77 protein-coding genes and 1 riboswitch are annotated in these 92,559 nt (G+C 74.7%); of the genes, 37 read left to right on the top strand and 40 right to left on the bottom strand.

Going from position 1 to position 92,559, the window contains the following annotated elements; translation table 11 throughout:
• The first annotated feature begins 161 nt into the window (after positions 1–161).
• The 7 genes from ADK60_RS06270 to ADK60_RS06240 all read left to right on the top strand — a co-directional run bounded on the left by ADK60_RS06270 (position 162) and on the right by ADK60_RS06240 (position 8,809).
• Positions 162–4,616: a hypothetical protein gene (locus ADK60_RS06270; RefSeq protein WP_053643907.1), complete on the top strand. Its 4,455-nt coding sequence runs from the start codon at positions 162–164 to the stop codon at positions 4,614–4,616.
• Positions 4,617–4,740: 124 nt separating this feature from the next.
• Complete coding sequence (locus ADK60_RS06265) at positions 4,741–5,466, top strand: Crp/Fnr family transcriptional regulator (RefSeq protein WP_053643905.1); 726 nt, start codon at positions 4,741–4,743, stop codon at positions 5,464–5,466.
• Positions 5,467–5,552: 86 nt separating this feature from the next.
• A complete protein-coding gene (locus ADK60_RS06260) occupies positions 5,553–6,344 on the top strand; it encodes a hypothetical protein (RefSeq protein WP_234370962.1) in 792 nt (263 codons plus the stop codon).
• Complete coding sequence (locus ADK60_RS06255) at positions 6,341–6,625, top strand: hypothetical protein (RefSeq protein ID WP_053643903.1); 285 nt, start codon at positions 6,341–6,343, stop codon at positions 6,623–6,625. Before ADK60_RS06260 ends, ADK60_RS06255 begins: the two co-directional genes overlap by 4 nt.
• 2 nt (positions 6,626–6,627) lie before the next feature.
• Positions 6,628–7,380 (top strand): hypothetical protein, encoded by a 753-nt coding sequence (locus ADK60_RS06250; RefSeq protein ID WP_159400322.1) that lies wholly within the window; start codon positions 6,628–6,630, stop codon positions 7,378–7,380.
• Positions 7,377–7,685 (top strand): helix-turn-helix domain-containing protein, encoded by a 309-nt coding sequence (locus tag ADK60_RS06245; protein WP_053643899.1) that lies wholly within the window; start codon positions 7,377–7,379, stop codon positions 7,683–7,685. The genes ADK60_RS06250 and ADK60_RS06245 overlap by 4 nt, the downstream gene beginning before the upstream one ends.
• On the top strand, positions 7,682–8,809 hold the full coding sequence (locus tag ADK60_RS06240; RefSeq protein WP_053643897.1) for a hypothetical protein: 1,128 nt from the start codon (positions 7,682–7,684) through the stop codon (positions 8,807–8,809). The genes ADK60_RS06245 and ADK60_RS06240 overlap by 4 nt, the downstream gene beginning before the upstream one ends.
• A 76-nt stretch (positions 8,810–8,885) precedes the next feature.
• Here the strand turns inward: ADK60_RS06240 and ADK60_RS06235 are convergent, their stop codons facing one another.
• Positions 8,886–10,055 (bottom strand): magnesium and cobalt transport protein CorA, encoded by a 1,170-nt coding sequence (locus ADK60_RS06235; protein ID WP_053643894.1) that lies wholly within the window; start codon positions 10,053–10,055, stop codon positions 8,886–8,888.
• A 358-nt stretch (positions 10,056–10,413) separates the two neighbouring features.
• A riboswitch (M-box (ykoK) riboswitch) is annotated at positions 10,414–10,600 on the bottom strand.
• A 256-nt stretch (positions 10,601–10,856) separates the two neighbouring features.
• Between ADK60_RS06235 and ADK60_RS06230 the strand changes: the two genes are divergently transcribed.
• Positions 10,857–12,203, top strand: a complete 1,347-nt coding sequence (locus tag ADK60_RS06230; RefSeq protein WP_053643893.1) for an NAD(P)/FAD-dependent oxidoreductase — start codon at positions 10,857–10,859, stop codon at positions 12,201–12,203.
• 45 nt (positions 12,204–12,248) lie between these two features.
• On the opposite strand, the gene ADK60_RS06225 is transcribed toward ADK60_RS06230, so the two are convergent.
• A complete protein-coding gene (locus tag ADK60_RS06225; protein ID WP_053643891.1) occupies positions 12,249–13,199 on the bottom strand; it encodes an ATP-grasp domain-containing protein in 951 nt (316 codons plus the stop codon).
• 348 nt (positions 13,200–13,547) lie between these two features.
• Between ADK60_RS06225 and ADK60_RS06220 the strand changes: the two genes are divergently transcribed.
• Entirely contained in the window at positions 13,548–14,285 is a 738-nt protein-coding gene (locus tag ADK60_RS06220; RefSeq protein ID WP_053643889.1) for a dienelactone hydrolase family protein, read from the top strand.
• 77 nt (positions 14,286–14,362) lie between these two features.
• Here the strand turns inward: ADK60_RS06220 and ADK60_RS06215 are convergent, their stop codons facing one another.
• From ADK60_RS06215 to ADK60_RS06205, 3 genes are all read right to left on the bottom strand, one after another.
• The gene (locus ADK60_RS06215; protein ID WP_053643887.1) at positions 14,363–15,121 is read right to left on the bottom strand and encodes a class I SAM-dependent methyltransferase; all 759 of its coding nucleotides are present in this window, start codon (positions 15,119–15,121) and stop codon (positions 14,363–14,365) included.
• 71 nt (positions 15,122–15,192) lie between these two features.
• Positions 15,193–15,699, bottom strand: a complete 507-nt coding sequence (locus ADK60_RS06210; RefSeq protein ID WP_053643885.1) for a DinB family protein — start codon at positions 15,697–15,699, stop codon at positions 15,193–15,195.
• A 42-nt stretch (positions 15,700–15,741) separates the two neighbouring features.
• Positions 15,742–16,494: a lysophospholipid acyltransferase family protein gene (locus ADK60_RS06205; RefSeq protein ID WP_053643883.1), complete on the bottom strand. Its 753-nt coding sequence runs from the start codon at positions 16,492–16,494 to the stop codon at positions 15,742–15,744.
• Positions 16,495–16,677: 183 nt separating this feature from the next.
• Between ADK60_RS06205 and ADK60_RS06200 the strand changes: the two genes are divergently transcribed.
• A complete protein-coding gene (locus ADK60_RS06200) occupies positions 16,678–18,174 on the top strand; it encodes a bifunctional phosphatase PAP2/diacylglycerol kinase family protein (protein ID WP_053643881.1) in 1,497 nt (498 codons plus the stop codon).
• Positions 18,175–18,267: 93 nt separating this feature from the next.
• Here the strand turns inward: ADK60_RS06200 and ADK60_RS06195 are convergent, their stop codons facing one another.
• Entirely contained in the window at positions 18,268–19,425 is a 1,158-nt protein-coding gene (locus tag ADK60_RS06195) for an ABC transporter substrate-binding protein (RefSeq protein WP_053643879.1), read from the bottom strand.
• A 207-nt stretch (positions 19,426–19,632) separates the two neighbouring features.
• Between ADK60_RS06195 and ADK60_RS06190 the strand changes: the two genes are divergently transcribed.
• Positions 19,633–19,842: a hypothetical protein gene (locus tag ADK60_RS06190; protein WP_045940296.1), complete on the top strand. Its 210-nt coding sequence runs from the start codon at positions 19,633–19,635 to the stop codon at positions 19,840–19,842.
• Between the two features lie 104 nt (positions 19,843–19,946).
• Here the strand turns inward: ADK60_RS06190 and ADK60_RS06185 are convergent, their stop codons facing one another.
• On the bottom strand, positions 19,947–21,134 hold the full coding sequence (locus tag ADK60_RS06185) for a DUF6745 domain-containing protein (RefSeq protein WP_234370961.1): 1,188 nt from the start codon (positions 21,132–21,134) through the stop codon (positions 19,947–19,949).
• Between the two features lie 130 nt (positions 21,135–21,264).
• Positions 21,265–21,591, bottom strand: coding sequence for a DUF8820 family protein (locus ADK60_RS06180; RefSeq protein ID WP_045940287.1), 327 nt, complete (start codon positions 21,589–21,591; stop codon positions 21,265–21,267).
• 220 nt (positions 21,592–21,811) lie between these two features.
• On the opposite strand from ADK60_RS06180, the gene ADK60_RS06175 reads away from it, so the two are divergent.
• Positions 21,812–22,333, top strand: coding sequence for a hypothetical protein (locus ADK60_RS06175; RefSeq protein ID WP_053643877.1), 522 nt, complete (start codon positions 21,812–21,814; stop codon positions 22,331–22,333).
• 81 nt (positions 22,334–22,414) lie between these two features.
• Here the strand turns inward: ADK60_RS06175 and ADK60_RS48320 are convergent, their stop codons facing one another.
• Positions 22,415–23,215, bottom strand: coding sequence for an SCO2400 family protein (locus ADK60_RS48320; protein ID WP_502687399.1), 801 nt, complete (start codon positions 23,213–23,215; stop codon positions 22,415–22,417).
• Positions 23,216–23,518: 303 nt separating this feature from the next.
• Between ADK60_RS48320 and ADK60_RS06165 the strand changes: the two genes are divergently transcribed.
• The 7 genes from ADK60_RS06165 to ADK60_RS06135 all read left to right on the top strand — a co-directional run bounded on the left by ADK60_RS06165 (position 23,519) and on the right by ADK60_RS06135 (position 30,598).
• Positions 23,519–24,472, top strand: coding sequence for an STM4015 family protein (locus ADK60_RS06165; RefSeq protein WP_053643873.1), 954 nt, complete (start codon positions 23,519–23,521; stop codon positions 24,470–24,472).
• Positions 24,473–24,574: 102 nt separating this feature from the next.
• Positions 24,575–25,528, top strand: a complete 954-nt coding sequence (locus ADK60_RS06160; RefSeq protein ID WP_502687398.1) for an STM4015 family protein — start codon at positions 24,575–24,577, stop codon at positions 25,526–25,528.
• A 10-nt stretch (positions 25,529–25,538) separates the two neighbouring features.
• A complete protein-coding gene (locus ADK60_RS06155; RefSeq protein WP_053643871.1) occupies positions 25,539–26,765 on the top strand; it encodes an STM4014 family protein in 1,227 nt (408 codons plus the stop codon).
• Between the two features lie 89 nt (positions 26,766–26,854).
• Positions 26,855–27,757, top strand: a complete 903-nt coding sequence (locus ADK60_RS06150) for an STM4013/SEN3800 family hydrolase (protein WP_199839608.1) — start codon at positions 26,855–26,857, stop codon at positions 27,755–27,757.
• Entirely contained in the window at positions 27,754–29,172 is a 1,419-nt protein-coding gene (locus ADK60_RS06145; RefSeq protein ID WP_053643869.1) for an STM4012 family radical SAM protein, read from the top strand. The genes ADK60_RS06150 and ADK60_RS06145 overlap by 4 nt, the downstream gene beginning before the upstream one ends.
• A complete protein-coding gene (locus tag ADK60_RS06140) occupies positions 29,169–30,113 on the top strand; it encodes an STM4011 family radical SAM protein (protein ID WP_079008093.1) in 945 nt (314 codons plus the stop codon). Before ADK60_RS06145 ends, ADK60_RS06140 begins: the two co-directional genes overlap by 4 nt.
• Positions 30,114–30,214: 101 nt before the next feature.
• Positions 30,215–30,598: a VOC family protein gene (locus ADK60_RS06135; RefSeq protein ID WP_030393122.1), complete on the top strand. Its 384-nt coding sequence runs from the start codon at positions 30,215–30,217 to the stop codon at positions 30,596–30,598.
• A gap of 121 nt (positions 30,599–30,719) precedes the next feature.
• Here ADK60_RS06135 and ADK60_RS06130 read toward each other — a convergent pair whose 3' ends face one another.
• Positions 30,720–31,202, bottom strand: a complete 483-nt coding sequence (locus tag ADK60_RS06130; protein ID WP_053643867.1) for a MarR family winged helix-turn-helix transcriptional regulator — start codon at positions 31,200–31,202, stop codon at positions 30,720–30,722.
• Positions 31,203–31,336: 134 nt separating this feature from the next.
• Between ADK60_RS06130 and ADK60_RS06125 the strand changes: the two genes are divergently transcribed.
• Positions 31,337–31,747, top strand: a complete 411-nt coding sequence (locus ADK60_RS06125; RefSeq protein WP_030393124.1) for an organic hydroperoxide resistance protein — start codon at positions 31,337–31,339, stop codon at positions 31,745–31,747.
• Positions 31,748–31,823: 76 nt separating this feature from the next.
• Here the strand turns inward: ADK60_RS06125 and ADK60_RS06120 are convergent, their stop codons facing one another.
• Positions 31,824–32,273, bottom strand: coding sequence for an SHOCT domain-containing protein (locus ADK60_RS06120; RefSeq protein ID WP_053643865.1), 450 nt, complete (start codon positions 32,271–32,273; stop codon positions 31,824–31,826).
• Between the two features lie 258 nt (positions 32,274–32,531).
• Between ADK60_RS06120 and ADK60_RS06115 the strand changes: the two genes are divergently transcribed.
• Positions 32,532–32,897, top strand: a complete 366-nt coding sequence (locus ADK60_RS06115) for a hypothetical protein (RefSeq protein ID WP_053643863.1) — start codon at positions 32,532–32,534, stop codon at positions 32,895–32,897.
• Between the two features lie 55 nt (positions 32,898–32,952).
• On the opposite strand, the gene ADK60_RS06110 is transcribed toward ADK60_RS06115, so the two are convergent.
• Together ADK60_RS06110 and ADK60_RS06105 are read right to left on the bottom strand one after the other, a co-directional pair.
• Entirely contained in the window at positions 32,953–33,621 is a 669-nt protein-coding gene (locus ADK60_RS06110; protein ID WP_052709096.1) for a LamG domain-containing protein, read from the bottom strand.
• A 160-nt stretch (positions 33,622–33,781) separates the two neighbouring features.
• Positions 33,782–34,585: a CBS domain-containing protein gene (locus ADK60_RS06105; protein ID WP_063783059.1), complete on the bottom strand. Its 804-nt coding sequence runs from the start codon at positions 34,583–34,585 to the stop codon at positions 33,782–33,784.
• 338 nt (positions 34,586–34,923) lie between these two features.
• On the opposite strand from ADK60_RS06105, the gene ADK60_RS06100 reads away from it, so the two are divergent.
• Entirely contained in the window at positions 34,924–36,498 is a 1,575-nt protein-coding gene (locus ADK60_RS06100; protein ID WP_502687397.1) for an SDR family oxidoreductase, read from the top strand.
• A gap of 15 nt (positions 36,499–36,513) precedes the next feature.
• Here the strand turns inward: ADK60_RS06100 and ADK60_RS06095 are convergent, their stop codons facing one another.
• From ADK60_RS06095 to ADK60_RS06070, 6 genes are all read right to left on the bottom strand, one after another.
• Positions 36,514–37,035, bottom strand: a complete 522-nt coding sequence (locus ADK60_RS06095) for a MarR family winged helix-turn-helix transcriptional regulator (RefSeq protein ID WP_053643861.1) — start codon at positions 37,033–37,035, stop codon at positions 36,514–36,516.
• 74 nt (positions 37,036–37,109) lie between these two features.
• Positions 37,110–39,350: an MMPL family transporter gene (locus ADK60_RS06090; RefSeq protein ID WP_079008091.1), complete on the bottom strand. Its 2,241-nt coding sequence runs from the start codon at positions 39,348–39,350 to the stop codon at positions 37,110–37,112.
• 61 nt (positions 39,351–39,411) lie between these two features.
• Positions 39,412–39,804: a hypothetical protein gene (locus ADK60_RS06085; RefSeq protein WP_053643859.1), complete on the bottom strand. Its 393-nt coding sequence runs from the start codon at positions 39,802–39,804 to the stop codon at positions 39,412–39,414.
• Positions 39,805–40,062: 258 nt separating this feature from the next.
• On the bottom strand, positions 40,063–40,428 hold the full coding sequence (locus ADK60_RS06080) for a hypothetical protein (RefSeq protein ID WP_045944203.1): 366 nt from the start codon (positions 40,426–40,428) through the stop codon (positions 40,063–40,065).
• Positions 40,429–40,632: 204 nt separating this feature from the next.
• On the bottom strand, positions 40,633–41,010 hold the full coding sequence (locus tag ADK60_RS06075; protein WP_045944197.1) for a hypothetical protein: 378 nt from the start codon (positions 41,008–41,010) through the stop codon (positions 40,633–40,635).
• Positions 41,011–41,253: 243 nt separating this feature from the next.
• Positions 41,254–44,376 carry a phosphocholine-specific phospholipase C gene (locus tag ADK60_RS06070; protein WP_053643857.1) on the bottom strand — a complete coding sequence of 1,041 codons (3,123 nt, stop codon included), beginning with the start codon at positions 44,374–44,376 and terminating at the stop codon, positions 41,254–41,256.
• A 566-nt stretch (positions 44,377–44,942) separates the two neighbouring features.
• Here ADK60_RS06070 and ADK60_RS47490 point away from each other — a divergent pair.
• The 3 genes from ADK60_RS47490 (at position 44,943) to ADK60_RS06055 (ending at position 57,191) form a co-directional block, all read left to right on the top strand.
• The gene (locus ADK60_RS47490) at positions 44,943–48,125 is read left to right on the top strand and encodes a non-ribosomal peptide synthetase (RefSeq protein WP_079008090.1); all 3,183 of its coding nucleotides are present in this window, start codon (positions 44,943–44,945) and stop codon (positions 48,123–48,125) included.
• Between the two features lie 166 nt (positions 48,126–48,291).
• Positions 48,292–53,997 (top strand): non-ribosomal peptide synthetase/MFS transporter, encoded by a 5,706-nt coding sequence (locus ADK60_RS06060; protein WP_063783058.1) that lies wholly within the window; start codon positions 48,292–48,294, stop codon positions 53,995–53,997.
• The gene (locus tag ADK60_RS06055) at positions 53,994–57,191 is read left to right on the top strand and encodes a non-ribosomal peptide synthetase (protein WP_053643855.1); all 3,198 of its coding nucleotides are present in this window, start codon (positions 53,994–53,996) and stop codon (positions 57,189–57,191) included. The genes ADK60_RS06060 and ADK60_RS06055 overlap by 4 nt, the downstream gene beginning before the upstream one ends.
• 21 nt (positions 57,192–57,212) lie before the next feature.
• On the opposite strand, the gene ADK60_RS06050 is transcribed toward ADK60_RS06055, so the two are convergent.
• Positions 57,213–57,839: an SRPBCC family protein gene (locus tag ADK60_RS06050; RefSeq protein ID WP_053643853.1), complete on the bottom strand. Its 627-nt coding sequence runs from the start codon at positions 57,837–57,839 to the stop codon at positions 57,213–57,215.
• Positions 57,840–57,957: 118 nt separating this feature from the next.
• Here ADK60_RS06050 and ADK60_RS06045 point away from each other — a divergent pair, with 118 nt between their 5' ends.
• Complete coding sequence (locus ADK60_RS06045) at positions 57,958–58,605, top strand: TetR/AcrR family transcriptional regulator (RefSeq protein WP_053643851.1); 648 nt, start codon at positions 57,958–57,960, stop codon at positions 58,603–58,605.
• 1 nt (position 58,606) lies between these two features.
• Here ADK60_RS06045 and ADK60_RS06040 read toward each other — a convergent pair whose 3' ends face one another.
• Positions 58,607–58,819: a hypothetical protein gene (locus tag ADK60_RS06040; protein WP_053643849.1), complete on the bottom strand. Its 213-nt coding sequence runs from the start codon at positions 58,817–58,819 to the stop codon at positions 58,607–58,609.
• Between the two features lie 82 nt (positions 58,820–58,901).
• Between ADK60_RS06040 and ADK60_RS41525 the strand changes: the two genes are divergently transcribed.
• The 3 genes from ADK60_RS41525 to ADK60_RS44530 all read left to right on the top strand — a co-directional run bounded on the left by ADK60_RS41525 (position 58,902) and on the right by ADK60_RS44530 (position 60,388).
• Positions 58,902–59,072 carry a lasso peptide biosynthesis B2 protein gene (locus tag ADK60_RS41525; protein ID WP_234370960.1) on the top strand — a complete coding sequence of 57 codons (171 nt, stop codon included), beginning with the start codon at positions 58,902–58,904 and terminating at the stop codon, positions 59,070–59,072.
• Positions 59,065–59,613 (top strand): GNAT family N-acetyltransferase, encoded by a 549-nt coding sequence (locus ADK60_RS06035; RefSeq protein WP_234370964.1) that lies wholly within the window; start codon positions 59,065–59,067, stop codon positions 59,611–59,613. Before ADK60_RS41525 ends, ADK60_RS06035 begins: the two co-directional genes overlap by 8 nt.
• Before the next feature lie 136 nt (positions 59,614–59,749).
• Complete coding sequence (locus tag ADK60_RS44530; RefSeq protein ID WP_053643847.1) at positions 59,750–60,388, top strand: carbohydrate binding domain-containing protein; 639 nt, start codon at positions 59,750–59,752, stop codon at positions 60,386–60,388.
• Positions 60,389–60,403: 15 nt separating this feature from the next.
• Here the strand turns inward: ADK60_RS44530 and ADK60_RS06025 are convergent, their stop codons facing one another.
• On the bottom strand, positions 60,404–61,147 hold the full coding sequence (locus ADK60_RS06025; RefSeq protein ID WP_234370959.1) for a TetR/AcrR family transcriptional regulator: 744 nt from the start codon (positions 61,145–61,147) through the stop codon (positions 60,404–60,406).
• Positions 61,148–61,238: 91 nt separating this feature from the next.
• Here ADK60_RS06025 and ADK60_RS06020 point away from each other — a divergent pair, with 91 nt between their 5' ends.
• On the top strand, positions 61,239–62,174 hold the full coding sequence (locus ADK60_RS06020) for an NmrA family NAD(P)-binding protein (RefSeq protein WP_079008087.1): 936 nt from the start codon (positions 61,239–61,241) through the stop codon (positions 62,172–62,174).
• An 18-nt stretch (positions 62,175–62,192) separates the two neighbouring features.
• On the opposite strand, the gene ADK60_RS06015 is transcribed toward ADK60_RS06020, so the two are convergent.
• Both ADK60_RS06015 and ADK60_RS47485 read right to left on the bottom strand, forming a co-directional pair.
• Positions 62,193–62,639 carry a DUF4259 domain-containing protein gene (locus tag ADK60_RS06015; protein WP_053643845.1) on the bottom strand — a complete coding sequence of 149 codons (447 nt, stop codon included), beginning with the start codon at positions 62,637–62,639 and terminating at the stop codon, positions 62,193–62,195.
• Between the two features lie 59 nt (positions 62,640–62,698).
• Positions 62,699–66,007, bottom strand: a complete 3,309-nt coding sequence (locus ADK60_RS47485) for an AMP-binding protein (protein ID WP_286185256.1) — start codon at positions 66,005–66,007, stop codon at positions 62,699–62,701.
• A 217-nt stretch (positions 66,008–66,224) separates the two neighbouring features.
• Here ADK60_RS47485 and ADK60_RS06005 point away from each other — a divergent pair, with 217 nt between their 5' ends.
• From ADK60_RS06005 to ADK60_RS05995, 3 genes are all read left to right on the top strand, one after another.
• The gene (locus ADK60_RS06005) at positions 66,225–66,491 is read left to right on the top strand and encodes a GlsB/YeaQ/YmgE family stress response membrane protein (RefSeq protein ID WP_053643843.1); all 267 of its coding nucleotides are present in this window, start codon (positions 66,225–66,227) and stop codon (positions 66,489–66,491) included.
• 176 nt (positions 66,492–66,667) lie between these two features.
• A complete protein-coding gene (locus ADK60_RS06000; protein ID WP_045942258.1) occupies positions 66,668–67,408 on the top strand; it encodes a polyprenol monophosphomannose synthase in 741 nt (246 codons plus the stop codon).
• Between the two features lie 77 nt (positions 67,409–67,485).
• The gene (locus tag ADK60_RS05995; protein ID WP_053643841.1) at positions 67,486–68,751 is read left to right on the top strand and encodes an FUSC family protein; all 1,266 of its coding nucleotides are present in this window, start codon (positions 67,486–67,488) and stop codon (positions 68,749–68,751) included.
• Positions 68,752–68,812: 61 nt separating this feature from the next.
• Here ADK60_RS05995 and ADK60_RS05990 read toward each other — a convergent pair whose 3' ends face one another.
• The 6 genes from ADK60_RS05990 to ADK60_RS05965 all read right to left on the bottom strand — a co-directional run bounded on the left by ADK60_RS05990 (position 68,813) and on the right by ADK60_RS05965 (position 74,924).
• Positions 68,813–69,286: a VOC family protein gene (locus ADK60_RS05990; RefSeq protein ID WP_053643839.1), complete on the bottom strand. Its 474-nt coding sequence runs from the start codon at positions 69,284–69,286 to the stop codon at positions 68,813–68,815.
• A gap of 108 nt (positions 69,287–69,394) precedes the next feature.
• A complete protein-coding gene (locus tag ADK60_RS05985) occupies positions 69,395–71,404 on the bottom strand; it encodes a phosphocholine-specific phospholipase C (protein WP_053643837.1) in 2,010 nt (669 codons plus the stop codon).
• A gap of 14 nt (positions 71,405–71,418) precedes the next feature.
• Positions 71,419–72,870 carry an endonuclease/exonuclease/phosphatase family protein gene (locus ADK60_RS05980; RefSeq protein ID WP_053643835.1) on the bottom strand — a complete coding sequence of 484 codons (1,452 nt, stop codon included), beginning with the start codon at positions 72,868–72,870 and terminating at the stop codon, positions 71,419–71,421.
• A gap of 245 nt (positions 72,871–73,115) precedes the next feature.
• On the bottom strand, positions 73,116–73,382 hold the full coding sequence (locus ADK60_RS05975) for a metal-sensitive transcriptional regulator (RefSeq protein ID WP_030393156.1): 267 nt from the start codon (positions 73,380–73,382) through the stop codon (positions 73,116–73,118).
• Between the two features lie 107 nt (positions 73,383–73,489).
• Positions 73,490–73,858: a PRC-barrel domain-containing protein gene (locus ADK60_RS05970; RefSeq protein ID WP_045942255.1), complete on the bottom strand. Its 369-nt coding sequence runs from the start codon at positions 73,856–73,858 to the stop codon at positions 73,490–73,492.
• A gap of 151 nt (positions 73,859–74,009) precedes the next feature.
• The gene (locus tag ADK60_RS05965) at positions 74,010–74,924 is read right to left on the bottom strand and encodes a YwqG family protein (protein WP_053643833.1); all 915 of its coding nucleotides are present in this window, start codon (positions 74,922–74,924) and stop codon (positions 74,010–74,012) included.
• A gap of 187 nt (positions 74,925–75,111) precedes the next feature.
• Between ADK60_RS05965 and ADK60_RS05960 the strand changes: the two genes are divergently transcribed.
• Entirely contained in the window at positions 75,112–75,954 is an 843-nt protein-coding gene (locus tag ADK60_RS05960; protein ID WP_353651727.1) for an SAM-dependent methyltransferase, read from the top strand.
• Positions 75,955–76,018: 64 nt separating this feature from the next.
• Here ADK60_RS05960 and ADK60_RS05955 read toward each other — a convergent pair whose 3' ends face one another.
• Positions 76,019–77,338 carry an MFS transporter gene (locus ADK60_RS05955; RefSeq protein ID WP_053643832.1) on the bottom strand — a complete coding sequence of 440 codons (1,320 nt, stop codon included), beginning with the start codon at positions 77,336–77,338 and terminating at the stop codon, positions 76,019–76,021.
• 76 nt (positions 77,339–77,414) lie between these two features.
• Between ADK60_RS05955 and ADK60_RS05950 the strand changes: the two genes are divergently transcribed.
• A complete protein-coding gene (locus tag ADK60_RS05950) occupies positions 77,415–78,389 on the top strand; it encodes an ArsR/SmtB family transcription factor (protein WP_053643830.1) in 975 nt (324 codons plus the stop codon).
• Positions 78,390–78,513: 124 nt separating this feature from the next.
• Here the strand turns inward: ADK60_RS05950 and ADK60_RS05945 are convergent, their stop codons facing one another.
• Positions 78,514–79,329: a class I SAM-dependent methyltransferase gene (locus tag ADK60_RS05945; protein WP_053643828.1), complete on the bottom strand. Its 816-nt coding sequence runs from the start codon at positions 79,327–79,329 to the stop codon at positions 78,514–78,516.
• 52 nt (positions 79,330–79,381) lie between these two features.
• Complete coding sequence (locus tag ADK60_RS05940; protein WP_063783057.1) at positions 79,382–80,470, bottom strand: N-acetylglucosamine kinase; 1,089 nt, start codon at positions 80,468–80,470, stop codon at positions 79,382–79,384.
• A gap of 312 nt (positions 80,471–80,782) precedes the next feature.
• Between ADK60_RS05940 and ADK60_RS05935 the strand changes: the two genes are divergently transcribed.
• On the top strand, positions 80,783–81,814 hold the full coding sequence (locus tag ADK60_RS05935) for an ArsR/SmtB family transcription factor (protein ID WP_053643826.1): 1,032 nt from the start codon (positions 80,783–80,785) through the stop codon (positions 81,812–81,814).
• Here ADK60_RS05935 and ADK60_RS05930 read toward each other — a convergent pair whose 3' ends face one another.
• From ADK60_RS05930 to ADK60_RS05915, 4 genes are all read right to left on the bottom strand, one after another.
• Entirely contained in the window at positions 81,815–83,302 is a 1,488-nt protein-coding gene (locus ADK60_RS05930; RefSeq protein ID WP_053643825.1) for a SulP family inorganic anion transporter, read from the bottom strand.
• A gap of 107 nt (positions 83,303–83,409) precedes the next feature.
• Positions 83,410–84,012 (bottom strand): carbonic anhydrase, encoded by a 603-nt coding sequence (locus ADK60_RS05925; protein ID WP_045942243.1) that lies wholly within the window; start codon positions 84,010–84,012, stop codon positions 83,410–83,412.
• 339 nt (positions 84,013–84,351) lie between these two features.
• Positions 84,352–86,811: a penicillin acylase family protein gene (locus tag ADK60_RS05920; protein WP_079008086.1), complete on the bottom strand. Its 2,460-nt coding sequence runs from the start codon at positions 86,809–86,811 to the stop codon at positions 84,352–84,354.
• A 264-nt stretch (positions 86,812–87,075) separates the two neighbouring features.
• On the bottom strand, positions 87,076–87,981 hold the full coding sequence (locus ADK60_RS05915; protein WP_234370958.1) for an alpha/beta fold hydrolase: 906 nt from the start codon (positions 87,979–87,981) through the stop codon (positions 87,076–87,078).
• A 73-nt stretch (positions 87,982–88,054) separates the two neighbouring features.
• On the opposite strand from ADK60_RS05915, the gene ADK60_RS05910 reads away from it, so the two are divergent.
• Positions 88,055–88,660, top strand: a complete 606-nt coding sequence (locus ADK60_RS05910; RefSeq protein ID WP_053643823.1) for a TetR/AcrR family transcriptional regulator — start codon at positions 88,055–88,057, stop codon at positions 88,658–88,660.
• A 74-nt stretch (positions 88,661–88,734) separates the two neighbouring features.
• Here the strand turns inward: ADK60_RS05910 and ADK60_RS05905 are convergent, their stop codons facing one another.
• From ADK60_RS05905 to ADK60_RS05895, 3 genes are all read right to left on the bottom strand, one after another.
• Positions 88,735–90,267: an alpha/beta hydrolase gene (locus ADK60_RS05905; protein ID WP_053643820.1), complete on the bottom strand. Its 1,533-nt coding sequence runs from the start codon at positions 90,265–90,267 to the stop codon at positions 88,735–88,737.
• 122 nt (positions 90,268–90,389) lie between these two features.
• Positions 90,390–91,085, bottom strand: coding sequence for a response regulator transcription factor (locus ADK60_RS05900; RefSeq protein ID WP_045942238.1), 696 nt, complete (start codon positions 91,083–91,085; stop codon positions 90,390–90,392).
• Entirely contained in the window at positions 91,082–92,281 is a 1,200-nt protein-coding gene (locus ADK60_RS05895; protein WP_053643818.1) for a sensor histidine kinase, read from the bottom strand. Before ADK60_RS05895 ends, ADK60_RS05900 begins: the two co-directional genes overlap by 4 nt.
• Between the last annotated feature and the right edge of the window lie 278 nt (positions 92,282–92,559).

Below are 92,559 nucleotides of genomic sequence, written 5' to 3'. Positions count from 1 at the left end.
CCCCTCCCCTCATCCTCCGGTCGCCCCCACTCCGGAGACCAGCGCGCCTGGATCATCGAGTGGATTCCCTCCAACCGCGGTGCTGTGCCCGACTTGTGAGGTACCGTCCGCGCAGGCGAGCGCGGACGCCCGGCTCGCCCGGACGAAGCCAGGAGGCAGCGGTGGCACCCCGGCCGGCAGGCGAGGCGGACAAGTTCGGAAACCGGTACGAGGGAGCCTGGACGATCCGGCACGCCCTCTACGTACTGCTGGGCAGAGGGACGTCGATCACCCTGGAGCCATCCGCTCCGCTGGGGGACGGTGTCGAGTTCGCCTACCGTCACAACGGCGGGACACAGGTGCACCAGGTCAAGCGGCAGAACCGGAACGCGAACAGCTGGAACGTCGCCTCGCTCCGTGACAAGGAGGTGTGGCACAACCTGCGGACCCATGTCGAGGCCGGCCGCGCATTCCACTTCGTCTCCGTGATCCCCGCCCGTGCCGTCGACGAACTCACCGACCGTGCCCGGCGCTCGGACGACGCCCGTTCCTTCACGTCCGAATGGCTCACGCGAGAACTCCAGGGACCCTTCGACACCCTGACCGCCCGCGACATCTACGGCTCGGCCGAGACGGCCTGGCACATGCTGAGGGGGCTCTGGGTGGAGTGGCCCAACGAGCGGGACCTCGTGAACACCAACGCCGTCCTGGCCGAGCAGGCGCTTGCCGGTGCCCCGGGGCGGCTCGCGGCACTCGCGCTCGGCGACCTCCTGCTGAACAGCTCGGGCACCACCCTCGACGGCCCGACGATCGTCGACCGGTTGCGGAACTACGGCCTGCGGCGGGTCGGTCTCGTCGACGGGGGCGGGGCCACGGACGCGGTGAACCGGACGACGCGACAGTGGGCCGCGAGCGTCGGACGTGAGCTGCTCCGTCCCCCGATCCCCCGCCGAGAGGCCGATCGCCTCGTGGCCCTGGCCACGACTACCGACACCCAACAGCTCATCGTTCTGACCGGCACCGCCGGTGGCGGGAAGAGCGCCGTACTGCACCAGGCCTTCGACGAGCTCGACACCCAGGGTGTTCCGGTACTCGCCTTCCGTCTCGACCGGCTGGCCCCGTTCGACTCGACGCATGAGCTGGGGGAGCGCATCGGCCTGACCGGGTCCCCGGTCGGCGCCCTTGCGGCCGTCGCCGCCGGGCGGCCGTGCGTGCTGGTCGTGGACCAGCTCGACGCGGTCAGCCTGGCCTCGGGGCGCATCCCGGACACCTTCGACGCGGTGGCCGACCTGATCGCCGAAGCGACGGCGTACCCCGCCCTGCGCGTCGTCCTCGTCTGCCGCGCGTTCGATGCCCAGGCCGATCCGCGGATCCGTCGACTCACCGCACCGGAGCGCTGCACACGTATCCCACTCGAACCGCTCTCCGACGCCCAGGTGGACGCCGCGATCACGGGCATGGGCCTGGACGCGTCCGGTGTGGCGCCGCAGCAGCGCGCGCTGCTTCGGTCTCCGCTGCACCTCGTCCTCCTGGCCCGGATCGCCGACCAGCGGGAACCCCTCTCGTTCCGCACCACCAAACAGCTCTTCGACGCCTTCTGGGACACCAAGCGGACGGAGTGCCTGCGGCGTCTGCCCTCCGTCCGCTTCCACGACGCGATGGCGGCCGTCGTCACGGCCATGAGCACGCGGCAGCGGCTGTCCGTGCCCGACAGCGTGCTCGACACCGACGACCTCGCCGCGAGCGGGGCCGTGCTGGTCTCCGAGCACCTCCTTGTCCGCGACGGTCGACAACTGGCCTTCTTCCACGAGAGCTTCTTCGACTACGCATTCGCCCGGGGCTGGCTTCGGCGCGACGAGAGGCTGGTCGGCTTCCTCCTCGACGGGGAGCAGGAGCTCTTCCGCCGGGGACAGGTCCGCCAAGTCCTCGACCACCTGCGTGACCTGGAGCCGGAGCGGTTCACCGAGGAGGTCGAGGCATTGCTGACCGCCCCCGGGATCCGCTACCACCTCAAGGACCTCACCTTGGCCGTGCTGCGTGGCCTGGAGGACCCCACGGCCGGTGAGTGGGGCACCGTCGCACGCGTACTGGACGCCCGGCCGCCGTTCCAGGGGCAGTTGGTGAACACGATCGGCAGTGCGGCCTGGTTCCGCCGTGCGGACGACGAGGCGGTCATCGAGGAGTGGCTGAGCAGCGCCGACGTGAGGGAGCACGACTGGGCGGTGCGGATGATGGGCGCCGCCGCCGATCGATTCCCCGACCGGGTGGCGCGTCTGCTGGCGCCGCACGCCTCCGATCCCAGGTACGGCTCCTGGCTGGCCTGGATCATCCGTTTCGCCCGCCTCGCCGACGGCAGGGCGCTCTTCGACCTGGTCGTCGCCGCCGCACGCGCGGGCCTGTTCGTCGACCAGGAGCACCTTCTCTGGCGGTCCGTCCACGAGCTGGCCGACGAACGTCCCGCATGGGTGGTCGAGTTGATCGATGTTCTGGTGTCGGGGCGACCGGACGCGCTGCGCGTCGACGAGGACGGCAGAGTCGCGCTCCTCCTCTCCCGGGACCACTCGGCCGTGGGAACGGTCACCGCTGCCGCACTCGGCGCGCCGGAGGAGTTCTGCGCCCGGCTGCTGCCCGTACTGCTGAAGGTCATGGCCTTGACCTCCCTCGCGCAACGCCCCGGCCGCCCGGTCCACGACAGGCACTTCGCATTCCGCAGCCCCGACAACACCCCGCACGACCTCGGCGGCGCCCTGCTCCACGGCACGGCGCAGGCCCTGAGGATCCTGGCGAACCGGACACCGGATCGCGCCCGGGAGCTCGTGGCGGGACTCGCCGACTCGCCGTACGAGACCGCGCAATGGCTGCTCTACCAGGCCCTCGTCGGGGCGGGCCCCGCCCTCGCACCATGGTCCGCCGCGATCCTGCTGGAGGGCACCCACCGGCTGCTGTCCGGTTACGTGTCCAATGCCGCGTGGACCGCACGGGAGGTCCTGGGCGCCATCGGCGGCACGGTACCGGACAGCACCCTCGCCCGGCTGGAGCACCTGATCCTCGATCTGCGGCTCCCCTCCGACGGCACGCTGTCGCCCTGGCACGAGTTCACTCTGCTCACGGCGCTCCCCGAGGACCGGCTCTCCGAGCGGGCGCGACGTCGGTTGGGAGAGCTCCGCAGGCGGCATGCCGATGCACCGGCGCCGGCGGAGCCGACCGGGGTGACCGGCGGCATAATCGGCTCGCCGATCCCGTTGGAGACGGCCCGGCGCATGAGCGACGACCAGTGGCTGGGTGCCATGCGGAAGCACAGCGAGGACCGCACCGACTGGTCCACCTGTACGGGTGGGGCCCGGGAACTGTCGCATGTGTTGCAGAACATGACGGCCGAGGACCCGGGCCGCTTCGCGCGACTCGCCGCACGGATGGGTCGTTCGCTGCATCCCGCCTACGGGGGATCGCTCCTCCTCGGGCTGGGTGACGCGGAGCCCGTCGACAACCCCGATACCGTGTTCGCGGCTGTCCGTCACCTCGCGAGCCAGAACAGGACGGCGCACGACCGCTGGCTGGCGTGGGCGGTGCGGAAGTACCTCCCCGTCGTACCCCTCGACCTGGTGGAGGCCCTCCTGACCTGTGCTCTCGCCACCGTCGGCACCGAGGAAACAGAGACCGCCGAGGGGGTGAGTGATCGGGAGGAGGATCGCGATCTCCACACCGCCGGGATCAACACGGTGCGCGGCAGTGCCGCCGACGGCCTGGGTGATCTGCTCCACCACGACACCGACGGCTCGCGGGCCGCCCTGGTGATCCCTCACCTGAGCGCCCTGGCCGGCGACCCGTCCCTCGCCGTCCGCGCGTGTGCGGCTCACACGGTGCACGCCGCGCTTCGCCACGACCGCCCTGCGGCGGTAGCGGCCTTCGCAGTGCTCACCGACGCTCCCGACCACCTTCTCGCCTCACCCCAGGTGTCGCGCCTGCTCGTGGCCCTGTGCCACGGCGACCCGGCGGCGGGCCGACCGATGATGGAAAGACTGCTCCGCTCGCCCACCGCGCCGGTGCGCCGACTCGGTGGGCAGGTCGCGGCGCTGGCCGCGATGGAGTGGGAGATGCCGGACCTCCTGACGAAGGTGCTCGCCGGGCAGGACCCTGCGCAACGACAGGGTGCCGCCGACGTGTGCGCCCGACGGCTGGTGAACACCGGGGACGCCGCCCTGGCGCACCGGGCGCTCGTCCACTTCTTTCACGACCCCGAGGAGACGGTACGGGAGGCCGCCGCCGGCGTCGCCGTCGCCTTGCGCGGAGAGCGGCTTGGCCCCGTCCGCCGCACAGTGACCGCGCTGATGGAGTCGGCCGCGTTCGAGTCGGCCCTGCCCCAACTGCTGATCACGCTCGAGGAAGCCCCGGACCGGGTCGACGAGTTGGTCCTGACGTGCGTACGGCGCTTCCTCACCGTCTTCGGGGCCACCATCGCCGACCTCGCGTACCCCGCGGCGGCCGACGCCCACCAGATCGGGGAACTGCTGGTCCGCGCCCACAGCCAGGCCACCTCGGCCGCACGCCGCTCCGAGGTTCTCGACCTCCTGGACGACCTGCTGCTCCTCGGCGCCTACGGTGTGGCCGACGCGATCGGCAGCGCCGACCGGGGCTGACCTCCTCGGCGCGCGGAACGGTGGTGCTCCGACTGCGCGCCGCCGCGCGCCCGCAGTGCGTCGGTGCACCGGAACCTGACGGGATTCCCGCACCGCCCCGGCAGCGGCGTGCTCTCCTGGGCACATGAATGACACCCCGCACACAAACGGTCGCTCACCGTTCCTGCACGGCCTGTCGGACGAGGCACGCACGGCCCTCGAACACGTGGGCACCCGGCGCCGCTTTGCCGCCGGGGACGTACTGATCAACGAGGGGGACCACGCCCAGGATCTGGTACTGCTCCACCTGGGAGTGGCGAAGGTGACCGGCCGCCTGGACTGCGGCCGCACGTCGCTGTTGGACATCAGGATCGCCGGCGACGTGGTGGGAGAGGTCGCCGCGCTGGACCTGGGCCCGCGAACGGCGACCGTCACCGCCTGCGGTGACGTGGTTGCCACCGTCATCCCGGGGACCGAACTGCCGACCCTCACCCGAACCGCCCCCGAAATGTTCAGCGCCCTCAGCCAGGTGGTCTGCGACCGGCTGCGCCGGTCCGACCGTTTGCGGCTGGAGTTCGGCGGCTACCCGGTCCCGGTCCGGCTGGCCCGGGTGCTCGTCGAACTTGCGGAGTCCTACGGACGACGCGAGCGGAGCTCGGTGCGCATCGAAGTCAGCCTGACGCAGGCCGAACTCGGCGCCCTCATCGGGTCCAAACCGAGCACCGTGCACAAGCGGCTCACCGACCTGCGGAGAGCCGGACTCATCACCACCGGCGAACGCCAGACCTACGTACGGGATCTCGCCCGACTGCGCGAGGTGGCCCGGCTCAGCATGCCGGCCACCCGGCGAACCAGCCAGAGAACCGCCTAAATACGAGATCCTCGGCGACTCGGCCACCACCACCGCACAGTTGGCGTGCACCACACCCAACACCCCTGGAAAGGTGGCGAGTTGTCATGATCGATCCCTCGACCTGCCGAACGTCGGACACCGTCCCGCACCGCCGGCTGTGCCTGGCCGCGGACCTGGAGCAGTACAGCCGCCTCGACACCCGGGCCCAGTCGGACGCCCAGTACGACCTCGTCCGGCTGCTGGACGAGGCGGCTGCCAGGGCCGGACTGGACCGATCGGGCTGGACCCGCCAGCCGCAGGGCGACCTGGAGCTCGCCGTCCTCCCCGAGAGCACCTCGGAGACGACCGTCCTGGGCTCCTTCGTGGACCAGTTGGTGTTCTGCCTCGGAGCCCTCAACGCGCGCCCCGCCTCCCCGCGCCTCAGGGTTCGGCTGGCCATCGACACCGGTGTCGCCGCGGAGGCCGCCCTCGGCCACGCCGGCCCCGCACCGGTCGCCGTGGCCCGCTTCGTGAACGCGCCCCAGCTGAAGGGAGCCCTGGCCGCCCTCACGTCCGCGAACCTCGCTGTGATCGTGTCGGACCGGCTGTACCAGGACATCGTGCGTGGAGGGCACCCCGGCCTCGACCCGGCCCAGTACCTGCGTGCCCATGTGCAGGCCAAGGAGTTCGGGGGCTACGGATGGATCCGGGTGCCGGGCCACGGGCCGGACGACATGCGCGCGGTCACGGAGGGCCAGGAGGAGCCGCGACCGTCACCCGAGCAGCCCGTCACCAGTACGGGCTCGACCTCCCAGAACGTCCACCGGGGCGTCAACGTCGGCCGGGACGTCGGCGGCGACGTCAATGTCGGCCTGCCCGAGATCCCCCGACCGATCGGCCCCTGGCGGGCCTGGTGAACGACCCGGACGAGGATCTGCCCCCCTTCCACGGCGGCGGGACCCAGCGGACCGGCTACGGCGTCAACGTCGGCCACGACGTGCACGGCGGCATTCACTTCCACCCGCCCGCCCCTGCCGGCCACTCGTCCCGGGCCGGTTCGAGAACCACGAGTCCGATCCCGGCGAAGCACCTCGCGTCCCTGCGGGCGGCGCTGACCTCGCTGATGCGCACCTGCGCGCGAGTCGCCGGAGTGCTGTCCACGGTCGGCCCCACCGGGCCGGAGAAGGAGAACCAATGACCATGCCCGAATCCGGAGGCGCGTTCGCCGTGATCGACCGAGCGCTCTTCGACCCGACCGGCGGTGCGCGGCGAATCCTCACGGTGAGCAGCGGACCTCACGCCCCGGTGCAGCTGTCCCCGGCGGAGTGCAGGGAAGCCCTGTACGGGAAGCAGCACAACGAGGCCCTGCGCGCGGCGATCTGGCGGCAGGCGGCCGCCGAGGCCCAGCAGGAGCCCCGAGGCGGCGACGGCACCGGCCGTTCGCTCCTCCTCTGGCTGACCCTTCCCGGCCTGTACCGGAGCCTGCACCGGATCCTTCGTGCGTTCGGGGTCGAGCGTGGCGATCTGGAGGCGGAAGCCGTTCTGGCGGTGCTCAGCGCCCTCGACGAGACCGACCCGGAGCACCCCGAGACGGGCGGACTCCTCATAAGGGCGGGGGTCGGCGGCATGTGGGCCTACGCCGGCCGAGTCGCGCATGAGATCCCCGTCGTCGACGTCGCCCGTTTCGCGAACGCCCGTAATGCCACGGCTCGGCCCGACGGGCCGCCTCAGCCGGCCGACGCCTGGGAACTGCACATCGCACCCCCGCCCCAACGGGACGGGTTGGCCGCGACGCTGCGTTTCACCACGTCGCGGACCCGACGGGAAGGGGAGCGGCTCGGCGCCCTCGCGTACTGCGCGGGCCTGCCCGAGCTGGTCTTCCGGGCCCGGCGACACGAGGAGGAGAAGCTCATCGGCACACTGGCACTCCGCCCCGCGGGAGCCCGGCGGTGAGCGCGCGGTCCGGTCCGCCGCTGGGGTTCGCCGAGGCCTTCGACCTGCCCCTGAGTGTCGATCTGCGTACCGCCGCCCGCGCGTTCGGGGTCTGCCCGGGGACCGCGTACAGGCTGATCCGCCTCGGGGCCTTCCCCTGCCCCGTGCTGCGGATGGGCCGGCGCTACCGCATCCCGACCGCGCTCCTGCTGCGTTCCCTCGGCATCGAGGAACGCCCTGTGTACGCCGCTGACCTCCGGGCCGGTGCCGGGTACGCCGCCCGGTTCGACGACAACCACCCCCATGGAACGGAGGACCCCTCATGAACGGGTCGTCGGCTCACCCGCAGCAGTCCAACCGCCCGTGGACGTGCTTCGTCATCGGCTCGATCGGCGATCCGTACGCCGAGCACGGCAGCCCCGAGCGCGAGGCGTACGAACACCACCTCGGGATCTTCGAGCAGGTGATCGCCCCGGCGTGCGCGAGGTACGAGATCACCGCTGTGCGCGCCGACGGCATCGCCCACGCCGGCGACATCAACGAGCAGATCTGCCGGCACGTCATCGAGTCCGACCTCGTCATCGCAGACGTCAGTGGCGGCAATCCCAATGTGATGTACGAGCTGGGGCTGCGTCACATCACCGGCAAACCGACGATCCACATCGGGGAGGCCGGCCAGTTGCCCTTCGACATCGCGTCGATCCGGACGATCCGCTACCGGCGGACGCGCAGTCATCTGGCCGGGGCCCGCCGGGAGATCGAGACCGCCCTGGAGGCCGGCCTTCGGGACGGCTTCGAGATGCTGACGCCGGCGCGGGTGCTGCTCGGGCTCCAACCCGGTGGCGAAGCGTCGTCCACCGAGGAGACCGGGGAGGCGGTCGACGACGACCCGCCCGGTCTGCTCGACGACTTCGCGGCACTCGAGGACGGGCTGGACGCGATGACCGCCCACGTGGAGGCCATCACCAGGACGATCGAGACAATCGGAACGCTGAGCGAGCGGAGCAGTGCCGAGATGCGCGACCTCACCCAGGCGAACGCGCCAGCGAGCGCGCGGCTCGCCGCAGTGGCCCGCTACGCTGACTCGATCGGCACACCGGCCAAGGACCTGAACACGGTCGCCGGGGCGTTCGCCGAGCGGATGACGGCCCTGGACAGCGGAGTGAGGGCCGCGCTGGGCCTCGTCGAGTCCACGCCGCCCGACGAGCGCGACGAGGGAACGGAAGAGTTCCTGGAGCAGATCATCTCCTTGAGCGAGTCGGCCCGGGGGGGGTTGTCCCAGGTCATCTCCTTCGGTACGTCCGCGAGCGATCTGGTCCGCCTCAGTCGGCACCTCAGGGCCCCGATCAAGGACATCTCCGCCGCAGTCAAGCGGATGACCACCGGCATCGCGTACACGGAGGAGTGGGCCGGCAAGGCCCGCACCCTGTCGCAGGGCGTCACCGTCTGACGCGGACCGGACGGAACCCGGACTCTCCGAAGTCCGGGTTCCGCACCGCCCCGGCCCTCGGCCGGGGCGGTGGCCGCTAGAGCCAGTTGCGGCGCTTGAAGATCAAGTAGAGGCTCGTGCAGACGAGGGCCATGAGGGCGATCGCGAAGGGGTAGCCGAAGGCCCACTGGAGTTCGGGCATGGTGGTGAAATTCATGCCGTAGACCGTTCCGATCAAAGTCGGGGCGAAGAGGATGGCGGCCCAGGAGGAGATCTTCTTGATCTCGTCGTTCTGGACGTGGCCGGCTTCGGCGAGTTGCTTCATCTCCTCGTTCTGGCGCTGGGAGACCAGGGTGGCGTTGACGGTGAGGATGTTCTGGAGCATCTGGCGGAAGCCGTCGACGCGCTCGGCCGCGTAGGTGGCGTGGTCGGCGACGTCGCGCAGGTAGCGGCGGAGTTCCTCGTCGGTGCCGTACTTCTCGAAGCCCGCCTCCAGGCTCTGCATGATCTCCAGCAGTGGCCTGGTGGCGCGCTGGAACTCGATGACCTCGCGGGAGAGTTCGTAGATGCGCCGGGAGACCTGCGGGTCGCCGCCGAAGACTTCGGTCTCGATCTCGTCGATGTCGTGCTGGAGGCCGGCGATGACCGGGGCGTAGCCGTCCACCACGGCGTCCAGGACGGCGTAGAGCACCGCCTCGGGGCCGAGGGCCAGGAGTTCGGGGTCGGCCTCCAGGCGGCGGCGGACCGTGGAGAGGTCGGGGGCCTGGGAGTGGCGGACGGTGAGGACGAAGTCGGGGCCGACGAAGAGGTGGATCTCGCCGAAGTCGACCTCCTCCACGTCGTCCAGGTAGCGGGCGGCGCGCAGCACCACGAAGAGGGTGTCGCCGTAGCGCTCCAGCTTGGGGCGCTGGTGGGCCACGATGGCGTCCTCGACGGCCAGTTCGTGCAGGTTGAACCGCTCGGCGGCCTCCAGCAGCTGGGCCTCGGCGGGGCGGTAGAGGCCGATCCAGGCCATCGTGCCGGGCTTGCCGGGCAGTTCGCGGTAGACGCCGGCGAGGTCGGTGGCGGAGGCGACCCGGTGGCCGTCGCGGTAGACGCCGGCGTCGACGACGGAGCGCTCCAGGCTCACGTGCTCGACCGGCTGGTCCGGGCGCGGGTCCATCGAGTGCTCGGGGGCGGGCTGGGCGGGCGTGGTGCCGCCGGCCGGGTTGGTTCGGGTGAAGGGGAGCTTGCTCGCACGCACTGCGCGCACACGCCAGTCGGACATGACGGGGTACCTCCGCGGTTCGGGGGCCGCCGCACCGGACACTGCAGGTCGGGGGTGCGGGGCAGGCGGGGGGCGCCCGGTCGTCCTCCACCGCGCACGGCGCCCTGGCCGCGCGGCGCGCCGGATCAGCGGCGGGCGGTGCGACGGCGTGGGTCGGGAGCGGTACGGGAGGAGGGGCACCGGGTGCCGGGAGAAGTGAGGGACGTCCTGGGGAGGGGCCTACTTCGACCCGGACTACTACTGCACTCCATCGCTCTCACCTCCTCGCCGTCGGGGCGCCCGTGCGGGGTCGCCGTAACCGGGTCACCAGGAGGCTCCACACCGCCGAGCGGGCGCGCACGGGCGCCGCAGCGTCGGGTGGGCACCCCTTGATCTCGTCAGAGCTTTGGCACGCCACGGCGTAGCACCCGGGATGGTCCCGAGGGGTGCAGCCACTTGGGGTCACCCCTTAGGCCGGGGAGACCTGTCCTGACCCTGGGCGTCTCTCGACGTCGTGGGGTCAGTGGCCTGTGTCCATGGCGACGCCTCACCGAACGAGGTGCCTTCACAACCTCTCCGAGTCTAGTACCCGGTCGAGGGGTGGTTCGACCAGGGGTGCGACCAGGACTCGGCGCGGAGCGCGCGACGGTCGGTGCGCGGGGCCCGCGGAGGGCTTGTGCGGGTGCTCCGCGCTCCGGGTGCACTCCGGCGCGCGCCGGTCCGAGGAGACGTCAATTCGCTTGTTGGAGCCGGTGGTTCACCTCCTTCCGGTGCGGACGCGGGCATCCGCGGCGGCGCATTCGCTCCCCTACCCTTCGTGACATGGCTTCCTTGGAGACCGGCCCCGGACGGGGCACGGCGGTGGTGATCGGCGGCGGTCTGGCGGGAACGCTGGCCGCCTGGGCGCTGCGCGGTGCCGCCGAGCGGATCGTGGTGGTGGAGCGGGACCGGTACCCGGACGGCCCGGAGTTCCGGGCGGGGCTGCCGCAGGGGCGGCATCCGCATCTGCTCCTGGAGGCCGGGCACCGGGTGCTGGAGGAGCTGATGCCCGGCACCCGGGAGGAGCTGCGGGCGGCGGGCGCCGTACGGGTCGCTCTTTCGGGTGATCTGCGGTGGCTGAGCGCGGCCGGGTGGATGGCCGAGTACCCGGCCGAGCTGGCGTTCTACTCCTGCACCCGGCCGGTGCTGGACACCGTGGTGCTGGAGCGGGTCAGGACCGAGCCGTCGATCGAGTTCCTGGAGGGCACGGAGGCGGTGGGGCTGACCGGCTCGGCGGCCGCGGTGACCGGGGTCCGGGTCCGGGAGCGCGGGCACGGCGCCGACCGGAGCGCCGTCCGGGAGCTGCCCGCCGAGCTGGTGGTCGAGGCGACCGGCCGGACGTCGGCGATGGCGGACTGGCTGCGGGAGCTCGGCTGCCCGCCGCCGCCCGAGGATCGGGTGGACGCGGGCATCGTCTACGCGAGCCGCATCTTCCGGCGCCCGGCCGACGCCCCCGCCGACTGGTCGGCGCTGTATCTGCAGTGCAAGGCGCCGGACACGCCGTACCTGGGGGTGCTGCTGCCGGTCGAGGGCGATCGCTGGATCGTGAGTGTCGGCGGGATGCGCGGGGGCGAGCCGGCACCGGGCGAGGCCGGGTTCGCCCGGCAGCTGGGGCTGCTGCGCGATCCGCGGATGCGGGAGGCCCTGGAGGGCGCGGAGCCGCTCGGCGCGGTACGCGGCTTCATCCCCGGTCCGGGGGTGCGGCGGCACTACGAGCAGCGCGCGCCGGAGGGGCTGGTGGTGGTCGGGGATGCCACCTGCACCTTCAACCCGGTCTACGGGCAGGGCATTTCGGTGGCGGCGCTGGAGGCCGGGGAGCTGCGGCGGGCCGCGCTGCGGCACGGCGGGATCGGGCCCGCGACGGCCCGGGCGGCCCGGCGGGCGGTGGCGGCGGTGTCGAAGAACGCCTGGGCGATGTCCTCAGCGGAGGACGTGCGCTTCGCGGCGACCACGGGCGGGCCGTCCGGGGCGCTGCTGCGCGCCCGGCACCGCTTCCTGGACCGGGTGCTGGCCGGCGCGGCGAGCGACCCGCGGGTGACGGCGGTGTTCCACGAGGTGATGTCGCTGGTCGCCCCGCCGACGGCGCTGTTCCGCCCCGCCGTCCTCTCGGCGGTGCTGCGCAGCGGCTGAGCGTCAAGCAGGGGCGAGCGGGAACAGGCAGGGAACGGGTGCCGGTCAGACCGTCGGCCCGAGGTGGGCGGCGACGTACGGCACGGCGACCGCCTCCAGCGCGCCGGGCGAGCCGAACGCCGGGTGGACGTTGACCTCGAAGACCGCCCCGCCGCTTTCCCCCGCGAGGTCGACCGCCGCGAACGGCAGCCCCACCGAGCGGGTGGCCGCGACCGCCAGCTCCGCCAGCCCGGCGGGCAGCGCCTCGACCGGCAGCGGGGTGGAGACGGCGCCCCGGGCGAGGTTGCAGGGCTCGTCCGGGTCGTCCTGCACGTGTTCGACGGCGCGGAGCGCCCGGCCGTCGAGCACGGTCACCCGGTACTGGTGGCGCCGGCCGTCCGCGGTGAAGTTGCGGGCGTCGGCGGCGAGCAGCCAGGCGGTACCGGCCTCGACGTAGCGCTCGGCCGCCTCGGCGAGCTGGGCGCGGGTGGTGACGTGGAAGACGTCCTGCCCGCTCATGCCGAGGGCCGGGCGGGCCCAGACGTCGCCGCCGAGCCGTTCGAACACCTCGGCGGCCTCGGCCCGGGTGGGCCGCTCGAGCGTGACCGTGGGCATCTGGCGGACGCCGTCCCGGGTGAAGCACTCGACGGTGAGGCGCTTGTCGGTGGCGGCCCGCCAGCCGTCGGCGGCGGTGCCGAGCGAGCGGACCCGGTGTTCGCGCAGGAGCCGCTGGCAGTCGGCGAGTTCGTGGCGGCGGTGCGGCGGTATCTCGTACAGGAGCACCGTCCTGGCGGTCAGCGCGAGACCCTCGGCCGGGACTTCGAGGGCGACCCCGTCGCCGGTGCCCCGCACCCGTCCGCCACCGGCGGGACCGGCCGCGCCGCCGGTCATGAAGTGCCGCGCGTCGAGCAGGAACGGCGCCTGCCCGGTCAGCCGCCGCACCGCGGTGGCCAGTGTCTCCCGGCTGCCTTCGGTCGAGCTGTGATCGGTCATCAGAACGAGCTCGCTGCGCCCCATGACCCCATGGAACATGTCGCGAACATGCCCAGGCAAGGGGTTCCCGGAACTTGCCCGGGGAAGGTGCCCCGGGAGGATTCGCGTGTGCCCGAACGGTGCCGCGCGTTAACCGCGGCGCCATGTCGACGCCCCGCGGCGCCGCGCCGACGGACCCAGCACCACACCACCCCGGGGAAAAACCGGTTGGCGGGCCGGGGCGGCCGCTGCTAGATTCCCGGTGGCCGTGCGAGAGAACGAGGAGGTGGTACCCGTGAACGCAGTATCGACATGGGTGCTCCCTTCCGGAGTCATGGTCGGGCGATAGGTCGTCCGGGAGCGCCTTCAAGAGCACTCCCGAAAGGCACGACCATGCGATTCACCTCCGAGCAGCGCCTCGACGACGGCGTCCTCGAACGCGAATTCACCCTCGACGGGATCCCCGGCATCCTCTGGACGCCCGCGTCCGCGTCGCCCTCCGCTCCGGTACCGCTGATCCTGCTCGGCCACCCCGGCGGACTGCAGCGGATGTACCCCCGACTGCTGGACCGGGCCCGGCAGTCCGCCGCGGACGGCTTCGCCGCGGCCACCGTCGAACTCCCCGGCAGCGGCGACCGGCCCCGTTCCGCCGTCACCGAGCAGGCCCGCGCCGATCTGCGCCGGGCCATGGCGGCCGGCGAACCGGTCGGCCCCGAGATCGTGGACCGGCTCGTCCTCCCGCTGGTCGAGCAGGCCGTCCCGGAGTGGCGGGCGGCCCTGGACGCCCTCCTCGCACTGCCCGGGATCGGCGGCCCGGTCGGGTACTCGGGGGGAGTGATCGCCATCGGCACCCGACTGGCGCTCGTCGAGCCGCGCATCGCGGCCGCCGTCCTGTTCGCGGGGAGTTTCGTGCCCGCCGCCACGGTCGAGGAGGCCCGCCGGGTCACCGTTCCGCTGCACGTCCTGCTGCAGTGGGACGACGAGGGGAACGACCGGCAGGCGTCCCTGGACCTCTTCGACGCGTTCGGCTCCGCGGAGAAGACGCTGAACGCCAATCTCGGCGGGCACACCGGCGTCCCGCAGTTCGCGGGGGACGCCGCAGCGCAGTTCTTCGGCCGGCACCTGAGGTGAGGCCGGGCCTTCGGGCCGCCGGCGGACGCTGAGCGTCGCCCTGCCGCCGTGGTCGACCACGGCGGCAGGGCGCGCTCTCAGGGCTTGCGGGCCTCGACCAGGAACCGGGCGGAGTGGGCGACGAACGGCCCCTCCGCCCGGATCCGGGCGTCCAGTTCGCGCAGCCGCTCCCGGTGGGCGTCGACGGTGAACCCCGGCACCATCCAGATCACCTTGCGCAGGAACCACACCACCGCGCCGATGTCCCGGAACTCGATCCGCAGCCGCTCCGAGCGCAGGTCGACCACGTCGAGACCGGCGGCCCGGGCGGCGTCCGCGTCGTCCTCCGGCCGCCGGGCCAGGCGCGCCTCCGGCTGCGGCCCGAGGAAGTACTCGACCAGCTCGAACACCGAGGCCGGCCCCACGTGCTGGGCCAGGTAGCTGCCGCCGGGGCGCAGCACCCGGGCGATCTCGGACCACCACACGGTCACCGGATGACGGCTGGTCACCAGGTCGAAGGAGCCGTCGGCGAAGGGCAGCGGCGGCTCGTCCGGGTCGGCCACCACGGCCGCGCCGAGCGGGTGCAGCAGTGCCGCCGCCTTGGCCACGTTCGGCGGCCACGACTCGGTGGCGACCATCGTCCGCGGGAAGCTCCCGGCGACCCCCGCCAGCACCTCGCCGCCCCCGGTCTGCACGTCCAGCGCCGCCGACGCGTGCGCCAGCCGCTCGCCGAGCAGCCGTTGGTACCCCCAGGACGGGCGCTCCTCGCTCGCCCGGCCGTCCAGCCAGGAGAAGTCCCAGCCGTCGACCGACGCCCCGGCCGCCTCGGCCACCAATTCCTCGAACATTCGCTCCATGCCGTTCATCCTCCCCCACCGCCCACCGGTCCGCCGCCGCGGCAGAGCCCCCCGGAGGGGGTCGGGGCGGGTCAGTCCCCGGTGGTGCCGTCGAGCAGTTCGCGCAGGATGTCGAGGTGACCGTTGTGGCGGGCGGTCTCCTCGGTGAGGTGGAGAAGGATCCAGCGCAGGTCCACGTGGAGACCGTTGCGGATCGGCCGCTTCGCCCGGTCGGCCAGGTCGCTCGCGGCGACCAGTTCGCGGTAGCGGGCGCTCTGTTCGGCGTACTCGTCGAGCAGCTGCGCCAGCGGGAAGTCGACACCGATCCGCATTTCGCGGTCCGGGTCCTCGTCCGTCCAGGGGCCCTGGTCCTCCTCACCGAGGAAGACCACCTGGAACCAGTGGTACTCGACCCAGCGGAGGTGGTTCACCAGCCCGCTCAGGGTCATCAGCGGTGAACCCGGCAGGAGTGCCTTGCGCGCGTTCTCCGGGGAGACGCCCTCGCACTTGGCGCGGGTGGTGTCACGGGCGTAGTCGAGGAAGGTGGTCAGCTGCGTGCGCTCGTCCCAGGCGGGAGGCGTGTCGTCGATTCTGGTCATCGTGGGACAGCATCCCCATTCGCACGACCGCTGTCGACATGTTTACGGACGGGTCGATTCCGGAGCGTGCCCGGCGGCGGCATCGCCGGCCGCGGCGCGGTGACCTGCGGCGTGCCGACTGGCGGCCGTCCAGGCGGCGGTGACGGCCCGGTGGGCGCGGGCGGTCGCCTCGGCGGTGTCGGCGGAGAGGTGGAGCGGGGCGCCGAGGTGGACGAACAGGCCGGGGCGGCGGACCGGGGCGGTGGCGAGGCCGGCGAGCTGCTTCGCCGTCCCGCCCGAGGTGAGGCGGCGGGAGCCGGCCTGGCCGAGCGGGACGACGGGTGCGCCGGTGGCGTGGGCGAGGCGGGCCAGGCCGCTGCGGAAGGAGCCGGGCGGCAGTTCGCCGGAGTCCCGGCGGCGCGGCAGCCCGCCCTCGCCGTAGATCAGCACGACCCGCCCGGCCGCCAGCGCCTCGGCCGCCGCGTCGAGCGACTCCGCGGCCCGCGCGGTGCCCCGGTGGACGGCGATGTGCCCCTCGTGGCGCAGCAGTGTCCCGAGCAGGGGGATCCGCCACAGGCCGGCGGTGGCCAGCACGACCGGCCGGGCACCGAGCCGGTGCAGGGCGGCGAGCACCACGACGGGGTCGGCGAGCGAGGTGTGGTTGGCCGCGACGATGCTTCCCGGTGCGACGGTGGGGGCCGCTTGGGCCGCTTCCGAGGTGGCGGTAGTGGTGGGAGCGGCGGCGGGGGCCGGGTCGGCGGTGATGCGGAGGCGGCCGAAGGCGGGCAGCAGGAGGGCAGCGGTGCGGCTCAGCATGGCGTGGGGTGCGTCCTCGGTGACGGCGGGAGCGGGGTGCTGTCCGTCAGTCTGCTCGGGTGCGCCGGACGGCGCCTGAGTACCCGTACTCAAGCCGGGCCGGGTGCTCCGGGGAGCCGTGGGCCGCCCCCGCGCCGACCGCTCGGCGCGCGCCCTGCGCCGACCTCGTCTAGGCTCGGTCGGATGAGGCGACTGGACGTCATCGACCAGGCACTGTTCCATCGAATCGCCGTGTCCGAGCGCCCCTTCGGGGCCGGGTCACGGGTCGGCCCCTGGCTGCGCCGGGCCAGTCACGCCGCCGACCACGGGAAACTGTGGTTCGGCACGGCCGCCGTGCTCGGGGCCATCGGCGGGCGGAGCGGACGGCGGGCGGCACTGCGCGGGATCAGCGCGCTGGCGCTCGCCTCGTACACCGCCAATGTGGCCGCCAAACAGCTCACCCGGCGCCCGCGGCCCGCGCTCGACCACATTCCCGCCGCCCGTCGGCTGCTGCGCCAGCCGATCACCACCTCCTTCCCCTCGGGGCACTCGGCCTCGGCGGCGGCCTTCGCGACGGCGGTGGCGATCGAGTCCCCGGCGGCGGCGGCCGTGGTGGCGCCGGTCGCGCTGGCCGTGGGTGTCTCCCGGGTGTACACCGGCGCGCACCACCCGAGCGATGTCCTGGCCGGCTTCGCGCTGGGCTCGGCCCTCGCCGCGCTGACGCTGCGCTGGTGGCCCCGCTCCTCGCACCTGCGGCCCACCGCCGGGCCCGCGCGCCGCTCCGCTCCGGCGCTGCCCGAGGGGCAGGGCCTGTCGGTGGTGGTCAACTCGGGCTCCGGCAGCGGCGCGTTGACGACCTACGGCCCCGAGGAGACGGTCACCGTGCTGCGCGACCTGCTGCCCCGCGCCGAGGTCCGCCTCTGCGGGCCCGACGACGACCTGCCCGCCCTCCTCGCCGAGGCCGCCGACCGGGCCTCGGCCGCGGGCGGGGCGCTCGGGGTCTGCGGCGGCGACGGCAGCGTCAATCTGGCGGCCGGGCTGGCCGTGGAGCGGGACCTGCCGCTGGCGGTGTTCCCCGGCGGCACGCTCAACCACTTCGCGGTGGATCTCGGCATCGAGGACTTCGAGGCGACGGCGACGGCCGTGACCGCCGGCAGCGCGTGCGGGGTGGACCTCGGGCTGGCCGCCGACGGTACCGGGCAGCGGTACTTCCTCAACACCTTCAGCCTCGGTGTCTACCCCGAACTGGTCCAGCTGCGGGAGTCGTTGGAGGGCCGGATGGGCAAGTGGCCGGCCCTCGCGGTGGCCACCGCGAAGGTGCTGGTGAACGGTGAGCCGGTCACCGTCCGGGCCGGCGGGCGGGACCGGCGACTGTGGCTGCTGTTCGCCGGGAACGGCGCCTACGACCCGCCGGGCTTCGCCCCGACCCACCGGACCGGACTCGCCGACGGCCTGCTGGACGTCCGGGTGGTCGACGCGGGCCAGCCGCTCGCCAGGACCAGGCTCGCCGCCGCGTTCCTGTCCGGCACCCTCGCCCGGTCCCGGGTGTACCACGCGGCCCGGCTCCGGGCGCTCGACCTGGAGGGGCTGGGCGACGCCGACCGGATGGCGGTCGACGGGGAGTCGGTGCCCGCGGCGGGCCCGCTCCGGCTGGCCAAGTCCGGGCGGGCGTTGACGGTCTACCGGCCCGCCGAGGGCTGAGCACCGGCGCCGACGGCGACGCCCGCCGTCCCCGGGCGTGCCCGGTCGGCGTGCCCGGTCGGCCTGCCCAGTCGGCGTGCCCGGTCGGCGCGCTCAGCCGGTGTGCAGGACCCGGAAGCGGCCGGGGTCCGCCGGGTCCCGATCGGCCACCTGGACCGGGGCCCAGGCCCACTGCCACACACCGATGCCCGGCGCGCGGGAGAACCGTACCGACCCCCGGGTGCCCTCGACCTCGACCGACGGCCAGGCATCGGCGAGCCGGGCCCGGTCGGCGCCGTGCGAGCGCAGCATCCCGGCGAGCACGGTGACGGTGTCGTAGCCCTCGAAGGCGACGAAGGAGGGCTCCTCGCCCAACTGCTCGCGCAGCGCCGCCCCGACGCGGGCGCCGAGCGGGCCGAGGTGTTCGGGCAGGTAGCGCAGGAACGGTACCCCGGCGCCGTCCTGGCCCAGCAGCGTCGCCCAGTCGGCGAGTTCCGGCTGGCCGGCCGGAGCGCCGATCAGGATCCCGGCGAGGCGCCGGTCCCGGCGGACGGCCCGGACGATCGGCACCGCCGGGTCGGGGTGGCCGGCCAGGAGCACGAGGGCGGTCGCACCGTCGGCGGCGAGCTCCCCGCAGACGCCCTCGGGGGTGAGGGTGCGCAGGTCGAGTTCGACGAGGGTGCCGCCGCTTGCCGTGATCCGGTCCCGGAGGATGGCGGTCCCGGAGGCCCAGTAGACGCTCGGGTCGGCCGCCACGGCGATCCGGCGGTGGCCCGCGCCGAGGAGGAAGTCCGCGTAGACGCGCCACCCGTGCGACTGTGCCGGGGCGAGCCGGGCGACGCGTTCGGCCGGCCCGTCGGCGAGCGCGTCGAGCACCGCGGAGGAGCACAGGAAGGGCAGGCCGAGGGCCTCGGCCCGGGCGGCCGCGGCGCGCGCGACCACGCTGTGGTACTCCCCCGCCAGGGCGGCCACCCCCAGACCGGCCAGTTCGTCCACGGCCGCCTCGGCCCGCCCGGGATCGGCGGCGGTGTCGCGGACCACCAGCTCGACGGGCCGGCCGGCGATCCCCCCGGCGTCGTTGACCTCGCGCGCGGCCAGGTCGAGTCCGGCGAGCAGGTGCCGGCCCGCCGCGACCCAGCCGGGGCGGGTCAGCGGCACGAGGGCCCCGATCCGGACCGACGCTCCGTCGGCGGGCGCCGCCCCGGGCGGCCGGGGCGGCCGGTGCGGCCGGTGCGGCTCGTTCGGCCCGCGCGGGTCCGGTGCTGTGTTCATGCGGTGCTCTCTCCCCGTGATCATTTCAGCGGTTCATGATCAGGACGCGCAGCCTACCCAGGCGCGGGCCGGTGGAGGCCGCCGCGCCCCACGACGCAACCGCCCCGGCGACACGCAACTCACCCCGTTCAGGTGACATTCCCCCCTTTTGCACCGGACCGGTCCCTAGGGTTCGAAGCACCGTTTGTCCACGAAGGGATTTACGTCATGTACCGCACTGTCCGTACGTTCGCCGTCCTCATCGCCGCCGTCGGCGCCATTTCCATCCCCACCCAGGCCTTCGCCGACGACGAGGTGACCGTGCACACGACCACCATCACCGTGATCGGCACCGGCAACCAGCTCGCCGGCGGCGAGATCACCAACGTCGGCGGTGATGCCATCATCGGATCCTTCGACGGCATCGACGTCCACTGACCCTGACCCTTCTGTCCCCCGGTTCCACCACGGAACCGCACCGCCCGCGCCAGTCCCCGGCGCGGGCGGTGCCGTGTCCCCCCGCGCCCGGCCCCCGCTCAGGCTCAGGTCTCGCGCTGCGGCCGGTACTCCGCCTCGGTCGTGCCGAAGGTCCAGGCCACGCCGGCCCGGGCGGTCCTGGTGTCCGGCGGCACCCGCAGCCAGTAGGTGCGGAAGGTGCCGTCCGGCTCGGCGGTCGAGTTGACCACCTCGACCATCACCACCGGCTCGTCGTCCGGCAGTTGGATCCGCCAGAGCACACCGGTCGCGTCCCGGTGCAGCGGCTCGGCGCCGGAGTCGGCGAGGTAGCGCTCGTAGCCGTAGTGCTCCAGCAGCACGCGGCGCAGCTCGGCGTTCTCCTCGGTGCGGATCCGCTCGACGGTGACGGTGCCGAGCCCGGCCAGGAACTCGGCGGGGACGGGCATGCCCCGCCAGGCGTGGAGGGCGAAGCCGTCGGAGTATTCGAGGGCCGGTCCGTCGGCGCGGTCCAGCCGGCCGGCCTCGTCGCGGTGCAGGGCGATCGGGCGCTCGCTGATCAGCACCGTGTCCGCGTAGGGCCACCACCAGCCGGTGGTACGTGCCACCTCGGCCAGCGCGGCGATCCCCTCGCCGGCGGCAGCCACCGCGCCCGGCGCACCGTCCGGCGCCGCGCCCAGCACTCCGGCGGCCTCGAAGGCGGCGAACCAGGGCGCGTCGTGCTGGCCCCGCACGGCGTCGAGCAGCGCGAGCCTGGCGGCGGTGCGGCGCTCGCGGGCCACCCCGGCATCCCCCGGCGGGACGTCCTCGGCGGCCGGGTCGGGGGCGAGCCGGTCGAGCAGGGCGCCGCGGATCCGGTCGGCGAGCGCGTTGGTCACCGGGCCGAGCTCGCCGCCGGTCAGCGCCCAGAGCGGTGGCCAGCCGACCGCGCCGGTCCGCTCGACCGCCTGTCGGCGGACCGCGTCCCACGGCAGGGTCCTGACCGCCTCCCGGACGGTCGAGGCCCCGGCCGCGCGCAGCTCCAGGGCCGCCTCCGCCGCCGCCAGCGGCGAGCCGAACCACCTGATGTCGGCCGGTTCGGCCAGGCCGGCGGCCCGGTACGCGGCCCGCACCGCCCGCTCGACGCCGGCCCGGTCGGCCGGGCCGGTGGCAGCGGCGGTCGCCCGCCAACGAGCCGTCACCTCGGCGGTCACCTCGGCGGTCACCACAGCCGTCACCTCGGCCGACGCCGCCGCATCGGCCGCCGCCACGGCCGCTGTCGCCTGTCCGGTCCCCATCCCCATCACCCTCTCCGTTCCCGACCGGGCACCCCGCCCGGCCGTAGTGCGGACGCCGTACGCCCGCCCCGCCTCGTCGTGCTTCCCCACCTCGTGCGCCGCCCGGCGCGCACCCGCGCGCGGGCCGCCGTCAGTCGGCGACGATCCGCACCGCGCCCGGCGCGTACTCGCGCTGACGGACCACCCGGAACCAGCCCTTGGGCAGCGGTATCGCCGCGTGCTCCTCGTGCACCACCCGGCCGCCCTCCGGCAGGTGCAGCCACGCCACCCCGAACGGACCCGCCTCGCGCCGCAGCTCCCCCGGCCCGACCACGGCGTGCGCGTGCCCGGTCACCTCGCCCAGCGCCAGCACCAGCCGCCCCCGCGCGTCCCTGGGCTGCCCGGCCAGCGAGGCCACCCGGGACGGGACGGCCTCCTTCTCCACCGGCACCAGCAGCACGTCACCCTGACGGAACATCAGCTCTCCCTCGCCGAATCGACGACGCATCGGATTCCCACACCACGGACCATAGGGCAGGGGTCCGACAACGGCCCCGGTGCCCGAGTGACCTCGGTGGAACACCGGGGCTGCCGGGACTGATGGTCCGTGACGGTCGCTAGTCTGTGCGACCGTCGGCCTGCGGGGCCGACCAGCATATGCACCACCAGCACATGTACCAGCAGGGGGATCTGTCACCATGTCGTCTCGTCGTACCGCCCTGGCCGCCGCCGCCGCAGCCACCGCCGTCCTGACCCTCGCCGCCTGCGGCCCCGACGACGGTTCCGGGACCGGGGCCGCGCCCGCCGGTCCGTCCGCGGCCGCCGGTTCGTCCGCGGCCCAGCCGTCCGCCGGTGCACCGGGGGGTGCCTGCGCCACGCCGAAGCCCAACGGCAACCGCCGGGTGATCCACCCGGTCAAGCAGCCGCGCCAGGACACCGTGACCTACCAGGAGACCGGCTACACCTGCACGGTCAACGACGGGAAGTGGGAGCCGGCCGGGCCCCAGAAGAACCTGATGTTCGCCCCGGAGGTCAAAGCCCAGCTCCAGCCCGCGTCCGGCCAGTACAGGACCGTGGTGGTCGGCGAGCTGTGGAACCACATCGGGGCGTGCCTGGACCGCACCCCCGACGCGGGCGTGTGCAGTTCCGGTCTGAACTACGAGATCGCGCTGGACGGCGAGGGCAGGATCAACGAGATCCGGGAGCTGTACGCCTCCTGAGCCTCTGCCACCGCCCGGCCGCGTCGGCCCGGTTCAGCCCGGCGTACCCCACGCGGCTGGCGCGGCCGGGCGTCGGCGCCCTCAGGTGCACCAGAAGAGGAACGGTGTGCAGGTGGGCGTCGGCCGCGGGGTGGGCGTGCCGGACGGCGTGCCGGTAGCAGTCGCGGTGGCGGTACCCGTACCGGTCCCCGAGGGCGTGCCGCCGGCCGACGGGGGCGGGCCCGGCGCCGAGGGCGGTGCCGTCGGCGGGGCGGTGCTCGGAACCGCCGGGACGGGCGCCGCCGGAGCGGGCACTCCCTGGCCCGGCAAGCCTCCGGTGGCCGACGCCGTGGCCCCACCGTCCTTGCCCGCCGAGGGCGACGGAGCGGCGGGGCCGGACCCCGAGGGCGACCCGGAGGCGGGTGCGGACGCCGTCCTGCTCGCGGGAGGCCGGGTGGTCGACGGGACCGGGGCCGGGGCCGTCACCGCCGGAGCGGTGGACACCGTCGGCCCCGGGGCCGAACCGCTTCCCGGTGCCCCGGTGGTGGCCGGGACCGGCGCCGCCGCCTCGGCCGGCACGCCTTCGGAGCCGTTCGCCACCAGCGTCGCCGCCCCGAGCCCCAGCACCGCCGCACCGAGCACGGACACCACGATCCGCCCCGGCCGCCGCCGCGTCCGCCGGATCCGTCGCGTACGCCCCGCCGTCCGCCGGGAGCCCGGACCACCGGGGCCCGGGCCGCCACCGGGCGCGGCCGGTCCCGCCGGTTCCGGCAGCGGACGCGCGGACGCCCCGGCCTGGGAGCCGGGCGGCGCGGGTCGGTCCGGGCCGGTCGCGGGCGCCCCGCAACCGGGGCAGGCCAGAGCGCCGTTCAGATGACGGCGGCAGGGAGCGCAGTAGTTCATAGGATCTTTCCCGTGCTGCCGGACAGCAGACTCACACCGGTCGCCGTCCTTCGCCGCCGGCCGCGCACATCGTCGTGCACATGCGGAGCCTAGGCAGCGCGACCGCGGGGGTGCCATGCCTCCCTGTGAGGCTTCTGGAGAGATGCCGTGTCAGTCGACCGCACACCACCCACCGGTCGCCCACGGCCCGCCGCTTCCCCCAGGACAGCCCGGGGAGCGATCCGGAGGCGACCCGGCCGGGGGATTGTCGGTCCGGGCTGGTAGACAGTTGTTCGGCCCGCACCGACGCCCCAGGAGCAGCGCATGACGGTCAACAAGCACATCGAGGACTTCCACGGCCTGCCGGTCTTCGACTTCGTCACGGCCGTCGACGCGGGCGGCGAGCTGCCTGAACCGGGCGCGGTCGCCTGGAAGATCGGCATCGAGTTCGACTCCGAGCAGGACTGGCCCGCCCGTTGGGGGCAGTTCCTCGACCGGGTGGACACCGGCTCGGTCACGGCCGTGGTGGTCGGCGAGTGGTCGTGCGACGGCCCGGTGAGCTTCGCCGGACCGCTGGCCGCCCTCCTGGGGGCGGCCGATCGGCTGCCCGCGCTGCGCGGGCTGTTCATCGGCGACATCACGTACGAGGAGAACGAGATCTCCTGGATCGAGATGGTCGACGTGACACCGGTGCTGACGACCTTCCCGCTGCTCACCGAGCTGGTGGTGCGCGGTGCCTCCGGCGAGTACGCGGAGGGCACCGGCGTGGCACTCCAGCCGCTGCGGCACGAGCACCTGCGGGCGCTGCGCTTCGAGTCGGGCGGCCTCCCGGGGGAGGTGCCGCGGGCGGTCGCGGCGAGCGAGCTGCCCGCGCTGGAGCGGCTGGAGTTCTGGCTCGGCGTGCAGGCGTACGGCGGCACGACCCGCCCGGCCGATCTGGACCCGTTCCTGGACGGCGGCCGGTTCCCCGCGCTGCGCCACCTCGGCCTGCAGAACAGCGAGTTCCAGGACGAGATCGCCGCCGCCCTCGCGCACGCCCCCGTGGTGGCCCGGCTGGAGTCGCTGAACCTGTCGATGGGCGTGTTCACCGACGAGGGCGCGACGGCGCTGCTGGACGGCCAGCCGCTGACCCACCTCAAGCACCTCGACCTGCACCACCACTACCTCAGCCAGGGCATGCAGCAGCGACTGCGCGAGGCCCTGACGGGGGTCGAGCTCGACCTCTCCGAGGCCGGCAAGCCCGACGATCAGTGGCAGTACGTGGCGGTGGCCGAGTAGTCCGCCCGCCCGGGGCGCGTCCTCCAGCGGCCGCCCCGGCCACCCCGTCCGACCGTTCCCGCACTCGCCGAAGTCGCCGCAATCGCCGCTCAGGGGGCACCCGTGATCATCACCAGCACCGTCGACCGCTTCCTCCACCTGCCGGTCGTCGACTTCTCGGTCGACAAGCCCCACCGGGGCAACCGGGGTGACCGGATCGAGCTCCCGGAGCCGGGCACCGTCGCCTGGCGGCTCGCCGTGGCGTACGGCGCGGAGGGCGGTTTCGACGTCCTCTGGTCCGCCTTCCTGGAGGCGGTCGACCCGGCCACCGTCCGCGGGCTGCTCCTCGGCCCCTGGTGGACCCAGGACTACACCCCGGTGTCCGAGGCGCTCACCAGGATCGTCGCCGACGCCGACCGGTTCCCCGCCCTGGAGGGCCTGGTCATCGGCGACGTCTGGTACGAGGACTGCGAGATCTCCTGGCTGGAGATGTCCGACGTCACCCCGGCCCTGACGGCGTTCCCCGGGCTGACCGACCTCGTGGTGCGCGGCGGCAACGGGCTGGGGCTCGAACCCTTCCGGCACGAGCGGCTGACCCGCCTGCGGATCGAGACCGGCGGGCTGCCGGCCGAGGTGGTCCGGGGCGTCGCCGCGAGTGAACTTCCCGCCCTGGAGAGCCTGGAGCTGTGGTTCGGCGTCGACGAGTACGGCGGCGACGCGACGATCGACGACGTCGCGCCGCTGCTGACCGGCACCCGGCTGCCGGCGCTGCGCCACCTCGGCCTGCAGAACAGCGAGTTCCAGGACGAGATCGCCGCCGCCGTCGCGCACGCCCCCGTGGTGGCGCAGCTGAGCACGCTGAGCCTGTCCATGGGCGTGCTGAGCGACGAGGGCGCGGCCGCGCTGCTGGACGGCCAGCCGCTCACCCACCTCAAGAGCCTCGACCTGCACCACCACTACCTCAGCGAGGCCATGCAGGAGCGGGTCAGGGAGGCCCTGCCGGGCGTGGGCGTCGACCTCTCCGACGCCGAGGAGGAGGACGAGGACGAGTGGCGCTACGTCGAGGTCTCCGAGTAGGCGCGGGCCGATGCTGACGACCCCGCGGGCCATCGGCCCGGCTCCGGACCGGGCGGTCCACCGGCTTCCGCCGGACGGGCGGCTGACCGTGCTCGGCAATCCCGGCCACCGCCGGGTGGCCCTGTTCGCGGCCGCCGCCCGGGCCGCCGGGCTGCCCGAGCCCGCCGTCCTGCCCTGGATCGATCTGCTGCGCGGCACCCACCGGCTGTCGCCGGGCACCGTACTGCGGATCGAGTCCCCGGGCGAGGACGAAGCGGTGGACGCGCTGCTGCGCGGCCCGGTGCTCGGCGCGGAGTACGCGGCGACCCGGGTCGAGGGCGGCGCGGCCTGGTACGCCGGGGTGACGGCCGCGCTGCGCACGCTGGCCGCGACGCCGGGGGTCGGGCTGCTCGGTGATCCGGAGGAGATCGCCGTGATGTTCGACAAGCGGCGGACGCACGCCCTGCTGTCGGCGGCCGGGGTCCCGGTGCCGCGCGCCCTGGAGGGCGGCGCCGTCACCGGCTGGGAGGACCTCAGGGCGCGGTTGGACGCCGCCGGGCTGCGCCGGGTCTTCGTCAAACCGTCCCACGGCTCCTCCGCTTCGGGCGTGGTGGCGCTGGAGTTCGGGCCGCGCGGCCAGCTGCGGGCCACCACCTCGGTGGAGCTCGCCGACGGCCGGATGCACAATTCGCTGCGGGTCCGCCGCTACCAGGAGGAACGGCAGGTGGCGGAGCTGGTCGACCGGCTCGCCCCGGACGGCCTGCACGTCGAGCAGTGGGTGCCGAAGGCCTCCCAGTCGGGCCGCTCGGCCGACCTGCGGGTCGTGGTGGTCGCCGGGCGGGCGACCCATGCGGTGGTCCGCACCAGCGACCGGCCGATGACCAACCTCCACCTCGGCGGTGCCCGGGGCAGCCTGGAGCTGGCCCGGGAGGCCGCCGGACCGGCCTGGCCGGACCTCCTGGAGACGGCGGAGCGGGCGGCCGCCTGCTTCCCGAGGTCGCTGATGGTCGGCGTCGACGTCCTGCCGACCGCCGCCTGGCGGCGCACGGTGGTCGGCGAGGTCAACGCCTTCGGGGACTTGCTGCCCCGGCTCACCGGCCTGGCGGGCGGGCCGGCGGAGGGCCTCGACACCTACGCCGCCCAGCTCGCCGCGCTCGGCGCCGTCCCGCCGGCGGCCGCACCGCCCGGTGCGCCGGACCCGGCGACGCACTCGACATACCCGACTCACCCGAACCACCCACCTACGGAACAGCCCTGATGAGCCACCGCACCGCCGCCACCGACCCGACCACGGACGCCGACCCGACCTCGGCCCCGGGCAGCTCCCCGGCTCCCGCCGAACCCGACATGAACGCCGTGGTGGGCAGCCACGACCTGTTGCTGATCACCCTGGACACCCTGCGCTTCGACGTCGCCGAGGAACTGGCCGCCGCCGGGCGGATCCCGCACCTGGCCGCCCACCTGCCCGGCGGGCGCTGGGAGCGGCGGCACTCCCCCGGCAGCTTCACCTACGCCGCCCACCAGGCGATCCTGGCCGGCTTCCTGCCGACCCCGGCCTCGCCCGGCGGGCCGCACCCGCGGCTGTTCGCCGCCCGGTTCGCCGGGTCGGAGAGCACCGCGCCGCGCACCTGGGTGTTCGACGCCCCCGACCTGCCGGGTGCGCTCGCCGCCGCCGGCTACCGGACGGTCTGCATCGGCGGCGTCGGCTTCTTCAACAAGCAGGGCCCGCTGGGCTCGGTGCTGCCGGGGCTGTTCCAGGAGAGCCACTGGGCGCCCGAGATGGGCGTCCCCTCGCCGACGTCCTTCGAGGCACAGGTCGACCGGGCCGAGCGGGTGGCGGCCGAGCAGCCCGACGGGCAGCCGCTGTTCCTGTTCGTCAACGTCCCGGCACTGCACCAGCCGAACTGGTTCCACCTGCCCGGCGCGACCCGCGAGCACGGCGACAGCAGGGAGAGCCACGCCGCCGCGCTGGAGTACGTGGACGCCCACATCGGCCGACTGTTCGCGGCGATGAGCGCGCGGCGGCCGTGCTTCGCGATCGTCTGCTCGGACCACGGCACGGCCTACGGGGAGGACGGCTACACCGGCCACCGGATCGGCCACGAGGTGGTCTGGACGGTGCCGTACGCCCACTTCACGCTGCCCGCGACGACCGCACCGGCCGTGCCGGCCTCGTCGGCCTCGTCGGCCACAGCGGCTGGGCCCACCTCGTCCGCCGTACCCGCCCCGACCGCCGAGGAGACCGTATGACCACCGCCCCCGCCGCGCCGGCCGTCCTCCCGGACGGGTCCGCGGGCTCCTCCCCGTACCAGTCGTACGTGTACGCCTACCCGCACAAGACGGCGTACCGCGAGCTGCCGGACCGTCCGCCGCTGCGCGAGCTGTGGGCGGGCGAGTCCCAGCACGCGCTCTCGCTCTACCTGCACATCCCGTTCTGCGAAGTGCGCTGCGGCTTCTGCAACCTGTTCACCCGGATCGGCGGCCCGGAGGGGCTGACCACCGCCTATCTGGACGCGCTCGACCGGCAGGCGGGTGCCGTCCGGGCGGCGCTGGACGAGGCGGCCGGGTTCGCGCTGGCCGCGTTCGGCGGCGGCACCCCGACCTATCTGAGCGCCGCCGAGCTGGAGCGGCTCTGCGACATCGCCGAGCACCGGATGGGTGCCGACCTGCGGGCGATCCCGCTCTCGGTCGAGGCCTCCCCCGCCACGGCCACCGCCGACCGCCTCGCCGTACTGGCCGAGCGCGGCACCACCCGGCTGAGCCTGGGGGTGCAGTCCTTCGTCGACGCCGAGGCGCGCTCGGCCGTCCGGCCGCAGAAGCGCGCCGAGGTCGAGGCCGCGCTGGGCCGGATCCGGGACGCCGGGTTCCCGGTCCTCAACATCGACCTCATCTACGGCATCGACGGCCAGACGGAGGCGAGTTGGCTCCGCTCGCTGGACGCCGCACTCGCCTGGCGGCCCGAGGAGCTGTACCTGTACCCGCTGTACGTCCGGCCGTTGACCGGCCTGGCCCGGCGCGGGGAGGCGGAGAGCCCCGCCCAGTGGGACACCCGGCGGCTCGCGCTCTACCGGGCCGGCCGCGACCACCTGCTCGCCCAGGGCTACGAGCAGGTGTCGATGCGGATGTTCCGCCGGTCGGCCGCGCCGCAGGCCGGGGTGAGCGAGTACGCCTGCCAGACGGACGGCATGGTGGGCCTCGGCTGCGGCGCCCGCTCCTACACCTCCCGTCTGCACTACTCCTTCGACTACGCGGTGGACGCGACGGAGGTGCGCCGCATCATCGACGACTACGTGGCGACCCCGGGGTTCGACCGCGCGGTGGTCGGCCGGGCGATGACTCCGCCGGAGGCCCGGCGCCGGCACCTCGTGCAGTCGCTGCTCCAGGCGGAGGGGCTGGCGCTCGCCGACTACCGGAACCGCTTCGGCAGCACCCCGGCCGAGGACTTCCCGGCCGAGTTCGCCTCCTTCGCCGCCCGCGGCTGGCTGGCCGAGGACGCCCATGGCACGGGCGGCGCGGGCGGTGCAGGCGGCGCGGCCACCGGTCCGGCGGATCGCGCCGAGCGGCTCAGGCTCTCGCCCGAGGGCCTGGCGCACTCGGACGCGGTCGGCCCGATGCTGTTCTCGCCCGAGGTCCGCGCGCTGATGGCGGAGTACGAGGCGAAATGACCTTCCTCGGCATGCCCGCGCCCGGGCCCGTACCGACCCCGAGGCCCGCCCCGTCCCCGACGCACACCCCGCCCCCGACGCCCGGGCCGCTCGACCTCCGTCTGCTCTACCGGGGCCCGCTGGCCTCCTGCGACTACGACTGCCCGTACTGCCCGTTCGCCAAGCGGCGCGACACGCCCGATCAACTTCGCTCCGACCGGGCCGCGTTGGAGCGGTTCACCGGCTGGGTGGCCGGACGCGCCGGGTCCGGGGACACCCTCTCGGTGCTGTTCACCCCCTGGGGCGAGGGTCTGGTGCGGTCCTGGTACCGGCGGGCCATGGTCGGGTTGAGCCGGCTGCCGCACGTGCGGCGGGTCGCGATCCAGAGCAACCTCAGCTGCCGCACCGGTTGGCTGGCCGAGGCGGACCTCGACACCCTCGCGCTCTGGGTCACCTACCACCCCGGCCAGGTCGAGCACGAGCGCTTCCTCGCCAAGTGCCGCGAGCTGGACGCGCTCGGCGTCCGGTACAGCGTCGGCGTGGTGGGGCAGCCGGAGCACCTCGCGGCGGCCCGGCGGCTGCGCGCCGAGCTGTCCCCGGCGGTCTACCTGTGGATCAACGCCGCCGAAGGCCGGACCTACACCGACGCCGAGGCGGCCGACTGGACCGCCCTCGATCCGCACTTCGGGTACAGCCGGCACGCCCACCCCAGCGCCGGCCGGGCCTGCCGCACCGGCGAGTCCGTGGTCTCCGTGGACGGCGACGGCACGGTCCGCCGCTGTCACTTCGTGCCCGAGGAGCTGGGCAACCTCTACGACGGCTCCTACCGGGCCCGGCTCGGCCCACGGACCTGCCCGCTACCGGTCTGCGACTGCCACATCGGCTATGTGCACCTGGAGACGCTGCCGCTGTACGACGTCTTCGCGGGCGGTGTGCTGGAGCGGATCCCGCACACCCGGTGACGCCACCGGCACGCTGCGGGGTACCTGGGCCCCGACCGGGCTCCGGCCTGGCCGGGTCCCGGTCCACGTACCTACGCTGGAGGGAGGAGGAGGCGATCAGCATGCTTGGAGACGCACCCTTGGTGGCGATCATTCCCGCCGCCGACGTGGCCCGGGCGAAGGCTTTCTACACCGACACCCTCGGCCTCAAGCTCACGGACGCCGGCCCGCACGGCGATCTGACCTTCGAGTGCGGAGGCAGCGAGTTCGGCATCTACGAGACACCCAGCGGCGGCCAAGCCGCCCACACCCTGGCCAGTTTCAAGGTCTCCGACCTGGACGCGGAGATGGCCGGACTGCGCGGCAAGGGCGTCGTGTTCGAGGAGTACGACATGCCCGGCCTGAAGACGGTCGACGGCGTCGTCGAGGACGACGGCATGCGCGCGGCCTGGTTCAAGGACAGCGAAGGAAACATCCTCTGCCTGAACGAGCGCACCGCCGGCTGACCCGGCCGACCCGCTCACAGCAGACAGCACCGGACCGGACGTACCGCACACGCCCCCGGCCGGGCGCAGCACTGCGCGGTGCCCGGCCGGGGAACGAAGGAGCGGGGGGTCACTGCGGGCGTCAGCCCTCGGCGGCGAGGCCCGGAACGGCGGTGTCGAGGGCCTCGGTGACCTGGTCCAGCAGCACCCTCAGGGTGGCGAGCTGTTCGACCGGGAGCCCGGTCGCGACCAGCAGTCGGCGGGGCACCTGTCCGGCGCGCTCGCGCATCGCGGAACCCTCGTTGGTGAGGCTGACGGTGACCGAGCGCTCGTCCTCCGGGCTGCGCTTCCGATGCACCAGGCCGGCCGCCTCCAACCGCTTGAGCAACGGGGAGAGGGTCCCCGAGTCCAGTCGGAGGTGTTCGCCGATCCGTTTCACCGGCAGTTCGCCGTGTTCCCAGAGCACGAGCATCACCAGGTACTGCGGATAAGTCAGGCCAAGGTCCTTGAGCAACACCCGGTAGACACCGCCGAAGGCGCGGGAAGCCGCGTTCAGCGAGAAGCAGATCTGTCGGTCCAGGAGGAGCAGGTCGGCATCGTCGGGAAGGTCGGGCAGCACGGTCATGGGTCCATGGTAGCGACGACATGTGCCCTATTCAGTTGTGCGCAATTGAATGGTGTGCTCTACTTGTCTTCGGAAGGCGGCCCGAGCGGGCCGCCGGACCACCACTTCGTACGCAGGACGGAAGGGAACGGACCATGGACGCGCTCTACACCGCAGTCGCCACCGCCAACGGCCGGGAGGGCCGCACCGTCAGCTCCGACGGTCAGCTGGACCTCGCGCTGGCGATGCCGCCCGGCCTCGGCGGCAGCGGTCAGGGCACCAACCCGGAGCAGCTGTTCGCCGCCGGCTACGCCGCCTGTTTCGCCAGTGCGCTGGGCCTGGTCGGCCGGCAGGCCAAGGTGGACACCGGTGAGATCTCAGTGACCGCCGAGGTGTCCATCGGCAAGGACGCCGAGGGCTTCGGCCTCGCGGTGGTGCTGCGGGTCGAGCTGCCCGAGGCGCTCGCGGGCGAGACCGGCCAGCTGCTGGTGAAGAAGGCCCACGAGGTGTGCCCGTACTCCCGCGCCACCCGCGGCAACATCCCGGTCGAGCTCGTCGTCGAGTAGTCACCGGCCGAGCCGTGGCCGGTCCCGACCACCGACGGTGCCCCGTCGCGCGACCGCGCGGCGGGGCACCGTCGCGTCAGCCCGATCCACCGGGTGGCGACGGCGGGGGCGAATCCGGCGGACCCGGCACGTCCGGCGGACCCGGCGGCGGGAACGGGGGTGGCGCCGACGGCGCGGCCGGCGGCCCGCCCCCCGGCGGCCCACCGGCACCCCGCAGGACGTCCAGGCGGTGCCGGTACTCCTCCGCGTCGATCTCGCCGCGCGCGAACCGCTCCGCCAGGACCTGCTCGGCCGCCGGCCAGGCCGGCAGCACTCCGCCCGCCGGACCACCCGGGCCGCCGGGGCCACCCGGGGCCCCGCCCCACACGCCCTTGGGCGGCGGTGGACCGGCGACCCGCGACCTCCGGGCCAGAAGCACCGCGACGACCACCAGCGCCACCACGGCCAGCAGCAGTCCCAGCGCGAACAGGCCCAGGCCCCAGGGTCCGACATCATGACCGTAGCCATGGCCGTTCCAGTGCCTCATCACGACCTCCTGACCACCCCGGTCCACGGATGGCCGCCATGACCGACGGCCCGCCCCGGGGCGCTCGGCGCCTCACCACCATCGTGCGCCCCCGCCCGTCGGAGTGGCGTGAGGAGGGCCCGCCCCACCGCCGCACGGGGCCGAGCGGGAGGCGGGAGACCGCAGGAGGGCCACGGAGCATACGCCGCCGAGTGGCCGCCGGACCGGGAAAGCCGCTGGAGCCGGACCCTCCCGCACCGGCCGGGTAGCGTTCGCCCCATGAACCACCACCCGCCGGCCGACGACCGCGAGCGCCTCGTCGCGGCCGGGGCGCTGCTCCGCTACGCGGACCACCGCCCGCACCCGGCACTGGGCCACTCGACCATCGGCTACGTCTCGACGGCGCTCTGGTACGAACTCACCGCACTGGCCATCTCCCCCGACGCCGCGGCGGCCACGGCCCAAGCGCTGCTGCGCACCATCGCCGCCGACGCGGTGGACGCCGCCCTCGCGCCCGGCAACGAGACCGCGCCGCGCGACGACCTCTATGTGACCCACCCCGCGTACATCGGGCCGCGCCGCCGCACGGTCTGGTTCCAGCGCTCCGGACCGCGCGGACTGGTGACGGCGATGTTCCCGCCGTAGGGCGTGCCCTACGGATCACGCCGGGCGGGCTCCGCGAGACACGCCCTGGCTCCGATCACGCGTCCTCCGGACCGCCCCGCTCGATCCGCAGGCTGTGGCACGTCCAGCTGAGCAGGTCGGACCCGAAGATCGGCGGCCGGTCGTGGTAGGTGCCGTCCGCGACGGACAGGTTGACGATCAGGAAGGCGTGCCAGTCCGCGCCCACACCGCGCCGGTCGGCGTGGATCAGGGTGTCGTCGACGAACCAGTCGACCGAGTGGGCGCCGAAGACCGTCCGCAGGTCGAAGGTCACGCCGGGGGCTATACCGGCCTCGGCCCCGTGCCAGTAGCGATAGCCGCCCCGGACGTGGTTGGAGATCTCCAGCAGGTCGGGGTGGTCGGGGTGGTACTCGAAGACGTCGATCTCGTTGCCGCCGTCCCGCCAGGTCCAGATCGCCGGCCAGGCGCCGAGCTCGCGGGGCAGGGTGATGCGCGCGCTCAGCACGTCTCCGGTGCGGACCTGGAAGCCCTCGGGGCTGCCCTCGGTGGTCAGCAGATTGCACGTCCAGAGGTCGCCGCCGTGGCGCCGGACGGCGGTGAAGACTCCGCCGGGGCAGTACGCGCGGCTGAGGAAGTCGAGTTTGTGGTCCCCCCGGTTGGTCGGCCCCATCCGGGGATAGGCACTGCTGCGCCCCGCGATCCACTGGCTGGTCGATGTGAAGTCCGCGTCGAACACGACGGCCACGGCTGCCTCCCCGGTCACCGGCGGCGCGGCGGCCTACTACCGCCGCACACGCAGGGTGATATGCCCGATACGCAGCGCAATATTCGAAGCGGACGCTCCGGATCCAGCCGATTCCCGATCGAACGGCGTGGCGACGGACCGCATGCGCGGGCGTACCGGGTCAGCGGACCGGCGCAGGCGCGTCGCTCCCGCGCGCGCTGCCGTTGCGCGCGCCCCCGCCCCGCCCGTCGGCCCCGCGCCCTCCGGTGCCGCCTCCGGGGCCCTCAGCGCCCCCACCCCCTCCGCCCCCACCGGCTCCGCCGCCGGCCCCGTCCGCGCCGCCCGGGGAGTCGTCCTCCGGGCCCAGACCGCCGAAGGTGTCGGCACTCAGCCGGTCGGTCACCGACACCACGCCGTCCACCGAGCGGCAGAGGTTCAGCACGATCGGGACGAGGTGCGGCTCCGGCACCGTGCCGCTGAGCACCACCCGGCCCTGGTCGACCTCGACGCCGACCAGGGCCGGGCTCACGCCCTCGACCCGGCCGAGCACCTCCTCGACGATCTCCCGGCGGATCACCCGGTCCTCGCGGAGGAAGACCCGGAGCAGGTCCCCCCGGCTGACCATGGCGAAGACCCGGCCGTCCTCGTCCAGCACCGGCAGCCGCTTCACACCGTGCCGGCCCATCAACCGGGCCGCCGCGACGACGCTGGTCGACGGGGTGATGCAGACGACCGGTCCGCTCATCAGATCGGCGGCGGTGACGGTGCCGTCCGGACCGGGCCTGGCGGCGCCGGGCGGTGGCATCAGACTGCCCTGGTCCTCCTGGGCCGCCAGGGTGAGCAGCAGGTCCGCCTCCGAGACGATGCCGAGCGGCCGGCCGTCGTCGTCCACCACCGGCACGCCGGTGATGTCGTACTCGGCCAGTAGCGCGACGATCTCCCGGAAGCCGGTCTCGGGCATCACCCGGACCACGGGACTGGTCATCACTGATTCGACGGTGGCATGCCGCACGCCGGTTCACCTCGTCCGCGAGCACCGTCCGGCCGGACCTCTGTCGTCCGGTCGGCTGTACCAGGAGCATCTCCCCCGACCGGCCGATCCGCCAGGGGCCAAGGGGCTGAATCACGGGGACCAACGGCCCCTGGCCCCGAACACCGCGTTTACCGGGCCGGGCACCGTACTGCGCGGGTGCCCGGCGCCCGCGCCCGCGTCCGTCCCGGTGGGCCGGCCGGGCCGGACCGGCCGATCGGGGGTGCGCACGGCACCGGCGGTGCGGGTACGCCTTCCGGCCGGACCGCCCACCGCCGCCCCCGGGAGCCACCGTGACCGAACCCTCCAGCTCCGACGACCAGCACGACGACCGTCCCGACGACCGGCCCCCCGGCGGACCGCTGCGCTGCCTGGTCACCGGGGCCACCGGCTACATCGGCGGACGGCTGGTGCCGGTGCTGCTCGACGCCGGCCACACCGTACGGTGCCTGGTCCGCGCCCCGGACCGGCTGCGGGACCACCCCTGGCGGAGCCGGGTCGAGGTGGTCACCGGGGACGTCACCCGCCCCGAGAGCCTCACCGACGCCTTGACTGACATCGACGTCGCCTACTACCTGGTGCACTCGCTCGGCACCGGCCCGGACTTCGAGGCCACCGACCGGGACGCCGCCGGGGCGTTCGGGCGGGCGGCGGCGGCGGCCGGGGTGCGCCGGATCGTCTACCTGGGCGGCCTCGCCCCCGCCGGGGTCCCGGCCGGGCGGCTCTCGCCGCACCTGCGCTCGCGGGTCGAGGTCGGCCGGGAACTGCGGGCGAGCGGCGTGCCGACCGCCGAACTGCGGGCCGCGGTGATCATCGGCTCCGGCTCGGCCTCCTTCGAGATGCTGCGCCACCTCACCGAACGGCTCCCCGTGATGGTGACCCCGCGCTGGGTGGACACCCGGATCCAGCCGATCGCCGTCCGCGACGTGCTGCGGCTGCTGGTCGGCGCCGCGACGCTGCCGCCCGACCTCAGCCGCGCCTTCGACATCGGCGGCCCCGAGGTGCTGACCTACCGCCGGATGATGGAGCGGTACGCGGCGGTGGCCGGACTGCCGCGCCGGCTGATCCTCGCCGTACCGGTCCTCACACCCCGGCTCTCCAGCCTCTGGGTCGGCCTGGTCACCCCGGTGCCCGGGACGATCGCCCGGCCGCTGGTGGAGTCGCTGCGGTACGAGGTGGTCCGCACCGAGCACGACCTCGACCGCCTCCTGCCCGAGCCGCCGGGCGGCGCCGTCGGCTTCGACGAGGCCGTCCGGCTGGCACTGCGGCGGATCAGGGACGCGGACGTCGCCACCCGGTGGTCCTCCGCCTCGCTGCCCGGCACCCCCAGCGACCCGCTGCCCACCGACCCGGACTGGGCCGGCGGCAGCCTCTACCAGGACGTCAGGGAACTCCGGGTGGACGTCGACCCGGCCGCGCTGTGGCGGGTGGTGGAGGCGATCGGCGGCGACAACGGCTGGTACTCCTTCCCGCTCGGCTGGGCGGTGCGCGGGTGGGTGGACCGGCTGCTCGGCGGGGTCGGCCTGCGGCGCGGGCGGCGGGACCCGGCGCGGCTGCGGGTCGGCGACTCGCTCGACTTCTGGCGGGTGGAGGAACTCGAACCCGGACGGCTGCTGCGGCTGCGCGCCGAGATGCGGCTGCCCGGTCCGGCCTGGCTGGAGCTGACCGTCGTCCCGGACGGCACGGGCGGCTCCCGGTACCGGCAGCGGGCGCTGTTCCACCCGCGCGGGCTGGCCGGACACGCCTACTGGTGGTCGGTGGCGCCCTTCCACGCCGTCGTGTTCGGCGGGATGGCCCGGCGGATCACCGAGGAGGCCGCGCGCGGTGCCGAGGGGGATGCCGGGGATGCCGGGGGCGGTACGACCTGAGCGGCCGCCCGGCCGTCAGCGGGCCCGGCGCAGGTCGGCCAGCTCGCCGGTGATCCGGCCGAGGAAGCGCGCCACCGCGGCGAGTTCGGCCGGGGTGAACTCGGCACGCACCGTCTCGGTCCGCCGGGCCACCGGCGCGAACCACTCCGCCGCCATCCGGCCGGCGCCCGGCAGGTAGTGCACCAGGACCAGGCGCCGGTCCGCGGTGTCCCGGCTGCGGCGGATGTGCCCGGCCCGCTCCAGCCGGTCCAGCACGGCGGTGACGGCGCCCGAGGAGAGGCCCAGTTCCTCGCCCAGCCGCCCGGGCGTGATCCCCCCGCTGCCGGACCGGTCGGACTCCGGGGCCGCGCGCATGATCGCGAGCAGCGCCTGGACGTCCGTGGTGTGCAGGCCGCTGGCACCGGCGAAGCCGTGGCCGAGCAGGTGCATCTCGGAGGCGAGGTCCTGGAGCAGCCGTCCGAGTACCGGTCCGCCGGGCGGTTCCTGCCCTTGGTCCTGCCCCTGGTCGTGCTCCTGCTGCTCCCCCTGCTCGGACAAGGCGTGTTCTCCGGTCGCGTACGGCGTCGATCCAACCCGTTCAGCCTAACGGCGCCGCGCCGCTGCCCCGCGGATCACCCCCCGGAGCCCGATCCGGCCATCGGCCCGGTGTCCGCCGACACCGACGCCGTAGACGCCGACCCCGCCCGCAGGGCACCGCGCCCGGTCCCGGCGGGCCACCAGACCCGGTCGCCGAGGTCCCGGACCAGCGCGGGCACCAGCAGCGAACGGACCAGCAGGGTGTCCAGCAGCACCCCGAACGCCACGATGAAGGCGATCTGGGCGAGGAAGGCCAGCGGGATCACCCCGAGCGCGGCGAAGGTCGCGGCCAGCACCACACCCGCCGAAGTGATCACCCCGCCGGTGGCGGTGAGCCCGCGCAGCACCCCTTCGCGGGTGCCGAGGCGCAGCGACTCCTCCCGGACCCTGGTCATCAGGAAGATGTTGTAGTCCACCCCCAGCGCGACCAGGAACACGTACCCGTACAGCGGCACCGAGGGGTCCACCGCGGAGAAGCCGAACACGTGCGGGAACACCACCGCGCTGACCCCGAGCGTGGCGAGGTAGGAGAGCGCGACGGTGGCGGCCAGCAGGACCGGCGCCACCAGGGAGCGCAGCAGCAGGACCAGCACGGCCAGCACGCAGAGCAGCACCACCGGGGTGATCAGGCGCCGGTCGTGGGCGGCCGTGGTCCGGGTGTCCTCCTGCTGGGCGGTGTAGCCGCCGACCAGCGCCCGCGCGTCGGGCACGGCGTGCACCGCGTCCCGCAGCCGGTGGACGGTGGCGATGGCCGCGTCGCTGTCGGCCGGGTCGGTGAGCGTGGCCTCCAGCCGGACCCGGCCGTCCACGACCAGCGGCGCGGTACCCGGCGCGGCGCCCGGCGCCCCGGCGGGGGTGGCGCGGACGGCGGCGACCCCGGGCACGGCCGCGGCGGCCGCGGTGACGGGCGCGGCGCGGTCGGCGGCGGCGATGATCACGGCGGGGTTGCCGCTGCCGCCGGGGAAGTGTGCGGAGAGCAGCCGCTGGCCGGCCGCCGAGGGCTGGGCCTTGACGAAGAGTTCGCTCTGCGGCACGCCGCCGGCGTCCAGGGTCGGGGCGAGGGCGGCGAGCGCCGCCAGGACCACCAGGCTCCCCGCCCACAGGGCGCGCGGGCGGCGGGCGACGAGCGCGGCCGCCCGGGCCCAGACGGCGTGCACCGGGGCCCGGCCGTCGGCGGCGGGCCTGGCCGGCCAGTAGGCGGCCCGGCCGGCCAGCACCAGTGCGGCGGGCAGGAAGGTGAGCGCGGAGAGCACGGCGCAGGCGATCCCGATCGCGCCGACCGGGCCGAGGGCGCGGTTGTTGGTGAGGTCGGAGAGCAGCAGGACGAGCAGGCCGAGCGCGACGGTGGCGCCGGAGGCGGCGATCGGTTCGACGGAGTGCCGCCAGGCGGTGCGCATCGCGGCGAACCGGTCACCGTGCAGGTGGAGTTCCTCGCGGAAGCGGGCGGAGAGCAGCAGGCCGTAGTCGGTGGCGGCGCCGATGACGAGGATCGACAGCAGGCCCTGGACCTGGCCGTCCACGGTGACCAGGCCGTGGTCGGCGAGCAGGTAGACCAGGGCGCAGGCGATGCCGAGGGCGAAGACCGCGCCGAGGATCACCAGCAGCGGCAGCAGGACGGCGCGGTAGACGGCGAGCAGGATGAGCAGGACGACGCCGAGGGCGACGCCGAGCAGCAGTCCGTCGATGCCGGCGAACGCGCCGCCGAGGTCGGCCGCGATCGCGGCGGGTCCGGCCAGGCCGACGGTGGTGCCGGGGACCTGCTCGGCGAGTCCGCGGACGGCGCGCACGGTGTCGCCGGTCTTCCGGCCGAGGTCGGCGCGCAGTTGGACGACACCCTGGAGGGCCTGGCCGTCGGCGGCGGGCAGGGCGGGCGAGACCCGTCCGGTGGCGCCGGGCAGGGCAGCGGCGGTCCGCAGGGCCTGTTCGGCGGCGGCGCGTCCGGTCGCGTCGAGGGGGCCGCCGCGGCTCTCCCAGACGATGATCACGGGCAGCGCGTTGTCGGTCCGGAAGTCGGCGCCGAGCCGGGCGGCCTCGGTGGACTCGGCGCTGCGGGGCAGGAAGGCGGCCCGGTCGTTGGTCGCGACCTCGCCGAGCCGGCCCGCGTAGGAGCCGAAGGCGCCGCCGAGGCCGAGCCAGACGATCAGCAGCGCGAGCGGGACGAGCAGCCGGGCGCGGCGGCGCCGGGCGGACGGGCCGGTCGGGACCCCGGCCGGAGGCGCCGGGGCGGGTGGTACCGGGGCGGGTGGTGGGGCGGCGTGGGGACGGTCAGCGGGCATGGCGGGGCGCGCTCCGGGCCTGGGCGGGGTCGTGGACAGCCCGGATCATATCTCTCGACTGTCAAGAGACTTGACGGGCGGAGAGGTTTCGCGGTCGCGCCAGGAGTCCGGCCACCGAGAGCGCGCCCCAGCCGACCGAGACGGCGACGGCCATCACCCGGTGCCGGCGGGCCGGGAGGGCGGTGGCGAGCAGTGCGGCGTCGCCCAGGTCGGAGGCGATCCGGAGGGCGGTCGCGGTGCGCAGCGCGGCGTCGTTCGGGGCGAGGGCCATGGCGAGGCCGCAGGCGGCGTCGCGCAGGGCCAGCGGGCGCAGGCAGGCGGCGACCGGCGCGGGCACCGAGCCGTCCGGCGCGGTGAGGCCGGAGGGGCGGGCCAGCAGGGCGGGCCGGCGGGCGACGGCGATGCCGTAGACGGCGGTGGCGGCGCCGGTGAGTCGCAGCAGGGACTGGTGCATGGCGGTGACCTCCCGGAGGGCTGGCGGACGGGGCGGATCATATCTCTCGACCGTCAAGAGATTCCGGCGAACGGGACGGCCGGACTCCGGGACGGGTCGCGCCACGCCGCGACGAGCCGGGACGAGCCGGGACGAGCCGGGACGAGCCGCGACGAGCCGGGAGGGACCGGAGCACCCGGCCCCGGGTACGCCGACGGCCCGCCGGTGCGGGACCGGTGGGCCGTCGGCGCGCTGCCCGCGGGGGCCGGCAGGGGCGGGTCAGGAGACGCGCTTGATCTGCCAGGCATTGTTGTTGAGGCTCGGCACGGCGGAGTAGCGACAGCTGCTGTTGTAGAACGAGGAGAGCTGCACCCAGCCGGCCGGCTGGTAGGTCGAGGCGCAGACGGTGAGCGTGGTGCCGATCGGCAGACCGGTGAGCTGCTTGATCTGCTTCTTGTTGGGGTTGAAGGTCGAGCCGCAGCTCACGTCGTTCCACCACTGGACGTCGACCCACCCGGTCGGGGTGAGCTGGCTGCTGCAGACGTTCAGGGTGTCACCGGGGGCGGCGTGCGCGGTGGTCGTGGTCATGGTGAGCGCGGCGGCGGCACAACCGGCAGCCAGGGCGACGGCGCGAAGACGGGACACGGAGCGGCTCCTCTCCACGGCACGGACGATCCGCACCGGACACCCATTCCTATCGGTGGGACCATGGGCACGGACAGTGACTTTCCGGCCCGGGACGCCGGGGCCCGCGACGGGTTCGCCACTGTTGACAGTGCGCCGACATGCGTGTTCGCGGCGGCCGGGCCCGACCGGGTGCCAGTGGACCGGCTGCCAGCAGACCGGGTGTCAGTAGACGCGCGTGATCTTCCAGGAGTTGTGCTCCAGGCTCGGCACGGCCGAGTAGCGGCAGCTCTGGCTGTAGAACTCGGAGACCTGCGTCCAGCCGGCCGGCGGCCACGCCGAGGCGCAGACGTTGAGGGTGGTGCCGATGGGCAGACCGGCGACCTGCTCCATCGTCTTCCGGTTCGGGGTGAAGGTGCCGCCGCCACAGCTGTAGTCGTTGGCCCAGGCGATGTCGACCCAGCCGGCGGGGGTGTACTGGTTGGCGCAGATGCTCACGATGTCGCCGGGGGCGGCCTGTGCGACGGTCGCGGTGGTTGCGGCCAGGGTCAGGGCGGCGGCGGTACAGCCGAGGGCCAGTGCGGTGGCACGGAGACGGGACACGGTGCGGCTCCTCTCACGGCACGGACGTTCCGCGCCGGGCCCCATTCCTACCGGCGCGCCAGGGCGTGCGAACAGGCGCTTTCCGGTCCGGTGCGCCGGGGGGCGCGTCGCGTTCGCGCCTGTTGACAGTCCGTCGGCGCACTTCCCCGGGACGCGAACGGCCCGTCCCCAACCCGGAGTTCGGGAATCGGACGGGCCGGACAGGCCGGACGGGCCGGACGTGCAAGGTGAGCCGCGCGGGCGTCAGCCGGTGATCGGCTTCACGTCCAGCCGGATGTGGTCGACGGCCCAGAACCAGTTGTTCCCCGCGTCGAACATCCGGAACTTCAGCGTCACGCTGCGCGCACCCGCCGGAACGGCGAACTGCTTGGCGACGAAGGCGTTCTGGACGTCCTTGCCGGCGTTGTCGTTGCCGGTGGCGTCCGAGCTGTAGTACACCAGCCGGGTCTCGGTGCCGTTGTCGAAGACCGCGGTGACCGAGGCCTTCTGCGGAGCCTCCTGGCGGTAGTGCGAGTCGAAGCCCAGGTACAGGGTGGCGGCCCCGGCCGGGACGGGCACGGCGGGCGAGACCAGGGTCGAGTCGAACACGCCCTTCTTGGACGGCGCGCCGGTGTCGTCCCAGTCGTCCGGGTCGGCGACGGCCAGGATGCCGAGGCCCCGGGTGAAGTTGCCGCGGTCCTGACCGGCCGGGTTGGACCACTCGCGCTTGGTGTGGAAGGTCCAGCCCTGGAGCCGGACGGTGCCCTGCGGCATGGCCGGCGCGTTGACCACCGACCAGCCCTGCGGGGCCTGCGGCGTCCAGCCGGTCACGCCGGCGACCGGCTGGAGCGCGCCCGCCAGCGACTCGAAGTCCTCGCCGAGCAGGTGGCCGGCCATCACCGGCGCGGTGCGGGCGGCGAGTTCGCCGTCGGCGACGGCGAAGCGGTTGCCGGCCAGCGCGCGGGCGGTGACCAGGATGCGGTGGGTGGCGCCGTCCGGCAGCCGGTCGGGCGGGGTGACGTCCCACTCGGCGGTGGCGCTCGCCCCGGCGGCCAGGGCGGCGGGCGGCGCGGTGACGGCGGCGACCGTCCAGCCGGCCGGGACGACCGGCTGGGCCTCGATCACGGTCAGCGCGTCGCCGGCGGCGAAGCGGGCGGTGACCCGGGCCGGGCGGCCCGGCAGCAGGATCGCCTCGTCGATGGTGGTCGAGGCGGCCTTGAGCGCGACGTCCACGGCCAGCGGATCGGCCTGGCCCATCGCCGGGTCGGTGAGCAGGTGCTCGCCGTCCCAGGGGAAGCGGCCGGCGATCCGGCGGCGGAAGCCGAGTTCGCCGCGCACGCCCACCGCGACGTCGTACCAGCCCTCGGGGCCGACATTGAGGTTGACGGTCCTGTCGTCGCCCGCGGCGACCCGGACCTCGCGCAGTCCGTCGCCGTAGGCGAGGTCGCCGACCAGGAAGGTCTGGGCGGTGCGCGAGCGGTTGATCACGTCCACCTCCAGCACCTTGCCGTTGCGCTCCTCGGAGAGCGAGATCTCGTACGCGGCGTCGACGGTTCCGCGCAGGTGCCAGAGCGCGCCGTTGGGGCCGTGCACCCGCAGGTCGTAGCCGTCCTGGCCGACCGTCCAGACGTCGGAGGTCCGGGACTTGGCGCCCACCGTGTAGTGGCGCGGCAGGGCGCCGGGGGCCGGGTAGACCGCGAACACGGCGCCCTGCTTGCCCTGGTTGATGAAGTCGATCGTCAGCTGGTCGCCCTTGAGGCGCGGCTTGACGGTGAGGTCGTACGGCGCCGGGCGGGCGGCGCGGGTGCCGCGCTCCTGCTGCGGGAAGGACTGCGGGTTGGGAACGGTGGGCGCGGGCAGCTTGCCGGTGTCGACGACCTTCTGCCGGTTGCCGCTGGTGTCGGGGAGCTCGGGCCAGCGCGGGTCGCGACCGGAGAAGTCGAAGACGTTGGTGAGGTCGCCGCAGACCGAGCGCCGCCAGGGGCTGATGTTGGGCTCCTGGACGCCGAAGCGCTGCTCCAGGAAACGCAGCACCGAGGTGTGGTCGTAGACGCTGGAGTCGACCGCGCCGCCGCGGGTCCACGGCGAGACCACGATCATCGGCACCCGGACGCCGAGGCCCATCGGGTACGGGCCGGAGACCACGCTCTCGCCGGCGGGCAGGGTGTCGGACCAGGCGAGCGAGCCGTCGGCGGCCCTGACCCGGTACTTGCCGTCCTGGCTCACCACGCGGTGGTAGGTGGAGCCGCCCTTGCTCACGCGGACGACGACCTCGCCGTCCACGGGCACGGTGGACTTGCCGCGACCGGCGGCCAGCGGCGGGACGGGCGGCAGTTGGTGGTCGAAGAAGCCGCCGTGCTCGTCGTAGTTGAGGACGAAGACGGTCTTCTCCCACACCTCGGGCTTGGCCGCGAGGGCGGCCAGCAGCCGGGCGGTGAGGTGCTCGCCGTTCGGCGGCGCGTAGTTGGCGTGCTCGGAGAGCGCGGCGGGGGCGACGATCCAGGACACCTGCGGGAGGGTGTCGGCCTGGATGTCGGCGGCGAAGGCCTCGACCAGGGCGTCGCCCATCGCGAACGGGTCGCCCTTCTTGGCCGGGTCGCCGACCGCGCGCATGCCGCGCTCGTACAGCGGCTCGCCGGGCTTGGCCCTGACGAAGGGGGCGAACCAGGCGAGCGCGTTGTCGTCGAAGTTGTCCAGCGCCTGGTAGGTCCGCCAGCTGACGCCGGCCTTCTCCAGGCGCTCGGCGTAGGTGGTCCACTCGTAGCCACCGGGGATCTCGGTGTTGTCGGTGACCGGGGTGTCCCGGACGGTGCCGCCGCTGGTGCCCGTCATCAGGTGCTCGCGGTTGGTGTTGGTGTTGCACTGCACCGACGCGTAGTAGGCGTCGCAGGTGGTGAACACCGAGGCCAGCGCGTGGTAGAAGGGCATGTCGGCGCTCTCGTAGTAGCCCTGGCCGAGCCAGCCGCCGGAGCGGCGGGTGACCGAGCCGTCGGCGAGGCCGTCGTTCCAGGCCTTCATCGAGTCGACGAAGCCGAACGCGGGGGCGCCCTGCTGGTACGCGTTGGTGTGGGCGGCGTTCATCGGGAACGGCAGGAGGTGGCCCTCCTTGCGGCTCGGGTCGGGCTGGTGGAAGACCGAGCGGCCGTTGACGCCCCGCACCGCCGTCCGGTCGCCGAAGCCGCGGACGCCGGCCTGGGTGCCGAAGTAGTGGTCGAAGGCGCGGTTCTCCTGCATGAACACCACAACGTGCTGGATGTCCGCCAGGCGGCCGGGGCGGGCCGGCGCGGCGAGCGCCTCGCGCACGCTGAGGGGGAGGGCGGACAGCACGGCGGCGGCGGCCGCGCCGCCGAGCAGGGTGCGGCGCGACAGTTCGGGCTGCGGACTCATCGGGGGTGACTCCTTGTACAAAGCGGGGGGCGCCTGGAGCTGTGGTCCAGACCCGTTATGTGTACGGGCCCCAGGTGGACGGGAACGGGGGGTTCGATGGCGCGTCGATGACGGACAGTGAACCCATAGCTGTACAGACAACTTGCCGTCGACGGCGGTCCGCGGCCGCCCCTCCCGCCGGGACCGCCGCGGCGGCCGTCCCCACGGCCCCGCCGGTCACGCCAGACCCCCCGGGGCGGAAGGTGGTTGACGAACCGTCGGCAGCCTCCGGCCAGGTCGTGGACAACCCTTGACGAGGCATGTGGTCTGTGGAAACCTCGCGGCAGGTCCAGGCCAATGATCTTCGTACGGGGGTAGGGGATCGCTTCGCCTGACGCATCAGGGGGGAAACCTGGGAGTCGGGTCCGGCCGTGCCTCGGCGCCTGCCGACCGGTCCGCGGGGCGGGCCGGACACCCTTCGGCAGCCGCGCCGTCCGACCGCGCCGTGCCGCGCCCGCGCGCCGCCACGGCCACCGCTCGGACGGGTGCCCCGCAGCTCCGTCTCCGACTCCCGAATCGAGCACAGCATGTCCGACTCCCCCAACCGGCCCGGCCCTTCCTCCGCCGCCGGGGACCCCGCGAGAGCGACGGACGCCGCACGGCCCGCCTCCCCCGCCCAGCACGGCATCTGGCTGACCAGCAGGCTCACCCACGTCCCCGAGGTCTTCCACCTCGCGCTGCGGATCGGTTTCGACCGGATCGACACCGGGGCGCTGGCCCGCGCCGTCGCCGCGACCGTCGCCCGGCACCCCGCGCTCTCCTCCGCGCTGGTGGAACGGGACGGCGTGCTCCACCCCGTCCCGGCCGGGCGGGCGCCCGCGCTCACCGTCCTGGAACCGGGCGGCGAGCCGCTCGGCGAGTGTGCCGACGCCTGCGCCGACGCCCTCGCCAAGCGGCTCGCCGAGGAGCTCGCCCTGCCGTTCGACCTGGCCCGGGGGCCGCTCGCCCGGTTCACCCTGGACCGGCGGGCGGACGGGAGCGCCGAACTGCTGGTGGTGGCGCACCACGCGGTGTTCGACGGCAACTCCAAGGACGTGCTGGTCGCGGACCTCGCCGCCGGGTACGCCGCCGCGCTCGCTTCGTCGGCGGACGGCGCGGAGGCGGAGGCGGACGCGGACGCCGCGCCGCTGGACGCCGAACTCCTGGCCCGGGCCGCCGCCTTCCACGGCCCCCGGTGGGCGGCCGCCACCGCCCCGGTGCTCCCCGGCTGCCCCCGCGCCGTGACCGACGCCGGCCCCGGCGAGTCCGTCGCCTGGCGGCTCGACCGCGCGGCCGCGGCGGCCCTCGCCGACGCCGCCCGGACCGCCGGGGTCACCCGCTTCGAGTTCCTGCTCGCCGCCCTGCACGGCCTGCTGCACCGCTACGGCGGCGAGGCCGTCCCGGTCGCCGTCCCCTTCTCCACCCGCGGGCCCCGGCAGCGCGGCACGATCGGCCTGTACGTCAACGAGCTGCCCGTGCACGCCCCGGCCGGCCAGGACGAGGACACTCCGTTCGCGCGCTACGCCGCCGCCGTGCGCGCCGAGGCCCGGCTGGTCTCCGCGCACCGCGCCGTCCCGTTCGGCAGCGCCGTCCCCGGCCTCACCCCCCGGGCCGGGCTGGCGCCGGTCTCCTTCGGCTACCGCCGCCGCACCACCGCCGACCCGGTCTTCCCCGGCAGCACCGCCGTGGTCGACTGGACCGTCTTCCCGCACGCGGCCCGCAACACCCTGCACCTCCAGGCCGTCGACGGCGCCGACGGGATCGACCTCTCGCTCCAGTACGACCCGGCCGTGCTCGCCTCCGCCGCCGCGCGGCGGATCGCCGGGCACCTCGCCACCCTGCTCGCCGCCGCCGTGGCCGACCCCGCCACCCCGCTCGGCGACCTGCCCCTGCTGGACCCGGCCGAGCGGCACCTGGTCACCACCGCCTGGAACGACACCGCCCGTGCCTACCCCGCCGACCGGACGGTGCTCGACCTGGTCCGGGAGCACGCCTCGGCCGCTCCCGACGCGCTCGCCGTGGTGGCCGGCGAGGAACGGCTGACCTACCGGGAGCTGCTGCGCCGCGCCGACCGGTTGGCCGGGGCACTCACCGCGGCCGGCATCGGCCGGGACGATCTGGTCGGCCTGCACCTCGCCCGCACCGCCGACCTGCCGGCCGCGCTGCTCGCCGTGCACGCGGTCGGCGCCGGGTACCTCCCGCTCGACCCCGGCTACCCGGCCGAACGGCTCGCCTTCGTGCTCGCCGACTCCGGCGCCGCCCTGCTGCTGGCCGACCGCGAACCGGCACCCGAGGTGGCCGCCGCCGCACCGGCGGTGCTCCGGCTCGACGTGGCTGCCTCCGGGACCGCCTCCGGGACCGGAGCCGGTCCCGGCCGGCTGGCGTACGTCCTGTACACCTCCGGCTCCACCGGCCGCCCCAAGGGCGTCGAGATCGGCCACCGGGCGCTGGTCAACCTGCTCACGGCCTTCGCCGCGCAGCTCGGCTCCGGCCCCCGGGACGTCTGGCTCGGCCTCACCTCGCTCTCCTTCGACATCTCCGCCCTGGAACTGCTGCTGCCGCTGACCACCGGCGGCCGGCTGGTGCTGGCCCCGGACGGCCTGGCCGTGGACGGCCCGGGGCTGCGTGCGCTGGTCGAGCGCGAGGGCGTCACCCACGTCCAGGCGACGCCCTCCGGCTGGCGGGTCCTGCTCGGCGCCGGGCCGCTGCCGTCCGGGCTGACCGGCCTGGTCGGCGGGGAGGCCCTGCCGCTGCCGCTGGCCCGGCAGCTGCGGGCCGGCACCAACCGCCTGTTCAACGTCTACGGGCCGACCGAGACCACCGTCTGGTCCACCTGCGCCGAGCTGCCGGACGCCCCGGAGGCGGTCCGGATCGGACGGCCGATCGCCAACACCCGCGCCCTGGTGCTCGACCGCCGCCGCCGGCCGCTGCCGATCGGTGTGCCCGGCGAACTCCACCTGGGCGGCGACGGGCTCGCCGAGGGCTACCTCGGCCGACCGGAGCTGACCGCCGAGCGCTTCGTCGACGACCCCTTCGGCGCCCCCGGCGACCGGCTCTACCGCACCGGCGACCTGGTGGCCTGGAGCCCGGACGGCGAACTGGAGTTCCTCGGCCGGATCGACGACCAGGTCAAGATCCGCGGCCACCGGATCGAGCTGGGGGAGGTCGAGGCGGCGCTGCTGACCCATCCGGCGGTCGCCGAGGCCGCCGCCGCGGTGCACCGGGAGGCGGCCGCCGCGCCCGGCAACGAAGAGGACGGGGGCGACGGCGAGCCGTTCGTCGCCGGCTATCTCGTCCCGGCCGCCGGACAGAGCGCTCCCGAGCCCGCCGAACTCCGCTCCTTCCTCCAGCGGTTGCTGCCCGGCGCGGCCGTCCCGCAGCGCTTCCTGGCGCTCGACCGGCTGCCGCTCACGCCCAACGGCAAACTGGACCGGCGCGCGCTGCCCGTCCCTCCGGTGCCGGTGGAGGCCCCGACCGGCTCCGCCTCCGGTCCGGAGGCGGGGGCGGAGGACGAGGTGCTCGCCGCCGTGCTCGGGATCTGGTCCGAGGTGCTGCGGCTGCCCGGTCTCGGCCCCGAGGACGACCTCTTCGACCTCGGCGGCCACTCCCTGACGATCATTCAGATCACCGCCAGGATCCGCGATCTGCTGGGTGTCGAGCTCGACTTCGACGTATTCTTCGCCACCCCGACCCCGCTCGGCATCGCCGCCGCCGTCCGCGAACTGCGGTGACCTTCGGGCGGCGTGACCGGACCCGCGCCGCCCGACGAGCCCTCCCCGCACCCGCTCCCCTCGCCCTCCCTGCCCCGCGCCCCCTCCCCCGCGGCGGCCCGCCCCGTGGCGATTCCGCCCGACGGCACCGCAGCCGCCGCCCGACGAGCGCCGAATGGAACAACCCATGACCGACCTCCAGGACCCCGCGGCCGGGCTGTCCGCGACCAAACGCGCCCTGCTCGCCCAGCGCCTGCGCGCGGCCGCCGGCACCACCGCGGCCGCGGACGCCACCGCACCGGCACCCGGCGGCGGCACTCCCGTCGGCGCGGCCCCCGCCGCCACCGTCCCCGTCCGGCCCCCGGGCAGCGCGGTCCCGCTCTCCAGCGGGCAGGAACGCCTCTGGTTCATGGACCAGTTCGCGCCCGGCTCCACCGCCTGGGCGCTGGCCCCGGCCCGCCGGCTGCGCGGCCCGCTGGACCGCACCGCGCTCGACGCCGCACTCACCGAGCTGCTCGCCCGGCACGAGGCGCTGCGGATGAGCTTCCCCGCCACCCCCGAGGGCACCGCCGAGGTCCGGATCGCCGAACCCGGGCCGCTCGCCGCCGAGTTCGTGGACGCGAGCGGCGACCGGGACCCGGCCGGACGGGCCGCCCGCGAGGTCGGCGAGCGGGTGGCGCGACCGTTCGACCTGGCCGAGGGCCCGCTGCTGCGCGCCCTGCTGGTGCGCACCGCGCCGGACGAGCACGTGCTCGCCCTGGTCATGCACCACATCGTCAGCGACGGCTGGTCGCTCGACATCCTGCACCGCGAACTCGACGCGCTGTACGCCCGGCACGCGCACGGCACCCCGGACCGGCTGCCCGAACTGCCGGTGCAGTTCGGCGACTACGCGGGCTGGCAGCGGGAGCGGCTGGCCGGCGAGGCGCTGGCGGACTCCCGGGCGTACTGGCGCGAGGAACTGCGCGGCGTCCCGGCCCTGGAGCTGCCGACCGACCGGCCCCGGCCGCCGGTGCTGACCTTCGAGGGGGCCGCCACCGAGTTCCACTGGAGCAGTGAACTCGGGCGGGGCGTCGCCGAGTTGGCCCGGTCCTCGGGCGCGTCGGGGTACATGGTGCTGATGGCGGCGCTGCAGACCCTGCTCGGCCGGCACGCCGGGCGGCGGGACTTCGCGATAGGTTCGGCGGTGGCCGGCCGCCTGCACCGCGAACTCGAAGGCGTGGTCGGCCTGTTCGTCAACATGCTGCCGATCCGGGCCCGGCTGGAGGGCGATCCGAGCTTCGCCGAACTGCTCGGCCGGGTCCGCGGCACCACCCTCGACGCGTACACCCACCAGGAGGTGCCGTTCGAGCAGATGGTCGCCGATCTGGACATCGAGCGCGATGTCAGCCGCTCCGCCGTGTTCCAGGTCAGCTTCGCCTACCAGAACTACGGCGAGCGCGGTGCCGCGTCCGCCCCCGAGCCCGCGGACTCCCCCGAGTCCCCGGACTCCGCGGACTCCCCCGGCGCGCCGACCGCCGAGAGCTTCGGGCACGAGGCGGCCACCACCCGCACCGACCTCGCGTTCTACCTGCGGGAGAAGTCCGACGGCGGCCTCTACGGGCTGCTCACCTACCGCACCGACCTGTTCGACGCCGCGACCGTGCGCCGGCTGGTCGAGCGCTTCGAGCTCCTCCTCGCAGCGGCGGTCGCCGACCCGGACCGGCCGATCTCCCGGCTGCCCCTGGCCACCCCCGCCGAGCGGCGGGACGTCCTGGAGCGCTGGGCCGCCGGGCCCGCGCTGCCCGACCCGGACGGCGCCCCGGCCACGCTGACCGCCCTGCTCGCCGCCACCGCCCGCGCCCACCCCGACCGGCCGGCCCTGGAGGCCGAGGGTCGCACCGTCAGCTACCGCGAGCTCGACGAGCGCGCCACCGGGCTCGCCCGCAGGCTGCGCGCGCTCGGCGTCGGCCCGGACGACCGGGTCGCGGTCTGCCTGGAGCAGTCGCCCGAGCTGGCGGTGGCCCTGCTCGGGGTACTGAAGGCCGGCGGCGCCTATCTGCCGCTGGACCCGGAGCAGCCGCCCGCCCGGCTCGCCCATCTGGTCGCCGACGCCGAGGTCCGGGTCCTGCTCACCGACTCGGCGCTGCGCGACCGCTTCCCCGGCCGCTTCCCCGGCCACGACGTCGCCGTGCTGCTGCTGGACACCGAGCCGCCGCCGCGGGACGCCGAGCCGCTGCCTGAGCTCTCGGGACCGGACCACCTGGCCTACGTCATCTACACCTCCGGCTCCACCGGCACCCCCAAGGGCGTCGCCGTCCAGCACCGCCAGATCCTCAACTACCTGGCCGGGGTGCGGGAACGGCTGCGGATCGAGCCGGGTGCCGGCTACGGGCTGCTGCAGTCGCTGGCCTTCGACTTCAGCATGACGATGCTCTACCTCGCGCTGAGCACCGGCGGCCGGGTCCACCTGCTGCCGCGCCGGATCGCCGGGGCCGAACTCGCCGAGCGGATCGAGGCGTTGGACCTCGACCACCTCAAGATGACCCCCTCGCACCTGGCCGCGCTGAGCGCCGACGCCCCGATGGAGCGGCTGCTGCCGCGCCGGTCGCTGGTGCTCGGCGGCGAGGCCTCGGCCTGGCCGTGGGCCGCCGGCCTGGCCGCCCTCGGCCGGTGCGCGGTGTTCAACCACTACGGCCCGACCGAGGCCACCGTCGGCGTCACCGTGCACGAGGTCACCGCCGACGCCGCCGGACCGGGCAGCACCCCGATCGGCACCCCGCTCGCCGGGGCCCGCTGCCACGTCCTCGACGAGGCCGGGCAGCCGGTGCCGCCGGGCGTCACCGGCGAGCTGTACCTCGGCGGCGACCGGCTGGCCCGCGGCTACCTGGGCCGGCCTGAGCTGACCGCCGAGCGCTTCGTCGACGACCCCTTCGGCGCCCCCGGCGACCGGCTCTACCGCACCGGCGACCTGGCCCGCTGGCGCACCGACGGCACGCTCGACTACCTGGGCCGGGCCGACGACCAGATCAAGGTCCGCGGCTACCGGGTGGAGCCCGGCGAGATCGAGGCGGCCCTCACCGCCCTGCCCGGGATCGGCCAGGCCGTCGTCCTGGCCCGGGGCGAGGGCCTGCGGCAGATGCTGGTCGCCTACCTGGAGCACCCCGGCGACGGCCCCGCGCCCACCCCGGCCGAACTGCGCGAAACCCTGGGCGAGTTGCTGCCCGACTACATGGTCCCGGCCCGGTTCGTGGTGCTCGACCGGCTGCCCCTGCTCGCCCATGGCAAGGTCGACCGGCGGAACCTGCCCGAACCCGAGGAGCCCGCCGCGAGCGGGGAGTTCGTCCAACCCGAGGGCGAGGCGGAGGAGTTCCTCGCCGCGCTCTGGGCGGAGCTGCTGGGCGTGCCCCGGGTGGGCGCCCTGGACGACTTCTTCGAGCTCGGCGGGCACTCGCTGCTGGCCACCCAGGTGGTCGCCAAGCTGCGCCGCGCCTTCCCCGAACTCCCCACCCCGGTCGGGGTGATGGACCTCTTCAAGTACCCCACGGTGCGCCGGCTGGCCGCCCTGGTCAGCGACCCGCACGCCGACCGGGGCCCGCGCAGCCTGCTGCACCTGCTCACCCCGGCCGGCCGCCGGACCACCGCCAGCCTGGTCTGCACCCCGTACGGCGGCGGCAGCGCGCTCATCTACAAGCCGCTCGCCGACGCCCTGCCCGCCGACTGGGCCCTGCACTCGCTCGCCGTCCCCGGACACGAACTGGGCGAGGAGGCCATGGACATCGACGAGGTCGCGGCCGGCTGCGCCCAGGAGATCCTGGACGCGGTCGAGGGCCGGATCGTGCTGTACGGCCACTGCGGCGTCGGCGTCCGGCTGGCCGTGGAGATCGCCCGGCGGGTGGAGGCGGCCGGCCGCGAGGTCGAGGCCGTTCACCTCGGCGGCATCTTCCCGTTCGCCCGGCCGCGCGGGCGCGGCGCCGCCGTCGGCGAGTGGTGGGCCCGCACCGCCGACCGGCTGCGCAGCGACCAGGGCATGATCAACGCCCTGGCGGCGGCCGGCCTGGACACCGACGAGGTCGGCACCGAGCAGCTGCGGCTGATGGTCGCCAACCGCCGGACCGGGACCAGGGAGGCCGAGCAGTACTTCACCCGGCTGTTCGAGAGCGAGGACGGCCGGATCGCCGCCCCGGTGTACGCGGTCTGCGGCGACCGGGACCCGGCCACCGAGTTCTACGAGGAGCGGTACCGGGAGTGGCACCGGCTCAGCGACACCACCGGCGTCGTGGTGCTCGACGAGGCGGGCCACTTCTACCTCAAGTACCGGGCCGCCGAGCTCGCCGAGATCCTCACCACCGTGCACCGCTCGGTGGTCGACGGCGAGGAGCAGCGGCACCGGCGCACCGAGGGCGCCACCTGGTGGCTGGCCGGGCTCTCCCGTTCCCGGGGTGCGGCGGACGGCGCGAACTCGGCCGCCGAGCAGGCGCCGAGGGCCGCGACCGCCCCGGTGAGGCCCACCATGCGCCGCTTCCTCGGGGTCGCCGCCGGCCAGCAGATCTCGATGATCGGCTCGGCGCTCACCGAGTTCGCCCTGCCGGTCTGGATCTACCTGACCACCGGCTCGCTCGCGCAGTTCGGCCTGCTGGCCGCCTGCGGGCTCGTCCCCGGCATTCTCACCGCCCCGGTGGCCGGGGCACTGGTGGACCGCGGCGACCGGCGCCGGATCATGCTGTACGGCGATGTCGCGGCGGGCCTCACCCAGGCGGTGATGCTGCTGCTGTACCTGACCGACTCGCTGGCGGTGTGGCACGCGTACGTGCTGATCGCGGTGCTGTCGACGGCGCTGACCTTCCAGCGGCTGGCCTGGAACTCGGCCGTGCCGCAGCTCGTCCCGAAACGGTTCCTCGGCCGCGCCAACGGCGTCGTCCAGATGGCCTTCGGTCTCGCCCAGTTCCTGGTGCCGCTGTTCGCGGTCGGCCTGCTGTCGGCGCTCGGTCTCGGCGGCATCCTCGCGATGGACGTGGCCAGCTACGTCGTCGCCACCGGCGTGACGCTGGCCGTGCGCTTCCCCGACGTGATGGCCGCGCGGCGCCGGGAGAGCGTCGCCGCCGAGATCCGGGCCGGCTTCCGGCGGGCGCTCGGCAGCCGCAACTTCCGCGCCATGCTGCTGTTCTTCGCCGTGCTCAACATATTCCTGTCGCCGCTGTTCCTGCTCACCACCCCGCTGGTGCTGTCCTTCGCCCCGCTGTCCGCCGCCGGCTGGGTCGCGGTCGCGGCCGGGCTGGGCGCCGTCCTCGGCGGTCTGACCCTGCTGGTCTGGGGCGGGCCGCGCCGGCTGCGGCTGCGCGGCGTCCTGCTCGCCACCCTCGGCCTGGCGGCCGCCTGCCTGGTGACCGGCCTGCGGCCGAGCGTCCTGCCGGTCGCGCTCGGCGCCTTCGGCATGGCGTACGGGCTGGCCCTGGTCAACGGCGTCTACGCGACGATCGTGCAGACCAAGGTGCCGCTGCGCTTCCACGGCCGGGTGATCGCCGTCAACACCATGGTCGCCTGGTCCACCCTGCCGGTCGGTTTCGCCCTGGTCGCACCGCTCGGACCGCGCCTGGTCCAGCCCTGGGTGGACGCGGACGGCCCGCTGGCGGGCAGCGTCGGCCGGCTGATCGGCACCGGCGACGGCCGCGGCATCGGCCTGCTGTACCTGCTGTTCGGGCTCGCCATGGCCCTGCTGGTACTGGTCTGCCTCGCCGTCCCCGCGCTGCGGCACTTCGACCGCGACGTCCCCGACGCCGAGCCGGACGACCTGGTCGGCCTGGCCACCCTCGCGGCCCGCGCCGGGACCGCGACCCCGTCCACGCCCGCCGCTTCGTCCGAACTCCCCTCCGCACCCGCATCCCGCACCGGAACCGAGGCTGTCGCCCGATGACCACCACCGACCGGACCGCCGGCCCCGCCCGCCCCGTCGAGGCCGTCCACCCGCTCACCGAGGAGCAGCGCCGGCTCTGGTTCCTCCAGCAGCTCCACCCCGCCGACGCGGGCTTCAACATGTACCTGTGCCGCCGGTGGAGCGGCCCGCTCGACGTGACCGCGCTGCGCACCGCGCTCGACCGGCTGACCGCCCGGCACGAGCCGCTGCGCACCCGCTTCGCCCTGGACGGCGAGGCGCCCGTGCAACTGGTCGAGCCCGCCGCGCCCGTCCTGCTCGACCTCGTCGCGCTGGCCCCGGGCGCCGGCGAGGCGGACTTCACCGAGGCCTGCCGCCCCACCGTCAACGCGCCGTTCGACCTCGGCGGGCGCCCGCCGCTGCGCGCCGTCCTGGTCTCGGCCGGGCCGCAGGAGCACGCGCTCGCGCTGGTCGTCCACCACATCGTCTCGGACGGCTGGTCGTTCCGGATCCTCTGGCGCGAACTGCTCGCCCTCTACCGGGAGGCCCTCGGCGAGGCACCGGCCGGGCTGACGCCGCTCGCCCTGCGCTACGGCGACGTCGCCCGCGCCGAGCAGCAGCGCGCCGGGGCGGGCGGCACCGAGGCCGCGTTCCGCTACTGGGCGGAGAAGCTGGCCGGCACCGGCCGGCTGCGGCTGCCGCTGGACCGCCCGCGCCCGGCGGACCCCCGGCACCCGGCCGGCTTCGCCACCACCGCCCTCGGCCCGGAACTCACCTCGGCCCTGGACGCCCTCGCCCGCCGGGAGCGCTGCACCCCGTTCATGGTGCTGCTCGCCGCCTACCAGTGCGTGCTGGCCCGTTGGACCGGCAGCACCGACTTCGTGGTCGGCACCCCGCTCGCGGGCCGCACCGAGGCCGCCCACGAGGAACTGGTCGGCTACTTCGCCCGCACCGGCGTGCTCCGCGCCGACCTCACCGGCGAACCCGACTTCCGCACCGTCCTGCACCGCGTCCGCACCGCCACCCTGGGTGCGCTGAGCCACCAGGACGTGCCGCTGGAACGGCTCGCCGCCCACCTGGGACTGCCCGCCGAGGCCGGCGCGGCGCCGCTCTACCAGGCGGTGTTCGTGCACCAGAGCCAGTACGACCTGGCCGGCGAGGACGGCGGCACCCCGCTGCCCGCCGGGGTCCGCACCGCTTCCATGGACTCCGGCTTCGAACGCGCCAAGACCGATCTGCTGCTGGACAGTTGGCGCACGCCGGACGGCGGGCTGACGCTCTCCTTCTGCTTCGACCGGGAGGTGCTCCACGCGGAGACGGTGGCCGCACTGGGCACCCGCTGCCACGCGCTGCTCACCGCCGCCGTCGCGGACGTGACGGTGCCGCTGCACGGGGACTGGCTGATCGGGCCGGACGAGCGGGCCGAACTGCTCGCCCTCGGCGCCGGCCCGGCTCCCCGCTCCGCCGCCCGCCCCGTGCTCGCCCGCTTCGCCGAACGGGTCGCCGCCGCCCCGGACGCCCCCGCCCTGGAGTGCGGGGGCCGCAGCCTCTCCTACGCCGAACTCGACCGGCTGTCCGACGAGTTGGCCGCACGACTGGGCTCCGTGGCGGGGCAGCTGGTCGCCGTCCGGCTGGCCCCCTCCTTCGAGCTGGTGACGGCCCTGCTGGCGATCTGGAAGGCCGGCGCGGGCTATCTGCCGCTCGACCCGGCCCACCCGGAGGAGCGGCGGCGGCTGATGCTGCGCGAGTCGGGGGCCGCCGCGCTGCTCACCGACGAGGACGGCTCCGGACTGCGCGTCGTGCCGACCGAGGCCGTCCCGGGTACGGCCGAGGACCTCTCCGGCCTCGCCTACGTCCTGTTCACCTCCGGCTCCACCGGCACCCCCAAGGCCGTCGCCGTCGACCACGCCGCGCTCGCGGCCCGGGTGGACTGGATGGCCGGGTCCGAGGGCTACCGGCTCACGCCCGGGGACCGGATCGTCCAGTTCGCCTCGATCGGCTTCGACACCCACGCCGAGGAGCTGTGGCCCGCCCTCGCCTCCGGCGCCTGCGTGGTGCTGCTCCCCGGTGGCGGCCGCACCCTGCCCGACCTGCTGCGCGGCCCGCACGGCCCGTCCGTCACCGTCCTCGACCTGCCCACCGCCTACTGGGAGGAACTGGTCTCGCACGACGACCGCACCCCGTGGCCGGCCGCCCTGCGGCTGGTGGTGCTCGGCGGCTCGGAGGTCCGCGCCGAGGCGGTCGCCCGCTGGCGGGAGCGGCACGGCGACACCGTCCGGCTGGTCAACACCTACGGCCCGACCGAGGCCACCGTGATCGTCACGGCCACCGACCTCGGCGCCCCGGACGCCGCCCGCCGCCCGTCCCTGGGCCGCCCGCTGCCCGGCGTGCGGCTGTACGTGCTGGACGAGCGCGGCGCGCTGCTGCCGCGCGGCTCCGAGGGCGAGCTGTACATCGGCGGCACCGGCCTCGCCCGCGGCTACCTGGGCCGCCCCGACCTGACCGCCCCGGCCTTCCTCGACGATCCGTTCCTCGACGGTCCGTTCCTCCAAGGTCTGTCCACCGGGGCCCGGATGTACCGCACCGGCGACCGCGCGCGCTGGCGCAGCGACGGCACCCTCGACTACCTCGGCCGCGGTGACGAGCAGATCAAGCTGCGCGGCTACCGGATCGAACCGGCCGAGATCGAGGCCGCCCTGACCGCCCACCCGGAGGTGGCCCGGGCCGCCGCCGTGGTGCGCGGCGGCCGCCGCCTGGTCGCGTACGCCGTCCCGGTCCCGGGTGCGGAGGCCGACGCCGCCGCCCTGCGCGAGCACCTGGTCCGGGGCCTGCCCGCCTACCTGGTCCCCGACACCGTCGTCCTCCTCGACACCCTGCCGCTGACCCTCAACGGCAAGCTCGACACCGCCGCCCTCCCCGAACCGGCCGCGGCCACCGGGCGCCCGTACCTGGCGCCGCGGACCGATGCCGAGCAGCTGGTCGCCCAGCTGTGGCAGGAGGTCCTCGGGGTGCCCCGGGTCGGCGCCCTGGACGACTTCTTCGAACTCGGCGGCGACTCGCTCCTCGTCACCCGGGTCGTGGCCCGGATCCGGGCGGGCGTCGGCCTGGACGTCCCGATCCGTGACGCCTTCGAGCTCTCCACCGCGGCGGCGCTGGCGGCCCGGGTCGAGGAGTTGCTCGTCGCCGAGATCGAGGCGCTGAGCGAGGACGAGGCGGCCGACCGCCTGGACGGCTGACCACCGCCGGGGTGCGGGCGCCTACCGGGGCGCCCGCGCCTCGGCGGCCGCCTTCAGGTCGCCCAGCCAGGCGTCGAGTCCCGCCCGCAGGATCCCGGTCGCCAGCGGCACGTTCGCGTCGACCTGCGGCCCGGTGTGGGTCTCCTCGGTGCTCACCCGCACGCCGCCCCGCACCTTGGTGAAGTTCCAGACGTGCACACCGTCGATGTGCAGACCCTCCCCGTCCGCCGGGCCGGTCCAACGGATGCAGGAGCGGTCCTTGACCTGCCGCACGGTCGAGGTGATGTCCAGGCCGGTGGCCGGGATCCCGACCTCGGGCGGGATCGGCGTCGTCCAGTGGAACGCCGACCCGGCGCGGAACCGCCCGTGGTCGAGCCGCTCGGCGCTGCTGACCGCCCGCTGCCAGGACGGCCAGCGGTCGACGTCCGTCTGCAGCTTCCAGACCACGTCCAGCGGCGCGTTGACCACCACCTCGGTCCGGTACCGGATCTGCGCGGCGGGGTCGACCCCGACTCCACGACAGCTCAGCCCCTTGGCCGGCTTCGCGGAGTGCGCCCCGGCCGGCGCCGCCGCACCGCCGAGGAGTGCGGCCACCAGCGGGACCGTGATCGCTGCGGCCCGGATTCCAGCCCTACGCGTACCGAACATGGCATTTCCTTCCCTAGCTGTCGTCGCTGTCGTTAGAAGTTCTAACTCCTCATCGCATCAAGAGTCAATAGCTTCCGTGATACCCTCTAACTAACAGATCCGAGAGGCGACCCCCACCATGGCGAAGAGCGACCCCACCACCCCCCGCGAGCGCTACCGCACCCAGGTCCGCGCCGAGGTCATGGAACGTGCGTGGGACCAGATCGCCACCGCCGGCGCCTCCGCGCTCTCGCTCAACGCGATCGCCAAGCAGATGGGCATGAGCGGCCCCGCGCTCTACCGCTACTTCGCCAACCGGGACGAGCTCATCACCGAACTCGTCCGGGAGGCCTACCGCGACCTCGCCGACACCCTCCACGCGGCCGCCGAAACCGGCGCCGACCTGGCCGCACTCGCCCGCACCCTGCGCACCTGGGCCCTGGCCGACCCGCAGCGCTACCTGCTGCTCTACGGCACGCCCGTGCCCGGCTACGAGGCCCCCGAGGACACGAGGGCGATCTCCCAGGAGATCGCGGTCACGCTCATTGACGCCTGCGCCGCCGCCCTCCCCCAGGACGCCCCGGGGTCACCCCTCGCCACCCACCTCGCCGACCACCGCACCTGGGCCGCCGGCCACCCTGCACCGCCCGAGGCCCTCGCCCTCTTTCTCACCCTCTGGACCCGCCTGCACGGCGTCCTGTCCCTCGAACTGGCCGGCCACTTCACCGGCATGCAGTTCGACGCCGCGGTCCTCTTCGAGTCCGAACTCGCGACCCTGCTCGGCTGATTCAGCTCCTCTGCGTACCCGCCATCGGCCGCGCCCGCTCCAGCAGTTCACGCACCCGCGCGTCGCGGCGGTGCGGGCGAACCGCTGCGACCATCGCCCGAAACCGGTCGTCAGCCCGACCGGACTGCACCTGCGGGTAGTCGTCCAGGGCCAAGTGCCAGTTCTGCACGGCCTCTTCGACCCGCCCGGCTTCGACCTGCCACTCGGCCAGCATCGCCCGATGACGCACTCGGGCCCGCCGGTACACGGCGGGCCTGACCGCCACGGAGCGCTCATCGGCCGCCCGACGGCTCTCTGTGACGTGGCGCCACGGCGTCGCAGCCGACCCGGTTCGGATGCACGCTTGGGTGCAAACTGAGGACGGCACAGTTGTCGGCGAACCCGTCTCGACTCTCGCCTACACTCCCGTCCTCGTCATTGGAGCCCACCATCACCACCGAAGTCGACCCGATCATCTGGATCCATGACTCAGTCTTCGGCCTCGGGCCCTACCGCGCCGATCTCGTCGAGACGTACTGGCGCTGGGAGCAGGATCCGGCGCTGCTCGTGGGGTACGGGCGGCAGCAGCCGGAGTCGCTGGAGGCCCGCGTGGAGGGGATGGCGGCGCAACTCCGGGGGGACAACATCCGGTTCACCGTCTACGACCTCGCGGGCGACGCCGCCGTACCGGTCGGCGTCGCCACGCTGCTGCCGGACCCCGCTGTCCGCACGGCCGAGTACGTGGTGATACTGGCGCCCGAGGCGCGGGGGCGGGGGCTGGGGGCGGCGGCGACCCGGCTCGTGCTGGACTACGCGTTCCACATCACCAATCTGCGCATGGTCTGGCTCAAGGTACTGGCGCCCAACCGGCCTGCGGTCCGCGCTTACGAGAGGGCGGGGTTCCGGACCGTCGGCGCCTTGCGGGAAGCGGGGTACTGGCTCGGGGAGGTCTGCGACGAGGTGGTCATGGATGCCCTCGCTGCGGAATTCGCCGGGCCGTCGGTGGTGGCACCCCTGACAAAGTGCTGATGGGTCGTCATCCAACGCTCACTCGAGTGCTGGTGGCCGTGTCGTCGGCCTTGACTGCGGTGGGCCGGGTCCACCAGGGTGTGGTCCACTCCCTCGCACCGCTGCCCCGATCGGTACTCCCCCACCTGGAGACGGCATGCGTGCGACCGTTCATCACCGACCCGGCCGCGGACGTGGACGCGGCGGGCCTTCCGTCGGGCTCGCGGTCGCCGCGCTCCTGGCGGCGGCTTCCGGTGTCGGGTTCGCCGCCGGGGCGGCGGATCCGCTGCCGAGGGTCGAGCTGGTCCTCAACGGGGCGTTCGACTCGTACCCGTGGATGTGGACCTGCGACGGGGACGTCCGGCGCAGCAGCATCCCGCACGACCACTATGTGTCGGGCCGTCCGACTGCCGACAGCACTGCGCGGTGTTCCCAGCGGGTTCGGGTCCTGCCGGACTCCAGCTATCTGCTGTCCGCCACGGTGCGCGGGCCGTTCGCCTTCGTCGGCGTCACGGGGGTGGCCGGTGAGAACGCCTCGACCTGGTCGGGGCAGGGCGATTGGAACGATCTGTCGGTGCGGGTGAGCACCGGGCCGGACACCACCGAGCTGACGGTGTACTTCCACGGCTGGTACGAGCAGGCCTCCTACGACGTGCGGCGGGTTTCCCTCACCGGTCCCGGGTACGAGCCGCGTCCGTGCGGCGAGCCGGGCGGCCCGGCGCCGACGGCCACCGACGGCCCCGGCTCACCCTCACCCACACCGTCGCCCACCTGCTGGCGGACGTACATCCCCTGACCGGTCCCGCAGGGTTCAGGAGGCGGGGCGGCGGCGGTGGGCGCGCTGGCGGCAGGTGGTGCCGCAGTAGCGGGCCGGGCGGCCGGTGGGGTGGACGGTGAGGGCGGCTCCGCACTCCTCGCAGACCGGGGCGGGGGCGTGGAGTGACCCCCGGCTGTCACGGAACGAGCGGCCTTCCGTGACAGCCGGGGCGGAGGGGCGGAGGCCGTCCAGGGTCAGCCGGACGAGCCGGAGCCCGGCCGCGCGGTCGTGGCGGGCCGTCAGCATCGAGGCACACCCCACGACGACGGCCACCACGTCCTCGGGGCCGAGGTCGGGCCGGACGCCGCCGGCCCGCTGCGCGGCGTGCAGCAGCGTCTCCAGGAGGTGGCGGAACCGCGCCACCGCGGCCGTCAGGACCGGGCGCGGCCAGCTCGCGTCGGTCGACAGCACGTCGCAGACGGTCGCACGGTTGCGCGAGGTGTCGACCACGTCCAGGAGGAACCCGAAGAAGGCCTCGGCGGGCGCGGACCGGGCGGTCCGTCGCTCGCCGGAGGCGATCAGCTCGCCCAACTGCTGGACGACCACCGCCTCGACGAGGGCGTGCTTGGTCGGGAAGTGCCGGTACACCGTGCCGGCGCCGACACCCGCCCGGCGGGCGATGTCGCCGAGCGGGACATCGAGCCCCCGCTCCGCGAACGCCTCGCCCGCCGCCGACAGCACCCTGGCCCGATTGCGGCGGGCGTCGCTCCGGTCGCCCGCGCCGATCACCGTCGTCATGTCACGAAACCCCTTGTCCCCCCGGAGCCAAACGGGTTGGAGTATCCCAGATCCCCGGGGTGAAGCACAGACCGGGGCGAGGGAGGACGACATGACCACCGAACCGAACGACACCGCCTGGAGCGTCGTCGCCGTGACCGGCGCCACCGGCAAGCAGGGCGGGGCGACGGCCCGGCGGCTGCTCGCCGCCGGACGTCCGGTGCGCGCGCTGGTGCGGGACGCCTCGGCGCCCGCCGCCGTGGCACTCGCGGAGGCCGGGGCCGAGCTGGTGCTCGCGGACCTCGACGACCCGGCGAGCCTCGGCCCGGCCCTGGCCGGTGCCGGTGCGCTGTTCGCCGTGCCGCCGGTGGCCTACGGGTCGGCGCGCATCGACGAGGAGCTGGAAGTCGCCCGCGGCCGGGCCCTGGCCGACGCGGCCGAGGCCGCGGGCGTGCGCCAGGTGGTGTTCACCGGCGTCGCCTCGACCACCGGCGCGGCGTTCGCGGCCCCCGGGAAGCGCCGCACCGAGCAGTATCTGCGCGAGCGGATCGAGCGGGTGACGGTGCTGCGGCCGGTGCGGTTCATGACGAACTACCTCGGGGTGGCCGGAGTCGGCTTCGACGGGTTCACGGACGGGGTCCACCGGCACCTCTTCCCGCCGGACGAGCCCCTCCAGATCATCGCCCTCGAGGACATCGCCGAGTTCGCCGCCCTGGCCTTCGAACAGCCGGACCGGTTCGCCGGCCGGACGCTGGAGCTGGCCGGTGACGCCCCGACCCCGGTCGAGGCCGTCGCCGCGATCGCCGCCGCGACCGGGAGGGCGCTGCGCTACGAGCAGATCGGCCACGAGGAGGCCGCCGCGCTGCACCCCGGACTCGCCGAAGTCCGCCGCCAGTGGGCCGAGGGCCACCGCTGGCGGGCCGACCTCGAGGCACTGCGGGTGGTCCACCCCGGCCTGCGCACCCTCGGCGACTGGCTCGCCGAGGGCGGCGCCGCCGCGCTGCGCGCCCGGTTCGACGCCGCGGACACTGCGGGACCGACGGCCTGAGCACCCGTCAGGGCCTGCTCAGGGAAGCTCGAACAGCGCTTCCGGGGCCGGTCCGAGTGACGGTGCGAGGACGGCGCGGAGCTCCTGGACGGCGCGGCGCCAGGCGGGGCCGTCCTCGGTCTCGTCCCAGAGCTCGGCAAGCTCGGACTCCTCGGCGACCACCCGGTCCAGGGCCGCCACGGCGAGCGGCCGCAGGTCGGCGGGAAGGACCGGGAGGGGCTGGTCGGGACCGTAGGCGGTGGTGACCGGCTCACCGCCGGGGCACTGGGCCGCGACGAGGGCGGCCGAGGCCACGGCCTCCACCGCCTCGTCGAAATCGAGGTACTCCTCGGCTCCCGTGTCGGCGGCCAGTGCCAGCGCACGGCGGACCAGTCCCTCCCGTTCACCCGCGGCAGCCTCGTCGAGGCTGCCGCAGAAGTCCGCCGCGGTGTCGTTGTCGAAGTGTCCGATGTCCCAGGTACCCACAGTGCTCTCCTCAGCTCGTTCGTGGGGATCATGGCACCGACCACCGACATCACGCGGGCTCAGCCCCCGGCGGCCTCCGCGATGCGGGCCTCCAGGGCGGCGGCCAGGGACTCGACGGCGGCCGGGGTGAAGGCGTGCTCGTTGTAGCGGAGCCAGCAGACCAGGGAGCCGTCGGGCTGTTCGGTGGCGGCGAGTTCGGGGACGTGCCGGTCGCCGCCGGGGAGGGGGTAGGGGACGGTGGCGCCGCGCGGGACCTCCCAGGCGGTGCAGGCGAGGCCGGGGAGCTGGGCGGGGGCGTTCCAGCTCTCGTAGCGGAGCCAGGCGGCGAACGGCACCAGCGGGCTGAACTCCGCGAAGGGGTAGAGCTGGTGGTCCAGGGCCGCGGTGGCGGTGGCGCGGACGCGGGCGAGGAGTTCGGCGAAGCCGGGCGCGCCGGAGGCGTCGACCCGCAGCAGGAGGGACTGCACGAAGCAGCCGACGGCCTGTTCGGCCTCGGGCGTGGTGCGACCGGGGACGGGCGTCATCAGGACCAGGTCGTCCTGGCCGCTGCGCTCCGCCAGCAGGCCGAGCCAGACCGCGGCGAGGGCCTGGAACGGGGTCGCCCCGGCCTCGGCGGCCCGGGCGCGGAGGGCGGCGGCCCGGTCGGCGGGGACGGTGAGCCGGTGGGCGGCGCTGAGCACGGTCTCGGTGTCGGCGCGGCCCGGGAAGGGGTGCACCGCCTCCGGCGCGCCGGCCAGGGTGCGGGCGAAGTGCGCGCGCGAGACGGGCCAGTTGGCGTTGGACCGGGAGACCAGCTCGCCGAGCGTCGGCATCGGCCGGGGCGGGGGCGCGGGGCGGCCGCGGCGCAGCGCCGAGTAGATGACGCCGAGGTCGCGCAGCAGCACGCCGACCGACCAGCCGTCGCCGACGATGTGGTGGACGGCGAGCAGCACCGCGTGGTCGTCGGCGCCCCGGCTGACCACGGCGAGGCCGGTCATCGGGCCCTCGCCGACGTCGGTGAGCCGGTCCCGGACGGCGATCAGCCGGGCCGACACCTCGTCGTCGCTCTCGCCCGGGGCGTCGACCAGGATGGCCTCCACCTGGGCCTCGGGGTCGACGACGGCGCGCCGGACGCCCGGCAGGGCGCCGGGCACGGGCACGAAGCGGGTGCGCAGTGCGGGGTGGCGACGCACCGCCTCGTACAGGGCCTCGGTCAGCAGGGCCGGGTCCAGTGCTTCGGTGACGCGGAACATCACGGCGACCGAGCCGACGTTGCGGCCCTCGGCCTCGGCCATCCAGCGCAGGAAGTTCTCCTGCTGGGAGGTGAGCGGGACGTCGTGGGGCTGGGCGCGCAGGTCGCGCAGGAACGGGGAGAGCGCGGAGTCGTCCACCGGGGGCGCGGCCTCGGCGGTCCTGGGCGCGGTGGCGACCCAGGCGGCCTGGGCGCGCAGCGAGGGACGTTCGAAGGCCAGGGCCGTGCCGGCGGCGACGCCGAACTCGGCGGAGACGGCGGCGGCGAGCTGGACGGCGCGGAAGGAGTCGCCGCCGAGCGCGAAGAACTCGTCCTCGACGGCCGCGACCGGCCGGCCGAGCACCTTGCGCCAGACGGCGGCGAGGGCGAGTTCGGTGCCGGTGGTGGGCGGGGTGCCGGCCGGTGCCTCGGCGGGGCTGTCGAAGCGTGCCCGGAGTTCGTGCTTGACGACCTTGCCGCTGGGGTTCCGGGGCAGCCGGTCGGTGAGCAGGATCCGGACCGGCAGTTCGGCCCGGCCGAGGCGGGCGGCGAGGAAGAGCCGCAGTTCGTCGAGGTCCAGGCCGTCGGCGGCGGGCACGACCGCGGCCACCGGCACGGCGCCCATGACGGGGTGCGGGAGGCCGAGCGCGGCCGCGTCGGCGACCTGCGGGTGGGCGTGCAGGACGTCCTCGATGCGCAGCGTGGAGACCTTGAGGGCGCCGGACTTGATGATGTCGCTCTCCCGGTCGACCAGGTGGAGGTAGCCGTCGGCGTCGAGCCGGCCGAGGTCTCCCATCCGCACCCAGCCGTCGCGGAAGACGGCGGCCGTGGCCTGCGCGCCGGCCGTGTAGCCGCGCGGGGGTCCGGGCTGGCGCAGCCAGACCTCGCCGACGGTGCCCGTCTCGACCGGCTGCCCGTCCTGGTCGAGCAGCCGCAGGTCGGCCGGGTTGGCGGGGCGGCCGACCGAGCCGGGCCGGCGGGCGTCGACGACGGCGGATATCTGGGCGGGCGACGCCTCGGCGGAGGTGTAGGTGTTGACCAGGGTCGCGGTCGGCAGGGCTGCGCGCAGGGCGGCGGCGACGGGGGCGGGCAGGGCGGCGGCGGAGGAGCTGATCAGCAGGACGCTGCTCAGGTCGTGCCGTCCGACCGCACCGGAGTTGAGCAGTTCGACGGCCATCGAGGGCACCAGGAAGACGGTGCCGGCGCGGTGTTCGGCGACGGTCCGCCCGAACTCCTCGGCGTCGAAGCGCGGCAGGCAGATCGTGGCGGGCGCGGCGACCAGCGCGTTGACCAGCACCACCTGGGCCGCGTTGGTGCCGATCGGGAAGGCGTGCACGGCGTGCGCGGAGTGGGCGTAGGGGCGCGGGCGCGGGTCGAGCCGCTGGCCGGCGGTCAGGCTGGCGTGGGCGGCGTGCACGCCCTTGGGCGCGCCGGTGGTGCCGGAGGTGCCGATGACCTGGGCGAGGTCGCCGGGGGCGGGGCGGTGCGGCGGTTCCTGCGCGCCGTCGCCGTTGCCGTCACCGTCGCCGTTGCCGTCGGCCTCCAGTCCGGCCAGCGGCAGGCAGCGGACGTCGGCCGCGGCGGCCCGCTCGTCCTCGTCGGCGGCGGCCACCGCGAGCACCACCCCGCTGTCGCCCGCCAGCCGCGCGGTGTCCTCGGCACTCAGGTCCTCGCGGACGACGACCGCCGCCGCGCCCGCGTAGTGGGTGGCCAGGAAGGCCACCGCATAGGCGTCCCAGGACCGGTTGGGGAAGAGCAGCAGCACCCGCTCGCCCGGCCGGACGCCCGCCCGGGCGAGCCCGTGGGCGGCGCGCACCGCCCGCTCCCGCCACGTCCGGTAGTCGAGTGCCGGGCGGCCGGGGGCGATCAGCGCGGGCCGGTCCGGGTGCCGGGCGGCCCGGTCGTCGAGCAGGTCGGTCAGGGTGAGCGCGTCGGGCGTCCCGGGTGCCGAAGCGGCGGCGGTGGGAACGGCACTGACGGTGGATCGGGTGCTGATGACGACTCCCGGAAGTGGCCAGGACGGGGCGCGGCCGATCGGCCGGACGGGTGGCTGGTCCAGACCGTAGCGGCTGGGTACCGTCCCCCGCCAGAGTCGTCCGTCCCCGGACCGCCGGGTCCGACCGCCGGGTCCGACCGCCGACCGGTCCAGGACTTCCACTGACGGTCTCCGACCGTGACCGCCGACCGCGGTCGCGGAGCGTAACCGCCGGGCGGGCCCCCGAGGGAGGGATCCGGGAGCGGCCCGGGGAGTAGCCCGGCGCGGTCGGGGCAGGCGGGAGCCCGGACGGCCCGCACCGCGGCGGTCGGCGTCTGGACGTGCCGTGCCGCGCGGTTCGGGCGATCATGAGGGAACGTGCCTCGAAAGGTGGAATGCGATGTTCCAGCTCCTGTGGATTCTGCTCATCGGCTTCGTGCTCGGTGTGATCGCCAAGCTGATCCTGCGCGGCCCGCAGGCCATCCCGTGGTGGCTGACCATGCTGCTCGGCGCGGCCGGGGCCTGGCTGGGCAACGCGGTCGCCGGGTGGGTCGGTGTCCGGAACACCTCCGGCATCGACTGGATCCGCCATCTGCTCCAGCTCGCCTTCGCGATCGGCCTGATCGGCATCGTCGCCCCCGCCTGGAGTTCCCGCCGGTCCAGGTGACCGGCGGTCCGGCCCCGGGCCGGGTGACCGACGGCGACCGTGCCCGGCCCAGCGGGCCAAGGGCGCTCCGGGTCCGGAGGGTGGTCCGGCGCGGCGCTGTTCGAAGCGGCGCGGCTAGACTCGCACGGCCGTCGCAGCCCGACGGCCGTGCCGCCGAACTCGCGAGGGAACAGAACATGGTCGAGGCCGCCCCGAAGGTCGTTGTGGTCGTGCCCACCTACAACGAGCGGGAGAACCTTCCGGTCCTCGCCGGCCTGCTGGCCGGGCTCGACCTGCCGAACCTGCATCTGCTGGTCGTCGACGACAACTCCCCCGACGGCACCGGCGAGGTGGCCGACAAGCTGGCCGCCGAGTCCGAGGGCCGGGTCTCGGTGCTGCACCGCACCGAGAAGGACGGCCTCGGCCGCGCCTACGTGGCCGGCATGACCCGGGCCCTGGAGGACGACGCGGACGTGGTCGTCCAGATGGACGCCGACCTGTCCCACCCGGCCGCCGTCCTGCCGCTGATGGTGGAGACCCTGCTGGCCGACGACACGGCCGTGGTGCTCGGCTCCCGGTACGTGCCCGGCGGGTCGACCGCCGAGGAGTGGCCGTGGCACCGCAAGGCGCTCTCCGCCTGGGCCAACCTCTATGTGAACACCATCCTCGGCCTGGGCGTGCGGGACGCCACCGCCGGTTTCAAGGCCTGGAAGGCGCAGACCCTGCGGGCCATCGACCTGCCGTCGGTGCACAGCAACGGCTACTCGTTCCAGGTCGAGCTGAACCACCGGGTGGTGCGCCAGGGGCTCACCATCAAGGAGGTGCCGATCCGCTTCGAGGAGCGGGTCGAGGGCGCGTCCAAGATGAGCCTCGGGGTGCAGGTGGAGTCGGCGCTCGCGCCGTGGAAGCTGCTGCGCGAGGGGCGCGGCAAGCAGTAGCCCTCGCCCGGTGCGGACCGGTACGGACCGGACAGGACCGGACCGGTGGGAGCCGGGGGACGGGGAAGGAGGTGCGCATGGCCCTGCTACCGGACTCCGTGGTCGGCCTGCTGCGCCGCGCCGCCCGTGAACCCTTCGCCGTCCAGACCGCCCGGGCGACCGTCGCCGCCACCCTCTCCTACGTGGTGGCGACCTGGCTCAGCAGCGAACCGGCCCCCCTGACGGCCCCGCTCACCGCACTGCTGGTGGTCCAGGTCACCGTCTACTCGACGCTCACCACCAGCATCCGCCGGGTGAACTCGGTGGTCGTCGGCGTGCTGATCGCGATCGGCTTCAGCGCGGTGGTCGGGCTCTCCTGGTGGAGCCTCGGACTGATCATCCTGGCCTCGCTGGTGATCGGCCGGTTCGTCCGGGTGGACGAGTTCGTCCAGGAGGTCGCGATCAGCGCGATGCTGATCCTGGGTGTCACCAAACTCGCCTCCCAGGCCTGGGACCGGGTGCTGGAGACGCTGATCGGCGCGAGCGTCGGCCTGCTGTTCAACCTGGTGTTCGCGCCGCCGGTCTGGGTGGACACCGCGGGCGAGTCGATCGAGGACCTGGCCCGCCGGGCCCGGCACCTGCTGCTCGACCTCGCCGAGCAACTGGGCCGGCCCACCGCCGTCGAGGACGCCGCCGAGCGCCTGCACGAGGCCCGCCGGCTCGATCAGGCGATCGCCGACGTCGACGCCGCGCTGCGCCAGGCCGAGGACAGCCTCCGGTTCAACCCCCGGATCAGCGAGGGACTGCTCTCCCGACTGGTGCTGCGCACCGGCCTGGACACGCTGGAGATCTGCGTGGTGGTGATCCGGGTCATCTCGCGTTCGCTCACCGACCTCGCCAAACGGCGCGGGCCCGGCGAGCCGTTGGTGGCGCCGGGCCTCGCGGTGGCGATGGAGGAGCTGCTCGCCCATGTCGGCGGCGCGCTGGTGAGTTTCGCCGTGCTGGTCACCACCCAGGTCAGCCGGAACGCCGAGGAGGCCGAGGAGCGGCTCGCCGCCGAGCTGACCGCCGCCTGGGCGAGCCGGGAGAACGTCGCCCGGCTGCTGCTGGAGCAGGTCCGCGCGGACCCGGACTCCTGGCACCTGCTCGGGTCGCTGCTGACCGAGGTCGACCGGATCCTCGACGAACTGGACCTGGAGCACCGCTCCCGGCGGCTGATGGAGGAGCTGGACCGGGCCTCGGTGGCGGGCCGGGAGCGGTTCTCCCGGCTCGGCCGGCTGCGCCGCTGGCTCCGCGGCGAGCGCCCGGTCCTCGCCCGGGTCCGCCGCCGGCGCGGGAAGCCCCCGGCGGGCGCCCGGAGCTGAGCCCGCAGCCCTTGCTCGGCCCCCGGCCCCGGTACCGGCCCCCGCTCCCGCTCCCGGTGTCTCACCCCGCCGCGGCGTCGAGCAGCCGCTGGATGTCGATCCTGCGCATCTCCAGCATCGCCGTGGTGACCCGGGCGGCCTTCGCCCGGTCCGGGTCGGCGACCAGGTCGATCAGCACCTGCGGGGTGACCTGCCAGGACAAGCCCCAGCGGTCCTTGAGCCAGCCGCAAGGACCCTCCTGGCCGCCGCCCTCCAGCAGGGCCGCCCAGAGCCGGTCCACCTCCGCCTGGTCGTCGCAGTGCACCTGGAGCGAGACCGCCTCGGTGAACGGGAAGAGCGGTCCGCCGTTGAGGGCCACGTACGGACGGCCGTCGAGTTCGAAGGCGACCGTCAGCACGGTGCCGGGTGTGCCCGGGCCGGCCTCGGTGTAGTGGGTGACGCCGGTGATCCGGGAGTTGGGGATGACCGAGGTGTAGTGGCGGACGGCTTCCTCGGCCTGGTCGTCGAACCAGAGACAGGGTGTGATCTGCTGCATGGGCCGACGGTAGCGGCGGGCCCCGGCGGGACGGCCGCGCCACGCCACGCCACGGCCGGGGGGCACCGGTTCGGTGCTCCGCCGGCCGCGGCGCGCGGGGATCCGGACTCAGTGCACCCAGCCCGCGTACCGGCGGGTGAAGCGCTGGCCGGTGGCGGCGGTGACCACCACGTCGTAGCGGCTCTGCTTGTCCAGCGGCCAGACCAGGTTGCTCTGCTTGCCCGGCCGGACCCAGACGGTCTGCGCGGTGCCGGCGAAGTCGTTCGGCACGGCGGTGAAGCAGACGTCCGTCATGCCGTCGTTGACGAGCTGGAGGGTGAGCCGCTTGGAACCGGACAGGTCGGCGGTGACGATCGGCACCGCGATGTCGTTCTGGCCGGACGGCTGCTCGGCGCCGCCCTGGCCGTCGCGGACCACGGTGCCGGCGAAGCGGCGGACGAAGCCGTCCGGGCCGTGCACGGTGAAGTCGTAGCGGCCGTTGGTCTTCGCGGCCTCCCAGACGTACGTGGCCGAGGCGCCCGGGGCCACGGTGAACGGCGTCCCGGCGAAGGGCTGGACGATGTTCGGGTAGACCGTGTACGGGAAGGCCACGCCGCCGTCGTTGCTCATCGTGCAGGTGACCCGGCCGGTGCGGCGGTCCACCTCCGCCTCGGCCCAGGGCTGGTAGGGCAGGTGGCGGTGCGGACGGTCGCCCCGCTCGGGCACCGGCATGGACTGGGCACCGACCGCGGGCAGTTGCACGCCGGGGAGCTTGGTGCCCGCGTCGGCCTTGGCCATCAGGGCGTTGGTGTCCGGCAGTTGCGGGATCGAGTGGTCCGGGGCGGCGAAGTCGAAGCAGCTGGTGAGGTCGCCGCAGACGGCGCGGCGCCAGGCGGAGATGTTGGGCTCGGCCACACCGGTGACCTGCTCCATGAAGCGCAGCACCGAAGTGTGGTCGAAGACCTGGGAGTTGACCCAGCCGCCGCGCGACCAGGGCGAGGCGACCCAGAGCGGGACGCGGTTGCCGAGGCCGATGGCACGGCCCTGGGTGAACTCCTCGGGGGTGCCCGGCTCGGGGGTGGGCGGCACCATGTGGTCGAAGTAGCCGTCGTTCTCGTCGTACATGACCAGGAAGACGGTGTGCCGCCACACGTCCGGGTTGGACATCAGCGACTGCAGGGCCTGGTTCACCCAGTGCGCGCCGTACGCCGGTCCGGCCTCCGGGTGCTCGGAGAACAGGTACGGCGCGACCAGCCAGGAGACGGTCGGCAGGGTGCCGTCCTTGCAGTGCGCGTCGAAGGCCGCCGGGTCGAACTTGGTCATCGCGTTGATGTAACGCGGGTCGTCCTTCGGGAAGTTGTGGAATTGCTTGAAGTACGAGAGCGCGTTGTCGTCGTAGTCGCCGGTGCGGTCGTCCTTGCTGGGGTTGTGGTAGACCCGCCAGGTGACGCCCGCCGACTGCAGGCGCTCGGCGTAGGTGGTCCAGTCGGCCACCGGGTTGTCTGTGACCGGGGTGTTGTCGATCCACGGGCCGGTGGTGCCGTCCCGGCCGGGCCCGGCGGTGCCGGTCCACAGGTAGAGCCGGTTGGGGTCGGTCGGCCCGGCCAGCGAGGTGAAGTAGGCGTCGCAGAGGGTGAACGCGTCGGCGAGCGCGTACTGGTAGGGGATGTCCTCGCGGGTGAAGTAGCCCATGGTGCGCTCGCCCTTGGCGGCGATCCACTTGTTCATCGCGCCGTTGTTGATGGCCTGGTGGCCGGTGGCCCAGTCGTGCGGCAGGCCGCCGGCGTTCTGCGCGTTGTACTTCGAGGTGTCCATCCGGTACGGCAGCATCACATTGCCGTCGCTGCGGCGCGGGTCGGGCTGGCGGAACACGTCGGTGCCGTCGGGGAACTGGAGCCCCTGCTTGTCGCCGAAGCCGCGCACGCCGTTCAGGGCGCCGAAGTAGTGGTCGAAGCTGCGGTTCTCCTGCATCAGCACCACGACGTGCTTGACGTCCTTGATGGTGCCGGTGAGGCGGTCCGGTGCGGCGGCGGGCCGGTCGGGTGCGGCCTGGGCCGGGGTGCCCTGGAGGCCGGTCAGGGCGGCGGCGCCGGCGGCAGCGGTGGCGCCGACGAAGGTGCGGCGGGAGAGCTCGGACATCGCGAACTGGCCTTTCAGAGCTGGAAGGTGGCGACCGCGGCGGCGGTGTCGGACGGCCACTGGTTGGCGGCGAGGGCGGCCGGATCGGCGGCGGTGGCCGGCCAGTCGGCGACCAGGGTGTGCGCCTCGACGAGCCGCAGCTTCCCCCGGTACAGCACGTAGTCGATCCGGTCCTGCGGCTCGGCCTTGCCGGCGGCGCGCTGCTTGCGGACCGGCGACCAGGTGGTGCCGGGCGCCTTCACCGGGTCCCGGTTCTCCTCGCGGAAGGTGTCGGTGAGTCCGGCCTCCTGGAGGGTGGTGGTGACCGGCCAGGCGAGCGCGCCGGCGCCGCCGTGCGCGGCGGCGGTGGCGGCCGTCCAGTCGAGGTGCGAGGGCGAGGACAGCGCGCCGGCGAGCACCACGGGCGCGCCCGCGGCGGCGTCGGCGGTGACGGCGGCGGCCAGCGCCCGGGCCTGCCGGAGCCGGACCGAGGCGTTCTCGGCGGCGAGGACCTGCGTGGCGGTGCGGCCGTCCTGGAGGGCGTACGGGCCGTACTCGGACTCGTCGAGGTGCGCGGTCCAGACCCGGACGGCGCGGCCGCCGGGCAGCTGCACGGTCGCCCCGGCGGCGGGCAGCTCGGCGGTGGCGGGGGTGACGGCGGTCAGCGGGTAGCGGCTGAGCAGGCCGACGCTGCCGGCGCTCTGGTGGGCGTACCAGCCGAGGGCGTCGGCCAGCGCCTGGGCGGCCTTGCCTGCGGTCTCCTGGAGCGCGAGCACGTCCAGGCCCTGGGCGAGCACGACCCGGAGCTGCTTCTCGGTGGCGTCGGTGAAGGCGGCACCGGCGTTGGCGAGGTTCCAGCTCGCGACCTTGAGCCGGGGTGCGGTGGCCGGGTCCACGACCGGGAGCAGCACGGTCACCGTGTCGGTGGCACCGGCGCTGTCCTTGACGCCGACGACCAGGACCTCGGGGGTGCGCGGCGCGGCACCGCCCGGCGCGGTGCCGGTGACGGTGCCGTCGGCGGCGACCGCGAGCCAGGCCGGTCCGGAGACCTTGCGGAAGGCCGCGCTGCCGGCCGGGTTTCCGGCGGGACGGGCCCAGAGGCCGCCGAGCTTGACGGTGACGGCCGCGCCGGGTGCGACGGGGGTGGCGGTGAAGGAGTCCACGACGGCGTGCGGGCGGACCACGGCCGGCTTGGGCCGGAAGGTGAACGGCTGGGTCCTGGCGAGGATGCCGTAGCCGTCCTTGGCGAGCAGGTAGGCCGTGTACGGGCCGCCGGTGAGGGCGGAGGTGTCGAGCTGGACGTCGCCGTCGGCGGCCGGGGTGTACTTCCAGAGCAGGGAGCTGCCGGTGCCGGGCAGGCGGTCGCCGTCGTAGATGCCGACCCAGTTCTTGGGGTCGGGGGCGTCGGTGGTCCAGTGGAAGGTGAGGCGGTCGCCCTCGACGGGGCTGCTCGACGACGTGCTGGTCAGGGTGCTGCCGGTGGCCACGGATGTCCTGTCCGCCGCTCGGACACCGGGCCGTCGGGGGGTGCCGGGCCGGGGCCGTCCGCGGCTGGTGACGGAGGCTTGGGAGGGTCGGCCCCATCAACAGTTGGCTGTACAACTGCGGGGCCGGGCCCATTCATCCGAAGACCGGCGACCGGGACATGAACGAAGCGTGACGGGATGTCGGGCGGAACGGGAAATGTGGAACGGAGATGTGCGACGGGAGAGGTGGGGCGGGGCGCGGGCCGTCAGGCGAGCGTGAGGAAGAGCTTCTCCAACTCGGCCTCGGTCATCGGCGCCGTGCCCTCCTCGGCGCCCGCCATGCACTGGCGCATGCCGCTCGCCACGATCTTGAAACCGGCCCGGTCGAGCGCCCTCGACACGGCGGCCAGCTGGGTCACCACGTCCTTGCAGTCCCGGCCGGCCTCGATCATGGCGATCACGCCCGCCAGCTGACCCTGGGCGCGCCGCAGCCGGTTCAGGACCGCGCCGACGGCCTCCTCGTCCACCTGCATGTCCGGACCGCCCTCCACTGTCGACCACCGGTCCTCCACTGTACCCCGTGGGGTATCCGGACCTCGGTGGTCGACCAGGGGCCTGTGCCGTCGGCGAAGGGCTCCGGTCAGCGCCGGGCCAGCCGCCGTTCCCCGCCCGCCCCGGTGGCGTACTCCAGCTTGTAGTGCGCGAACACCTCGGGCTCGTCCTCGGCCGGCAGCACGTCGTCCACGCCGATCGAGGGCGCCTGCTTCACCAGCGCCTTCGGGAACGCCACCCGCAGGTATCCCGGCCCCAGCACCGCACCGTCGAGCGGGACGAACACCAGTCGCCGCTTGACCGGCAGGCCGATCGTCACCGTCACGAAGTACGGCTGGTCACTGGCGGTCTCGACGTAGACGGACTCCAGGGTGCCGATCCGGTGGTCCTTCTCGTCCACGACGGCCTGCCCCCGCCACTCCCTGATGTCGGCCGGAACGATCTCGGCGACGGCCATGGTTACCTCCCGCTCCCGCTCCACGGCGGCACGCCTCGCTTGTGGGCGGCGCCCCGGACCCTCCCATCCTGCGCCTGTCCGCCCCGGCCCGCCCGCCGGGCCGGGACACAGCCACAGCCACAGCCCGGTACGAAGGGCCTCGGCGGCGGCGTCACTGGATCAGGTCGGTGTGCGGGTGCTCCGGGGACTCCGGGCAGACGTAGAGCTGCAGGTGGTTGCCCTTGGAGACCTGGACCCCGGGCGGGTTCGCCGAGGCGGCGGTGCGCGCCGCGGCGAGCTCCCGGTCCTCGTACGGGACCCAGCCGTGGGTGCCGCTGTCCCATTCGCCCGAGGCGATGGTCAGCAGTGGGACCATCCCGGCGCCGCAGACCTCGCAGCAGCGGGCGACGGGGTCGGTGAGGCCCCACGGGGCCCAGCCGCCGACCTTCCAGCCCGGGGCCTCGGCCAGCGCGCTGTCGTAGAACGCCTGCGGGTAGGGCTCGTAGACGCCGTCCAGGGCGGCGCCGGCGGCCTGCCACCGGTTCCAGTCACTCAGCTGCTGCCGCAGTTCCCGGCTCAGCTCGAGGAAGTTGGGGTACTCGGTGATCCGCTCCGGCGCGAGCAGGCACGGGACCGGGAGGTAGCCGTCGTACTCGACGACCTCCGGCCCGGGCGGCGCGGTGAGGAGGTCGGTGACCGCCGCGGCCGACCGCCAGACCAGCACGGTCGGCGGCTTGAGGTCCGGCTCGTGCTCGACGGGGCACCAGAACACCTGGAGCAGGTCCGCCCCGGCCGGCGGGCGCAGCAGCGGCACGTCGCGCAGGTGGAGCTGGACCACGGGCAGCATCGGGTTCGGCCCCTCGTGCTCCTCGTCGGTCTCCTCGTCCCACCACCCGTGCTGTTCGCGGCAGTGCGGCCAGGGCTCGTCCGCGGGCCACAGGAACGGCCCTCCGACCGAACTGTCGTAGGGCGAAGGAGCCCCGGGCCGGGGGTGCAGCCGGAGCGCCTCCCGCGCCAGCGGGGCGAGTTCGGGGAACACCGAGGTCACGTCGAGCGGGCGCGGCGGGGTGGTGCGGGAGTGGTTCACGACCGTGATGCTGCCAGGCGCCTCCGACAGCGGACGAACGGGCCCGGGCCGGGGCCGTTCCGGCCCAAGCCCTGGCAACGCGGCCATTCCGTACAAGCGGGGGTGAACCGACCTCGCTGCACCACGGGCGTACCCGAACACCTACGCTGTCCGCCGACGGATCATCAGTTCGGCCAGGTGCGGAGGCGTGGAGACAGTGGTGGGTTACAACGAGATGTGGGAACCGGGCGAGCCCGGCGTCCCCGCCGACCTCCGGCCGGAGATTCCGCACCCCGCGCGGATGTACGACTACTACTTGGGCGGAAAGGACAATTTCCCGTCCGACCGCGAGGCGGCCGAGCGGGCGCTGGCGGCCAATCCGGAGTTCAGATCCACCGCGCGCGCCAACCGGGGCTTCCTGAACCGGGCGGTGCGCCACGTGGCCGGACTCGGCATCGACCAGTTCCTCGACATCGGCACCGGCATCCCGACCGCCGGCAACACCCATGAGATCGCCCAGGCCGTCGATCCGGGCGCCCGGATCGTCTACGTCGACAACGACCCGATCGTGCTCGCCCACGCCCGCGCCCTGATGGGCGGCACCGCCGTCGGCCGGACCACCGTCATCCAGGCCGACCTGCGCGAGCCGGTCGACCTGCTGGCCGCCGCCGAGGCCGAGAAGCTGCTCGACTTCGACAAGCCGATGGCCCTCGTGCTGGCCGCCGTGCTGCACTTCGTGCCGGACGAGAGCGGACCGTACGAGATCGTCCGCACGCTGCTGGACACCCTCGCGCCCGGCAGCTACCTGATCCTGTCCCACGGCACCGCCGACTTCATCCCCGCCGAGGTCCGCGACCGGGTGACCGGCGTCTACAGCAAGGCCACCGCTCCGCTGGTCGGCCGCAGCCGGGAGCAGGTGGGCGCCTTCCTGGACGGCCTGGACGTCCTCGACCCCGGGGTGGTCACCGTCCCGCTGTGGCGTCCGGAGGGCGACCCGGTCGCCGGCGCGGACCGGGTCAGCATGTACGGCGCGGTCGCCCGCAAGTCCTGACGGTACGGGGGTGGCGGCCGGACGGATCGTCCGGCCGCCGCCGTGCTCAGGCGTCGACAGGGGGTCACCCGGCGGCCGCGCCCGTCAGCGGCCGGGGTGCGGGTTCGGCCGGAGCGTCCGGCAGTTCGCGCATCCGGCGCAGCGGTGAGCAGAGCACCGGCAGGACGGCCAGCAGCTCGCCCAGGGCGCCGGCCCAGAGCGCCTGCCGGACGCCGAGGCCCTGCCCCAGCACGCCGCCGATCAGCGCGCCGATCGGCATCACGCCCCAGACCAGGAAGCGCACGGTCGCCGTCATCCGGCCCAGCAGCGGCTTCGGGCAGAGCCGCTGCCGGAACGCGACCGAGGTGATCCTGAAGGTCATGAAGAGCACCCAGCCCAGGGCCTGGAGCAGGACGGCCAGTGCGAAGCGGCCGTCGGCCCGGAACAGCGGCACCGCCAGCAGCCAGAGCACGGCGCTGCCGGCGACCGCCGCGCACATCGCCGGCCCCTGACCGAGCCGGGCGGTGAACCGCACCGTGAGCAGGCTGCCGACCAGGCCGCCGACGGCCTCCGCGGTGAACACCAGCCCGCACAGGAACGGCGACAGGTGCAGCTCGCCGGCCAGCAGCACCATCAGCATCGAGGCGCCGATCGTGCCGCACAGGTTGGAGACGGCCGCGGTGAGGGTGACCGCCCGCAGCAGCCGGTCGCCGAGGACGAAGCGCAGGCCCTCGGCGATCTCCGTCCGCAGCGCCGCCCCCGGCCGGGCCGTCTGCCGGGCCGTCTGCCGGGCCGTCTGCCGGGCCGTCGGCCGGGCCTCGGACCGCCGGATCCGGCCCAGCAGCAGCGCGGAGAGGCCGAAGCTCAGCACGTCCACCGCCAGCGCGACCGGCGCGGTCAGCGCACCGACCAGCGCCCCGCCCGCGCCCGGCCCGCCGACCTGGACGGTGCTCCGGCCCGCCTCGATCCGGACGTTCGCCGCCACCAGCTGCTCGTCCGGCACCAGGTGCGGCAGGTAGCTGCCGTGCGCCACGTCGAAGAACGCGGTGCCGACGGACATCCCGAACGCCACCGCGTACAGCTGGGGCAGGGTCAGCGCGCCCAGCCAGGAGGCGACCGGGACGGAGAACAGCAGCACGGCCCGGACGACGTCCGCGGCGATCATCACCGGCCGCTGCCGCACCTGGTCCACCCAGGCGCCCGCGGGCAGTCCGATCAGCAGGAAGGCCAGGTACTCGAAGGCGACCAGCAGGCCCGCCTCGAACGGGGTGGCGTCCAGCGTGCCGACCGCCACCAGCGGAAGCGCGACCAGGGTAACGGCCGCGCCCGCCTGACTGACCGTGTCGGCGGCCCAGAACCGTCGGAAGTCGGCATGCCGGAACAGGCCGGTGGTAGGAGGAGTCATGCCCGCCAGCATCCTGAGCATGATCACCGCGCGGCCAGTGTTTTAGTCTGGGCGAAAACGTCGACCGGGGGTGGGGATGGGCGAGCTGCGGTTCGGGGCGCACGACCTGGGCAATCTCAGGTTTGCGATCTCCCCGCTCTGGGAGACCGCGGCCGCCGCACGCGCCACCGCCGATCCCGGCCGGCACGTGGTGCACCTGCCCTGGATCCGCCGGGCCCCGGCGCTGCGCCAGGACGGTGTCCTCGCCGGGCGGACCGCACCGCTGACGGCGCTCGCCGACCGGTTCGACCTGGTGGCGGGCCCGCTGCTGCCGGCTCCGCGCTGCCCGCTGGCCGAGATCGAGGAGGAGCTGTCCGCCCTGCTGGCCACGCCTCCCGCGCAGATCCGGGAGACGCTCGCCGCTGCGCCGCGGCCCGCGCCGACCGGCTTCGAACGACGGCTGGCAGAGGACCCGGAGCGCGTCCTGCCCGAACTCGCCGAGGCCCTGCACTCCTGGTGGGAGGCGGCGGTCCGGCCGCACTGGCCACGGATCCGCGCCGTTCTGGAGGCGGACATCGCCCACCGGACACGCCTGCTCGCCGAGGACGGCATCCACGAGGTGCTGTCCTCGCTCCACCCCGCCCTGCACCGGGCCGGGGACCGGCTGCGCTCGCCCGACCTGCCGGCGGACGGCGAGGACCTCGGCGGCACCGGACTCACCCTCACCCCGAGCGCCTTCGCCGACCGCTGCCGGGTGCTGACCGGCCGCCGGGGAACGCCGCCCGCCCTGGTCTACCCGGCCCGCGCCCTCGGCCTGCTCTGGGAGCGCCGGGAGAACACGGACGACGCGCTCGCCCGGCTGCTCGGCCGCAGCCGTGCCCGGCTGCTCGCCTGCACCGGCTCCCCGGCCACCACCACCCAGCTCGCCGCCCGCACCGGCCTCAGCCTGGGCGCGGTCTCCCAGCACCTCGCCGTCCTGCGCGACGCCGGTCTGGTCACCGGGCACCGCTACCGCCGCGAGGTCCACTACACCGTGACCGACCTGGGCACCGCCCTGCTCACCCGGACGTAGGGCTGTGCCGGGTGAGCAGGACTGTGCCGGACCGTAGTAGGGCCGCGCCGGACGTAGCAGGGCCGTACCGGGTGCAGGGCCGTGCCGGGCCGGCTCGGCGCGGCCGTGACGCTCGGCCGGAGCGTCAGGCGGGCTTGCTCGCGCGGATCGAGTACATCAGCGGGACGCGGGGCTGACCGGCCGGGAAGCGGAAGCCCCGGTCGCGCTCCAGGACCGGGAAGCGCGGGAACAGCGTGAAGTCGTGCTCGTGCAGGAACTCGACCCGCAGGCCCTCGGCCACCAGGGCGCTGAGGACGTCGCCGATCCCGTGCTGCCACTCGACGGTCCTGGTGGCCAGGGACGTCACCTCGCCGTCGGTGTAGGTGCTGGGGTCGTCCCAGACCGTGGCGTTGCGGTCGAAGTAGTCGTACTCCACCGTCCGGCCGTCGTCGCCCAGGGTGTCGCCGAAGGGGTGGAACTCCGCCAGGTAGAGGAAGCCGCCCGGGGCGACCAGGGACGCCGCGGTGCGGGCCCAGCGCTCGATGTCCGGGAGCCAGCACAGGGCGCCGAGGCCGGTGTAGACGATGTCGAAGGTCTGCCCGTCGAGCGCCTCCACCGCCTCGTACACGTCGGAGACGACGAAGCGGGCGGTGTCCGCGCCGATCTTCCCGGCCAGTTCGGTGGCGGCCTCCACCGCCGGCGCGGAGAAGTCCAGACCGGTCACGGTGGCGCCGTGGCGGGACCAGGACAGGGTGTCCAGGCCGATGTGGCACTGGAGATGGAGCAGGGACTTGCCGCTGACGTCACCGACCTCGGCCAGCTCGAAACCGCGTAGTGCCTCGTCGCCGGACACGAAGCCGGGGAGGTCGTAGAAATCGCTGGCCGTGTGCACCGGGACGCGGCCGTCCCAGTTGGCGCGGTTCGTCGCCAGCCAGTCTTCGGGGGCAGGGGTCTTCTCCATACCAACCACGCTGCCAGAGCCGGGAGTACCGCTCAAACGGTTTTCCCGGCCCTCACCGACCGTCGTCGGCAGGCAGGTCGGGGAGGTCCAGGACGGCGAGGAGGGGTGGGTCCAGCGGCCAGGGGAACTCCGGCACGGCGGTGCTCACTGCGGACGGGGTGACGGCGGCGGTGCTCACTGCGGACGGGGTGACGGCGGCAGCGGCCAGGCGGAGGGCTCCGAGCAGGGGCGGGCCGTCCGGGGGGCCGGGACGGGCGGCGGGGAGGCGGACCGCGAGCGCGTCCAGGGTCGCCCGGCGCAGCGGTTCGAAGCGGAACAGGCCGCCGGTCAGGGCGAGCCGGGGCTCGGCCTGACCGGCGGCCGTGGCGGCGGCGGTGGCGGTGGCGGCGATCTCCTCGCCGGCGCGGCGGAGCAGGCCCGCGGCGACCGGACAGCCCTCCCCGGCGGCCGCGACCACCGCCGGGGCGAACTCCGCGAGCAGCGCCGCCCGGTCCGGACGCGGCTGGAGGGCCGCCGGGAGGCCGGTCACCGGGCCGTAGTGCCGCTCGGCCGCCGCGAGCAGGACGGGCGAACCCCCGTTGCGTCCGTCCTGCTCCCGCAGCGCAGCCTCCAGCCCGGCCCGGCCGAGCCAGGCGCCGCCGCCGCAGTCCCCGAGCAACTGGCCCCAGCCGTCGGCACGGCACCAGCCTCCGCCCGGGCGGTGGCCGATCGCGACCAGCCCCGTCCCCCCGGCCACCACCACCCCGGCGGCGGTGCCCAACGCGCCCACGTAGGCCGTGACCGCGTCCCCCGCGAGCACCAGCCGCCGGGCCCCGGTGGCCCGGGCGAGCGGGCCCGGCAGCCGGGCCGCCAGGTCGCGACCGAGCAGGGCCATCCCGGTGGCACCCACGGCGACCGCGCCGATCCGGGCCCCGTCGGGCAGGCCCGCGACCAGGGTGTCGAGCGCGGGCAGCAGCCCGTCGAGCAGCGCCCGTGCGTCCTGTCCGCCGGCCGAGGCGGACACCCGCGCGGCGGTCGCCGACCCGACCGTCCGCACCCCCGTGGGACCGACCGGCCGGCCTGCGGGCGCCGCCCCGACCCGGACGCCGGAGCCGCCGACGTCCACCCCGACCACCCAGCACTCCCCCGCCGCCTGCTCCACTCCGCCTCCACCCGCCGCGCCCACGACCCGTCCTCCCCATGGTGCCCCCGGTGGAGGACGGCCGACCGGGTGCGCGCCCGGCCGGAGAACCCCGGCACAGTGGCTACCGAGCGCAACCGAGCGCCCCGGCAGCGATCGCCCCCTTCCTGATCACGTCGATCTCCTTCGCTGTCACGGTGGTTCGGATCCCGCCGGTTCGGATTCGGCCGGTGCGCTTTCGTCCGGCCCGGAACCATGGAATCGCCCGCCGGGTGCCCGGGTCGAATGATTCGATGAGGTTCGAACGCAGACACAGACGCGGAGGGGGATGCGGTGCTCCGGATCGAGTTGGACGCCCCGGCACTGGCGAACACCCGGTTCGTGATCTCGCCGCTGCACAACGTCACCGACGGCCTGTGGCTGATCCGTTCGCCAACCGGAGCAGGCGGGCGCAGTGCCGGTGTACGCGGTGCCGGTGGACGCGGACCGGGCGCGCTGATCCGGGAGGCGGTGCGCGAGCGGCGGCTGGCACTGCTGGAGTCCTTCTTCACCGGGGCGTGGACGTACATCCCGGACTTCCTCAATCCGCAGCCGGAGCAGCACGAGGAGTCGCTCGAACGGGAACTGCACGCGGTCGCCACGGTCGCGCCGGAGCGGCTGGCGCAGGAGATCCGGACGATGCTCGCGGGTGACGCGGGGATCGGCATCGCCGGCGGCCGCGCGCCGCGCGCCCTGCTGCGGGCACTCGACCGGGGGGAGGCGGAGTTCGCCGAGCTGGTCGCGGCCGAGCTCCACCAGCTCTGGCAGGCCGCCGTCGGACCGCACTGGCCGGCGCTGCGCGCCCGGATCGACGCGGACATCGCGCGGCGCGCCCAGCTCGCCGCCCGGCAGGGCCTGGCGAGCGTGCTCACCGGGCTGCACCCGCGCGTGCTGTACGACGACAAGGGTGTACAGCTGCTCGTCGACGCCCGGGCGAAGCTCCCCGCGAAGGCGCTGTACCTCACGCCGACGGTCTTCAGCTCCGACTTGCACGTCTCGGTCGACCCGCTGCCCGGCGCCCGGCAGTTGCGGCCGATGATCCTCTACCCGGCGTTCCCGGGCCCCGGCCCCGAGCCCGGTCCGGAGCCGGCGACGGCCTCGCCCGCCGGTGACCTGATCGGGGCCACCCGGGCCCGGCTCCTGGCCGACCTGGACGTCCCCCGGAGCACCACCGAACTCGCCGAACGGCACTGGCTGGCGGCCAGCACCGTCTCCTACCACCTCGGCGTCCTGCACCGCGCGGGTCTGCTGGTGAGGACCCGGTCCGGGCACCGGGCCCTCTACCAGCAGACCGCCAGGGCCGAGGCGCTGCGCCAGGAGGGCTGATCAGGCGGCCGCGGCGGGGAGGCCGAGGAGTTCGGCGGAGCCGCTGCGGTTGTGGCGCTCCTGCCACTGCTCCAGGGCGCTGCGGCAGGCGTGGTCGAGGTGCCGCACGCCGGCGAGGTCGAGGCGGACCGGGCGGTCCGCCGGCAGGCCCTCCAGGGATTCGAGGGTCTCCAGCAGACGGGGCAGCCGGAGGAAGGTGGCGCTGCCGTGGAGGGTCACCCGGACCGCGCCGTCCGGCAGTTCGGTGACGGCGACCTGGAGGTGGGAGGTGTCCCAGGCGCTCTTGAGCACGGCGAGGAGGAGGCCGAGCAGGACGCCTTCGAGCAGGTTGGTCAGCACGATGGCGGTCGCGGTGACGGCGAGGATCGCGGCCTCGCCCCGGTCGGCCCGCCAGAGCGGCCGCAGGGTGCGCAGCGGGACGAGCTTGGCGCCGGCGTGGACCAGGACACCGGCCAGGGCGGCGAGCGGGATGGCCGAGAGGGCGGCCGGGACCAGCGCGGCGAAGAGCAGCAGCCAGACGCCGTGGAGCACCCGGGAGGCCTTGGTCCGGGCGCCGGCCTGGACGTTGGCCGCGCTGCGGACGATCACGGCGGTCATGGGCAGGGCGCCCAGCAGGCCGCAGACGGTGTTGCCGACGCCCTGGGCGAGCAGTTCGCGGTCGTAGTCGGTGCGCGGGCCGTGGTGCAGGCGGTCGACGGCGGCGGCGCTGAACAGGCTCTCGGCGGAGGCGATCAGCGCGAAGGCGAAGGCCGTGCCGAGCACGCCGAGGCTGCCGAGTGCCGCGAGGTCGCCGACGGCGGGCAGGTCGACGACACCGGCGAGGCCGGCCACCTCGACCCGGGCGACGGGCAGGTCGAACAGGGCGGTGACGGCCGTCGCGCCGGCGACGGCGGCGAGCGGCGCGGGGACCACCCGGACCCGGGCGGGCAGCCGGGGCCAGAGCAGCAGGACCGCGATCGTCCCGGCGCCGATCGCGGCGGCGGCGAGCGCGCGCCCGTCCCCGGCGATGTCGGCGGCGAGGCCGGGGAGTCCGGCGAGTTTGGCGGGGCCGCCGGTGGGGCCCTTGATGTCGGCCAGCGCGTAGAGCTGACCGGCGATCAGGATCAGGCCGATGCCGGCCAGCATGCCCTGGACGACCGAGACGGAGATCGCCCGGAAGAGCCGGCCGAGGCGGGCGGCACCCATGGCGAGCTGGAGCAGACCGGCCGCGGCGGTGATCACGCCGAGGGTGGCGAGGCCGTGCTCCTGGACGGCGGCGAGGACGAGGACGGTCAGCCCCGCGGCGGGGCCGGACACCTGGAGGCTGCTGCCGGGCATCAGCCCGGTCACCAGGCCGCCGACGATGCCGGTGACCAGGCCGAGTTCGGCCGGAACGCCGGAGGCGACGGCGACGCCCACGCAGAGCGGGAGCGCCACCAGGAAGACGACGAGGGAGGCGGGGAGGTCGGAGCGCAGAGTGCTCAGCCGAAGGGCGGGACGACGAGTCATCGGGTCCTCGGGAGAGTGGCGGTTCGGACGGTGGTCATGAGCCAACGGCCCGGAGGGCGGTGGGGCGTGCGGCCGCGGGTCGTGCGGCGGCCCGTGCGGTGCGGGGCTCACAGCGGCAGGAACAGACCGGTGTCGGCCCGGTGTTCGAGCACCAGGCCGGTGTGGATCTCGTAGAACCAGCCGCGCAGCCGGATCCGCCCCTCGTCCAGCCGCCGGGCGACGGCGGGATAGCCGCGCAACCGGTCGAGCTGGGCGAGGACGTGCCGCTGCACGGGGCCGGCGACGGTCGGATCGAAGACCTCGGCCTCGTCCGCGCGGAGCACGGCCCGGTCGGCGTGGCGCAGCCAGGAGCGGACGGCGGGCACCACGCTGAGGTCCTCGCCGCGGACCACGGCGCCGACGGCGCCGCAGTGCGAGTGGCCGCAGACGACGATGTCGCGCACGCCCAGCACCTCGACGGCGTACTCGACGGTGGCGGTCTCCCCCGAGGCGCCGTCGGCCCGGTAGACGGGGACGATGTTGCCCGCGGTGCGGAGCTCGAAGAGGTCGCCGGGGTCGGCGTTGGTGATCAGGGCCGGGACCACGCGGGAGTCGGAGCAGGTGATGAACAGGGCCTGCGGGCTCTGGCCGGCGGCGAGGCCGGTGAGTTCGCGGCCGGTGTCCCCGACCCGCTGCGGGAACGCCCGGGCCCGGTCGATGAGCGGTTCCATGGGAGTGGCTTCCTCCTTCGGTGACGCCAGGTGCTGCCCTGCTCACCTGACGTTGCGTCAAGAGGAAGTAAAACACGGGTATGGGATAAGCAAAAGTGCGTTCTGGGCGCAGAGTGTGCCGATCCGGTTAACATCCTGTTGCCTCGAACGAAATATCGCCTTCCGCTACTGAACTCGCAGGTCAACCGGTACGGAGCAGTCCGGTCGGCAGTCGGCGCACAGCATCCGCCGCGCGCCCCTCCTGTCACGGCGCGCCCTCTGCGCACCCTCCCGGGCCGCCGCCGTCCGGGTGAACGGCGGCGGCCCGGGAGGAGCGCCCGAGGCCGAGGTGACGGTCGGTCAGCGCCGCAGCGTGGTGACGGTGAGGCCCGGGGCGGAGCGGATCTCGGCCTCGGTGAACCGTTCGGTCACCCACTGCTTGCGGGCGTAGCGGCGGGTCTGGTCGGTGTAGTGCGGCGAGGTCGGGTCGGCCGACTCCCCGTAGGTCAGCAGGGTCCGGGTGCGCGGGCCCCGGTCGGTCAGCTCGGTGGCCATCAGGAAGGTCCCGCCGTGCGGGACGCTCCGGACGTCGCTCGGGTAGGTACCGCCGCCCGCGCCCGAGTCCGGGGCGGCCGACAGCGCGTTGAAGCAGCCCAGCTGCCCCGGGCAGCCGTGCAGCGGGATGCCCGCCCAGCGCTGCACCCGGCCGATCGGGGCGTCCACCGGCAGGCCGCGGGCCGCCAGGTCGCGCACCGCCTCGGCGAGGGCGCGCTGCGCGTCGGGGTGGCCGGGGTCGATGCCGCGCGGGGTGGTGAGCGGCTGGGCCGGGTCGTACGGGACGGTCTGCCAGGCCCTGCTCGGGGCCGTGGAGAGCCGCCCGCGGAACGCCTGCCAGAGCACCGTGCCGGGACTGTCGGCGTCCGCCCTGGTGTCCCAGGCCGCGAGCACGCCGCAGGCGGCCCGGACGTCGACCCGGGTGCCGTCCCCGGCCGTCAGCACGGGGTGGGCGCGGCACAGGGCGACCGCGTCGTCCCGGTCGAGCTCGGCGCTCTGCACCCGGTTGCCGAGCATGGCGGCCTGGAGCGAGGCGAGGGTGAAGCCGGGCGCGCCGAGACCGTCGGTGCCGGCCCGCCGGTCGGCGATCATGCGCAGGCTCAGCTGCGGCCGCTGGGCCAGCTGCCGGCCGTTGTTGTACACGGCGGGCAGGTCCGCCATCGGGGCGTCCGCGTTGGTCAGGTAGGGGCCGTTGTTGGCGTTGGCGACGTAGTCGGTCCGGGTCAGCGCCGGGTGGTTGGCGGGGCCGAAGACACCGGGCACCAGCGCGTCCGGGTCGCTGCCCAGGTCGCAGGCGGTCGTCGAGCCGTCCAGGACGCCGTCGGTCAAGGGGTTCGGGACGGCGCAGCGGGCGCGCTGCTCGTCGGTCACGCGCGGGACGGCGGAGGAGTCGGTGAACCAGGTGGTCCCGGTGGAGTCGACGGCCGTGGTGTAGACCCAGGGCGCGCCCTGGAAGGTGCGCTGGGCCTGCCGCAGCTGGTCGAGGTTCTGCGCCCGGCCGACCGCCATCCACTCGTCGATCGAGCGGAGGTTGTCGGCGTTGGCGTCGCGGAGGGTGTAGGCGTGTTCGGCGGTCCAGCCCTCGGCGAGGACGAAGCCGTGGCGGGACCGGTAGACGGTGCGGTCGACGGTGGACAGCGTCCCGTCGGCGGCCCGGACGGTGACCGGGAGGGTCTGCTGCTCCATCCGCTCGACCCTGCCGTCCACCACGTAGGCGGTCGGGTCGCCGGGGACGAGGTTCAGCCGGTAGGCGGTGAAGTGGTCGGCGTAGCTGGTGGTGTGGCTCCAGGCGAGGCCCCGGGTGTGGCCGATCTGGAGGACGGGCAGGCCGTGCAGCCCGGCGCCGGCGACGTCCAGGACGCCGGGGATGGTCAGTTGGGCCTGGTAGAACCGCAGCGAACCGGCCCACGGGAGGTGGGGGTTGGCGAGCAGCAGGCCGTTGCCGGAGCGGGTGGCGTCCCGGCCGACGGCCCAGGCGTTGCTGCCGAGGTCGGGGTTGTCGGCGGCGCGGGCCGGGCCCGGGCCGCCGAACGCGGCGGTGGACGGGGCCACGAACGCGGTGGGTCCGGCAGCGGGTCCGGCGGGTTGCGCGCCCGCGCCCGGGACGGCCGTGCCGACCGACCCTCGCGGGCTGCCCGCGAGGGTGTCGACGTCGAGGACGATCCCCCAGACGTCCTCGGCGGTGATCGGCCCGACCCATCCTTTCCCCCGGCAGGACGGGTCCGGCAGGCGGTCCACACCGGTGTCGCGCAGATAGCGGTTGTACCCCGCGACATAGCCCTCCACCAGCGTCCGCGCCTCGCCGGTCGGCCCGAGCGGCGCCGGGGCGGCCAGCACCCGCCGCACCGTGCCCGACCGCACCACGGCCTGCTGGTAGGTGTCGCCCGCCAGGTTGGGCAGCCCGTCGACGTTCACGGCCTCGGGCCCGAACCAGCGCGAGCGCTCGCCGCGCACGCTCACCACCTGGTCCGCGAGCGCGCACACGTTGTCCTGGGCGAAGGCGTACCCGTAGCCGTAGCCGAGCCCGCCGTAGTCGTGCGCCAGGACGTGCGGGACGCCGAACTCGGTGCGGCGGACCTTGGCCGTCCAGCCGCCCCGGTCGGCGCCGGGGCCGGCGGTGAGGTCCGTAGTGAGGTCGCCGGGATCCGTACCGGCGGCCTGCGCCGAGCCGGGCACCAGCCCGGCGAGCAGCACCGAGGCCAGGCCCAGGGCGAGCGCGGCGCCGGTCAATCGTCGTGTCCCCGAACGGGATTGACGATCGTTCATCTTCCTTCGCTCCGTCATGGCCCCACGCTGCCGCCCCGGCCGACCGCCGGTCATCGCTCCCCGGGACGAGTCGTCCGTCGGCCCCGCGACCGAGACGGCTACGCCTCGGGGAGGGGCCGCTCCCGGCCCGAACCATCCCTGCGGGGGAGGATGCGCCGAGAAGTCCTCAGGGTCCGGCACCCAGGCCACCCGTCTCCCCCGTCGGCCCCCGGCCCGTCGACCGGGTGCGTGCGTCCACCCCCAGCACGGGCGGCCCGGGCGACGTCACTCGCTCCGGCTCGGCCCGGCCGGAAGCCCGGTGATGAACGCCAGGAGGCGTTCGTTGACCAGCTCGGGACGTTCCAGGTTGAGGCCGTGGCCGGCCCGCTCGACGATCTCGGCCCGGACGCCCGGGATCAGCGCGGTGACCCGCGCCAGCACCTGCCGGGGCCGGAGCAGGGCGCTGCGCCGTCCGAGCAGGACGAGGACGGGCAGCCGGATCGAGCCCAGCTCCTCGTCGGTGAACGGTCGCGCCGCGGGGCGGGTGTTCGGCCGGTAGGTCCGCATGGCCAGCATCAGCGGCGCGATCATCACGGGCGGTGAGCTCAGGGCCGGGTTGGCGAGCAGTCGCCCGAGGGCGGGTCGGAGCGGGCGCGGGGCGAGCATGCCGAACAGCCCGCCGACCATGTGCGCGTAGAACCGCGCGGGGACCTTCTCGATCCCGCCGGGGTCCAGCGGTGCGACCGAGGCGAGACGCTCGGGCCCGTGCACGGCCTGGTTGAGGGCCAGCCATCCGCCGTAGGACAGGCCGACCAGGTGGACGCACTCCAGCCCGAGTCCGGCGAGGACCTCGCCGAGCCAGGCCGCGTTCTCCTGCGATCCGGCCGCGACGGCGCGCTGCACGCTGCGCCCGGGGTCGTCCAGGGTGTCGATCGCGTAGACCGGGTGGTTCTCGCCCAGGGCGGCGATCTGCGGGTACCAGTTGGAGGCGTGTCCGGCGTGGCCGTGCAGGAGCACGACCGGCTCGCCGGTCCGGGCCCCGTAGCGGTGGACGTGGACGGTGCCGTAGGCGGTTTCGACGTCCAGTTCCTCGCGCGGGCCGGGCCACAGCTCCATGGCGCGGTCGTACGCCTCCAGGAACTTCCCGCGGGCTTCCTCGCTGACGAAATGTCCGACACTCGCTCGGGTCATGGCCCCTCCCGGCACGCAGAACTGCAGGATTTGGTGGTATGTTTGTACCATAAAAACGTTCGAGAGGAACCCGATGCCGAAGCTGGTCGACCATGACGAGCGCCGGGCCCAGATCATCGACGCGCTGCTCCGCACGGCGGCGGACACCGGGCTGCACGCCGTCACCATGCGGTCCGTCGCCGTCGAGGCGGGCATCTCGGTGCGGCTCGTGCAGTACTACTTCGACACCAAGGAGCAGCTGCTGCTCGCCGCGGTCAACCGCCTGACGGCCCGCATGGGCGAGCGGGTCCGCGACCGGGTGCGGGCCACCGGTCCGTCACCGACCCCGCGCGACATCGTCGAGGCGGCCCTGCTCGAAGCCGTGCCCACCGACCGGGAGAGCCGGGTCTTCCACCTCCTCCACACCGAGTACGCGGTGCTCTCCGTCACCGACCCCGCCCTCGGCGGCCGGGCCTTCCTCGCGGCACCCGACGAGATGGAGGGGTTCCTCGTCGGCCAGCTCGAAGCCGCCCAGCGGTCCGGCGACGCCGACCCCCGCCTGGACGCCCGCCAGGAGGCCGCCCTCCTCCTCGCCGCCTCCGCCGGCCTCGGCCTGAGCGTCCTGCTCGACCAGCGCACGCCGGACGACGCGGTCGCCGCCCTCCGCTACCACCTCGGCCGCCTCTTCACCGGCCCCTGAGCCCGACGGCACCCCTGAGCCCGACGGCGCCCCGGTCGGAGCGGCCGCCTGGGAGGCGGCCGCTCCGCCTGCGGTCAGCCGGTGGTGGCGGCCGGGGCGCAGCCGAGGTCCCGGGCCGGCAGGGTGCCGGTGGTCAGGAACCGGTCGGCGGCGGTGACCGCGCAGGACGGGGTGGAGCGGTCGTAGGCGCCGTGGTTGCCGCCGTCGACCGTGACCATGCGCGCCCGCTTGCCGAGGGTCTCCCGCATGGCCAGGGCGCCGATCAGGGGGGTGGCCGGGTCGCGCTCGGTCTGGAGGAGCAGGATGTTCGCCGGGCCCCGGTCGGTAATCCGGACGGCGGGCTCGACCGGGTCCGGCCAGAACGCGCAGGGCCAGACATTGGCGCCCATACCGGCCACGACGGGGTTCTGCCGCCGGCTCTCGGCGACGGCCCGCCGGTAGTGGCCGAGGTCGCGCGGTGCCGGGGTGTCGCCGCAGAGCACGGCCGTGAGCGCGGCCACGTCGTTGTCCTCCGGAATGCCCGGGGTGCCCTTGGCCAGCCACCAGTACGGGACCGGGCCGGCGCCGTCGTCGGCGAGGAAGCGCCACCAGTCGGCGATCTCCTGGAACAGCGCGGTGTGGTACGAGTCCAGCCGGTAGAGCGTGCGCCACAGATTGCCGTTGACCGGTCCGGCCACCGGGTGGGTCACCGGTGTCCGGTCCAGTTTCGCGACCAGGGCGAGGTAGTTGGCGCGGACGGCGGCCGGGGTGGCGCCGAAGCGCAGGGTGGCGTCGCGCTCGGCCGCCCAGCGGGCGAAGTCCTCGAAGCGCAGCTCGCTCGCGCGGTCCCAGGTGGCGAGCCGGTCCTGCCAGGTGACGTTGGGGCTGACGTTGCCGTCCAGCACGAAGCGGTCGGTCCGCCCCGGGAACAGCTCGGCGTAGACGACGCCCAGGTAGGTGCCGTAGGACGCGGCACGGTAGGAGATCCTCGGCTCGCCGAGCGCGGCCCGGATCCGGTCCAGGTCGCGTGCCGTGTTGGCGGTGGTCAGATGGCGGATCCGGTCGCCGTTGCGGGCCAGGCAGTCGCGCGCCAGGTCGCGGGCGAAGCGCACATTGGGGGCGATCGAGCCGTCCGGCGCGGGGAACGGGAACACCAGCTCGTACGGCACCTCGGCGGCCGTCCGCCCGCAGCTGACCGGCGTGCTGCGGCCGACCCCGCGCGGGTCGAAGCCCACCAGGTCGTAGCGGTCCAGCACCTCCTGCGGGTAGCCGGACTCCTGGGCGCTCGGCAGGTGCAGGCTCGCCACCCCCGGGCCGCCGCCGTTGTGGACCAGGATCCCGCGGCGCAGCCCCGGCTTGGCGGTGGGGAGTCTGGACACCGCGATCCCGATGGTCCGCCCGCGCGGCTCCCGGTAGTCCAGCGGCACCGTCAGGGTGGTGCAGCGCAGCCGGGGGTCCACCGGGGCCCCGGACGGGTCGGCGGGGCAGTCGGTCCAGACCGGGGGCGCGGTCGGCTGCTTCGGTACGGCTTCGGCGGCACCGGCGCCGGCGGTCGCTCCGACGAGGGCCAGGGCGAGCGCGGCGCCGACGGTTCCGAGCAGGCCGGTGGGTCGTAATCTCCTCAACATAGGTCTGGACCATAGGGACGGCGCCGCCGGGTGTCATCCCCCCGGGGTGGTACGGACCACCGGCAGTTCGGACCAGTCGCTCGGACCAGTCGCTCGGATCACGCTCGGATCAGTCGCTCGGATCAGTCGTTCGGGCCGGAGGCCGGGCGGGGCGTCCGGACCAGGCCGGTCTGGTAGGCGAGGGCGACGAGCTGGGCGCGGTCGCGGGCGTCGAGCTTGGCCATCGCCCGGTGGATGTGGGTGCGCACCGTGAAGGGGCTGACGTACATCCGGCCGGCGATCTCCTCGTTGCTGAGGCCGGTGGCGGCCATGGCCATCACCTCGCGCTCCCGGGCGGTCAGGGCGGCCAGGCGTTCGGGGGCGGCGGCCGGGGCCCGGTCCGGCTCGGGCTGGGCGAGCAGGCGGTCGATGACGGCGCGGGTGGCGGCGGCCGACAGCAGCGGTTCGCCGGCGGCGACCCGGCGCAGGGCGGCGAGCAGTTCGGTGGGTTCGGCGTCCTTGCCGAGGAAGCCGCCGGCGCCGGCGCGCAGGGCCTGGGCCACGTACTCGTCGATCTCGAAGGTGGTGAGGATGAGCACCCGGGTACCGGCGAGGTCGGGGTCGCCGCAGATGGCGGCGGTGGCGGAGAGGCCGTCGACGCCGGGCATCCGGATGTCCATCAGGACCACGTCGGGGCGGGTGGCCCGGGTCAGTTCGACCGCCTCCCGGCCGTCGGCGGCCTCGCCGACCACCTCCATGTCGTCCTCGGCGTCGATGAGGACGCGGAAGGCACCCCGCAGCAGGGCCTGGTCGTCGGCGAGCAGTACTCGGATGGTCACGCGGGTTCCTCTCGGGCTGCTGTGCGCAGGGGCAGTTCGGCGGAGACCAGGAAGCCGCCGCCGGGCCGGCGGTCGGCGGTGAGGCGTCCGCCCACGGCGGCGGCGCGCTCGCGCATGCCGATCAGGCCGAAGCCGCCGCCGACCGGAGCGGACGCGGGCGGGCCCGGGCTCGGCGGGCGGTCGTTGGCGACGGTCAGCAGGAACCGGCCGCCGGAGTAGGTCAGGGTGACGTCGGCGGCGCTGCCGACGGCGTGCTTGGCCACGTTGGTCAGGGATTCCTGGAGGATCCGGTAGGCGGTGAGGTCGACGCCCGGGGAGAGCTGCTGCCGTTCCCCCTCGACGGTGAGCCGCACCGGCAGCCCGGCGCGTTCGAAGGCGTCGACGAGGTCGGGCAGCCGGTCCAGGCCGGGAGCCGGTTCGAGCGGGGCCTCCGGGTCGTCGGCGCGGCGCAGCAGGCCGACGGTGGCCTTGAGCTCGCGCAGCGCGGAGCCGGTGGCATCGGTGAGGTGGCTGAGCATCTCGCGGGCCTGGGCGGGGTTGCGGTCGAGCAGGTGGACGGCGATCCCGGCCTGGGCGTTGGCGAGCGCGATGTGGTGCGCGACGACGTCGTGCAGGTCGCGGGCGATCCGGATGCGTTCGTCGGCGACCCGGCGGCGGGCCTCCTCCTCGCGGGTGCGCTCGGCCCGTTCGGCGCGTTCCTCGATGGCGGCCAGGTGGGCGCGGCGGGTGCGGACGGAGTCGCCGATGGCGCCGGGCAGCAGGATCCAGGCGATGAAGCCGATCCGGGCGCCGATCGGGGCACCGGGCTCGGCCACGTACGTGGCACCGGTGACCAGCACGGCCGCGAAGGCGGTGGCGATGCGCGCGGTGGTGCGGTCGGTGTGGACCGCGAGGACGTAGAGCGCGACGATCAGCGGGGCGACCAGTCCGACGTTGAGCTGGGTCGCGACAAAGCAGATGGCCAGGGCGCAGGCGAAGGCGATCCCGAACAGCGCGCGGGGGTGGCGGCGGTGGAGGAGCACGGCGGCGCTGGAGACGACGGCCAGGGCGAGCGCGGGCGGGTTGGGATCCAGGTGGTTGCCGAGGCGGTCGACGGTGGTGGTGCCGGCGGTGGCGGTGAAGACGCCGAGCACGAGCAGCGCGTCGAGCAGGCGGGGGTAGCGGCGGCGGACGCGGCGCGGCCAGGTGTCGGTCATGCTCGGTTCTCCACGGGCCCGGACGGTTCGGCGGGGGGGGGGACGGGCGGTGCGGGCGTTCGGTGTGCGGCGGTCGGTGTGCGGCGTGCTGCGGTCGGTGTACGGGGTACGGCGGGTACTGCGGATGCAGTACCCGGTCATGCGGTTCGACCACGGTTCGTACCATTTTGACCGGTCGGGCGCGGCAGCCGGAACGCGGGCCGCCCCGCCGCGGTCCCGGGGAGAGGGATCGCGGCGGGGCGGGGGCCTCAGACGCCGACCGAGTGGCGGGGCGGGTT

The sequence above is a fragment of the Streptomyces sp. XY431 genome (genome assembly GCF_001279805.1).
Lineage (GTDB): Bacteria > Actinomycetota > Actinomycetes > Streptomycetales > Streptomycetaceae > Kitasatospora > Kitasatospora purpeofusca.
Note: the sequence above shows the minus strand (reverse complement) of the source record. Positions and strands in the feature narration are given on the sequence as shown.

What these genes read in the sequence shown, in the direction of transcription:
- ADK60_RS06040 (WP_053643849.1), bottom strand. Translation starts at nt 58,819, where the DNA reads ATGCTGGCCGAGTGGCAGGTCGAAGCCGGGCGGGTCGAAGAGGCCGTG.
- ADK60_RS06205 (WP_053643883.1), bottom strand. Translation starts at nt 16,494, where the DNA reads ATGCTGAGCCGCACCGCTGCCCTCCTGCTGCCCGCCTTCGGCCGCCTC.
- ADK60_RS06115 (WP_053643863.1), top strand. Translation starts at nt 32,532, where the DNA reads ATGAACCACCACCCGCCGGCCGACGACCGCGAGCGCCTCGTCGCGGCC.
- ADK60_RS06265 (WP_053643905.1), top strand. Translation starts at nt 4,741, where the DNA reads ATGAATGACACCCCGCACACAAACGGTCGCTCACCGTTCCTGCACGGC.
- ADK60_RS05950 (WP_053643830.1), top strand. Translation starts at nt 77,415, where the DNA reads ATGGGCGAGCTGCGGTTCGGGGCGCACGACCTGGGCAATCTCAGGTTT.
- ADK60_RS05910 (WP_053643823.1), top strand. Translation starts at nt 88,055, where the DNA reads ATGCCGAAGCTGGTCGACCATGACGAGCGCCGGGCCCAGATCATCGAC.
- ADK60_RS06090 (WP_079008091.1), bottom strand. Translation starts at nt 39,350, where the DNA reads ATGCCCGCTGACCGTCCCCACGCCGCCCCACCACCCGCCCCGGTACCA.
- ADK60_RS05975 (WP_030393156.1), bottom strand. Translation starts at nt 73,382, where the DNA reads ATGCAGGTGGACGAGGAGGCCGTCGGCGCGGTCCTGAACCGGCTGCGG.
- ADK60_RS05920 (WP_079008086.1), bottom strand. Translation starts at nt 86,811, where the DNA reads ATGAACGATCGTCAATCCCGTTCGGGGACACGACGATTGACCGGCGCC.
- ADK60_RS06215 (WP_053643887.1), bottom strand. Translation starts at nt 15,121, where the DNA reads ATGGAGCGAATGTTCGAGGAATTGGTGGCCGAGGCGGCCGGGGCGTCG.
- ADK60_RS06000 (WP_045942258.1), top strand. Translation starts at nt 66,668, where the DNA reads ATGGTCGAGGCCGCCCCGAAGGTCGTTGTGGTCGTGCCCACCTACAAC.
- ADK60_RS06175 (WP_053643877.1), top strand. Translation starts at nt 21,812, where the DNA reads ATGTCGTCTCGTCGTACCGCCCTGGCCGCCGCCGCCGCAGCCACCGCC.
- ADK60_RS06250 (WP_159400322.1), top strand. Translation starts at nt 6,628, where the DNA reads ATGCCCGAATCCGGAGGCGCGTTCGCCGTGATCGACCGAGCGCTCTTC.
- ADK60_RS06070 (WP_053643857.1), bottom strand. Translation starts at nt 44,376, where the DNA reads ATGAGTCCGCAGCCCGAACTGTCGCGCCGCACCCTGCTCGGCGGCGCG.
- ADK60_RS06025 (WP_234370959.1), bottom strand. Translation starts at nt 61,147, where the DNA reads ATGACGACGGTGATCGGCGCGGGCGACCGGAGCGACGCCCGCCGCAAT.
- ADK60_RS05925 (WP_045942243.1), bottom strand. Translation starts at nt 84,012, where the DNA reads ATGGAACCGCTCATCGACCGGGCCCGGGCGTTCCCGCAGCGGGTCGGG.
- ADK60_RS06020 (WP_079008087.1), top strand. Translation starts at nt 61,239, where the DNA reads ATGACCACCGAACCGAACGACACCGCCTGGAGCGTCGTCGCCGTGACC.
- ADK60_RS05945 (WP_053643828.1), bottom strand. Translation starts at nt 79,329, where the DNA reads ATGGAGAAGACCCCTGCCCCCGAAGACTGGCTGGCGACGAACCGCGCC.
- ADK60_RS06125 (WP_030393124.1), top strand. Translation starts at nt 31,337, where the DNA reads ATGGACGCGCTCTACACCGCAGTCGCCACCGCCAACGGCCGGGAGGGC.
- ADK60_RS06210 (WP_053643885.1), bottom strand. Translation starts at nt 15,699, where the DNA reads ATGACCAGAATCGACGACACGCCTCCCGCCTGGGACGAGCGCACGCAG.
- ADK60_RS05930 (WP_053643825.1), bottom strand. Translation starts at nt 83,302, where the DNA reads ATGACTCGTCGTCCCGCCCTTCGGCTGAGCACTCTGCGCTCCGACCTC.
- ADK60_RS06220 (WP_053643889.1), top strand. Translation starts at nt 13,548, where the DNA reads ATGCGATTCACCTCCGAGCAGCGCCTCGACGACGGCGTCCTCGAACGC.
- ADK60_RS06185 (WP_234370961.1), bottom strand. Translation starts at nt 21,134, where the DNA reads ATGGGGACCGGACAGGCGACAGCGGCCGTGGCGGCGGCCGATGCGGCG.
- ADK60_RS44530 (WP_053643847.1), top strand. Translation starts at nt 59,750, where the DNA reads ATGCGTGCGACCGTTCATCACCGACCCGGCCGCGGACGTGGACGCGGC.
- ADK60_RS06005 (WP_053643843.1), top strand. Translation starts at nt 66,225, where the DNA reads ATGTTCCAGCTCCTGTGGATTCTGCTCATCGGCTTCGTGCTCGGTGTG.
- ADK60_RS05985 (WP_053643837.1), bottom strand. Translation starts at nt 71,404, where the DNA reads ATGTCCGAGCTCTCCCGCCGCACCTTCGTCGGCGCCACCGCTGCCGCC.
- ADK60_RS05905 (WP_053643820.1), bottom strand. Translation starts at nt 90,267, where the DNA reads ATGTTGAGGAGATTACGACCCACCGGCCTGCTCGGAACCGTCGGCGCC.
- ADK60_RS05970 (WP_045942255.1), bottom strand. Translation starts at nt 73,858, where the DNA reads ATGGCCGTCGCCGAGATCGTTCCGGCCGACATCAGGGAGTGGCGGGGG.
- ADK60_RS05915 (WP_234370958.1), bottom strand. Translation starts at nt 87,981, where the DNA reads ATGACCCGAGCGAGTGTCGGACATTTCGTCAGCGAGGAAGCCCGCGGG.
- ADK60_RS06240 (WP_053643897.1), top strand. Translation starts at nt 7,682, where the DNA reads ATGAACGGGTCGTCGGCTCACCCGCAGCAGTCCAACCGCCCGTGGACG.
- ADK60_RS06085 (WP_053643859.1), bottom strand. Translation starts at nt 39,804, where the DNA reads ATGCACCAGTCCCTGCTGCGACTCACCGGCGCCGCCACCGCCGTCTAC.
- ADK60_RS05995 (WP_053643841.1), top strand. Translation starts at nt 67,486, where the DNA reads ATGGCCCTGCTACCGGACTCCGTGGTCGGCCTGCTGCGCCGCGCCGCC.
- ADK60_RS06225 (WP_053643891.1), bottom strand. Translation starts at nt 13,199, where the DNA reads ATGGGGCGCAGCGAGCTCGTTCTGATGACCGATCACAGCTCGACCGAA.
- ADK60_RS06235 (WP_053643894.1), bottom strand. Translation starts at nt 10,055, where the DNA reads ATGTCCGACTGGCGTGTGCGCGCAGTGCGTGCGAGCAAGCTCCCCTTC.
- ADK60_RS06130 (WP_053643867.1), bottom strand. Translation starts at nt 31,202, where the DNA reads ATGACCGTGCTGCCCGACCTTCCCGACGATGCCGACCTGCTCCTCCTG.
- ADK60_RS06190 (WP_045940296.1), top strand. Translation starts at nt 19,633, where the DNA reads ATGTACCGCACTGTCCGTACGTTCGCCGTCCTCATCGCCGCCGTCGGC.
- ADK60_RS05895 (WP_053643818.1), bottom strand. Translation starts at nt 92,281, where the DNA reads ATGACCGACACCTGGCCGCGCCGCGTCCGCCGCCGCTACCCCCGCCTG.
- ADK60_RS47490 (WP_079008090.1), top strand. Translation starts at nt 44,943, where the DNA reads ATGTCCGACTCCCCCAACCGGCCCGGCCCTTCCTCCGCCGCCGGGGAC.
- ADK60_RS05990 (WP_053643839.1), bottom strand. Translation starts at nt 69,286, where the DNA reads ATGCAGCAGATCACACCCTGTCTCTGGTTCGACGACCAGGCCGAGGAA.
- ADK60_RS06135 (WP_030393122.1), top strand. Translation starts at nt 30,215, where the DNA reads ATGCTTGGAGACGCACCCTTGGTGGCGATCATTCCCGCCGCCGACGTG.
- ADK60_RS06045 (WP_053643851.1), top strand. Translation starts at nt 57,958, where the DNA reads ATGGCGAAGAGCGACCCCACCACCCCCCGCGAGCGCTACCGCACCCAG.
- ADK60_RS48320 (WP_502687399.1), bottom strand. Translation starts at nt 23,215, where the DNA reads ATGAACTACTGCGCTCCCTGCCGCCGTCATCTGAACGGCGCTCTGGCC.
- ADK60_RS06120 (WP_053643865.1), bottom strand. Translation starts at nt 32,273, where the DNA reads ATGAGGCACTGGAACGGCCATGGCTACGGTCATGATGTCGGACCCTGG.
- ADK60_RS06050 (WP_053643853.1), bottom strand. Translation starts at nt 57,839, where the DNA reads ATGTTCGGTACGCGTAGGGCTGGAATCCGGGCCGCAGCGATCACGGTC.
- ADK60_RS06165 (WP_053643873.1), top strand. Translation starts at nt 23,519, where the DNA reads ATGACGGTCAACAAGCACATCGAGGACTTCCACGGCCTGCCGGTCTTC.
- ADK60_RS05955 (WP_053643832.1), bottom strand. Translation starts at nt 77,338, where the DNA reads ATGACTCCTCCTACCACCGGCCTGTTCCGGCATGCCGACTTCCGACGG.
- ADK60_RS06150 (WP_199839608.1), top strand. Translation starts at nt 26,855, where the DNA reads ATGAACGCCGTGGTGGGCAGCCACGACCTGTTGCTGATCACCCTGGAC.
- ADK60_RS06200 (WP_053643881.1), top strand. Translation starts at nt 16,678, where the DNA reads ATGAGGCGACTGGACGTCATCGACCAGGCACTGTTCCATCGAATCGCC.
- ADK60_RS06180 (WP_045940287.1), bottom strand. Translation starts at nt 21,591, where the DNA reads ATGTTCCGTCAGGGTGACGTGCTGCTGGTGCCGGTGGAGAAGGAGGCC.
- ADK60_RS06105 (WP_063783059.1), bottom strand. Translation starts at nt 34,585, where the DNA reads ATGACCAGTCCCGTGGTCCGGGTGATGCCCGAGACCGGCTTCCGGGAG.
- ADK60_RS06055 (WP_053643855.1), top strand. Translation starts at nt 53,994, where the DNA reads ATGACCACCACCGACCGGACCGCCGGCCCCGCCCGCCCCGTCGAGGCC.
- ADK60_RS06230 (WP_053643893.1), top strand. Translation starts at nt 10,857, where the DNA reads ATGGCTTCCTTGGAGACCGGCCCCGGACGGGGCACGGCGGTGGTGATC.
- ADK60_RS06195 (WP_053643879.1), bottom strand. Translation starts at nt 19,425, where the DNA reads ATGAACACAGCACCGGACCCGCGCGGGCCGAACGAGCCGCACCGGCCG.
- ADK60_RS06260 (WP_234370962.1), top strand. Translation starts at nt 5,553, where the DNA reads ATGATCGATCCCTCGACCTGCCGAACGTCGGACACCGTCCCGCACCGC.
- ADK60_RS06145 (WP_053643869.1), top strand. Translation starts at nt 27,754, where the DNA reads ATGACCACCGCCCCCGCCGCGCCGGCCGTCCTCCCGGACGGGTCCGCG.
- ADK60_RS06060 (WP_063783058.1), top strand. Translation starts at nt 48,292, where the DNA reads ATGACCGACCTCCAGGACCCCGCGGCCGGGCTGTCCGCGACCAAACGC.
- ADK60_RS06140 (WP_079008093.1), top strand. Translation starts at nt 29,169, where the DNA reads ATGACCTTCCTCGGCATGCCCGCGCCCGGGCCCGTACCGACCCCGAGG.
- ADK60_RS06155 (WP_053643871.1), top strand. Translation starts at nt 25,539, where the DNA reads ATGCTGACGACCCCGCGGGCCATCGGCCCGGCTCCGGACCGGGCGGTC.